At 48.9% G+C, this 115343-nt stretch carries 111 protein-coding genes, 1 tRNA gene, 2 pseudogenes and 2 riboswitches (1 of these 116 running past the window's edge); of the genes and pseudogenes, 89 read left to right on the forward strand and 25 right to left on the reverse strand.

Features of this window, described 5'->3' with window-relative positions; genetic code table 11:
* A partial coding sequence (locus E1963_RS01810; RefSeq protein WP_132274547.1) for an IS110 family transposase occupies positions 1-300 on the reverse strand: 300 nt, incomplete at its 3' end.
* 302 nt (positions 301-602) lie between these two features.
* Here E1963_RS01810 and E1963_RS01815 point away from each other — a divergent pair.
* Together E1963_RS01815 and E1963_RS01820 are read left to right on the forward strand one after the other, a co-directional pair.
* Positions 603-1187 (forward strand): LysE family transporter, encoded by a 585-nt coding sequence (locus tag E1963_RS01815; RefSeq protein ID WP_132274550.1) that lies wholly within the window; start codon positions 603-605, stop codon positions 1185-1187.
* 19 nt (positions 1188-1206) lie between these two features.
* Positions 1207-1344: a hypothetical protein gene (locus E1963_RS01820; RefSeq protein WP_330570650.1), complete on the forward strand. Its 138-nt coding sequence runs from the start codon at positions 1207-1209 to the stop codon at positions 1342-1344.
* Between the two features lie 71 nt (positions 1345-1415).
* Here the strand turns inward: E1963_RS01820 and E1963_RS01825 are convergent.
* From E1963_RS01825 to E1963_RS01870, 10 genes and pseudogenes are all read right to left on the reverse strand, one after another.
* Positions 1416-2583: pseudogene (locus E1963_RS01825) on the reverse strand (IS66 family transposase).
* 143 nt (positions 2584-2726) lie between these two features.
* Complete coding sequence (tnpB, locus tag E1963_RS01830) at positions 2727-3068, reverse strand: IS66 family insertion sequence element accessory protein TnpB (RefSeq protein WP_132273927.1); 342 nt, start codon at positions 3066-3068, stop codon at positions 2727-2729.
* Positions 3062-3340, reverse strand: a complete 279-nt coding sequence (gene tnpA, locus E1963_RS01835; RefSeq protein ID WP_132274553.1) for an IS66 family insertion sequence element accessory protein TnpA — start codon at positions 3338-3340, stop codon at positions 3062-3064. Before tnpA ends, tnpB begins: the two co-directional genes overlap by 7 nt.
* A gap of 148 nt (positions 3341-3488) precedes the next feature.
* Positions 3489-3677 carry a cysteine-rich KTR domain-containing protein gene (locus E1963_RS01840; protein ID WP_132274556.1) on the reverse strand — a complete coding sequence of 63 codons (189 nt, stop codon included), beginning with the start codon at positions 3675-3677 and terminating at the stop codon, positions 3489-3491.
* A gap of 170 nt (positions 3678-3847) precedes the next feature.
* Positions 3848-4183: a GntR family transcriptional regulator gene (locus tag E1963_RS01845; protein WP_132274559.1), complete on the reverse strand. Its 336-nt coding sequence runs from the start codon at positions 4181-4183 to the stop codon at positions 3848-3850.
* Positions 4184-4345: 162 nt separating this feature from the next.
* Entirely contained in the window at positions 4346-5890 is a 1545-nt protein-coding gene (locus E1963_RS01850) for a hypothetical protein (protein WP_167482088.1), read from the reverse strand.
* Between the two features lie 32 nt (positions 5891-5922).
* Positions 5923-6633 carry an ABC transporter ATP-binding protein gene (locus tag E1963_RS01855; protein WP_132274565.1) on the reverse strand — a complete coding sequence of 237 codons (711 nt, stop codon included), beginning with the start codon at positions 6631-6633 and terminating at the stop codon, positions 5923-5925.
* Between the two features lie 116 nt (positions 6634-6749).
* Positions 6750-7046, reverse strand: coding sequence for a DUF1648 domain-containing protein (locus tag E1963_RS01860; RefSeq protein ID WP_132274568.1), 297 nt, complete (start codon positions 7044-7046; stop codon positions 6750-6752).
* Entirely contained in the window at positions 7043-7663 is a 621-nt protein-coding gene (locus tag E1963_RS01865; protein WP_243117529.1) for an SdpI family protein, read from the reverse strand. Before E1963_RS01865 ends, E1963_RS01860 begins: the two co-directional genes overlap by 4 nt.
* Complete coding sequence (locus tag E1963_RS01870) at positions 7653-7937, reverse strand: autorepressor SdpR family transcription factor (protein ID WP_132274570.1); 285 nt, start codon at positions 7935-7937, stop codon at positions 7653-7655. Before E1963_RS01870 ends, E1963_RS01865 begins: the two co-directional genes overlap by 11 nt.
* Positions 7938-8268: 331 nt before the next feature.
* On the opposite strand from E1963_RS01870, the gene E1963_RS01875 reads away from it, so the two are divergent.
* From E1963_RS01875 to E1963_RS01950, 15 genes are all read left to right on the forward strand, one after another.
* Positions 8269-8496: a transposase gene (locus E1963_RS01875; RefSeq protein ID WP_330570651.1), complete on the forward strand. Its 228-nt coding sequence runs from the start codon at positions 8269-8271 to the stop codon at positions 8494-8496.
* Between the two features lie 333 nt (positions 8497-8829).
* On the forward strand, positions 8830-9498 hold the full coding sequence (locus tag E1963_RS01885) for a response regulator transcription factor (protein WP_132275315.1): 669 nt from the start codon (positions 8830-8832) through the stop codon (positions 9496-9498).
* 39 nt (positions 9499-9537) lie between these two features.
* Entirely contained in the window at positions 9538-10458 is a 921-nt protein-coding gene (locus E1963_RS01890; protein WP_132274574.1) for a sensor histidine kinase, read from the forward strand.
* 57 nt (positions 10459-10515) lie between these two features.
* Entirely contained in the window at positions 10516-11196 is a 681-nt protein-coding gene (locus E1963_RS01895) for an ABC transporter ATP-binding protein (protein WP_132274577.1), read from the forward strand.
* Positions 11193-13982, forward strand: coding sequence for an ABC transporter permease (locus tag E1963_RS01900; protein ID WP_243117530.1), 2790 nt, complete (start codon positions 11193-11195; stop codon positions 13980-13982). The genes E1963_RS01895 and E1963_RS01900 overlap by 4 nt, the downstream gene beginning before the upstream one ends.
* Before the next feature lie 118 nt (positions 13983-14100).
* Positions 14101-14190, forward strand: a riboswitch (glycine riboswitch).
* 148 nt (positions 14191-14338) lie between these two features.
* The gene (gene gcvT / locus E1963_RS01905) at positions 14339-15427 is read left to right on the forward strand and encodes a glycine cleavage system aminomethyltransferase GcvT (RefSeq protein WP_132274582.1); all 1089 of its coding nucleotides are present in this window, start codon (positions 14339-14341) and stop codon (positions 15425-15427) included.
* Positions 15428-15469: 42 nt separating this feature from the next.
* Positions 15470-15850, forward strand: coding sequence for a glycine cleavage system protein GcvH (gene gcvH, locus E1963_RS01910; RefSeq protein WP_132274585.1), 381 nt, complete (start codon positions 15470-15472; stop codon positions 15848-15850).
* Between the two features lie 12 nt (positions 15851-15862).
* Positions 15863-17176, forward strand: a complete 1314-nt coding sequence (gene gcvPA, locus E1963_RS01915; RefSeq protein WP_132274587.1) for an aminomethyl-transferring glycine dehydrogenase subunit GcvPA — start codon at positions 15863-15865, stop codon at positions 17174-17176.
* Positions 17177-18607 carry an aminomethyl-transferring glycine dehydrogenase subunit GcvPB gene (gene gcvPB, locus E1963_RS01920; RefSeq protein ID WP_132274590.1) on the forward strand — a complete coding sequence of 477 codons (1431 nt, stop codon included), beginning with the start codon at positions 17177-17179 and terminating at the stop codon, positions 18605-18607.
* Between the two features lie 15 nt (positions 18608-18622).
* The gene (locus E1963_RS01925; protein ID WP_132274593.1) at positions 18623-19621 is read left to right on the forward strand and encodes a lipoate--protein ligase; all 999 of its coding nucleotides are present in this window, start codon (positions 18623-18625) and stop codon (positions 19619-19621) included.
* Between the two features lie 13 nt (positions 19622-19634).
* Complete coding sequence (gene lpdA / locus E1963_RS01930; RefSeq protein WP_132274596.1) at positions 19635-21044, forward strand: dihydrolipoyl dehydrogenase; 1410 nt, start codon at positions 19635-19637, stop codon at positions 21042-21044.
* Positions 21045-21116: 72 nt separating this feature from the next.
* On the forward strand, positions 21117-22796 hold the full coding sequence (locus E1963_RS01935; RefSeq protein WP_132274599.1) for a formate--tetrahydrofolate ligase: 1680 nt from the start codon (positions 21117-21119) through the stop codon (positions 22794-22796).
* A 16-nt stretch (positions 22797-22812) separates the two neighbouring features.
* On the forward strand, positions 22813-23439 hold the full coding sequence (locus E1963_RS01940; protein ID WP_132275318.1) for a cyclodeaminase/cyclohydrolase family protein: 627 nt from the start codon (positions 22813-22815) through the stop codon (positions 23437-23439).
* 16 nt (positions 23440-23455) lie between these two features.
* Complete coding sequence (locus E1963_RS01945) at positions 23456-24313, forward strand: bifunctional 5,10-methylenetetrahydrofolate dehydrogenase/5,10-methenyltetrahydrofolate cyclohydrolase (protein ID WP_132274602.1); 858 nt, start codon at positions 23456-23458, stop codon at positions 24311-24313.
* Positions 24314-24337: 24 nt separating this feature from the next.
* Complete coding sequence (locus E1963_RS01950; protein WP_132274604.1) at positions 24338-24949, forward strand: formate/nitrite transporter family protein; 612 nt, start codon at positions 24338-24340, stop codon at positions 24947-24949.
* Between the two features lie 42 nt (positions 24950-24991).
* On the opposite strand, the gene E1963_RS01955 is transcribed toward E1963_RS01950, so the two are convergent.
* Positions 24992-25408 (reverse strand): DUF2000 domain-containing protein, encoded by a 417-nt coding sequence (locus E1963_RS01955; RefSeq protein ID WP_132274607.1) that lies wholly within the window; start codon positions 25406-25408, stop codon positions 24992-24994.
* A 180-nt stretch (positions 25409-25588) separates the two neighbouring features.
* Between E1963_RS01955 and E1963_RS01960 the strand changes: the two genes are divergently transcribed.
* From E1963_RS01960 to E1963_RS02005, 10 genes are all read left to right on the forward strand, one after another.
* Positions 25589-26167 (forward strand): TetR/AcrR family transcriptional regulator, encoded by a 579-nt coding sequence (locus tag E1963_RS01960; protein ID WP_132274610.1) that lies wholly within the window; start codon positions 25589-25591, stop codon positions 26165-26167.
* 68 nt (positions 26168-26235) lie between these two features.
* On the forward strand, positions 26236-26526 hold the full coding sequence (locus tag E1963_RS01965) for a DUF1330 domain-containing protein (protein ID WP_243117531.1): 291 nt from the start codon (positions 26236-26238) through the stop codon (positions 26524-26526).
* A gap of 3 nt (positions 26527-26529) precedes the next feature.
* Positions 26530-27360 carry an MBL fold metallo-hydrolase gene (locus tag E1963_RS01970; RefSeq protein ID WP_132274612.1) on the forward strand — a complete coding sequence of 277 codons (831 nt, stop codon included), beginning with the start codon at positions 26530-26532 and terminating at the stop codon, positions 27358-27360.
* Between the two features lie 84 nt (positions 27361-27444).
* Positions 27445-28413 carry a tRNA dihydrouridine synthase gene (locus E1963_RS01975; protein WP_132274615.1) on the forward strand — a complete coding sequence of 323 codons (969 nt, stop codon included), beginning with the start codon at positions 27445-27447 and terminating at the stop codon, positions 28411-28413.
* Positions 28414-28434: 21 nt separating this feature from the next.
* Positions 28435-29058: a prepilin peptidase gene (locus E1963_RS01980; protein ID WP_132274618.1), complete on the forward strand. Its 624-nt coding sequence runs from the start codon at positions 28435-28437 to the stop codon at positions 29056-29058.
* Between the two features lie 115 nt (positions 29059-29173).
* Positions 29174-29425: a hypothetical protein gene (locus E1963_RS01985; RefSeq protein WP_132274621.1), complete on the forward strand. Its 252-nt coding sequence runs from the start codon at positions 29174-29176 to the stop codon at positions 29423-29425.
* A gap of 9 nt (positions 29426-29434) precedes the next feature.
* Entirely contained in the window at positions 29435-30160 is a 726-nt protein-coding gene (locus tag E1963_RS01990) for a hypothetical protein (RefSeq protein WP_132274624.1), read from the forward strand.
* On the forward strand, positions 30157-30942 hold the full coding sequence (locus tag E1963_RS01995; protein ID WP_132274627.1) for an InlB B-repeat-containing protein: 786 nt from the start codon (positions 30157-30159) through the stop codon (positions 30940-30942). The genes E1963_RS01990 and E1963_RS01995 overlap by 4 nt, the downstream gene beginning before the upstream one ends.
* 21 nt (positions 30943-30963) lie before the next feature.
* Positions 30964-31185, forward strand: a complete 222-nt coding sequence (locus E1963_RS02000; RefSeq protein ID WP_132274630.1) for a hypothetical protein — start codon at positions 30964-30966, stop codon at positions 31183-31185.
* Positions 31186-31359: 174 nt separating this feature from the next.
* Positions 31360-32346: a hypothetical protein gene (locus E1963_RS02005; RefSeq protein WP_132274633.1), complete on the forward strand. Its 987-nt coding sequence runs from the start codon at positions 31360-31362 to the stop codon at positions 32344-32346.
* 54 nt (positions 32347-32400) lie between these two features.
* On the opposite strand, the gene E1963_RS20350 is transcribed toward E1963_RS02005, so the two are convergent.
* A complete protein-coding gene (locus tag E1963_RS20350) occupies positions 32401-32586 on the reverse strand; it encodes a hypothetical protein (RefSeq protein ID WP_243117532.1) in 186 nt (61 codons plus the stop codon).
* Positions 32587-32591: 5 nt separating this feature from the next.
* A complete protein-coding gene (locus E1963_RS02010; RefSeq protein WP_243117533.1) occupies positions 32592-33095 on the reverse strand; it encodes a GntR family transcriptional regulator in 504 nt (167 codons plus the stop codon).
* Positions 33096-33368: 273 nt separating this feature from the next.
* On the opposite strand from E1963_RS02010, the gene E1963_RS02015 reads away from it, so the two are divergent.
* The 8 genes from E1963_RS02015 to rseP all read left to right on the forward strand — a co-directional run bounded on the left by E1963_RS02015 (position 33369) and on the right by rseP (position 40947).
* Positions 33369-34115, forward strand: a complete 747-nt coding sequence (locus E1963_RS02015; protein WP_132274635.1) for a GntR family transcriptional regulator — start codon at positions 33369-33371, stop codon at positions 34113-34115.
* 374 nt (positions 34116-34489) lie between these two features.
* Complete coding sequence (locus E1963_RS02020; RefSeq protein WP_132275321.1) at positions 34490-35815, forward strand: MATE family efflux transporter; 1326 nt, start codon at positions 34490-34492, stop codon at positions 35813-35815.
* Positions 35816-35894: 79 nt separating this feature from the next.
* Complete coding sequence (gene pyrH / locus E1963_RS02025) at positions 35895-36590, forward strand: UMP kinase (RefSeq protein ID WP_132274638.1); 696 nt, start codon at positions 35895-35897, stop codon at positions 36588-36590.
* A gap of 20 nt (positions 36591-36610) precedes the next feature.
* Positions 36611-37162 (forward strand): ribosome recycling factor, encoded by a 552-nt coding sequence (gene frr / locus E1963_RS02030; protein ID WP_132274641.1) that lies wholly within the window; start codon positions 36611-36613, stop codon positions 37160-37162.
* A 72-nt stretch (positions 37163-37234) separates the two neighbouring features.
* Positions 37235-37951, forward strand: coding sequence for an isoprenyl transferase (locus E1963_RS02035; RefSeq protein WP_132274644.1), 717 nt, complete (start codon positions 37235-37237; stop codon positions 37949-37951).
* On the forward strand, positions 37944-38741 hold the full coding sequence (locus E1963_RS02040; RefSeq protein ID WP_132274646.1) for a phosphatidate cytidylyltransferase: 798 nt from the start codon (positions 37944-37946) through the stop codon (positions 38739-38741). The genes E1963_RS02035 and E1963_RS02040 overlap by 8 nt, the downstream gene beginning before the upstream one ends.
* A 21-nt stretch (positions 38742-38762) precedes the next feature.
* Entirely contained in the window at positions 38763-39905 is a 1143-nt protein-coding gene (locus E1963_RS02045; protein WP_132274649.1) for a 1-deoxy-D-xylulose-5-phosphate reductoisomerase, read from the forward strand.
* A 10-nt stretch (positions 39906-39915) separates the two neighbouring features.
* A complete protein-coding gene (gene rseP / locus E1963_RS02050; RefSeq protein ID WP_132274652.1) occupies positions 39916-40947 on the forward strand; it encodes an RIP metalloprotease RseP in 1032 nt (343 codons plus the stop codon).
* Positions 40948-41601: 654 nt separating this feature from the next.
* On the opposite strand, the gene E1963_RS02055 is transcribed toward rseP, so the two are convergent.
* The gene (locus E1963_RS02055) at positions 41602-41832 is read right to left on the reverse strand and encodes a hypothetical protein (protein ID WP_145964149.1); all 231 of its coding nucleotides are present in this window, start codon (positions 41830-41832) and stop codon (positions 41602-41604) included.
* A gap of 26 nt (positions 41833-41858) precedes the next feature.
* A complete protein-coding gene (locus E1963_RS02060) occupies positions 41859-43124 on the reverse strand; it encodes a peptidoglycan-binding domain-containing protein (protein ID WP_132274658.1) in 1266 nt (421 codons plus the stop codon).
* 128 nt (positions 43125-43252) lie between these two features.
* On the opposite strand from E1963_RS02060, the gene E1963_RS02065 reads away from it, so the two are divergent.
* On the forward strand, positions 43253-44473 hold the full coding sequence (locus tag E1963_RS02065; protein WP_132274660.1) for a transglutaminase domain-containing protein: 1221 nt from the start codon (positions 43253-43255) through the stop codon (positions 44471-44473).
* Between the two features lie 56 nt (positions 44474-44529).
* Here E1963_RS02065 and E1963_RS02070 read toward each other — a convergent pair whose 3' ends face one another.
* Entirely contained in the window at positions 44530-44751 is a 222-nt protein-coding gene (locus E1963_RS02070; protein ID WP_145964150.1) for a hypothetical protein, read from the reverse strand.
* A 365-nt stretch (positions 44752-45116) separates the two neighbouring features.
* Here E1963_RS02070 and E1963_RS02075 point away from each other — a divergent pair, with 365 nt between their 5' ends.
* The 7 genes from E1963_RS02075 (at position 45117) to E1963_RS02105 (ending at position 54719) form a co-directional block, all read left to right on the forward strand.
* Positions 45117-46187 carry a carbamoyl phosphate synthase small subunit gene (locus tag E1963_RS02075; protein ID WP_132274666.1) on the forward strand — a complete coding sequence of 357 codons (1071 nt, stop codon included), beginning with the start codon at positions 45117-45119 and terminating at the stop codon, positions 46185-46187.
* The gene (gene carB / locus E1963_RS02080) at positions 46187-49384 is read left to right on the forward strand and encodes a carbamoyl-phosphate synthase large subunit (protein ID WP_132274669.1); all 3198 of its coding nucleotides are present in this window, start codon (positions 46187-46189) and stop codon (positions 49382-49384) included. The genes E1963_RS02075 and carB overlap by 1 nt, the downstream gene beginning before the upstream one ends.
* 200 nt (positions 49385-49584) lie before the next feature.
* A complete protein-coding gene (locus E1963_RS02085) occupies positions 49585-50259 on the forward strand; it encodes a response regulator transcription factor (protein WP_132274671.1) in 675 nt (224 codons plus the stop codon).
* Positions 50256-51275: a sensor histidine kinase gene (locus E1963_RS02090; protein ID WP_132274674.1), complete on the forward strand. Its 1020-nt coding sequence runs from the start codon at positions 50256-50258 to the stop codon at positions 51273-51275. Before E1963_RS02085 ends, E1963_RS02090 begins: the two co-directional genes overlap by 4 nt.
* Before the next feature lie 124 nt (positions 51276-51399).
* Positions 51400-52167, forward strand: a complete 768-nt coding sequence (locus E1963_RS02095; RefSeq protein ID WP_132274677.1) for an ABC transporter ATP-binding protein — start codon at positions 51400-51402, stop codon at positions 52165-52167.
* Positions 52160-54145, forward strand: coding sequence for an ABC transporter permease (locus E1963_RS02100; protein WP_132274680.1), 1986 nt, complete (start codon positions 52160-52162; stop codon positions 54143-54145). Before E1963_RS02095 ends, E1963_RS02100 begins: the two co-directional genes overlap by 8 nt.
* A gap of 229 nt (positions 54146-54374) precedes the next feature.
* Positions 54375-54719: a cupin domain-containing protein gene (locus E1963_RS02105; protein WP_132274683.1), complete on the forward strand. Its 345-nt coding sequence runs from the start codon at positions 54375-54377 to the stop codon at positions 54717-54719.
* A gap of 191 nt (positions 54720-54910) precedes the next feature.
* Here E1963_RS02105 and E1963_RS02110 read toward each other — a convergent pair whose 3' ends face one another.
* Entirely contained in the window at positions 54911-55189 is a 279-nt protein-coding gene (locus E1963_RS02110; protein ID WP_132274686.1) for a hypothetical protein, read from the reverse strand.
* A gap of 42 nt (positions 55190-55231) precedes the next feature.
* The gene (locus E1963_RS02115) at positions 55232-56329 is read right to left on the reverse strand and encodes a pyridoxal phosphate-dependent aminotransferase (protein ID WP_132274689.1); all 1098 of its coding nucleotides are present in this window, start codon (positions 56327-56329) and stop codon (positions 55232-55234) included.
* Positions 56330-56430: 101 nt separating this feature from the next.
* Here E1963_RS02115 and E1963_RS02120 point away from each other — a divergent pair, with 101 nt between their 5' ends.
* The 30 genes and pseudogenes from E1963_RS02120 (at position 56431) to E1963_RS02265 (ending at position 92408) form a co-directional block, all read left to right on the forward strand.
* Positions 56431-59751 carry a DUF5717 family protein gene (locus tag E1963_RS02120; RefSeq protein ID WP_201271979.1) on the forward strand — a complete coding sequence of 1107 codons (3321 nt, stop codon included), beginning with the start codon at positions 56431-56433 and terminating at the stop codon, positions 59749-59751.
* 17 nt (positions 59752-59768) lie between these two features.
* Positions 59769-61052: a DUF5716 family protein gene (locus E1963_RS02125; RefSeq protein ID WP_167482089.1), complete on the forward strand. Its 1284-nt coding sequence runs from the start codon at positions 59769-59771 to the stop codon at positions 61050-61052.
* Entirely contained in the window at positions 61027-61809 is a 783-nt protein-coding gene (locus tag E1963_RS02130; RefSeq protein ID WP_132274697.1) for a tetratricopeptide repeat protein, read from the forward strand. Before E1963_RS02125 ends, E1963_RS02130 begins: the two co-directional genes overlap by 26 nt.
* Before the next feature lie 104 nt (positions 61810-61913).
* A complete protein-coding gene (locus E1963_RS02135) occupies positions 61914-62774 on the forward strand; it encodes an amino acid ABC transporter substrate-binding protein (RefSeq protein ID WP_132274700.1) in 861 nt (286 codons plus the stop codon).
* 109 nt (positions 62775-62883) lie between these two features.
* On the forward strand, positions 62884-63534 hold the full coding sequence (locus E1963_RS02140) for an amino acid ABC transporter permease (RefSeq protein ID WP_066575090.1): 651 nt from the start codon (positions 62884-62886) through the stop codon (positions 63532-63534).
* 11 nt (positions 63535-63545) lie between these two features.
* Positions 63546-64226, forward strand: a complete 681-nt coding sequence (locus E1963_RS02145; RefSeq protein WP_132274703.1) for an amino acid ABC transporter ATP-binding protein — start codon at positions 63546-63548, stop codon at positions 64224-64226.
* A 220-nt stretch (positions 64227-64446) separates the two neighbouring features.
* Positions 64447-65154 carry a phosphoribosylaminoimidazolesuccinocarboxamide synthase gene (purC, locus tag E1963_RS02150; RefSeq protein WP_066575094.1) on the forward strand — a complete coding sequence of 236 codons (708 nt, stop codon included), beginning with the start codon at positions 64447-64449 and terminating at the stop codon, positions 65152-65154.
* A gap of 18 nt (positions 65155-65172) precedes the next feature.
* Entirely contained in the window at positions 65173-66600 is a 1428-nt protein-coding gene (gene purF / locus E1963_RS02155; RefSeq protein ID WP_132274706.1) for an amidophosphoribosyltransferase, read from the forward strand.
* A gap of 51 nt (positions 66601-66651) precedes the next feature.
* Positions 66652-68085, forward strand: coding sequence for an adenylosuccinate lyase (gene purB, locus E1963_RS02160; protein ID WP_132274709.1), 1434 nt, complete (start codon positions 66652-66654; stop codon positions 68083-68085).
* Positions 68086-68355: 270 nt separating this feature from the next.
* On the forward strand, positions 68356-69726 hold the full coding sequence (locus E1963_RS02165; RefSeq protein WP_132274712.1) for an alanine/glycine:cation symporter family protein: 1371 nt from the start codon (positions 68356-68358) through the stop codon (positions 69724-69726).
* A 163-nt stretch (positions 69727-69889) separates the two neighbouring features.
* Positions 69890-70001: riboswitch (glycine riboswitch) on the forward strand.
* A 137-nt stretch (positions 70002-70138) separates the two neighbouring features.
* Positions 70139-70522, forward strand: coding sequence for a GrdX family protein (locus tag E1963_RS02170; protein WP_132274715.1), 384 nt, complete (start codon positions 70139-70141; stop codon positions 70520-70522).
* A 104-nt stretch (positions 70523-70626) separates the two neighbouring features.
* Entirely contained in the window at positions 70627-71907 is a 1281-nt protein-coding gene (locus tag E1963_RS02175; RefSeq protein WP_201271980.1) for a glycine/sarcosine/betaine reductase component B subunit, read from the forward strand.
* Between the two features lie 18 nt (positions 71908-71925).
* Entirely contained in the window at positions 71926-73236 is a 1311-nt protein-coding gene (grdB, locus tag E1963_RS02180; RefSeq protein WP_132274718.1) for a glycine reductase complex selenoprotein B, read from the forward strand.
* Between the two features lie 39 nt (positions 73237-73275).
* A complete protein-coding gene (trxB, locus tag E1963_RS02185; protein ID WP_132274721.1) occupies positions 73276-74220 on the forward strand; it encodes a thioredoxin-disulfide reductase in 945 nt (314 codons plus the stop codon).
* Between the two features lie 13 nt (positions 74221-74233).
* Complete coding sequence (gene trxA / locus E1963_RS02190; RefSeq protein WP_006443888.1) at positions 74234-74551, forward strand: thioredoxin TrxA; 318 nt, start codon at positions 74234-74236, stop codon at positions 74549-74551.
* A gap of 64 nt (positions 74552-74615) precedes the next feature.
* Positions 74616-75086, forward strand: coding sequence for a glycine/sarcosine/betaine reductase complex selenoprotein A (grdA, locus tag E1963_RS02195; RefSeq protein ID WP_082912768.1), 471 nt, complete (start codon positions 74616-74618; stop codon positions 75084-75086).
* A 57-nt stretch (positions 75087-75143) separates the two neighbouring features.
* Entirely contained in the window at positions 75144-76682 is a 1539-nt protein-coding gene (gene grdC / locus E1963_RS02200; protein WP_132274724.1) for a glycine/sarcosine/betaine reductase complex component C subunit beta, read from the forward strand.
* Positions 76683-76694: 12 nt separating this feature from the next.
* Positions 76695-77849 carry a glycine/sarcosine/betaine reductase complex component C subunit alpha gene (gene grdD / locus E1963_RS02205; RefSeq protein ID WP_132274727.1) on the forward strand — a complete coding sequence of 385 codons (1155 nt, stop codon included), beginning with the start codon at positions 76695-76697 and terminating at the stop codon, positions 77847-77849.
* Positions 77850-78035: 186 nt separating this feature from the next.
* The gene (locus E1963_RS02210; RefSeq protein WP_145964151.1) at positions 78036-78944 is read left to right on the forward strand and encodes an InlB B-repeat-containing protein; all 909 of its coding nucleotides are present in this window, start codon (positions 78036-78038) and stop codon (positions 78942-78944) included.
* Positions 78945-79164: 220 nt separating this feature from the next.
* Positions 79165-80073: pseudogene (gene garR, locus E1963_RS02215) on the forward strand (2-hydroxy-3-oxopropionate reductase); the annotation flags it as partial.
* A gap of 161 nt (positions 80074-80234) precedes the next feature.
* A complete protein-coding gene (locus E1963_RS02220; RefSeq protein WP_132274737.1) occupies positions 80235-81659 on the forward strand; it encodes a four-carbon acid sugar kinase family protein in 1425 nt (474 codons plus the stop codon).
* A gap of 125 nt (positions 81660-81784) precedes the next feature.
* Entirely contained in the window at positions 81785-83089 is a 1305-nt protein-coding gene (locus tag E1963_RS02225) for a four-carbon acid sugar kinase family protein (protein ID WP_132274739.1), read from the forward strand.
* A gap of 45 nt (positions 83090-83134) precedes the next feature.
* The gene (pdxA, locus tag E1963_RS02230) at positions 83135-84133 is read left to right on the forward strand and encodes a 4-hydroxythreonine-4-phosphate dehydrogenase PdxA (protein ID WP_132274742.1); all 999 of its coding nucleotides are present in this window, start codon (positions 83135-83137) and stop codon (positions 84131-84133) included.
* 27 nt (positions 84134-84160) lie between these two features.
* Complete coding sequence (locus tag E1963_RS02235; RefSeq protein ID WP_132274745.1) at positions 84161-85564, forward strand: GntP family permease; 1404 nt, start codon at positions 84161-84163, stop codon at positions 85562-85564.
* A 192-nt stretch (positions 85565-85756) separates the two neighbouring features.
* Positions 85757-86542: a DeoR/GlpR family DNA-binding transcription regulator gene (locus tag E1963_RS02240; protein ID WP_132274747.1), complete on the forward strand. Its 786-nt coding sequence runs from the start codon at positions 85757-85759 to the stop codon at positions 86540-86542.
* Positions 86543-86604: 62 nt separating this feature from the next.
* Positions 86605-87837 (forward strand): GNAT family N-acetyltransferase, encoded by a 1233-nt coding sequence (locus tag E1963_RS02245; RefSeq protein WP_132274750.1) that lies wholly within the window; start codon positions 86605-86607, stop codon positions 87835-87837.
* Between the two features lie 14 nt (positions 87838-87851).
* On the forward strand, positions 87852-88304 hold the full coding sequence (locus E1963_RS02250; protein ID WP_167482097.1) for a threonine/serine exporter family protein: 453 nt from the start codon (positions 87852-87854) through the stop codon (positions 88302-88304).
* A 52-nt stretch (positions 88305-88356) separates the two neighbouring features.
* Positions 88357-89097 carry an SIR2 family NAD-dependent protein deacylase gene (locus E1963_RS02255; protein WP_132274755.1) on the forward strand — a complete coding sequence of 247 codons (741 nt, stop codon included), beginning with the start codon at positions 88357-88359 and terminating at the stop codon, positions 89095-89097.
* Positions 89098-89099: 2 nt separating this feature from the next.
* Entirely contained in the window at positions 89100-90557 is a 1458-nt protein-coding gene (gene gltX, locus E1963_RS02260; protein WP_132274757.1) for a glutamate--tRNA ligase, read from the forward strand.
* Between the two features lie 9 nt (positions 90558-90566).
* The gene (locus E1963_RS02265; RefSeq protein WP_132274760.1) at positions 90567-92408 is read left to right on the forward strand and encodes an ATP-dependent helicase; all 1842 of its coding nucleotides are present in this window, start codon (positions 90567-90569) and stop codon (positions 92406-92408) included.
* Here E1963_RS02265 and E1963_RS02270 read toward each other — a convergent pair.
* Positions 92391-92666 (reverse strand): DUF1292 domain-containing protein, encoded by a 276-nt coding sequence (locus tag E1963_RS02270; RefSeq protein ID WP_132275327.1) that lies wholly within the window; start codon positions 92664-92666, stop codon positions 92391-92393. The two genes, E1963_RS02265 and E1963_RS02270, sit on opposite strands and share 18 nt — an antisense overlap.
* Before the next feature lie 254 nt (positions 92667-92920).
* On the opposite strand from E1963_RS02270, the gene E1963_RS02275 reads away from it, so the two are divergent.
* Genes E1963_RS02275 through E1963_RS02290 form a run of 4 tightly spaced genes read left to right on the forward strand, consistent with a single transcriptional unit; the run spans position 92921 to position 96888 of the window.
* The gene (locus E1963_RS02275) at positions 92921-93931 is read left to right on the forward strand and encodes a substrate-binding domain-containing protein (protein WP_132274762.1); all 1011 of its coding nucleotides are present in this window, start codon (positions 92921-92923) and stop codon (positions 93929-93931) included.
* A gap of 16 nt (positions 93932-93947) precedes the next feature.
* Positions 93948-95639, forward strand: a complete 1692-nt coding sequence (locus E1963_RS02280) for an alpha-amylase family glycosyl hydrolase (protein ID WP_132274764.1) — start codon at positions 93948-93950, stop codon at positions 95637-95639.
* 2 nt (positions 95640-95641) lie between these two features.
* Positions 95642-96304 (forward strand): TraX family protein, encoded by a 663-nt coding sequence (locus E1963_RS02285; RefSeq protein WP_132274767.1) that lies wholly within the window; start codon positions 95642-95644, stop codon positions 96302-96304.
* Between the two features lie 26 nt (positions 96305-96330).
* A complete protein-coding gene (locus E1963_RS02290) occupies positions 96331-96888 on the forward strand; it encodes a DUF5662 family protein (RefSeq protein ID WP_132274769.1) in 558 nt (185 codons plus the stop codon).
* 24 nt (positions 96889-96912) lie between these two features.
* On the opposite strand, the gene E1963_RS02295 is transcribed toward E1963_RS02290, so the two are convergent.
* On the reverse strand, positions 96913-97794 hold the full coding sequence (locus E1963_RS02295; RefSeq protein ID WP_132274772.1) for a LysR family transcriptional regulator: 882 nt from the start codon (positions 97792-97794) through the stop codon (positions 96913-96915).
* A 223-nt stretch (positions 97795-98017) separates the two neighbouring features.
* Between E1963_RS02295 and ilvD the strand changes: the two genes are divergently transcribed.
* The 12 genes from ilvD (at position 98018) to E1963_RS02355 (ending at position 111128) form a co-directional block, all read left to right on the forward strand.
* The gene (gene ilvD, locus E1963_RS02300) at positions 98018-99688 is read left to right on the forward strand and encodes a dihydroxy-acid dehydratase (protein WP_132274774.1); all 1671 of its coding nucleotides are present in this window, start codon (positions 98018-98020) and stop codon (positions 99686-99688) included.
* Positions 99689-99877: 189 nt separating this feature from the next.
* Positions 99878-99962, forward strand: a tRNA-Leu gene (locus E1963_RS02305).
* 207 nt (positions 99963-100169) lie between these two features.
* Positions 100170-100769, forward strand: a complete 600-nt coding sequence (locus tag E1963_RS02310; protein ID WP_167482090.1) for a zinc ribbon domain-containing protein — start codon at positions 100170-100172, stop codon at positions 100767-100769.
* A gap of 20 nt (positions 100770-100789) precedes the next feature.
* Positions 100790-100942 carry a diguanylate cyclase gene (locus E1963_RS02315; protein ID WP_132274780.1) on the forward strand — a complete coding sequence of 51 codons (153 nt, stop codon included), beginning with the start codon at positions 100790-100792 and terminating at the stop codon, positions 100940-100942.
* Between the two features lie 347 nt (positions 100943-101289).
* Positions 101290-102831, forward strand: coding sequence for a polyphosphate:AMP phosphotransferase (pap, locus tag E1963_RS02320; protein ID WP_132274783.1), 1542 nt, complete (start codon positions 101290-101292; stop codon positions 102829-102831).
* On the forward strand, positions 102831-103853 hold the full coding sequence (locus E1963_RS02325) for a DUF2804 domain-containing protein (protein ID WP_132274785.1): 1023 nt from the start codon (positions 102831-102833) through the stop codon (positions 103851-103853). Before pap ends, E1963_RS02325 begins: the two co-directional genes overlap by 1 nt.
* A gap of 18 nt (positions 103854-103871) precedes the next feature.
* Positions 103872-104879, forward strand: coding sequence for a deoxyguanosinetriphosphate triphosphohydrolase (locus tag E1963_RS02330; protein ID WP_132274788.1), 1008 nt, complete (start codon positions 103872-103874; stop codon positions 104877-104879).
* A 105-nt stretch (positions 104880-104984) separates the two neighbouring features.
* A complete protein-coding gene (gene dnaG / locus E1963_RS02335; protein WP_132274791.1) occupies positions 104985-106754 on the forward strand; it encodes a DNA primase in 1770 nt (589 codons plus the stop codon).
* 39 nt (positions 106755-106793) lie between these two features.
* Positions 106794-107906 (forward strand): RNA polymerase sigma factor RpoD, encoded by a 1113-nt coding sequence (gene rpoD, locus E1963_RS02340; protein ID WP_066575176.1) that lies wholly within the window; start codon positions 106794-106796, stop codon positions 107904-107906.
* Positions 107907-107919: 13 nt separating this feature from the next.
* Entirely contained in the window at positions 107920-108612 is a 693-nt protein-coding gene (locus tag E1963_RS02345) for a tRNA (adenine(22)-N(1))-methyltransferase (RefSeq protein ID WP_132274794.1), read from the forward strand.
* Between the two features lie 19 nt (positions 108613-108631).
* Positions 108632-109411 carry a Nif3-like dinuclear metal center hexameric protein gene (locus E1963_RS02350; RefSeq protein WP_132274798.1) on the forward strand — a complete coding sequence of 260 codons (780 nt, stop codon included), beginning with the start codon at positions 108632-108634 and terminating at the stop codon, positions 109409-109411.
* Positions 109412-109460: 49 nt separating this feature from the next.
* Positions 109461-111128 (forward strand): nucleoside kinase, encoded by a 1668-nt coding sequence (locus E1963_RS02355; protein WP_132274801.1) that lies wholly within the window; start codon positions 109461-109463, stop codon positions 111126-111128.
* Between the two features lie 30 nt (positions 111129-111158).
* On the opposite strand, the gene E1963_RS02360 is transcribed toward E1963_RS02355, so the two are convergent.
* The 4 genes in view from E1963_RS02360 to E1963_RS02375 are tightly spaced (at most 13 nt apart) and all read right to left on the reverse strand, a layout consistent with a single transcriptional unit that may run on beyond the window.
* On the reverse strand, positions 111159-112034 hold the full coding sequence (locus tag E1963_RS02360) for an RluA family pseudouridine synthase (protein WP_132274804.1): 876 nt from the start codon (positions 112032-112034) through the stop codon (positions 111159-111161).
* Between the two features lie 13 nt (positions 112035-112047).
* Positions 112048-113928, reverse strand: coding sequence for an extracellular solute-binding protein (locus tag E1963_RS02365; protein WP_330570656.1), 1881 nt, complete (start codon positions 113926-113928; stop codon positions 112048-112050).
* Positions 113928-114776 carry an ABC transporter permease gene (locus tag E1963_RS02370; protein ID WP_132274811.1) on the reverse strand — a complete coding sequence of 283 codons (849 nt, stop codon included), beginning with the start codon at positions 114774-114776 and terminating at the stop codon, positions 113928-113930. Before E1963_RS02370 ends, E1963_RS02365 begins: the two co-directional genes overlap by 1 nt.
* Positions 114748-115343, reverse strand: partial view of an ABC transporter ATP-binding protein gene (locus E1963_RS02375; RefSeq protein ID WP_132274814.1) — the 3' portion only. It continues 478 nt past the right edge of the window; 596 of the gene's 1074 nt are visible here — the last part of the coding sequence; the start codon falls outside the window, past its right edge; it ends in the stop codon at positions 114748-114750. Before E1963_RS02375 ends, E1963_RS02370 begins: the two co-directional genes overlap by 29 nt.

A 115343-nucleotide genomic window follows, 5' to 3' on the forward strand; every position in this document is an offset into this window, starting at 1 on the left:
CCGCTTACGGATTTCAGTACCCTTGCGCCAGCCATCGGTTTGAATAGGATTGATGACATGGAGAAGAAATCCTTTCTCAAAGAGGAAGGAATAAACAGAAAGCCAATAATGGCCTGTAGCCTCCATACCAATTTCAAAATCGGAAGGATTAGAAGAATAAGAGGAAAGTTTGGAAAACAGGGCATTCCCGCCATCAGTCGTATTAGGGAAAGAGAATGCTTTAAATACAACTTTACCGTTTTCATCCATCATGGAAGCAACATGATTATTTTTACCAATATCAATACCAACAAACAACATACAGAACACCTCAACAGAAAGATTTCAGATTGGGAGACCACTCATCTAATAAGCGCCACTACCTTGTGCTAAATACGGAGAGAAGCCATGGGGCAACCAACATCCAACTCATACGCGGAATGCTTATTAGAGAGAGGGATCAGTCTTTCAAGTACGGGCAGAAACGCCCAAGGAGGCAACGATCATCCCCTCAATCTAATAAAACAATTATCTCCTATCAGACTGGAGATGTAAAGAAGTAGGTCTAAGGGTTTATAGGTATCCCTTGAACAACCTAAATACATTATACAAGGAGGCAAAAAATGCCGGGTTATGTATTAGGTAATTTTTTTATCTATTCTGTTATCAACGCTTTTACGCCGGGACCGGGTAACATTCTGGCGCTGAATACAGTAACGAACTATGGATATAAAAAAGGAAAACCACTTTTTAGGGGGATTTTTGCAGGCTACTATGTGGTACAGATTATATGTGCAGTTTTTGTATTTGGGGTAAGTACCTTTTTACCGAATGCACTTGGTATTATGAAATATATAGGAGCTGCTTATATTTTATGGCTGACAGTCCATATTGCGTTAAGTAAACCAGCTACAGGCACTGTCGAAAAATCGGCATCATTTATAAAAGGCTTTTTGTTACAGTTTGTCAATGTAAAAATATATTTATTTGGAATTACTGCATTGACAGGATATGTCACGGATTACAGCACTTCCTTATGGGTTTTACTGCTGTTTGTACTTATGATTGCAACAATCGGAACAGTTGCGACACTCACATGGGTTGGTTTGGGAGTGCTGATACAAAAGACATATCAAAAGCATTATAGGGTAATAAACATAATTCTTGCCCTGACCTTATTAGAGTGTGTATATAGCATGTTGAAATAAATAGTTCAGGAGGATTTATATGAAAGATGAAACGAAATGCTTACATGCAGGGTATCAGCCTAAAAATTCAGAACCAAGAGTTATGCCGATTGTGCAAAGTACTACATATGTTTATGATTCTACAGAAGAAGTTGCAGCAGTGTTTGGAGAAACGTAACCGCCAAATAATACCGCGGTAAAATTTAAAATTACTCCAACCTTTTGCGAGTTGGAGTAATTCACTATAATTCACATGCGATTTTTGATAGATTGGAGTTTTTCACTCCAGGGTGCCAGATCCGCCAGCTGTTCATCGGTCATCTCTTTATCTGGCCGGTGCTCCAGCAGAAATTTAAGATATCCGTAAATATTCAGCCCATGTGCCTTTGCCATCTCAACCATTGTGTAGACCACTGCGCTGGCATTCGCTCCGTCAACGGAACTGCTGAACAGCCAGTTCTTACGACCAACTGCGAATGGACGAATCGCATTCTCGCTGAGATTGTTGGTAAAACTGCAGCGCCCGTCTTCCAGATAGGTCTCTGCTGTATCACGCCGGTTGAGAACGTAATTCACCGCTTTATCCATCCGTGTATTCCGGACCGGCCTCTGCTGCTCAAGCCACGACCAGAAAGCCTCCAGAACAGGTTTTTCCTTCTCGAGACGCAGCTGTTTCCTTTTTTCAAAATCACCGGGATATTTTTGGTTAATGGAGTCCTCAATGGCGAATAAACGGTTGCAGTACTGGACTCCCTATCCATGGTAGCCTTCCAGAAACTCCTTTGCATGGCTGCCGCTTCTGGTCGGGGAATAGCCATACAGGATGATCGCCGGAAGCCCGTCCTCGCCGCTGCGGAACAGCCACATGAATGACTGGGTCTGGGCCCTGCGTCCTTCCTCATTCAGCACCTGGACTCTTGTTTCATCTGCCATCGCAAACTCTCGTTTCAGAAGCTCCCGATGAAAGTAATCATACATTGGCTGAAAATAGTTCTGCGAACAGTAGATGATCCAGTTGGCAAGAGTGGTGCGGCTGATCTGGGCACCATACTGTTTCCAGTCTTTCTCCTGCCGGTAAAGGGGAAGCCCATTGGCATACTTCTGATACATGGTCCATGCAACGGCAGAAGCCGAGGCAGGGCCTTTCCAGCAGGGATGGATCCTGTTCCACTTCCGCTTCATCGAAGAGATTCTGTTGTCCCGGAATATCATCGGATCTTCTTTCGCTGGAAGAGCCGAAAAGCTTTTTGGCAAGATAGTCCACCTGTTCCTGGAGTGCTTTCTCGTGACTGGATTTTTTGTCAATAATAAGACGGAGGGATTTGATCAGCTCAGTCTGTTCAGATATCATTGTTTTTAGTTGTGATACTGTATCTTTCAGCTCTCTGAGCTGGATATCTTTCGCACTGGAAGCCATCGTTTCCCTCCTCGGATTTGATACCTTTATTATACCAGAAACGGGGCTTTTGCTAAAGAAGAATGGCTCCTGAAAAACGCCGAATTTACAGGGGATTTCAGGATTTTTCTGTGCAGGATTTTTGCTGAAATCCTGATGGTTTTTTACTCTGCCTTGAGGGCTTTTGGCTGGCCAATATCGATCCCCGACATCAGCCAGTCGAACTCCCTCCAGGATAGATCCCGTACCTCAGACTGCTTCCTGGGCCATTGATAGCCGCCGCGGACAGACAACCGCTTATAGATCAGAACGAAGCCGTCAGGTTCCCGGAACAAGGCTTTGATCCTGTCCCGTCTTCTTCCACAGAAAAGGAAGAGAGTACTGGACGATGGATCCATCTTAAGCTGGTCTTCGATAACCGCGCAGAGTCCGTCAATGGATTTCCGCATATCAGTATAGCCGCAGACAATGTAGATCTTCTCGAGCCCGGAAATGTCACCTAACATGAGAGCTCCTGGAGTTCCGGAATACAGTCCGGGACAATGTCAATAGGGACCACGTCCTGTTTCGGGCGGGGGACATCAAGATGTCCGTAATTCGGTGGTGGGACCTGATCCGCTGCCGCTTTCCGGCACCGGCTGACCCAGTTATAAAAGGTGCTTACTGCAATGTCGTTCTCACGGCACCAGTCAGCATCTGTCATGCCGCTCTGGCGGCATTCATTGATAAGCCGGATCTGTTCCCTCATCGGAACACGGGCTTTGCGAGTACTAGCCATAACCTATCCTCCGTAATTGTAGTGAAATAGTCTAAATATCTTTCGACTACAATTATACGGGAAATCTTTGGATTAGGAAATCTGCAGGAATATTTGGCGCTTACTTATGAAATGAAACAGTGCCAATGAACTGTGATTGCTCACTTGTTCATAGGCTCTGCGGCTGTGCGTCTGGCTCTTTGATGACTGTTATCTTTAAATTTGATACTTCAATCAATGTTTCCTGTTTACACTTCGGACAGTAGAGCGGATAGTTTTTCAAAACGGTATCTCCTCTAATTCTGTCACGAGTTTTACTACCGCATACAGGACATAATATCCATTTATTCTTTATCACTCTTTCCACTTCCTTTTTTATTTCTTCATTTATTTAATATTCCCATCGACTTGAACTATTTTTCCGAGAGGGGTAACAATTCTGACTCTCTGCTAAGGTGGATTTTATGATTTATGTATATTGCCAATAGCAACACACTTATAATTATGGCAATCCCCAAAATAACTTCATTACCTTTTTATAATTTCTTCTATCATGTTTTCAATCTCTGTATCAGAATATCCTAACCTTTGAAGGGCGCTCAGCAAATGCTTTGCGTACTTTTTGCCACATTCTTCTTTTTTCTCTTGTATGTTTTCTGAAACATAATAACCTCTTGTTCTACATGAATAAATGATATTATCTGCTTCTAATAAATGAAAAGCACGTGATACCGTATTCGGGTTGACATTATAAATTTTAGCGTAACTTCTGATACTGGGAATTAGTTGGTTCGCTTTTGTATATTTTACAAATATATCCATTCTAATCAGTTCTGCAATTTCTAAATATTTTGAAGTGTTCATTTTACCCCTTTCTCTTTGACATTTTCTGTATCATTCAGAAATTGAAACCACATGCGCATTTGTTTTTTAAAAGGTAAATGATTTTTCTTCTGGTTTCACATGATAGAGCCTTAAAACAATAAGTTAGTTCATTCTCATTCATAAAAATCCTAAATAATAAAATCAGAATGTTTTACTTGCTTTTCTCAATAAAATTCCGATTAGTACTGTTAGCAATGCAAACAGGAAAACTAAAATATACGAAGCAAATAATATCTGTGTGTAAAAAAATTGTATTGTTACCCACAATGCACCGCCAACTATTAAAACACTTAAAAGAATAGTAATAATTGTCGATATACTTTGCTTCATAATATAGGTGACATTTTCCCATTCGTAATTCGGAAAAATCAAATTTATAAATAATCCTAATGCTCCTACAAATGCTGAAAATACAGCAGGCAAAAAGAAAAGCAAACAGCATTCCGATACATTCATACGAAATATTATGCCAAGCAAAATTGCACATATAAAAATCACGGGAACTGTTAAGGAAAGATGAAATAAATATTTTGCAAGTAAGAGTTCCTTAATTGATATAGGATAAGATTTTAAAAGTTCCCTCTGCTTTCCCTCAATAGAAATACTGGCATAAGTAACATTTGATAAAATTATCAGCAGACTAACAGCAAATACAAGCAGTATAGAAGTATTTTCAACCTTGAAAGACATTCTAATTAACTTTAAATACATAATAACGCTTTCTGTTTTAAGGCATGAATAAAGTGTCAATAAAATAAGAGAAACAATCCCGAGCATAGTGTTTAGCATATATACAGGCATTGAAAAATACCTTTTCAATTCTCTACGGAATAGAGAAGATAATTTCGTATGCCTTTTACACCGTATTTTAATGCGTTTTCTCTTTTCAGAGTACAACTGCACTTTTGCACAATTGCTTTTATAGGTTCGTATAACATACGCTGTCAGTATCATTCCTGCCAAAATTGACATTACAGAAAAAATATTTGAATTATAGTTATGAGAAAAAAGTATTCCTTTCTCTGTTCTATTCAAAAAATCAAATTTAACAATAATCCCTTTATATAAAGCGTTGAAATCAACATTGCCGAAGAAAAAAAGCATAAATGCAAAGAAAGCCGTAAATAATAATAAATACAATATACTTTTTGAATAAGAACTTAATTGAAAAAGATTTCCTAATCGTCTATATAAAATATTCCCTAAAAGCACACCTACAAGCGTCGGTATCATGGGTATAAGTAATACCTGTAAAAAATCAATCATCCAGAACATTACTCTTTCCTTTTGTAATGAACCATAACGTAACAACGGAATAATTAACAAGGCAACAGATATACAAACATTCCATAAATATACTAAGGTCAATTTGGATAAAACTATCGTTTTTGTTTTGATAGGATATGAAAACAGCAGATCAATACTTTTATCTAAATATAAAATTCCACTGCCTTTCATAAGTGCAGATAAAAAAGTCATAAACACACTTGCTGCAACGAAAGGCTTTAGTAAATAACTTAAAATTTCTTGAGAAGATTGAAAGGTCATACAAATCTGAAAGACCATTCTAAACCAATAGAAAGAAAGTATCATAACCGTTAAAGCAACAGCAAAAAAAATATAACAAAAGACTTTCTTTTCCTTTGAATTTCCATGAAGAAATTTATTAAATTTGGTTATTGTCAAAATTTGCCTTTTCGTTAATGAATAAAAAATTCTCATTTTCCATTCAACTCCATAAAAACATTTTCTAAATCACGATTTTCTAAAATTTCTTGTGTTTCTCCGCTTCTAATAAGCTCTCCATTTCTTATAATTGCAATTTTATTACAGGTTTTTTCCACAACATCTAAGATATGGCTTGAAAATAGTACAGAACCACCAGACGCACACAATGCTTTCATCAATGCTTTTAATTGTATGAATGCTTCGGGGTCTAGTCCGACAAAAGGCTCGTCCAGTATAAGCAGTTTAGGTTCATGAATAAATGCTCCGATTAAACTGATTTTCTGCTTCATTCCATGAGAATAGGAAGAAATTAAATCATTTAATTTTTCATTCATTCCTAACTGCTTTGAAAGAGCAGGTATTTTTTGTTTCCGCTTTTCCTCAGACACATTATAAATATCACATATAAAATTCAAATACTGCAATCCAGTTAAATTCGGGTCAAGGATAGGTGTATCTGGAACATACGCCATTCGCTTTTTACATTCCGTTGGAGCTGATTTAATAGAAACACCATTTAAAAGAATGTCGCCGGTATTATAGTCGTGAATGGTAAGGCACGCTTTTAATGTAGTAGTTTTTCCAGCACCATTTTTCCCAATAAAACCATATAAATCGCCATCTGCAATCGTTATGTTTAAATCAGATACAGCTTTTTTCCCATTCGGATATATTATAGTTAAATTTTTTATTTCAAGCATATTACTAAAATTTCTCCTTTCTGTTGCTTATCATTTAGAAAAAATTCTAAATGAGAAGCAAAAAAATAAAGTTCCATTCCTCATAATCATTACATTCATACTGTTTTTAAGTATCTTTATAATGCTAAAACCAATATTACCACTGCCACAATGATAGAAATGACAGGAATTAAATAGTACATAAATGTTCTGTCTTCGTTCTTTTTCATCAACGCAAAACCAGAAAGAATATTTAATATTGCACATATTGCAGGTGTTCCAAATACAACAACTGCCTTTGGAAGCACAGAATTTGCATTCCCATTACTATCAAAATGAATAGGGACATCACTAGGTAATTTCCCCCAAAATACTAAAAAAATCAATACCGTTGCAACACAAATCAAGCTTCCAATCATAATATGTTTTTTCATTCTCTTTGTCTCCTTTTGTTTTTATAAATTAACATTAAAGAATATATAAGTGGTAAAATACCCACTAATATAATGACTAATGGAATGGACACAGCCTTTAAAGGACTTATAAAAAGTTGAAGAATAAAAATAATTCCTGCTAAAATCCATGTATAGCTGGCTAATTTATGTGTTTTATCCCAACTTTCTTCATCATTTAACAACCACGGAAATTTTAAACCTATATACTTATTTACATGATTTTTAGGAAAATAGTTTCCACTAACAATAAATACCAAACCGACAAATACAATAGTTGCAATATTAGAAAATGAGGAATTTGGATAAATAGTAGAATAAACGGAAACAATCACTAAAAAAATTGAAGTGAAAGGCATAATCCATTTTCCTAATTTAACCAAAAATTTCGCCCCCATTGTTTTACATACCTTGAAGTTCAATACTATGTTTAAAATTACATTTATAACTATGCCAACAAGTAAAAGAATATCTGAATGTGAATTTTGCTGAACCGTTTTTGATACTGGATAAAAAGCAGAAAACAATATAGAAGTAATTAACGAACATAAACATATAGCAGTAGTTATTAAAAGGGTTCTTTTTTCTTTACTCATCATTCTTACCAGCTCCTTCATTAAATTGCATACACCAAAGGACAATATCCTCAAATACGGACACGTTGATTTTGTAATATATATATTTTTGCTGTCTATTTTCAAATATTAAATCAGCTTTTTTTAATAGTGATAAATGATAAGAGATAGTCGCATTAGATAATTCAAATTCAGAAGCTATATCTCCTGCCGACATTTCTCCTTTTTTTTTCAACATCATCAATATATCCCTGCGAATAGGGTCGCTTAACGCTTTAAATACATTAGGTAGGCTCATAGTTATCTCCACAGTTACATTTTGAAAATTTTCTAAATGACTTTTTCTTTATTATATTCCCCAATAATCGCAATGTCAATAAGCTTTCTAAAATAGTGGCAGTGGATATTTAGCCACTACCACGACACTTCAATATTAATCTACAATCTTCCAGTTACTATCTTTATGTAGCACAAGCTGTTTTGTGCAGTCCTTATCAGAAAAGACGCCATAGGTTGCACTAGCGATAGAGTGATTCCCGTTACCGTCTGGACAGAGCTTTACATTCTAGTTCGTTTTCAAAACTTCCTTGTCGGTATTCATCTAAAATGGCTTCCCGCCCATATCCATTATGAGAGAGGAAACACCCTCTAAAATCAAACGGACAGCGGCTAAGCACGCAAATTTGAAGTATAAATTTGGGAACAGGCATTTCTGGGCAGAGGGATATTATGTAAGTACAGTAGGGCTCAATGAGGCAACGATAAGGAAATATATCCAAGAGCAAGAAAATCACGATATTGCAATGGATAAATTAAGTGTAAAAGAGTACGAGGACTCTTTTAAGGGTAGCCGGTAGTACGAATGCCCTTTCAAGGGCAGCCACGAGTCAAAGGCGTTAGGGCTTGAACAAAGTGAAAGCCAGCATCTTTAGGCGCTGGCCGGTAACAGAGGCTTATAGCCTCAGAGCAAACCACCCGTTTGACGGGTGGTTATGATTTTTCCTGTGTACCACAATCAATGCATTCTCTACCGCACGGACAGAATCGATAGAGTTCTGCCAGGAAATCTGTCCGGGCACGGTTTCATCCATCGTTTTTAGAATGTGATAGCTATATAAGTGGCCATATGATATAATATTGTCAAAAATCGTAACATAAGAGTAGAGTGTTGAAAGAGTAAGGATATGAGAATGACGATAGGAATCATAGAAGATGACAGGCTGCTGAACAAGGCGCTGGATATTGCCCTGAGAAAAGAAGGATATGAGACGCTGCAGGCCTATACCTGTAAGGAGGCAAGAGCGCTTGCCGCGGACGAAAGGACAGGGCTGCTCATACTGGATATCGGCCTGCCGGACGGCAGCGGGATAGGTCTTTTTAAAGACATCTCAAAGGGAAGGAAAGTACCGGCCATCTTCCTGACGGCAAGGGATGAAGAGGAAGATATGCTGGCGGCCTTTGACGCAGGGGCGGATGATTATGTGGTAAAGCCGTTTCCGATGAAAGTGCTCATCAGACGGATTGAGGCGGTGACGCGGCGGTCCGGCGGACGGGAGAGAGTGCTTTCCTGCCGCGGATTAAGGCTGCATCCGGGAAAGAAGAAGGTCTGGGTTGGAGAGGAGGAAGTCCATCTCACGCCAAAGGAGTACCGCCTTCTGGAATTTATGATGGACAATGAGGGACAGGTCCTGACGAAGGACAGTGTGCTGGAGCATGTCTGGGACATCGACGGACAGTTTGTCGGAGAGAATACGGTCAGCGTCACGGTGAACCGGCTGAGAAAGAAGATCGAACCAAAAGAACGACAAGAGAAGTACATAGAGAATGTATTCGGCATGGGGTACAGGTTTGGCGAATGACAGAGCAAGGTACAATGGGAAGGGACAGACGTAAAGCACATGTGGATGGGACTGATGGGAGCCGGTCTTGCCGGGCTGTGCGCCGGATTTGGCGCTGCGTACTACAGGCAGAGGAGACAGCGGGAGAAGGAGCTCAAAGAGATAGCACAGCTGGCTTCTGACATATTGAATGGAACGGAGGTTACAGGAGTGTCCGCCTGTGAGGAGACGCTCTATGCCCATATCGAGCATATGCTGTCCAGAATCCAGAGGATGGCGATGGGCAGGCAGGAAGAGGTGGAGAGAAGCCGCGCGCAGATACAGCAGCTGATTACGGAGATTGCCCATCAGATGCGTACGCCTCTTACGAATATGGAAACCTATCTGGAATTTCTGCTGGAAGAAGGGTTAGAAGATGAAGATGCAAAGGAGTATCTGGAGGCAGTAAGATGTGCGGAACAGAAACTGCATTTTCTCGTGGAGAGCTTTATCAAGATGTCCCGCCTGGAGCACCACATCATACTGGTCAGGAAGGAGGAGACGGATTTGTCCGCCACGATATCCGGGGCTCTGGGACAGATTGGACGGAAGGCGCAGGAAAGAGGACTCACTGTCGAGGCGGCAGTCCCGGAGAAGATACAATGCCCCCATGATGCCGGCTGGCTCGGCGAAGCCTTGCTCAATGTACTGGACAATGCTGTAAAGTACAGCAGGGCCAAAGGAGTGGTGAAAGTCTCGGCGGTAAAGAATGAGATGTTCTGCAGCATCCAAGTCCGGGACTACGGAATCGGCATAGCGGAAGGCGAAGAAAACAAGGTGTTCCAGCGTTTCTACCGGGGCAGCCGGGTCACGTCCGAGGAGGGCTTTGGTATCGGCCTGTACCTCGCAAAAGAGATTGTAACCCGCCATGGAGGGTTCATGAGGATAGTCAGGATGGATCCGGGGGTAAAAGTAGAGATTCAGTTGTTAGAACTTTGTTAGATTTATCCTCTATACTGGCACTTATATACAGCAGTATGCAAGAGGAGGAGACAGCATATGGAGATGGTGAAGGCAGCAGGCCTCAGGAAGTATTATACAAATGGGGCGAACGAGGTACGTGCGCTCGATGGAGTGAGCCTGACTGTTGAGGAAGGGGAGTTCCTGGCTATCGTCGGCAGTTCCGGAAGCGGGAAGAGCACCCTTCTGAATATGTTGGGCGGGCTGGACGAGCCGACAGCGGGCGGGGTGTGGATCAGAGGGAACAGCCTGAGGGATATGGACAGGGAAGAACGTACCATCTTCCGCAGAAGAAATATCGGATTTGTATTCCAGCAGTACAATCTCGTGCCGGTATTGGACGTGTACGAGAATATCGTCCTGCCGCTCAGATTGGACGGGATGCCTGTTGACGAAGCGTATATAGACCATATTGCCGAAGTGCTGAAGCTGAAGGAAAAGCTTTACGAGATGCCGGAGATGCTCTCCGGCGGTCAGCAGCAGAGGGCGGCAATCGCAAGAGCGCTGTCCGTCAAGCCTGCAATCATCCTGGCAGATGAGCCGACCGGCAATCTGGATTCCCGGACAAGCATGAAAGTCATCGGACTCTTTCAGACATGTGCCAGGCAGTTCCACCAGACGCTCATTATCGTCACCCATGAAGAAGAAGCGGCCCAGATGGCGGACCGGATCGTCCGTATCGAAGACGGAAAGATATGGGGACAGGAGGAACAGCTATGAGACGAAGCAGCGGCCATGTTCCCAACACAAATAGCCAGGTCATACGTATGCTGTCAAGGAAGATCGGGAAGGCAGGCAGAGGCAGGAACCGGATACTATTCGGTACGGTAGTGCTCGGCATCGTGACACTCTGTATGGTGTTCGGCGTTTCCCGCGGAAAGATCCAGGCAGAATACCTGAAGTCCGTGCGGCAGGACGGTACGGCGGCTGCCACATATCTGGAAGATCCGACGAAGGGACAGTATGAAAAGATAAAGAGCTTAAGCTACATAAAGGAAGTGGGAAGAAGCAGCACTCCTGGATATGCATATGAAGAACCAGACAGCGCCCCCCTCTGTGAGATGACATGTCTGGACAAGACGGCGTGGGAAGTGATGGAAAGGCCTGCATATACAGGTATAAGCGGGGACTATCCGAAGGGCAGGCAAGACCTTATGCTGCCGCTCCGGGCGATGGAACATCTCGGCATCCGTAAGCCCAAGAAGGGGATGAAAGTCCGGCTTACGGTAGAAATAGGGCTGTTTCGGACAGAAGAAGAGACATTTACCCTGTGCGGCTGGTACGAAGATTATGTGGAACCGTCCTCACATATGGCAAAGGGATACATATCAGAAGAGAAGCTGAAGGAGTGGGGCGGCAGTATCGGAAAGCCGGATTCCCTTCTCATCCGGCAGAAAGACAGCATGGACGGGCGGAGGACGGAAGAAAGGCTCTATGAAGACATCAAAATGGACAGCACGTCTCAGAGGTTTACAGGGGGCAATACATACACCTATGCTGCTGTGAACCGGTTTATGGGAGGATACGGTCTTGCGTCAGCCGGAGCAGCGCTCGTGCTTGCAAGCATCTTTTTCCTCATACATAACGTCATGCACATATCCATGGCAAAGGATATCCGGCAGATCGGCCTTCTGAATACGATCGGCACGACAGAAAAGCAGGTCCGCCGCATCTACTTCGGGCAGATATGGCGCATATTATGTATGGGGATTCCCACGGGCATAATCTTATCCGTAGTGATTCTGTCAGCCGTGATTCCCCGGATACTCGGCAGACAGTACCTGTTCCGGTACGGAGGGGCAGCAGGGCTGAAGGTGCTTCACCCTGAGCTGGTTGCCCTTGCCGTAATCTTCACAGGCTTTATGGCTATAGGCGCTGCGGCAGAGACGATCTGCCGTGCAGTCAGCCGTTCTTGCGTAGAGGCGCTGCACTATACCGGAACAGGGCAGAAGAAGACAAGGCGGCAGCCAAAGAAAGGCACGGCTGGCAGGAGAAGGAGGTCGCCGGAACGGGAGGTGTGCCACATGGCGTGGCAGAATCTGTTCCGCCACCGTGGAAGATTCCTGCGTACGGTACTGTCCTTGTTCCTCGGGCTGGAGGTGGCTCTGGGAGCCGCCGTAATTGCAGCGGGGACAGATTACCGCCATGCGATAGAAAGCAGGCCGGACTTCCTCGTGTCCGGCGCATTCGGTCCATGGGGAAAGTCGCAGGGATATGGAGAGGAATATAAAGGCAGGAATCCCCAGGAGGACCCATTGGAGACGGAAGGGGATAACTTTGCCCTTCTGACAGACAACGATTACGATACGTTCTCGCCGTTAAGCGAGGAAGTAACAGAACGGCTGCTGGCCGTGGACGGGGTGGATAAGAAGAAATCATACGCGGCTATCGGCGGATACATGTATCCGAGGTATACTAAAAAAGGCGTCCGTCCGCTGGTGAGGGACAAAGAGGCGGAGACAGATGAGAATTACGATGACAGCATCGGCACGGTCATAGACCTTATCGAAGCGGCAGGAAGCTGCACGATACAGATTCTGGACAGGAAAGAGATAGAAGAACTGAAGGAATATGCCAGGAAGAGCGGCTCGGCGGCCGATATGGAGAGTCTGGAAAATGGCACCGGCGTACTGTACCTGCACGACCATATCCTCTCACCGGCCAAGGAAAAGCAGGCCGTGGAAAGTGTCGGGGAACCTGTCGTATTTTCCAGGTTATGGTCCAAAGAAGAACGTGACAGGCGGATGGATGCCTCCGTGCAGGAGCTGGAAGAGATGGGAGAGGTAAAGACGGAAAAGTCTGAGCCGATGACGCTGTGCGGCTATATGGACACGAAGGCGGAGGGGTTCCCGGAACTTAAGCGGACGTGGCACGGCCCCCGCATCGACTATTTTGTCATCAGCGAGGACGGGTTTGAAAAGCTCGGGATTACGAAGAAGACCTTCTTTCTGGAGCTGAGCGTGGAGAAAGACAAGGAGCGCTCCGCAGGGGAAGCGATTCAGCAGATAGCAGGCAGGGAGAACATCAGACGGGGAGAAGAGGCAGGGCTCCTGGTCCTCAGCAAGTCCGGCCTGCTCTCGGAGGCCCAAAGATATATGCAGGGGAGCCGGCTGATACTGGGCACGCTCAGCATGATACTAGTATTCGCCGGACTTATGAATTACCTGAATGTCATGGTGACAGGCATATGGTCGAGACAGAGGGAGCTGGCGCTATTGGAAGGCATGGGGATGACGCACAGGCAGCTTAAACGGATGCTCATGGCAGAAGGCCTGTATTACTGCCTTCTGACGGCAGGGCTTATGCTTACGGCAGGCAGCGGCATACTTGGTCTTGTATGCATGTATATGAAGGCCAGGCTTGCATACTTTACATTTACCTATCCGCGGGTTCTGTATGCAGTTATGATCTTCATACTTGCTTGCATCTGTGTCTCAGTGCCCACAATCGTCTATAAAAGGATAGAGAAGACAGGGCTGACGCAGCGGATGGCGCAGATGACCTGATTGACAACATAAAGACAATTATGTGAAATATAAATCAATTGAGCAAAATGTTAATAAAAAAACAATTATTGACAGATAATTCAAAGCCCGTTATAATCAAAGTAGTTTTATATATCGGGTGATGGATTTAAGAGAGTCTATCTGTGTGATAGCGCCGAAGGGGAAAGGGATGACCGAAACTCTCAGGCAAAGGAATTAAGTTCGGACGATACTCTGGATGACAGGGGCGAGTATGGATATCAGCGTGATATTTATATTTGCCCCTTTTTGCATCATCAAAGGAGGCAGCCGAGCGGCCCGTCGCCGGTATGAACTTGTAAAAGACAATCGATACAGACTATGAAGGAGGTAGGGATATGGAGCGAAAGACGCCGCTTTACGAAGCGCATGTGGAGGCAGGCGGGAAGATGGTCCCGTTTGCCGGATACATACTTCCCGTGCAGTATGGCACCGGGGTGATGAAAGAGCACATGGCAGTGCGGACGCAGGCAGGGCTGTTCGATGTCTCCCACATGGGAGAGATACTGTGCGAGGGCAGGGATGCACTTTCCAATCTGCAGATGCTGCTTACGAACAACTTTGAAGGGATGGCAAACGGGCAGGCGAGGTACAGTCCGATGTGCAATGAGAATGGCGGGACGGTAGACGACCTGATCGTCTACAAAGAAGGGAAAGACCGCTACTTTATCGTAGTCAATGCCGCAAACAAAGATAAGGATTATAAATGGATGGTGGCACACCAGTCCGGCGAGGTTTCGTTCACCGATGTCTCCGACCACTATGCGCAGCTTGCGCTCCAGGGGCCAAAGGCCATGGATATCCTCCGCAGGATTACGGAGGAAGCGTGTATTCCGCAGAAGTATTACCATGCGGTGTTCGAGGCGGAAGCGGGCGGGATTCCCTGCATCATATCAAGGACGGGATATACCGGGGAAGATGGAGTGGAATTGTATCTGGACAGTGGGAAAGCAGAGCAGATGTGGAATCTTCTGCTGGAAACCGGAAAGGAAGACGGACTGATTCCTTGCGGGCTAGGGGCCAGGGACACGCTGCGCATGGAGGCAGCCATGCCGCTCTACGGACATGAGATGGACGAAGAGGTGACGCCGCTTGAGACGGGGCTTACATTCGCAGTCAAGATGGCCAAGGAAGACTTTATCGGCAAGAAAGCCATGGAGGAGCAAGGAGAGCCAAAGAGAAAGCGTGTAGGGCTTAAAGTGACCGGACGGGGAATCATCCGGGAGCACCAGGATGTATATGTGGGCGATAACGTAATCGGACATACGACGTCCGGCACGCACTGTCCATATCTTGGCTACCCCGTGGCCATGGCGCTTGTAGAGGCAGAATATACGGAACCGGGCACAAAGGTTGCAGCAGAAGTGAGGGGCCGTATGGTGGAGGCAGAGGTTACGGCACTTCCCTTTTATAAAAGAAGCAAGTAGAAAGATGACAGGACAAACAGAATAAGAAAGGAATGGATAGTTATGAAATTAGAGCAAGGAGTATTGTATACCAAATCACATGAATGGGTAAAAGAAGAAGACGGAGCGTTCGTGATAGGCCTGACAGACTATGCACAGTCTGAGCTTGGCGACCTTGTGTTTGTCAACCTCCCGGAGGAGGGGGATGAGATAACGGTGGGAGAGCCTTTTGCAGACGTGGAATCCGTCAAGGCAGTCTCGGACGTATACGCGCCGGTATCCGGCGTTGTGAGCGAGGTCAATGAAGAGCTGCTGGACGCCCCGGAACGTATCAACGAATCACCCTACGAGGCATGGTTCGTTAAAGTGAAGGACGTGTCTGAAAAGGAAGAATTATTATCAGCGAAAGAGTATGAAGCATTTGTCGAGAGCGAGAAAGAGTAAGGAGGTGTTCCTATGGGCTCATACGTTCCAAACACCAGAGAAGAGCAGAAGGCCATGCTGGCTGAAATTGGCTTCTCTTCAATGGAGGATCTGTTCATCCACATTCCGGATGAAGTAAAAGTAAAGGGTGCTCTGGATCTGCCCGAAGGCATGTCCGAACTGGAGGTCCGAAGGAGGATGCAGCAGATGGCTGCAAAAAACACGGTATTTCCTAGCGTTTTCAGAGGGGCCGGGGCATACCGCCATTTTATACCGGCCATCGTGAAAAGCGTCACTTCAAAAGAGAACCTGATGACAGCCTACACACCGTACCAGGCTGAGATCAGCCAGGGGATCCTCCAGTCGATCTACGAATATCAGACGATGATCTGTGACCTGACCGGTATGGATGCCTCCAACGCTTCTGTCTATGACGGAGCGTCAGCCGCGGCGGAAGGGGTCGCCATGTGCCGGGATAGGAAACGGAAGAGGGCCTTCATATCGGCAGCGGCGCCGCCGTATGTACTGGAGACGGTCAGGACCTATTGTTTCGGCAACGAGATGGAGCTGGAAGTGATACCGGAGGCAGGCGGCGTAACAGACCTGTCCTGGCTGGAAGAGCATGTTGACGCACAGACAGCCTGCGTCTATATCCAGCATCCGAATTATTACGGCAATCTGGAAGATGCTGCGAAGGCCGGCGAGATTGCCCACCGCGCGGGTGCCAGATATGTCATGGGCGTGAACCCTATATCGCTAGGCGTACTGAAGACGCCGAGGGAGTACGGTGCCGATGTGGCAGTTGGAGAAGGCCAGCCGCTCGGGCTTATGCTTGGCTTCGGCGGACCGTACCTTGGCTTTATGACCTGCGTAGAAGAGATGACAAGGAAACTCCCGGGCCGCATCGTTGGCGAGACGAAAGATTCTGACGGAAAGACAGGGTATGTGCTGACGCTCCAGGCGAGAGAGCAGCATATCCGGCGGGAGAAGGCGTCCAGCAACATCTGTTCCAATCAGGCGCTCTGTGCGCTCGGAGTGGGCGTATATCTGGCGGCGATGGGGAAGGAAGGCATACAGAAGGCTGCGCGGCAGTGCATGTCTAAGGCGCATTATATGGCAGCAGAGCTTGACGCGATCGGCTATAAGACTCTGAACAAGGCAGAGTTCTTCCATGAATTTGTCACGAGCTCAAACGTGCCGGTGGACAGAGTACTGGAAGCATTGGAAAAGGAAGGGATTCTTGGAGGTTATCCGCTTGCGGACGGAAAGATACTCTGGTGCTGTACAGAGATGAACGCAAAAGAGGAAATCGATAGGGTGGTCCGTATTCTGAAGGAGGTGCAGTAGATGCTTATATTTGAAAAAAGCAGACCGGGCAGAGGCATGGATCTGCTTCCGGCATGTGACGTGCCGGCAGTGGAACCTGCAGAAAAAGACAGGCGGAAGATGGCGCTGCATCTGCCGGAGATATCGGAAAATGATCTGAGCAGGCATTACACGGAGCTGGCGAAGAAATCCCACGGGGTCAACGATGGATTTTATCCGCTCGGCTCCTGTACGATGAAGTACAACCCGAAGATCAACAATGACATGGCTGATCTGCCGGGCTTTACAGAGGTTCATCCGCTGCAGCCGGAACATACGGTACAGGGATGTCTTGAAGTCATCCGGACTGCGGAAGAGTACCTCTGTGAGATTACAAGGATGGACCGTATGACGATGCAGCCTGCGGCTGGCTCGCACGGAGAATTTACAGGCCTTCTGCTGATCAAGGCATACCATGAGAGCAGAGGGGACAAGAATCGCACGAAGATCATCGTTCCCGATTCGGCACATGGCACGAATCCGGCAAGCGCCGCTATGGCCGGCTATTCTGTCGTGAGCGTGCCTTCCGGCCCGGACGGATGCGTGGATATCGCGAAGCTTAAGGAGGCGGCAGGGGACAACATAGCAGGCCTGATGCTGACTAATCCGAATACGGTAGGCCTGTTTGACAAGAATATACTGGAGATTACAGAGATTATCCATAGCTGCGGCGGCCTGAACTATTATGACGGGGCCAACCTGAATGCGGTGATGGGTATGGTAAGGCCGGGGGATATGGGATTTGACGTCATCCATCTGAACCTGCACAAGACATTTTCCACCCCCCACGGTGGAGGAGGGCCGGGAAGCGGTCCGGTAGGCTGCAAGGAATTTCTCGCCCCGTTCCTTCCTTCCGTACTTGTGGACGGAAAAGAACGGCTGTCCTTTGTCAGGCCGGAGCAGAGCATCGGTGAGATGAAGAGCTTCTACGGGAATTTCCTCGTCGTCGTACGGGCCCTGGCTTATATGCTGACACTTGGTAGGGATGGAATCCGGGAGGCAAGCCAGAATGCGGTATTGAATGCGAACTACATGATGCATCAGTTAAAAGGCCTGTATACGATGGCCTATGACGAAGCATGTATGCACGAATTTGTCATGAGCCTCGAGGACTTGAAAAAGAAGACCGGGGCAGCAGCGACAGATATCGCCAAAGGGCTTCTTGACAACGGCATCCATCCGCCTACCATGTACTTCCCGCTCATTGTCAAGGAGGCACTGATGGCGGAGCCCACCGAGACAGAATCGAAAGAGACGCTGGACAGGGCGATAGAGGTATTTTGCAAGCTGTATCATGAAGCGGAGGATGACGTACAGCGTCTGCACGACGCGCCGGTTACTACGCCGGTGTCACGGCTCGATGAGGTGGGAGCCGCCAGACATCCGGTCCTTCGTTATCACTTTGAAGCATAGGGAGAATGCGGATATATGGTGGAACGAATCACATACATAGAGGCAGAGCAGACAGACCCCCGGAAGAATCTGGCACTGGAAGAGCAGCTTCTCTTAAGCTGCGCCGCCGATGAATGTATCCTGTATCTCTGGCAGAATGCCAATACGGTCGTCATCGGACGGAACCAGAATGCCTGGAAGGAATGCCTTGCCAGCAGGCTTAAGGACGACGGCGGATATCTTGTGCGCCGCCTGTCCGGCGGCGGCGCGGTATATCATGACCTGGGCAACCTGAACTTCACTTTTCTTGTGAGAAAAGATAATTATGACCTGGACAGACAGCTGGAGGTCATCGTGCGGGCAGTGCAAAAGCTTGGCATAGAGGCGGAGAAGTCCGGGCGCAATGATATACTGGCGCAGGGTAAGAAGTTCTCCGGCAATGCGTTCTATGAGCAGGGGTCCTGCTGCTATCATCACGGCACGCTGATGGTGGATGTCAATATCGGGGAATTGACAAAATACCTGACCGTGTCAAAGGAGAAGCTGAAGTCGAAGGGTGTGGAATCAGTAAAGTCAAGAGTCGTCAATCTGAAGCAGTTCTGCCCGGAACTGACCATCGGCATGCTGAAAGAGTCGCTGCGCCAGGCCTTTGAGGAAGTATACGGAAGAAAGTGCGGGATTCGCAGGCAAAGGGAATTTGAAGGCGCGAAGCTGGAGGCGGCAAAGCAGAAATATGCTTCCTGGGACTGGACCTATGGGCGCAGGATGGAATTCGAGCATGAGCTCTCCCACCGGTTTCCGTGGGGGAATCTGACGCTGCAGTTCAAGGTGAAGAACGGCAGGATAGCAGATGCGGCGGTCTGGTCGGATTCCATGAAGCCCGGCTTCATGCTTGCGCTGCCGGAATATATGAAGAACCTGGAATACAGGCGTACCGCCGTGTGCGCGCAGCTCGGGCTCTTCTGGTCTGATGACGCGCAGGAAGAAGCGATGCTGGCGGATATCATCACATGGCTGTCAGCGGCAGAATTTTAATAGGAGGCTTGATATGGCAGAAGATACATTTGATCTGATTATAATCGGCGCGGGACCGGGAGGATATACAGCTGCAATCAGAGCGGCGAAGAACGGGCTTAAGACAGCGGTCGTAGAGGCCGGCCGGGTAGGCGGGACTTGCCTGAACCGGGGCTGCATCCCGGCGAAGGCTATGATTCACGCGTCCTCCCTGTATCAGGAGATGCTTTCGGGCGGGACGTTCGGGGTGTCTGCTTCCGGGGTCGCCTATGATTACGGTAAGATCCTGGCCTACAAGGAAGAGACGACGGATCAGCTCTGCAAAGGGGTAGAACAGCTCCTCAAGGCCAATAAGGTGACGGTGATATATGGAAAAGGGACGCTTACGGGAAACCGGGAAGTCAGGGTCATAGACGCAAGTGGGACAGAACATGTCTATGGGGCCCGGCATGTGCTGCTGGCGGCAGGGTCGAAACCCATGCTGCCGCCCATCCCTGGAATGGACCTGGAAGGGGTGTTGACGAGCGATGGGCTGTTAAAGCTTGCGGAAGTGCCAGATAGCCTGCTCATAATAGGGGGCGGTGTTATCAGCATGGAATTTGCGACCGTGTATCTCGCCCTTGGCAGCAAGGCTGCCGTCGTGGAGGCGCTGCCGCGCCTTGTGCCGAACATGGATAAGGAGATATCCCAGAATCTGAAGATGATCATGAAAAAACGGGGACTGGATATCCACACAGGAGCATCGGTAAAGCGTATCGAGAAAGAGGGAGAGCACCTCGTGTGCACGTTTGAAGAAAAGGGGCAGGAAGTGAGAAGTTCCGCCCGGTATGTGCTGTGTGCGGCCGGCCGCTGTCCGGATACGGACACTCTCCTGGAAGAGGGTACGGGTATCCGCCTGGATAGAGGAAGGATCGTTGTGGATGACAGGTTCTGCACAGACATGGACGGCGTCTATGCGGTGGGCGATCTGATAAAGGGCACGCAGCTCGCCCATGCAGCCGCAGCACAGGGGATGTATGTGGCGGATATCATAGCCGGTAGGAGCCCGTCCGTGGATCTGGGCGTAATCCCCGGCTGCGTATACACGGAACCGGAAATCGCGTCGGTCGGCATGACGGAGGAAGAGGCCAGAGAAAAAGGGTGTGAGACCAAGACGGGCAAATTCATCATGAGCGCCAACGGGAAGTCTCTCATCACAAAGGAGGAACGGGGCTTTATCAAAGTAGTTGCAGAGGCTCATACAGGAGTTATCTTAGGCGCTCATATGATGTGTGCGAGAGCCACGGATATGATAGGTGAATTCACGACGGCCATTGCCAACAGGCTGACCGTGGAGCAGCTCCTGAAAGGGATGCGTGCACATCCGACTTACAATGAAGGGGCCGGCGAGGCTCTGGAGGAAGTATTTGGAGAAGCCATCCACGTCGTCCCGCGGAGGCGATAGGACAGTTCATATTCGGTAAAGCATATTATAGAAAGGAAAATACATCTGCCAGAAGATGTAAGGGATAGAAAGATGGGATATAAAAGTGATATTGAAATTGCCCAGGATGCAAAGATGAAAAGAATCAATGATATTGCTGCCTCTATTGGGATTCCGGACAGATATATAGAGAACTACGGGAGATATAAGGCTAAGATCGACTATCGCTATTACACGGATGAACTGGCGGACCGTCCGGACGCAAAGCTGGTGCTCGTGACGGCAATCAATCCGACTCCGGCAGGAGAAGGAAAGACGACGACCACCATCGGCGTGGCAGACGCCATGAACCGTCTTGGCAGAAAGACGATGGTCGCTTTAAGGGAACCGTCGCTTGGACCGGTATTCGGAGTCAAAGGCGGTGCGGCGGGAGGCGGCTATGCACAGGTCGTGCCGATGGAAGATATCAATCTCCACTTTACCGGAGACCTGCACGCAATCGGGGCTGCCAATAATCTCATAGCCGCCATGCTGGATAACCATATCCATCAGGGCAACGCGCTGGATATCGACACGAACAAAGTGACGTGGAGAAGATGCGTGGACATGAACGACCGCCAGCTCAGAAGCATCGTGGACGGGCTCGGGTCAAAAGCGGACGGGGTGACGCGGCAGGACGGCTTTGACATTACGGTCGCTTCTGAGATTATGGCGGTATTCTGCCTTGCGAAGGATATCACGGACCTGAAGGAGAGGGTAGCCAGAATCATCGTTGCATATTCCAGGACAGGAAAGCCTGTGACGGCAGGCGACCTGAATGCACAGGGAGCTGTCGCGGCGCTCCTGAAAGATGCCCTGAAGCCGAATCTCGTCCAGACGCTGGAAGGGACGCCGGCATTTATCCACGGCGGTCCGTTCGCCAACATCGCACACGGATGCAACAGCGTCATCGCCACGAAGATGGGCATGAAGCTGGCAGATTACATGGTGACGGAAGCAGGGTTCGGTGCAGACCTGGGGGCGGAGAAGTTCGTGGATATCAAATGCAGGATGTCAGGCCTCCGCCCGAATGCCGTAATCCTTGTGGCGACCATCAAAGCTTTGAAATACAACGGGGGAGTGGCGAAAGCGGACTTGCAGGAGGAGAATCTGGATGCGCTTACGAAGGGCATTCCGAACCTGCTGAAGCATATTGAGAATATAACAAAAGTATACGGCCTGCCTGCCGTAGTAGCAATCAACAAGTTCCCGACGGACACCCAGCGGGAGCTGGACCTTGTACGGGAAAAATGCCGGGAGCTCGGCGTCCACGTGGCATTGTCCGATGTGTGGGCTGGCGGCGGTGCCGGCGGCCGGGAACTGGCGGAGGAAGTGATCCGTCTCTGCGAAGGGGAGAGCACGATGCGGTTCGTATACGATACAGAAGCGTCCATACAGGATAAGATTGAGGCCATAACCGGTAAAGTATATGGAGCGGACGGTGTAGACTACACGCCTAAGGCATTAAGAGAAATCAGGAACCTGGAAAGCATCGGACTTGGCAATCTTCCCGTATGCATGGCAAAGAACCAGTACTCTCTGACCGATGACCCGAAAAAGCTCGGCAGGCCGGAAGGCTTCCGTATTACGATACGGGACATAGCCGCATCTGCAGGGGCCGGCTTCCTCGTGGCGCTGACAGGCGATATCATGAAGATGCCGGGGCTTCCGAAGGTGCCGTCTGCGGAGAAGATAGATGTGGATGAGGACGGCGTGATATCCGGGCTGTTCTAAGGAGGAGATAAGAATGATGATGCTGGAGATGAAGACGACGGATTTTCTCGAGGCTCTTTCTTCTGCCGCCCCGGTGCCGGGCGGCGGAGGGGCTTCTGCAGCCGCGGGAGCCTTGGGTGCCGCCCTTGGCATGATGGTGGCGAACCTGACGGCCGGCAAGAAAAGGTATGCGGATGTGGAAGCAGAAGTTGCCGCGGTCAGAGCCAGGCTGGAACTCTTGCGGGAACGGCTGGTGGAACTTACCGATAAGGACGCGCAGGCGTTCGAGCCTCTGTCAAGAGCTTACGGGCTGCCAAAAGAGACAAAAGAGCAAAAAGAAGATAAGGCGAAAGTGCTGGAACAGGCATTGTACGATGCAAGCATCGTGCCGCTTGAGATTATGGAGACGGTATCAGAAGTGATATGCCTGCTTGGCGTGCTCGGTGAGAAAGGCAGCAGGATAGCGCTAAGTGACGTAGGCGTAGGGGTCCTGTTCGCCCAGGCGGCGCTTAATGGGGCCTCCCTGAATGTATTCATCAATACGAAGCTGATGAAGGACAGAAAACGGGCGGAGGAGCTGAACGAGAAAGCAGATATGCTGATCCGGGAAGCCAGGATTCTGAAAGAAAAGATATACGGCGGCGTATTGGAACATATCCGTTAGGGCAGGAGGGAAGGCAATGGGCATAGTGATGAAAGGGGCAGACGTAGCGGCGGCTATGAAGGAGCGCCTCGTAAAGAAAACAGAGAGATTGAAAGAACAGGGGATACTCCCATGTCTTGGCATCGTACGTGTGGGGGCAAGGCCGGACGACCTGGCGTATGAACGTGGGGCCAGGAAGAGGATGGAGGGCATCGGAATCGGATGCCAGGTGACGGAACTGCCGGAAGACATCACGCAGGAAGAGTTTGAGAAAGAATTCTGCAGAGTAAATGACAATCCGGACATACACGGAATCCTTCTCTTTAGGCCCCTTCCGGCTCATCTGGACGAAGAGCCGGTCACGGAGATGATACATCCGATGAAGGACGTGGACGGCATGAGCCCGGTGAATATCGCCAAGGTATTTACCGGCGATGAGACAGGTTATGCGCCGTGCACCCCGGAGGCAGTGATGGAGATGATGGATTACTATAAGATAGACCTGAGAGGAAAGAGAGTGACCGTCATCGGAAGGAGCATGGTCGTCGGGAAACCATTGTCCATGCTTCTGCTGAAGCGGCATGCCACGATCACAGTGTGCCATACGAGGACGGAAGAACTGGAACGGACGTGCCGGGAGGCGGAAGTATTGGTGGCGGCTGCCGGCAAGGCGAAGATGGTCAGCGGCGGCATGGTCGGGGACGGCGCTGTCGTGGTTGATGTAGGAATCAATGTAGATGCACAAGGAAGTCTCTGCGGTGACGTGGATTATGATGCTGTACAAGACAAGGCATCTTATATCAGCCCGGTACCGAGAGGGGTCGGCAGCGTGACATCTTCGGTACTGGCGAAGCATGTCGTAAGAGGAGCGGCATATTTAAGTGGGAGCCGTTAGAAGATCTTCCGGAAGGGTGGAACTATGAGACGTTACACGAAGATGTTTCTTCTGGCGGCGGCCGCCGGATTGTCCATCGGCATCGGGGGAACGGTCTATCTCTCTTTGGATCATAAGGTACTGGGGTCTGTGCTCTTTACCGCAGGGCTGTATGCGGTCGTGCTGAACGGCCTCTATCTCTATACCGGCAAAGTAGGCTATCTTGTTGGTCAGACGGATAAGAAGACATACGGCTTACTGCTCTGTGTCACCTGGGCCGGTAATCTGGCAGGCGCCGCTCTTGCCGCGCAGGCCGTGCTCATGACACGGATAGGAGGGATACGAAAAGCAGCGACAGGAATCTGCAGGACGAAGCTTGACGATACACCTTTCAGCATCCTGCTGCTCTCCATCTTCTGCGGCCTTCTTATGTTTATCGCCGTAGACGGTTTCAAACAGAAGGGGAACCCGCTGATCTTATTTCTCTGTGTCAGCGTGTTTATCCTGTGCGGCTTTGAACATTGTGTTGCAAATATGTTCTATTTCACGCTGGCCGGCGCATGGTCGCCGAAAGCGGCCGGATATCTGCTGATTATGACACTGGGCAACAGCCTGGGGGGCATGCTCATACCGGTGATAAAGAGGCCGGAAGAATAGAGGCATACCACGGGCAGGCCGATACGCGCCGGTAAGCATAGCTTATCGCAGCAGAGGGAGGCTTCCCGTCAGCTTGTTCACCGCTTTTTTTCTTCCGCAGATTCCGATGCCATAATAGGTAAATTCATCCGCGCCTGCCGCTTTTTCGATGAATTCATCATATACGTTGCAGCTCTGCGCCACGTCGGAGAAGTCGACGACAGTCAAGTCTGAGAACTCGGGGGCATAGAGCTGCTCTCTTATGTCACTGATCTTATCAGCGGACGCTTTGAGGATGGGTACCGGTACCGCGATGATGCCGAGATGGGTCCTGCCGTCCTTATCCAGTACGTCAGGCCCTACGGCCTCTGGAATATGCCTTCCCAGGGTGATGCCCATGATGCCGGCCGTGTTGGCAGCGATGCCGGCCGGAAGCGCTTCGTCTATTACCATGACACATTTTTGATTCTGTATTTCCATTATTCTTTTCCTTTCCTGGTTCCCGTTCTTGGGCTATTTTAATACAAACCAAGAAAAGATTCTTGTAAGATATGACACCTGTCCCCGCATAACATTCACCTTGAAGCAGCCGGTTGACACATCGTATCAGAAATGGTAATATGCAAGTGTGCGCTTGCATAAACGGAGGAGGTGATGCACATGCAGGACGATACACAGGAGAAGATCATATCGTCGGCCATGTCGCTTATCATGGAGCGGGGGTATTCCTCGACGACGACAAAAGACATCGCGTTGAAAGCAGGAGTGAACGAATGCACGATTTTCCGTAAATTTAAGGGAAAGAAAGAGATTGTGCTGTCGGCAATGGAATTGCCGGAGTGGAACCCATGCCTGTCGGAGGAAGATTTTCCATACAGCGGAGACGTCTTAAGCGACCTTCTGTCTTTTTCCAGAACGTACATGCAGAAGGTGACGCCCCGCATGGTAAAAGTGTCCATAGGGCTGCGGACGCCGGAACTATATCCACATACGGCGGACTCCATATTAAAAGTGCCGGCGGTATTCAAGAAGGTGCTGACGGAGTATCTGGAAAAGATGGCCGGTGAAGGGAAGATAAAAGAAAGTGACTGCGAGAGCCTGGCGATGATGTTCCTGTCCATGAACTTTGGATTTGTATTCTTACATGCATCCTTCGGAACGAATCTGACCCAGGTTGAAAAAGAGAAGTATATCTGCAACAGCGTCCGTGTATTTGCGGACGGGATACGGAAAAGCTAATGGTACCTCCGGTACCATTCTTTTATAACGGTGATGCAAGTGAACACTTGTATAAAGGAGGGAGAATAATGGTCTATTTTATCGTTACGATATATACAGACAAGAATCAGGGACGAGGTGCATATGACGAGTACATACAGGAGGTCAGACCGCTCGTTGAAGCATATGGAGGAACGTATATCGTGCGTTCCGATAACGTCACATCACTGGATGAGAGATGGAAACCTGCACGCGTCATCGTCATCGAGTGGGAGAGCAGAAGGGATCTTGAGAGGTGCCTGCAGTCGGAAGCATATAAAAAGATCGTAACTAAGAGAGAGAACTCTGTGGACAGCAGGGCAGTTATCGTGGAGGGGTAGAAGATGGAAGTATGCAGCAATGTACATCAGATCAGGATAGATTTTCATGTGACAGATCAGATCAAGAGGTATGTCTATCTCTACCTCATCACAGGCAGGCGGTGCTGTCTCATAGATGCCGGGGTGGCGGGATGTGAAGATAGTATCATAGCGTACATGGGCCAGATAGGACGAAGTCCGGACGAAATCGATGCACTGTTCCTGACACATGCCCATCCCGACCATATCGGCGGGGCTTCTGCGCTCAGGAGGATTACAGGCTGCGAGGTATATGCGCCGGAGGCCGAGAGGGAATGGATAGAGGATATCGGCGTACAGTTTGCAGCGCGGCCCATACCTAACTTCTATCCCCTGGCAGGTGATTCCGTTACGGTAGACGGACCGGTCAGGGAAGGGAGCATCATCAGGCCGGCAGAAGGCGTGACGATACGGGTGCTTGAGACGGCAGGGCATTCTGACGGCTCGGTATCCTATGTACTGGAAGAAGCAGGTGTGGCCTTTACGGGAGACGCCATACCTGTCCGGGATGATCTGCCGATTATTACAGATATAAGCAAGAGTATACGATCCATTCAGAAATTACAGGCACTGGAACATGTACGGTATTGCTGTCCCGCATGGGACCAGATATATGAAGGCGGCGGGATGACGGAAGCGCTCCGAAGGGGCGGAGCGCTCCTGGATAAGCTGAAGCAGTGTGTGCTGCGGGTGGAGGAGCTGTATCCGGACAGGACAGAAGCAGAAAAAATGGAGATGGTCAAGGCACATATGGGCTGGAAACACCTGGCATCGAACCCATTATTTGCGGCAAGTATAAAAGCCTGTATTGAATAACAGGCACCGGACAGGTATAATAGTCTGTATCTCCGCATCAGAGCAGGATGCAGGAAGCAGGTGGCGGGGATGGGAGGATGATTCATGAAGTATTATTTTGCCCCGATGGAGGGGATTACCGGTTACATACACCGCAATGCATTCCAGGCGTTCTTTCCTGGCATTGACAAATATATCACAGCATTTATCGCGCCAAATCAGCATGGAAAGCTCAGTTCCAGGGAAAGAAATGACATTCTTCCGGAACATAACGAGGGGATGCGCGTCGTACCACAGCTTCTCACGAACAATGCCGATGACTTTATCCTGACGGCGAAGAAGCTGAAAGACTTTGGATACGATGAGATTAATCTGAACCTTGGCTGCCCGTCCAAGACTGTCGTGTCCAAGTTCAGGGGATCTGGTTTTCTGGCAAAGCCCCAGGAGCTGGACCGTTTTCTGTATGAGATATTCGACAGGACAGAGGCGGGGATATCGGTCAAGACGAGGATTGGAAGGGACAGCCCGGAAGAATTCCACAGGCTCATGGAAATCTATAACCAATATCCCTTAAAGGAACTTATCATCCACCCGAGGACGCAGCAGGATTTCTATAAGAACAGTCCCAATCTGGAAGTATTTGCTGAGGCGCTGTCGATGAGCGCATGCCCGGTGTGTTATAACGGGGATATATTTACGGTAAAGGACCTGGAAGTGTTCCGGGCACGCTTCCCGGGCGTAGATAAGGTGATGCTCGGAAGAGGGATGCTTGTCAATCCGATGCTGATAGAGTCGGCAGAAAGAGGAGAGGCTTTGGATCAGGAGCGGATACGAAGGTTTCACGACAGAGTGTACAGCGGTTACAGAGAAGTGCTCTCCGGGGACAAAGTCATCCTATTCAAGATGAAGGAACTGTGGTGCTATATGATCCACCTGTTCCCGGACAGTAAGAAACATGCGAAGAAGATACGCAAATCGGAGCGGCTTGCCGCCTATGAAGATGCAGTCGATGCCTTGTTTCGGGAGTGCCGGGCACAGGAGCCGGTCAGGGAGCCGGTAGACAGGAGCAGCTAGGGGAAGGAGACACGGATACATATGATCTGTACTGTTACAGCAGCGGCCGCCGGGGCCGCTGTATTCCGTATCATAGAACGATGCTGTACCCGGGGAGGCAGAGCTTTGAACGGATCTCTGCATGCGTGGCTCTGCCGCGCTTCAGGTGCGGCAGCTATACTGTACTGCCTGCATCGGTACGAGGGGACAGGTGCCTGCCTGACCATGTTCGGGTTTTTATGTATACTGGCAGCAGTTACGCTTACTGACTTGTATCACAGAGAGATTCCGGACATATGCTGGGCGGCTGCCATGATTCTGGCATTCCTGTCGGTATGGACGCTTCCCGGCCTGTCCGTCTGGGAAAGAGCCGCCGGAAGCCTCTGTGTCAGCGTGCCGTTTCTTGTCATTGCCCTTATCGTGCCAGGTTCTTTTGGAGGTGGTGATATCAAACTGATGGCTGCCTGCGGATTATTTCTCGGATGGAAGGTTACAGCCGTATCGGCGGCAGCGGCGGTTCTGACGGCAGGCGGCAGCATCGTGTACGGGATGGTCGCCGGCAGGAGGAAGATAGGAGATGTCATTGCCTTCGGTCCGTTCCTCTGTATAGGTATGCTGGTGGGAATCATATGGGGCAATCGGGTGATAGAGTGGTATGTATCATAAAACAGCTATAAATTCTTATTGTATTTGTGAGCCGTTTTAAGCTCCGGCATTGTCTTATTATTATAGAGCGTGATCATCAAGTTTACGATTTAGGATATTAGGAGCGTAATATAATATGAAAAGATTTAAGAAATGGCTGGCACTTGTTCTGGCCGTGGCTCTCCCCGGGGCCAATGTGGTCTATTCGATGGGCAGCGAGCTCAAGGCGAATGAGATCGAGGGAGAACAGCAGGATGCACAGGCGGAAAGCACGGTTGAGACCGGCCAGCAGAAGTTCAGCTCAGACGGGGTGGACGTGGAGGTGACAGACTCCCGGCCGGAGCCATCCGGACAGACGGACAGCGCGGCGGGGCAGGAGCCGGCATAGCAGGAACCCGTGCCGGCGCAGCCGGAGACGGCAGCCCCGGATGCAGGTGGAGAAGACGTGCCTGACGTGGCGCAGCACAACGTGACCGTCAAGGCGGCAGATTACGCCCCAGGCAGCGCGGTAATGAAGGCCGCCGGTGAAACGGCAGAAATGGATTTGTCAGGGGATTACGAAAGGCAGGTAGAGGAAGCGTCCTCTGTAACGTTGGAAGTCAGGGCCGACGACGGATATGTGATTGGGCAGGTGACGGTCAACGGTACGGCGCTCGATGCCACAGGAACAGAAGATGGCGCATCTACATATGAGATTCGGGAAATTACAGAAGATAAAGTCGTCGAGATATCTTTTGCTGCCGGTGCCGGGGCGGCAAGTGCGCTGAGCGCTTCCGGAAGTGGCAGGGCAGCAGTTCCTGAGGGCAATTATACGATTACGTATAAGGTGGCCGGACAGTTCCAGAACGCATATCAGCTTACGAAGGGCAGCGACGGAAAGACATATAGGACAGAACCGGTTGCATTTGCCAAAGGCAGCGTAATATCAGAATTAAGAACGAGCGGTAACGGACAGACAGGTGCATACGTATGCAATGATTTTAACTTCACTTATTTTGAACCGGATTCGGATATCCATATCCAGGTGGAGCCGGCATTGTTCAAAGCAAGGCAGAGCAGGCACAGTATACAGGATATGCTTACAACCCGGACGCAGAGGGGACTGTTTCGGAAGGCACTGTGACCGGCCTGGAAAGCCTCGTATTGAGGCTGTACTCTGACAGAAATGTCCATGAAGTGTCATATGAGATCGACGGCAGGGCTGACGCGGTAAAAGAGACGTATAAATACGGGGCTCACGTCACTCTGCGGGAAGTTCCTGTAAAAGCGGGCTATGACTTTGACGGATGGAATGTGAAGCAGGATTTTGACATGCCGGATGAAGACATAACTATCTATGGCAGTTTCGTGGCCAGAGGCGACACGCCTTACCGGGTAGAGCATTATAAAGAAGGATTGGACGGAACATATGTCCTGGATGCCAATGCTGTCGAAGATAAGAATGGCAAAACGGGAGAAGAGGTGACGGCGGTGCCGTCTGATCTTGAAGGGTTTGACTACAATCCGGACGCGGAAGGCAGTAAAGCTGCAGGCACCGTAAGCGCAGAGGAAGAGCTTGTATTAAAGCTGTATTATGACCGGAAAAGCTACCAGGTGATCTATCAGCAGCCGGATGGGCAGCGTATCGCAGAACCAGATACTTATCTGTACGGCGAACAGACAGGAGAACTCAAAGAAGCTCCTGCGAAGACAGGATATTCGTTCGGCGGCTGGCAGATAGATGCCCTTCCTGAGACGATGCCTGCGGCGGATATCATTGTCGAGGGAAGCTATGATATCAACAGCTATTCCGTCACGTATATGGTTGACGGCGAGATATATGGGATGCCTGTTCTGCATGAATACGGCAGCACGGTTATACCGGATCCGGAGCCTGTCAGGAGGGGCTTTCGCTTCAGCGGGTAGAGCCGTCCTTACAGCTTCGGCATGCCGGCAGACTCGATTGAAGATTATCAGAAGACGGTGCAGAGTGAGGACGAAGAAGTGCCTCTTGCTGATGGCGGGAAGACACCGGTGCAGAGCCGGTGTGTCCTTCATTTCTTCATAATCCTGGCAGTCTTCGTACTGGAACTGTTCTATATCAGAAGCAGGAAGAAAAAGCAGCTTCGATACTTTGCGATAGAGGAAGCATCTGCCCATATGAGATAATCTGTATCTAAAAGGGAAGCGGGAACGGAAGGCATATCATACGGCCTCCCGTTCCCGCTTCCCTTTCGCAGCAGTACTAATGTTACTAAATAGGTAATAATGAAGTATTTTCATCATCAGATGAACGATTTATGCTATAATAATAATTTAAGAAATAACGTAAGGGTACTTTGTATGGATCTGTATCAAAAAAAGAAGCTGCCCGCCCGGATTATCTGTATCGCTGCAGCAGTGTCATTTCTTGTCGTTATGGCAATTGCCGTCCGGTCAGGGAAAGATGACAGCATGCGGCTTGTAAAAGCGGAAAAACGATATATGGACACAGGTGTAAGCTGCCTGGAAGACGGCGGGAGAAAAGAAGTCAGATCATATCCTTACCGTACAGAAGGTCAAGAAGGTTATTTTTATTATAGACTGCCCGATGATATTCAGGACGATTCGGTTCTTGTACTGCCAAACGTATATCAGAAGATAGAAGTGACGCTGAATGGGGAGCCACTTTATGAATATGGAATGAATCATGATTCTTCATATTTTATGGAGGCACGCATCAGGCTGCCTGCAGGCAGCGGCGGACAGGAGCTTGAGATACATCTGATCAATACGGAAAAAACAGGAAAGGCTGTATTGCAGCAGGGGTATCTTACTACTGCGGGAGAGATGGCGGACGGCATACTGGCCGATAATCTGTGGGCCTTCTTATTCTGTGTGATAACGGCCATGTCAGGCATGTGCATATTGGTCATGTCGCTCTGGCAGCATGTCAAGAAAGCGGAGGATTCCCCGATGCTATTCTTCTTTCTTGGACTGTTTGCCCTTCTGTCGGCCGCCTGGGTTTTTACTGATTCCGGACTGCCACAGCTCCTATTTGACGACAGCCAGATGCTGATGGTGCTGTCCTTCGAGCTGTTCATGCTTATGCCCGTGCCGCTGCTGCTGTTCATCCGGCTCGTATGCGAGTACAGCCGGAAAGTGTTCGGCATTCTGGTAACAGGCTATATCTTTAATTTTCTGGTACAGAATGTGGCATATGCATCCAGGATATCGGATTTTTTATTTTCCTCTCGATTCTCATCATGCTTGCCATACATAAATTCCAGGAAGTATCTGAAGAATCGGCCCGGTCGGAAGTGCTGCGGGAGCTGGCCTATAAAGATATGATGACGGGCATTGGAAACCGTACACCGTATCGGAGGAGACGAATTTGTCATCCTGTTAAAAGGTGCATATCTCGGAGAGGATGAATGCCGCAGATTGCTTGGGAGCTGCATCAAGAAGCATAATGACGGCCGGGACGTCAAGCTGACCGTCTCCATGGGCTATGCCGCACCGGGCATGGAGACCGATTGGTTTTCCTTTTTCTATATCCAGATATTGTTCATCACGGGAATCGGCTTCCACGGCTTCTACGATTCTGCTACGCGGAAGACGCTCGTATCTTTCGGTTTGTTCAGTATACTGTACAGCAGTTCCTTTTCCACATCATGCGACAGGATGAAGCTGCAGTCCTTATAGGGCAGGCAGGTCTCGATTGCGACAATCGGCTCTCCGTTTGCAAGCCGTTTGCGGCGAAGATATATGAAGGCTTCCTTATCTTTCAAGTCGAGGCTCGCGGCCACTTTCGCTGTCGCCTTCTGTACTTCGAGCTTCAGCACTTCGGTACTGGGAGACATGCCGGCCCTGAGTATCTGGTCGTTGAAGCTTTCCAGCTTTTTGATGAAGTCCTGGCTTATCTTAGGCTGTGAGACGAAAGTACCTTTGCTTTTGATACGGTAGAGCCATCCCTCCTGCACCAGTTCCGTGATAGCCTGGCGCACGGTGGTACGGCTGATCAGAAAAGTGTCGCTCAGTTCTTTTTCAGTCGGTATCATTCCGCCTACTTTATAGGTGCCGTTTTTGATTTCTTCCATGATCAGCTGTTTCAGCTGGAAATAAAGTGGCACGGGTGTCGATTTGTCAACATACGATAACTCCTATCTCATAGTTTATTGATTATTAATATAAATATAATTATGTTATATTATTATAATATTATTAATCGAAAAAGAGGTCAAGAGAATTAAACCGCATTAACGGAAAGGAGCCGGTAAGTAAGTGAATTACCCTGCAAATATACGTTGCCTTTTGCAGTGAAATAGAATAATATAAAAGGGTAAGGTTGAGTTAGAGAAAGGATATCAAATATGAATCAGTTTTCAAAAGAGAGTATCGATAAAAACACACCGGTGCCGATGTACTACCAGTTAAAGAAGATTATACTGGATATGATAAGGGAGGGCAAACTGAAACCGGGCGATATGATTCCTACAGAACTGGAGCTAAGTGATATATTTGGAATCAGCAGGACAACAACCAGACAGGCGATTATGGAACTGGTAATGGAAGGGCAGCTTTACCGCATCAAGAGTAAAGGCACTTTCGTTGCTGAAAAGAGAGTAATACAAGATTTTACAAATGTTATCCGGGCTTCCCACAATCTGCTGCAGTCACAGAATGTCAAGATGACGACGAAGGTGCTGGAGCTGTCGGTCATAAAGGCAAATGATCTCGTGAGCAAGATGCTTCAGCTGATGGAAGGCGAGGATGTGATTCATCTGCGCAGGCTGCGGTTTGTAAATGATGAGCCGAATGTCCTGGCCGATGCATATCTTCCCATCTGCTGCAGAGGTATGCTGGATATGGACATGAACAAGACAGGGCTGTATGAGTTCCTCGATAAGGAGGCAGAGACGACTCCGGTGAAAGCGGTCAGGGAGCTGGAAGCTGTCTCCGCCGAGGAAAGCGAGGCAGAACTGCTCGGTATCAAAGAAGGGGATTCGATTCAGCTGACGACATCAGTGACTTACACGGCAGACGGGAAACCGATCGAGTATTCTATTGCCAAGTTCAGGGGTGACAGAAATGTGTTCCGTTGTGATGTGAATATATAGACGTATAGCCAAAGGAAATTCTCTTGAATTTCCTTTACAAATATTGAATATGTAATATCATTACGATATAATGATGAATTGCTATATGGATGAAGACAAAGACAAGTGCCTTATCGATGGGAAGAGTGAGGGTTCAGCGAGGCGAGCGGCCGGTCGTTATCCGCGGGCGTCGGGTTATGTACAAAGTCAAAAGAATATAATTATATTATAACATAATGAGATAGGGGCGTCAACGAAAAACAGTGCCGTGTGTGAGGAAGATATGACGATATACCGCATTGCGGGACGGTTATTTTCGTCAGATAGGATATTGAAAACAAGAGCTATATTTTATATAATGTTTGAAGTTTGCGCAAGGAGAAAGGCAGAGAATGATGGAAAGAGACATGACAGTGGGGAGACCTGCTAAGATTATACTGAACTTCACGGTACCTATTTTTATCGGAAATATCTTCCAGCAGCTTTACAGTATGGTGGATACTGTCATAGTAGGGAAGTTTGTGGGCAATGAGGCGCTGGCTGCCGTGGGAGCGTGTGGTACGCTCATGTTCCTCATACTGGGATTCCTTCTCGGCCTCACTGCGGGATTTACCGTAATTACTGCCCAGCACTACGGGGCCGGGAACATGGGGGCGGTCCGCAAGTCTGTGGCATCCGCGTCGGTCCTCTCTGCGGTGGTCTCCGTCCTGATTACCGTTTTGAGCATGGCGATGATGAAACATGTCCTGAACTGGATGAACACGCCTTCTGACATGTACCGGGAAGCGTACGGATATATCATGGTCATCTGCGGAGGTATCGCGGCACAGGTGCTCTATAACCTGCTTGCAGGCATACTAAGGGCTGTAGGGGACAGCAAACGGCCGCTTTATTTTCTCATACTGGCGGCGGTTCTAAATATTTTCCTCGACCTGTTATTTATCATCGTATTTCGGATGGGGGCTGCGGGAGCGGCGTACGCTACGGTAATCTCCCAGGGAGTGTCGGGTGTCCTCTGCCTCATCTATATCATAAGGAAGATGCCGGAACTTCACCCGTGCCGGGAAGATTGGAAGATGGATAAAGGTCTCGCAAAATGGCAGCTGAAAATAGGAATCCCAATGGCGCTGCAGTTTTCGATTACCGCAGTCGGGACAATCGTCGTGCAGTCTGCCCTGAATATACTGGGGTCGGTAGCCGTGGCCGGATTCGCGGCAGCCAACAAGATTGAACAGATCGTCACTCAGGCGTACGTGGCGATCGGAACGACGATGGCAACATACTGCGCCCAGAACACAGGGGCAAAGAAGCTGGACCGTGTGAAGGCCGGCTTCCGTTCGGCGACATGGATCGGCATCATCTATGCTGCGATAACCGGCGCCGTCATCATATCTGCAGGCAAGTATATGACCGTGCTGTTCGTGTCGGAGAACGTAAAGGAGATAACAGCGTATGTGGATATCTATCTGAAATGCGTGGGGCTTTCATTTATTCCGCTCGTGTTCGTGAACGTATTCAGGAACGGCATTCAGGGTATGGGCTTCGGCATGCTTCCAATGCTGGCAGGTGTCGCGGAACTTGTCGGCAGAAGCGCTGCTGCGCTTACGGCGTCGCGTTTTGGAAGCTATGCTGGAATCTGCCTTGCCAGCCCAGCGGCGTGGCTTCTGGCGGGGGCGCTTTTGGTGTGTATGTATTTCTCCATAATGAAACGTAAGATATAGCATTTTTTAAAAACCTGTGTTATACTTGAAACAAGTATGCGAAGGCATGAATATGATAACAGAATAAGGAGCAAAACCTATGAAAAGAGTATTGTTGAAACTCAGCGGAGAAGCCCTTGCGGGAGATAAGAAGAGCGGGTTCGACGAGGCGACGTGCATGGGCGTGGCGCGCCAAGTGAAGCAGCTTGTGGATGACGGCGTCCAAGTTGCGATCGTGACCGGGGGCGGCAACTTCTGGCGCGGGAGGACAAGCGGGACGATAGACCGGGTGAAGGCGGATCAGATAGGGATGCTGGCCACGGTGATGAACTGCATCTATGTGTCGGATATTTTCCGCTATGCGGGCATGAAGACCGAGGTGTTCACTCCGTTTGTGTGCGGGGCATTCACTACTTTATTTTCAAAAGATGCGGCGTTAGATGCGCTGGGAGAAGGTAAGGTCATCTTCTTCGCGGGTGGGACCGGCCATCCTTATTTTTCTACCGATACAGGGGCCGTGCTCAGGGCGATTGAGATAGAAGCGGACGCGATGCTTCTCGCGAAAGCGATAGACGGCATCTATGACAGTGACCCGAAGGTGAATCCGGCGGCAAAAAAATATGACGAGATATCTATCCAGGAAGTTATCGACAAGAAGCTGATGGCGGTAGATCTGACGGCGTCCATCCTGTGTCTGGAACATAAGATGCCGATGCTCGTGTTCGGGCTGAACAAAGAGAACAGCATCGTGGAGACGATGTCTGGTACATTTACAGGTACGAAAGTAACGGTCTAATAGAAGGAGGAAAGTATATTATGGATGAAAAGTTGAAAGTATATGAGGAAAAGATGAACAAGACAATCGCAAGCCTCGATGGGGAACTGGCGGCAATCCGTGCCGGCCGTGCCAACCCGAACTTGCTGAATAAGATTATGGTCAATTATTACGGGACTCCGACGCCGATCCAGCAGGTGGCGAACGTTTCGGTACCTGAGGCGCGCATGATTCACATCCAGCCATGGGAGAAGAGCATGGTGAAGGAGATTGAAAAGGCGATCATGACCTCCGACCTTGGCATCAATCCTACAAATGACGGTTCAGCAATCCGCCTTGCGTTCCCGGAACTTACAGAGGAGCGCAGGAAGGAGCTGGCTAAGGACGTGAAGAAGAAGGGCGAGAACGCAAAGGTCGCCATCCGCAATATCAGACGTGACGGTAACGATACTCTGAAGAAGCTGAAGGGTTCTGAAGTTTCGGAAGATGAGATCAAGGATTTGGAAGATGAACTTCAGAAGCTTACAGATAAGTTTATAAAGGAAGTGGACAAATCAGTAGAAGCGAAGTCAAAAGAAGTGATGACTGTTTAACAGTAAGTGGAGACGGGTACCGGTTTTACAGGAACGGTACCTGTCTTTCGTATGCGAGAGGAGAATTGGTTCATGAAGGTACCACAGCATGTTGCCATCATTCTGGATGGAAACGGACGTTGGGCGAAATCAAAGGGTATGCCGCGCAATTACGGGCATGTGCAGGGGAGCAAGAATGTGGAGCGGATCTGTGAGGAGGCATACCGCATGGGTATCAAATATCTGACGGTGTATGCATTTTCTACAGAGAACTGGAACCGTCCCAAGGATGAAGTGGACGCACTTATGAAGCTGCTTCGGAATTACATGAAGACTTGCCTGAAGACAGCGGCTAAAAATGATATGAAGATAAGGGTAATCGGAGATCTTGTCCGCCTTGACGATGATATACGGGGACGCATAGCAGAGCTGGTGGAGTCGACAAAGGATAACAAGGGTCTCAACTTTCAGATCGCCATCAATTACGGAAGCCGGGATGAGATGGCAAGGGCGGCAAGAAGGCTGGCTGAGGATTGCGTCTCAGGTAAGATTCGACCGGAGGAAATCGACGAGACGGTGTTCGAGCGTTATCTCGACACGCATGATATTCCGGATCCGGACCTGCTGATTCGCACGAGCGGGGAGCAGAGGCTTTCCAATTATCTGCTCTGGCAGCTGGCCTACACGGAGTTTTATTTTACGGACGTATTGTGGCCGGACTTTACAAAAGAGGAATTGGTAAAAGCTGTCGCGCAATATAATGCTAGAGACAGACGTTACGGAGGAGTGAAGGAGGAACAAGATGTTTAAGACAAGACTGTTAAGCGGTATCGTGCTGGTAATCGTGCTGGCAGCCGTAGTCGGATATGGCGGGAACGTGCTCGTATTGTTTCTGGCAGCAATCAGCCTGATCGGTCTGAAAGAGCTGTACAGAGTGGCAGAGGTACACAACAGATGGCTTGGGGCAGCCGGTTATCTTGCGGCGGTCTTATATTATGCTCTTCTCTTTACGGGCAGCCTTGGATATATGACCATGCTTTCTATCTTATTCCTTGTGCTTGTCATGGGCGTGTATGTATTCTCCTTCCCTGCGTACAGGGCGGAACAGGTGACGACCATTTATTTTGGATTTTTCTATGTTGCTGTAATGCTGTCTTATATCTATCAGACTAGGATGCTGGAAGACGGCGCGGTGCTTGTATGCCTCATCTTTTTAAGTTCCTGGGGATGCGATACATGTGCGTATTGTGTCGGCATGCTTATAGGAAAACATAAGATGGCACCGAAGCTCAGTCCGAAGAAATCGGTAGAAGGGGGCATCGGCGGCATTGTCGGCGCGGCGCTTCTCGGCGTGCTGCTGGCGCTTGGCGTCAACGCCTGGGCCGGAATGTCTGTCAGCCCTGCCTATTACGGCATTATATGTGGCGCAGGCGGCGCCATTTCGCAGGTTGGCGACCTGGCTGCATCTGCCATCAAGAGAAACCATGATATCAAGGATTATGGAAATCTGATTCCGGGCCATGGGGGGATCCTGGACCGGTTCGACAGTGTCATATTTACGGCACCGATTATATACTATCTTGCAACATTTCTTGCATAATATAAATGAAAGAGGTATCCTATGAAGAAAATTGCCATATTGGGCTGCACCGGTTCGATTGGAACACAGACGCTGGAAGTTGTTAGAGAAAACAGGGATATAGAAGTTCTTGGACTGGCGGCAGGCGGGAATGTGGAACTTCTTGAAAAGCAGGCAAGGGAGTTCCGTCCGCAGCTCATAGCCGTATGGACAGAAGAGAAGGCGAAAGAACTGCGCGCTAAGCTCCGGGATACGGACATCAGGGTAACGTACGGAATGGAGGGACTGATCGAAGTATCAACCATGTACGATGTGGAGATACTAGTGACAGCGATTGTCGGCATGATAGGAATACGTCCTACGGTGGAGGCAATCAAAGCCGGAAAGGATATTGCGCTTGCCAACAAAGAGACGCTTGTGACCGCGGGCCACATCATCATGCCGCTTGCAAAGGAGAACCATGTGTCCATCCTTCCCGTTGACAGCGAGCACAGCGCGATATTCCAATCGCTCAGGGGAAATGAGACGAAGGCGGTCAGCAAGATACTGCTGACCGCATCCGGCGGCCCTTTCCGGGGAAAGAGGGAAGAAGATCTGCTTGATATACGGGTGGAGGATGCATTGAGGCATCCGAACTGGAGCATGGGGCAGAAGATTACGATTGATTCCTCGACCATGGTCAACAAAGGGCTGGAGGTTATAGAAGCGAAGTGGCTGTTCGGCGTAGATGTGGACCGGGTACAGGTCGTCGTCCAGCCGCAGAGCATTATCCATTCGATGGTAGAATACGTGGATGGCGCTATCATGGCAGAGCTTGGAACCCCGGACATGAAGCTTCCGATACAGTATGCGCTGTACTATCCGGAGCGGAGAAATCTGCCGGGAGAGCGGCTCGATTTCTGGAGCCTTGGCAGGCTGGATTTTGAGAAGCCGGATATGGATACTTTCTACGGGCTTAAGCTGGCCTATGACGCGGGACGGGCGGGCGGAACGCTTCCGACCGTGTTCAACGCGGCAAATGAGCTGGCGGTGAAGCAGTTCCTGAACCGGGAAATCAAGTATCTGGAGATTATAGAGATTATAGAAGATTGTATGAAAGCCCATAAGAATGTGGATGACCCGACCCTTGAGCAGATACTGGACACGGAGAAGGCGACTTATGAGCGGATTGAAAGCAGGAGGTAAGACATAAGTTTTGGGTATCATATTTGCGATTATCATTTTCAGCTTCATTGTATTTTTCCACGAGCTCGGGCATTTCTCCCTTGCGAAGAAAAACGGCATCGACGTGGAAGAATTCTCCATCGGGATGGGGCCTACGCTGTTATCAAAAGAGTATAAAGGAACGAGATATTGTATAAAGCTGCTTCCGTTGGGCGGTTCTTGTATGATGGGAGAAGATGAGGAGGCGACGGATTCACCTGGCAATTTTAACAACAAGCCTGTGTGGGCGAGAATTTCCGTCATTGCGGCAGGGCCTGTATTCAACTTTATACTGGCCTTCGTGTTTGCCGTCATCCTGATTGGGATGGTAGGATATGACAAACCTGTCGTCCAGAGTGTCGACAGCGGTTACCCCGCCCAGGAGGCCGGCATCGAGCCTGGCGATACGATTGTGAAGATGGGGAATAAGAAGATCAACATATTCCGTGAGATCAACTTTTACAACCAGTTCCACCAGGGCGAGAAAGTAGAAGTAACCTACATCCATGACGGTAAGAAGCAGACAGCCACGCTGACGCCCAAGCTGGATGAAGAGAAGGACTATTACCGTATCGGAATCGGCGGAGGCTCGAACACCAAGGCCAAAATCGGGACCGCGCTGCAGTACGGCATGTATGAGGTGAAGTTCTGGATATGCACCACGATGGAAAGCCTGAAGATGCTCGTGACCGGCCAGATAGGCATCAACCAGCTGTCAGGCCCCGTAGGAATCGTGGACGTCGTGGACAGCACGTACCAGCAGAGCAAATCGTACGGTTTCCTCATCGTCCTGGCACAGCTGATGAATATATCCATCCTGCTGTCCGCCAACCTGGGAGTCATGAATCTGCTCCCCCTGCCCGCACTGGACGGAGGGCGGCTCGTATTCCTCTTTATAGAGATGATAAGAGGAAGGCGCGTACCGCCGGAAAAAGAAGGCTACGTGCATCTGGCAGGCATCATGCTCCTCATGGCACTGATGGTATTCGTCATGTACAACGACATCAGACGCGTGTTTTTTTAATAATTAGGGACGTAACCAAATTGAAAATGGTTACGTCCCTAATTAAGTTTTGTGGTGTACCGAAATGAGGATAGCCCTGTACCTAAATGAAAAAGGGCATTTTAAAAGGACTGCTTTATTGGGAGGTGCAGTCCTTTAGGAAAAGTTATGAAAAAGAATTTTAAGTTTGTTCTTCTGAACAACTATTAGTATAAGAGGTAAATGTGAGAAATATGTGTTTAAATTTTGAAGATATTGTTAATAAAATGGGAGTTTAAGTAAATTAGGCTGCGGGCGGGGAGCCGGGTGGCATCTGCTCCGATGCGTACGAGGTTCCGACTATTTCACGTATCCCTAACCCTCCGGAATGCGCGCCGATAGCGGCTTACATCCTGTAGGATAAGGGCTACGGAAAGGATTCTCCGCCTCTTCCGCTTGCACCTGCGCATCTCCCACCCGGCTCTCCGCCCGCTATCTACTTCACTGACAAGGGCGAGGTCGGCTGTGTGGCGTTACTGGCCAGCGGATGACCGCTGGCTGCGTAAGATGAGTGAAACAATGTAACGGGCTTAATATATGCGGCATAAATCTGCGACTGATATATATGCTCGTCGTCAAGCGTTTTCAACTTGCTTCGCCCTTTATCACTATGCTGACACAACCAAAGCACTTCCATCAGACGGCAGCGCCGCACAGCCGGCCTCGCCCATGGCAGTAAAGTAGATAGCCGATGGGGAGGTATGGGACAGATGCGAAGGTGTAAGCGGGAGGGGACGGAGAATCCTCACCAGATTCCTTGGCTTGTGGGGAGAGAGCCGCTATCGGGGAACATCCCACAAGCTTAGGAATCTGTGTGATAGCCGCAGTTCCCGGACGCATCGGAGCATCTGCCCCATACCTTCCCATCGGCGTCTGGTTTACAAAACTCCAAATTACTGCAATTCCGCTATTCTGGAGACTCCTACGTATATCTCGGATATCTTATACCACGTCCTGTAATCTACGGTTCCGGTTTCGGGCAGCCCGAATACGGACTGGAATTTGCGGACCGCGGCCTCGGTGGCCGGACCGTATACGCCATCTGCGGTTATCTTCGGAATGGCAGGATAAGCACCTGCTATGACATTGAGCTGCTCCTGCATCTGCAGGACCTTGTCACCTGAAGAGCCGATTTCCAGTATATAGCCGGGCCAGGAAGAAGGTATGCCGGAGATGGCTTCCGCCGTGTTGATGTACATGTCATCCCCGTAATAATAACGAAGAATTTCGATAGGAGTATATCCCTGGTCGCCGAGCGCCTTGCTTCCCCACTGGGTCATCCAGTTCGGACACTGTACCTGGCGTCCGTCACAGTACTGGGTCAGGATAGGCTGCCGTACATTCGGCCTGGAAAGATAGCCGGCAAATAATTCATCTACGATAACAGAAATCGTGTCGTAGAAATTCCGCTCAGGAATCCATTTGTGGTCAAAGGCAGTAGAAGAGGTGATAGTAAAATCATATCCCTGGTTCCGGTACCATTCTGTATATACCCTGTTCAAGGTAAATGACATGATGGCAAGTATATTTGCCCGTATCGTGTCCGCTGGCCATGTGGCATAGATTTCGCTGGAAGCCACGTTTTTAATATAGTCTTTGTATTTGACATAATAGTTTTGGGCAGTCGAATCCCTTGGACTACCGTCGTGGACAACGACAAATTCCGGAACGACGACCCGGCTCAGGACTATCTCACCACTCTCGTCCATCGGCTTTATTTCCTCTTCCGGTATTTTGGGGGGATAAGTACCATATAATGTGTGTGCAGGTATAACAAATACGTTTTCTCTACTTTCAGGCTCGACAATCGGACGCATCTGTATGTTCTGCAGCGCTGTGACGTCAGGGAGAATCTCTGTGCCGGCAATGCTGATCGGTTCAAAACCAGGCGCCTCGACCTGAAGCGTATACTCCGAATAAGGCTGCTCCTCAATAGCTGGATTGAGGCTATATTCCAAAGGCGGAGCAGCCAGTTCGATAGTATCCGTCTGTCCGGAGGCATCTGTATTCAGCTGTTCCAGCTGGCTGTCAGGAACACCAGTATAAGAGATGGATATGGTAGCGTCATTGACGGGAAAGGACGTAATTTCGGATGTGATACTAATCTTAAGCCGTCCTTTATCAGGTGTGTCAGGCAGATTCGGGTTCATTTCATTCATGTCAGTACCTCGTAGAGACTCTGTTACTGTTATCTTATGTGAATAGAACCGTAAAAGTTACAACAGATTAAAGGTTGTGCATTTATATAGAATTGAATATAATTATATGAAACAGTAAAGGAGCAGGCATGGGAAGAAGAAAGAGAAGATCAGGATGCCTAAGTGCTGTCATCGGGCTGTCTGCAATTGTCTGCATCGTCGTGCTGGCTGCGTCGGGAGGTTTTCTTGGCAAAGGTGTTAAAGAAGGGCTGGCGGAAGGTGTGGCAAAAGGGATTGGCAATACGAAGCAGATTCCGTTTCAGGAGATATCAATAACAGATGAAGAACTGGCGCAGAAATACTACTATCAGCAGCTGGACGAGGATGAAAGGACTGCATATAAAGAGATTGCACAAGGAGTCAAGCTGAATGTAGAAGAGATCTACGTGCATGCGGCGGATGCAGACAGGACGAATGCAATATTCCAATATGTCCTGAAGGACTTTCCGGAGATATTCTGGTGTGACGGCACGACAAAAAGTACGTCCTATGAAGGCCAGGAGACCTACACAGTTCTGCAGCCCGTATACTCTTACACAGAAGAAGAAAAAGCACAGAAAAAAGCTGAAATTGAAAGGGCTGTCAATGGCTGCCTGTCCGGTATCGGGGAAAATGCGGCAGATTATGATAAGATTCTGTATGTGTATGAATATATCGTTGATACGGTCGATTACGATATTGCATCCGAAGACAACCAGAACATATACAGCGTGTTCGTAAATAAAAGATCTGTCTGCGCGGGATACTCGAAGGCTACGCAGTACCTCCTGGAGAGGCTCGGCGTATTCTGCACCTATGTCACGGGGACGACATCTGGAGGGCAGAGCCATGCATGGAATCTCGTCAAATGTGAGGGAGACTACTATTATGTGGACACTACATGGGGGGATCCTGTGTTCCAGGCGTCTGAAGGCGGAGAGATAGATCCATCCTACATCAGCTATGATTATATGTGCTGTGACGATGAGGAGCTGAAAAAGACGCATACCCCGGACACGGAGGTTCCGTTGCCGGATTGCGTCAAGATGGATTTCAACTACTATGCCGTCAATGACATGTATTATACCTCATATGACGGAGAGCAGGCGCTTAGCGCGATGAATGACGTGATAGCCGCAAAAGCCAATCCGGTCGTCTTTAAATTTGCGGACAGCCGTCTGTATGAGCAGGCCCGCGAAGATATATTCGGCAGCCAGATAAAGCGGGCTGCGCAGAACATGGCGGACTGGTATGGCCTGTCAGAAGTCAAATATAAGTATATGGATGAAGCAGAACTTAATAAGATTACGATATACTGGCAGTATGAATAATAATAAATCCCTTACGTTCCCGAGGAACGTAAGGGATTTTATCTGCCCTTGCAAGTCTATAAAGTTATCAGATCCGTATCAAGAGAGTGCATTATCCTGTCGACTATCTTATCTTTTGTCGTCTGGAAAACGGCGGAGAACTCGGATGAAATACAGTCCTGCACCCGCTTGAGATTACTCTCATCGCTGGCATTCAGGCTCTTGCCGTCATGCTCCTTCCGCATCTTTTCAATCGTTATGCCTTTCCACATTTTAAGCCATTCATTAACCTTATACATTTTTACACCATACTTTCTTCCACTAAAGAGCCGTTTGAAAAAATTAAATTATTAAGCAAACAGCGGTTACATTTATTATTATAGCATACTTTTTGCAAAATTACTAATCTTGTAATGAAGTGAGAAATATCTGCCTTAAAAATTAAAATGATTTTAGTTGAAAAAACTCGGAAACTGTAGTATAATTTTTACAATTTGTGCAGACAAAGATTGTCAGCAGCATATGGGGAAGGCGGTTGTGCTTGCACACACTGCCTTTTATTCTGCCATAAGCGCATCGTGTGCGGCAATCCGTGGTATCACGGGGAAAATTATTTTTGCCCCATCATCATAACATACAGATAAGGAAGGGAAAGGGTGGATATATGAAAGCATTTCTTATATTAGAGGACGGAACCGTCTTTACCGGAATCAGCATAGGTTCTACAAGGGACATGATCAGCGAGATTGTGTTTAATACCTCGATGACAGGGTATCTTGAGGTGTTAACCGACCCTTCTTACGCCGGACAGGCCGTAGTCATGACCTATCCGCTCATCGGCAATTACGGCATTACGCCGGATATGGAATCAAAGAAGGCGTGGCCGGACGGATATATCGTAAGAGAACTGTCCAGGATGCCGAGCAATTTCAGGTGTGAGGGTTCCATACAGGAATTCCTGGAAAGCCAGGATATTCCGGGAATCGCAGGGGTGGATACCCGTGCACTTACGAAGATTCTGAGGGAAAAGGGAACGATGAATGGGATGATTACGACGAATGAAAACTTCGATCTGGATGAAATCATTCCAAAGTTAAAAGCCTATTCGATAGGTGATGTCGTGTCTAAAGTAACCTGCGGGGAAGCTTATATCTTAGAAGGCAGCGGTCCGAAAGTGGCACTTATGGATTTCGGGGCGAAACATAATATTGCCAGATCTTTAAATCGAAGAGGGTGTGAAGTGACTGTCTATCCGGCCGACACGCCAGCTGAGACGGTCATTCATTCTAATCCGGACGGAATCATGTTGTCAAATGGTCCTGGAGATCCGGAGACTTGCGTATCTGCCATTGAAGAAATCAAGAAGCTGTACAATACGAATATTCCGATTTTTGCTATCTGCCTCGGACACCAGCTTATGGCGCTTGCCAACGGCGGAAAGACATATAAGCTGAAGTATGGGCACCGCGGGGGAAATCATCCGGTCAAAGACCTGAGCAGCAACAGAGTGTACATCTCTTCCCAGAATCACGGATATGCCGTGGATGCGAAATCGCTGGATTCTTCGGTTGCTACAGAGGCGTTCATCAATGTAAACGATGGGACGAACGAAGGCCTGGCGTATACCGGAAAGAACATATTTACCGTGCAGTTCCATCCGGAGGCGTGTCCGGGACCTCAAGATTCCGGCTACTTGTTTGACAGATTCATGGATATGATGAAAGGAGCAGAATAATGCCTAGAAATAAAGAGATTAAGAAGGTGCTCGTGATAGGTTCCGGCCCTATCGTCATCGGACAGGCTGCAGAATTCGACTATGCGGGGACGCAGGCATGCCGCTCTCTCAAGGAGGAGGGGATCGAAGTCGTCCTCTTGAATTCCAATCCCGCCACTATCATGACGGATAAGGACATCGCGGACCGCGTTTATATCGAACCTCTGACTGTTGAAGTGGTAGAACAGCTCATTTTGAAAGAGAAGCCGGACAGCGTCCTGCCGACGCTCGGAGGGCAGGCGGCCCTGAACCTTGCCATGGAGCTGGATGAGAATGGTTTCCTGAGGAGAAATAACGTATGTCTTATCGGTACGACTTCGGAGACGATCAAGAAGGCAGAAGACCGTCTGGAATTCAAGACGACGATGGAGAAGATAGGAGAACCATGTGCGGCCTCCCTTGTAGTGGAAAATGTGGAAGAAGGCGTAAAGTTTGCGGAAAAAATCGGCTATCCGGTCGTACTGCGCCCTGCATATACGCTCGGCGGCAGCGGCGGAGGTATCGCGAAGGACCGGGAACAGCTTGTGGAGATTCTGGAAAACGGACTCCGTCTCTCACGTGTGGGCCAGGTGCTCGTAGAACGCTGTATCGCGGGCTGGAAGGAAATCGAATATGAGGTGATGCGCGACGGCAACGGCAACTGCATCACGGTGTGTAATATGGAAAACATCGATCCTGTCGGTGTACACACCGGCGACAGTATCGTAGTGGCCCCATCACAGACGCTCGGAGATAAAGAGTATCAGATGCTTCGGACTTCTGCGCTGAACATCATCAGTGAACTGAATATCACAGGAGGATGTAACGTCCAGTACGCGCTGCACCCTGATACGTTTGAATACTGCGTAATCGAAGTGAATCCTCGTGTAAGCCGCTCCTCTGCGCTGGCTTCTAAGGCGACAGGCTATCCGATTGCCAAGGTGGCCGCCAAGATAGCGCTCGGCTACACGCTGGATGAGATTAAGAACGCGGTCACGAAGCAGACGTATGCAAGCTTTGAGCCTATGCTTGATTATTGTGTCGTGAAGCTTCCAAGGCTGCCGTTTGACAAGTTTATCAGCGCGAAGCGTACGCTTACGACGCAGATGAAGGCGACCGGAGAAGTCATGAGCATCTGTGACAACTTTGAAGGCGCGCTGATGAAGGCCATCCGGTCCTTGGAACAGCACGTAGACAGCCTCATGTCATATGACTTTTCAGAACTGGCGAAAGAAGAGCTGCTGGAAGAACTGGAGAAGGTCGATGATATGCGTATCTGGAGGATTGCAGAGGCGCTGCGCAAGGGTCTGACGTACGATGAGATCCACGGAGTGACGAAGATAGACAGATGGTTTATCGACAAGATTGCCATCCTTGTCGAGATGGAGCAGCGGCTTCAGAATACGTCACTGTCTGCGGAGGTGCTTCGTGAGGCAAAGAGGATGGAATTTCCGGACAATGTCATCGCAAGGCTTACCGGCAACACGGAACGTCAGATTCATGACATGCGGCATGAATACGGGATTACTGCGTCCTATAAGATGGTAGATACGTGCGCGGCCGAGTTTGCGGCAGAGACGCCGTATTACTACTCCGTGTTCGGAAGTGAAAATGAAGTGGAAGAGACAGGCGGCCGGAAGAAAGTGCTCGTACTTGGCTCAGGCCCCATACGAATCGGACAGGGGATTGAATTCGACTTCTGTTCTGTACATTGCACATGGGCATTTGCCAAAGAAGGGTATGAGACGATCATCGTCAATAACAATCCAGAGACGGTGAGCACGGACTTTGACATTGCAGACAAGCTGTATTTTGAACCGCTGACGCCGGAAGATGTAGAGAGTATCGTAGATTTGGAGAAGCCGGACGGGGCAGTGGTGCAGTTCGGCGGCCAGACCGCCATCAAGCTTACGGAGGCGCTGATGAAGATGGGCGTCCCGATACTTGGAACGTCTGCTGAGAATGTAGATGCGGCAGAAGACAGGGAACTGTTTGACGAGATTCTCGAAAAGTGCCAGATTCCAAGGCCCACCGGCGGGACGGTATACACGGCGGAAGAAGCGAAAGAAGTGGCAAAACGCCTCGGCTATCCTGTGCTGGTAAGACCTTCCTATGTACTTGGCGGGCAGGGCATGCAGATTGCCATCAATGACCACGATATCGACGAATTTATAGGAATCATCAACCGGATAGCACAGGACCATCCGATTCTGGTGGACAAGTATCTGCAGGGCAAGGAGATAGAAGTTGATGCGGTGTGCGACGGCGAGGACATCCTCATACCGGGAATCATGGAACATATCGAACGGGCAGGCATCCACTCCGGCGACAGCATTTCCGTCTATCCGGCGCAGAGCATTTCTGAAAAAACGAAGCAGACGATAGAAGATTACACGCGGAAGCTGGCACAGTCGCTGCACGTCATCGGACTGATCAACATCCAGTTTATCGTGTGCGGAGAAGATGTCTATGTCATAGAGGTTAATCCGCGTTCCAGCCGGACCGTGCCTTATATCAGCAAAGTGACTGGCATACCGATCGTACCGCTTGCCACGAAAGTCATCATCGGCCATAAGCTGAAAGACCTTGGGTATACGCCGGGACTTCAGCCTGAGGCAGACTATTATGCGGTGAAGATGCCGGTGTTCTCATTTGAGAAGATTCGCGGGGCGGACATCAGCCTCGGCCCGGAGATGAAGTCCACAGGAGAGTGCCTTGGCATAGCCAGGACATTTGACGAAGCGTTGTATAAGGCGTTCCTGGGTGCGGGCATCAAGCTGCCGAAGCACAAAAATATGATAATAACCGTACGGGATGAAGACAAGCCGGATGCAGTAGAGATCGGGCGCCGCTTCGAGAAGATCGGCTACCGCATCTTCGCCACCCGCAGTACGGCAGAGGCAATGAACAAGGCAGGGGTCAAGGCCAATCCGGTCAACAAGATAGAACAGGAATCCCCGAACCTTATGGATCTGATACTCGGCCATAAGATAGACCTCGTCATCGATACCCCGCCGCAAGGTGCGGACCGGTCAAAAGACGGCTTCATAATAAGAAGGAATGCGATAGAGACCGGAGTCAACGTACTGACTGCGATAGATACCGCAGAAGCACTTATCACCAGCCTCGAAAATACAGATATAAGAAAACTGACATTGGTAGATATAGCAAAGATATAGTTAAATTGGGGACGTGATTTTTTTCAAAAGGGTTACGTCCCCAATTGCGTTTTGCCCTGTACCTAAATGCGATGTTGCGTTTTGGAACGTGGGGGCAAAAGTTAAATTTATTGAATTTTTGTGGTTTACTACACATAAGGCGGAAAATATTGTAGAATATCTTTCAGTATAGATGATTTGCGAAAGTGGGGGCGGTGTACATGTATAAAGTATTGGTGGTTGAAGATGATATGACTATCGCTGGTGCTCTTGAGAGGCACTTGTCTAAATGGGATTATGAGGTCCGCTGCGTGGAGGACTTCAAGAATGTGATGAATATGTTTGTGGAGTATGACCCTCAGCTTGTGCTGCTGGATATCGCACTGCCGTTTTTCAACGGTTTCCACTGGTGTACGGAGATGCGCAAGGTGTCCAAAGTGCCGATTGTCTTTATCTCGTCGGCAAATGACAATATGAATATCGTGATGGCAATGAATATGGGCGGAGATGAATTTATCGAAAAGCCCTTTGATCTGAATGTCGTTACAGCCAAGGTACAGGCGCTGCTTAGAAGGACATACTCTTTCCAGGGGGCGCTCAATGTGATAGAACACAAAGGGGTGCTGCTGAACCTGAATGATGCCACGGTCATATACCGGGAAGAGAAGCTGGAACTTACGAAGAACGAATTTAAGATTCTCCAGTCGTTAATGGAACATGCGGGCCAGATCGTATCCCGGGATGACATCATAGAGCGCCTTTGGGAGAGCGATGAGTTTATTGATGACAACACGCTTACGGTCAACGTGGCCAGGCTGCGCAAAAGATTGGAACAGATAGGCCTCGGAGACATGATTATAACAAAAAAAGGAATAGGATATATGGTAGAAGTATGAAGCTGTTTTGTGAATATCTGAAAGAACACATCAAATCCATCTGTCTTTATACCGGATTCATCGGTATATTTGCTGGTATCTTTTATCTATGCAACATCCAGATGGATGCTGTCCTCTACGCATTTCTGCTATCTGTCATATGGCTTGCATTATACGGGATTATCGGCTATATAAGGTATGCAGGCAGGCACAGGAAACTCATGGAAGCAGAGCGGAGTATCCGGGCAGACTGGGCAGAGCTGCCGGAAGCGTCCGGCATCCTCGAGGAAGATTACCAGAGGATTATAAAAACGCTTTTTGAAAGCAGGGCAGAGATACAATCAGAAGGAGAGATAGCCCGCCAGGAGATGATTGATTATTACAGCCTGTGGGGGCACCAGATCAAGACGCCGATTGCGGCTATGCGTGTGCTTCTGCAGTCGTGGGAGGAGGAGCGGACGCCGGAAGAAAATATGCACTTGAAAGAGCTGAAGCTGGAACTGTTCAAGATAGAGCAGTACGTCGAGATGGTGCTGTCCTACCTCCGCCTCGGCAGCATATCATCAGATATGGTGCTGCAATGGTACGACCTGGACGATATCGTGAGACAGGCCGTCCGCAAATATTCCCAGATGTTCATCCTGCAGAAGGTCAAGCTCCAATTTACACCGTCTGCAGAGATGGTGCTGACGGATGAGAAATGGCTCGTATTCGTGGTGGAACAGCTGCTTTCCAACGGTCTCAAATATACGAAGTCCGGCAGCATCTCCGTGCATATTGAAAAGGACAGAGGCGTGAAAGTGCTCGTTATAGAAGATACAGGAATCGGAATCCAGGCAGAGGACCTTCCACGTGTGTTTGAAAAAGGCTTTACTGGCTATAACGGACGGAAGGATAAGAAGTCTACTGGCATCGGACTGTATCTGTGCAAGACGGTCATGGACAAGCTCGGGCACAGCATGTGGATCGAGTCGGAGGTCGGCGCCGGCACGAAAGTATATCTGTCTCTGGAAAGAAAGGAAATCGTACCGGAATAGGCGGTATCTTACATGAATGTAAGATTAGAATCAGGAAATGTAAGTCAAATCAATGGCAGGGCATTTCCTTCTTTTATTATAATGGACTTGTAAATAAGAACTGACAGAAAGGTAGGTATGGAACATGTCATTATTGGATGTCAAAAATGTCAAGAAAATATACACGCCCAGGTTTGGCGGGAATCAGGTGGTGGCGCTTAAGAATGTGAGCTTCTCTGTCGAGCCGAGAGAATATGTGGCAATCATGGGAGAGTCCGGCTCCGGGAAGACGACACTACTGAATATACTGGCCTCCCTGGATAAGCCTACAAGCGGAAAAGTGTACCTGAAAGGAAATGATATGGCCAAGGTGAAGGAAAAGGAGCTTGCAGCTTTTCGGCGGCAGAATCTTGGGTTCGTGTTTCAGGACTTTAATCTTCTGGATACGTTTTCTCTTAAGGATAATATCTTCCTTCCGCTGGTTCTTTCCGGTAAAAAATATGAGGAGATGGAAAAGAAGCTCGCGCCGATAGCCGAACGCCTTGGGATAAAAAGCCTGCTGGACAAATTTCCATATGAGGTGTCCGGAGGACAGAAGCAGCGTGCGGCCGTGGCAAGAGCCATCATAACAAAGCCGCAGCTTATACTTGCGGATGAGCCGACGGGAGCGCTGGACTCAAGAGCTGCCGATGAGCTGATGAACTTGTTCGGCGTAATCAACAATGACGGACAGACGATACTCATGGTGACGCACAGCGTGAAGGCTGCCAGCAATGCAAAGCGGGTGCTCTTTATTAAGGACGGGGAGGTATTCCACCAGCTGTACAGGGGCAATCTGACGGACGGGCAGATGTACCAGAAGATTGCAGACACGCTGACTGTTCTGACAACAGGAGGTGAAAGGGGTGAATAAGTCCATATATTCCAAACTGGCTGTGACGAATATCAAGAACAACCGTAAGACCTATGCACCTTACATTCTCACGGCGGTCCTGACAGTGATGATGTATTATATCATGGATGCCCTTGCAAGAAATAAAAGCGTAGGGGCTGGCCCACTGAGAGCTTGCCTGAATTATGCGCTTGGCGTCATCATCGTATTTGCGGTCATCTTCCTTTTCTATACGAACAGCTTCCTGATCAAGCGCAGGAAGAAAGAAATAGGCGTGTACAATATCCTCGGAATGGGGAAGAGGCATATCGCAAAGATGCTTGCAGTGGAATCGTTCATTACAGCAGCGGCAAGTATAGTTACAGGCCTCGCATCGAGCATCATTTTCAGCAGGCTGATGTATCTCATGCTGCTGAAACTGCTCCACTACAACGTAAATATGACTTTTGAGATATCGCCGGTATCTGTTCTACGCACAATCGCGTTTTTTGCGGCTATATTTGCGCTCACGCTGCTTTATAACCTGATGCAGATCCATCTGGCGAATCCGGTGGAACTGCTGCGGGGCGGGAACCAGGGAGAGAAAGAGCCCAAGACAAAGATTCTCATGACTATTTTCGGAGTCGCTACGATAGGAGTCGGCTACTATATAGCGATCACTACGGAATCTCCGCTCCAGGCGCTTATGCTGTTTTTCGTGGCGGTCATCTGTGTCATACTCGGCACGTATGCACTGTTCACTGCCGGCAGCATCGCGCTGCTCAAAGCATTGCGTAAGAAAAAGTCGTTCTACTACAAGACGAAGCATTTCACATCTGTATCAGGCATGATATACCGGATGAAACAGAACGCGGTAGGGCTGGCCAATATCTGCATCCTGAGCACGATGGTGCTTGTGATGATCTCTACGACGGTATCCCTGTATGCGGGAATGGACGACATAATGAACACTAGGTTTCCGGAACAGTTCAAAGTGACCAATTATGCTGCGAGCGCAGAAGGGATGGAAAAGATAGACCGTATCATCGAGGAAGAGACAGAAAAGGCAGGTGCCACGATAAAGGACGAAGTCTCATACCGTTCCGGAGAAATGAACGCGGTTCTGACAGGAGATAAGGTAAAGCTGAAAGAAGGCGGAAGTTATGATATGAGCGACATGGTCGAATTAAGCGTAATACCGCTGGAGGATTATAATAAATATGAAAAAGCGGACGTATCTCTAAAAGATGATGAAATTCTCGTATACATGACAGGGCGTACGTACGGTAAAGAAAGCATTCAGATAGGCAGCAGGCAGTTCAAAGTGGCCAAAGAGTTAAAAGACATGGTGCTGGAGAAGAAAAATAAATCTAATGTCATGGAGCATCTCTTCATCGTGGTCCCCAGTCTTAAACATGCGGAGGACATCACGAATGAAGCCTACGGCGACAGCGAGATGGATGAGGCATGGACGCAGAAGATGGGAAATATACGCTACACCGTCCGCATTGATTTCGACGGAAATGGCAAGAAGGAGCTCAGTGCGATGGAGGCCATGGGAGACAGGATCGTATCAGAGGCAGCGCCATCATTCTGCGAAAGCAGGGAAATGAGCATCGAAAGCTTTTACCTGCTGTATGGGGGGCTGCTGTTCATCGGAATATATCTCGGTCTGATGTTCCTTATGGCGACGGTGCTTATCATCTACTATAAGCAGATATCAGAGGGCTTCGACGACAAAGAACGCTACCAGATCATGCAGAAAGTCGGGATGAGCAAAAAAGAAGTGAAGCGGTCCATCAGAAGCCAGGTGCTGACCGTATTCTTTCTTCCGCTGGCTGTTGCGATAATCCATATAGCTGTTGCATTCAAGGTAATCACAAGGATGCTGGAAACGCTGAATTTCGTAAATGTACCACTGTTCCTCACCTGTACGATAATAACTGTCGTGGTATTCGCGATATTTTATGCAATTGTATTCGCAATTACAGCAAGAGAGTATTATAAGATTGTCAGTTAACGGAATTTCCAAAGGGGTCAGACCCCCTCGCATAGCGGGGTCTGACCCCTTTCAAAATTTCACACACTTGAATTTTTGTATACACTATATTACAATGGATCTATCAAGCTGTTACATAGTCAAAGCCCCCGCTGCAAGCAACGGGGCATCAAATTTGAAGCGCAGCGGGCTGCGGGGTATCTGACCCCACTTGGCTCGTTGCCTTCGCGAGAATAAAGGAGGAAGCAGGATGACGAAAGCAGGAGAAAGGGAAGTAGTTACAGTGGAACATGTCAACGGCGGCGCCGGGTTTATCATGAAAGAGGCGCTCATCAGCCAGGAACAGCTCGGGGAGCACTGTAAGATGTTCAGCCGTGTGACTTTAAAGCCGAACTGTGAGCTCGGCTATCATGAGCATCACGGGGAGACAGAGACGTATTACATATTAAGCGGAAGCGGGATGTATGATGACAATGGCAAGGCGGTTCCGGTAGAAGCGGGAGACGTGACATTTTGCAAGGACGGGGACGGACATGGCCTGAAGAATACAGGGACTGAAGACCTTTCCTTCGTGGCATTGATATTGAAACTGTAAGTTACGTAAAGTGGCTGCGTGAGATGAATGATAAAATATGACAAGCTTAACATGTGCAGCATAGAGAACAAATTGGTCATTGTTAAGCGTTTGCAGCGAGGCGTGCACGCCGTTGCTGCAAGAAGAGCCGGAAGCAGGCAGGGATTGTCATCTCATATAACATCTCCGTACCTGATTCCGGCTCTTCTTCATTACGATTGCTTCCAACCAAGGTTATCCACTTGCTTAGCCTTATATTGACAGATTGACACAACCAAAGCACTTCCATCAGCCAATAGTGTTACACAGTCACCCTCGCCCGTGCCAGTAAAGTAGATAGCCGATGAGGAGGTAGGGGACAGATGCGAAGGTGTAAGCGGGAGGGACGGAGAATCCTCACCAGATTCCTTGGTTTGTGGGATGAGAGCCGCTATCGGCGAACATTCCACAAGCTTAGGAATCTGTGTGATAGTCGCAGTTCCCGGACGCATCGCAGCAGATGCCCCCTACCTCCCCATCGGCGTCTACATTACTTACCCCCCCAAATAATCTCGAAGGCAGGCCATCAGCCTGTCGTTGTCTTCCGGATGCATGATGCAGAAACGGATATATTCCCCGTCCAGGCTCCGGAAGGAGGAGCAGTCGCGTATCATGAGGCCCTGACGGATCGCATGCTCGAACACGCCAGAAGAAGTGAGCCCTTCCCGGAGGAGTCTGACAAGGATGAAGTTGGCATACGGGCGGAAGGCCTTCACGTCCTTCCAAGTACTGAGCTCGCCGAACAGACGGGTACGTTCGGAATCTATCAGGTTCCAAGTCTTTCGGATATACGTGTCATCTTCAAGCATGAGCCCGCCGGCAAAGGCGCCGATGCTGCTTAAGCTCCACGGATTCTGATGCCGGTGCAGGACATCGAGGAACGCCCTGCTGCTCGTGATACCGTATCCGAAACGAAGGCCGGGGGCTGCAAAATATTTGGACACCCCGCGGATGACCATAAAGTTGTCGTACTTCGGTACGAGCCCGATAGCGGTGATGGCTCCCGGATCCGGAGCAAACTCGGCATATGTCTCGTCTATCATGACGAATATGCCTTTCTCCCTGCAGAACCGGAGGATCTCTTCAAGCTGCGTCCAGGCAAGCGCCGAGGAGGTAGGGTTGTTCGGATTGCAGATGACAAGCAGTCCGGTATCCGGGGCAAGGGCGGCCAGAAGTTCCGGCACGCCGAGGGCAAAGTCCTTTTCTTCCCGCAGATTGTAATATTCCAACGAACCGCCGACGAGAGAGAGCTCCCTGGCATATTCAGAATAGGTTGGGCCGATGACGAGCGCTTTTTCCGGGCGCAGCCCGCTGATGAGAAGAGAAATCAGCTCGGTAGAACCGTTCCCGACTACGATGTGCTCCGGGTCTGCATGACAATACGCTCCTATCGTTTCCTTGAGCTTGGTGTAGTTACGGTCGGGATACCGGGTGATCACATCCAGGTGGGATGCAAGCTGCGCCTTCACATGTTCAGAGAGGCCGAGCGGATTGACGTTAGCGCCGAAACTCACGATATCCTCCTGCTGGATGTGGTAGTACTGTGAGATCTGTTCGATGTCACTTCCGTGAAATTCTGGTTTTTTATCCATATCTATACTTCCTGTCTACATATTTTCAAGATTTTGTATCTACAGCATTGCCATCTCAGCCAGAACAATGCTATAATTCATTATAGTATGTTTTTAGAAAAATGCAACGAAAGAAGCAGGTGGCAGGCTTGAAAAACAAAATTCAGAAATTTTCTAAGGGCGACTTCCATAATGCACATCCTGATGTTCTCTTTCAGGAAACCAATCTCGTAATGATTATCGGGGAAGGTGAAGTATACAGGGGAAGTTTTTCTGTGAAAAGCCAGACAGAGGGGAATATACGGGGGTTGATATACCCGTCTTCTTTTCGTGTTCATTTTAAAGACCAGGGATTTGACGGGAATCCTGCAAGAGTAGAATTTACTTATGACGGCAGAGGATTACGTCCCGGGCATGTGGAAGAAGGCAAGTTTACGGTTGTCTGCAACGGGGGAGAGTACGAACTATCCTTTACCGCTATTATTGAGAAGCCGTATGTGATGACTTCTTACGGAAAAGTACAGAGCACAGATGATTTCGGAAAACTGGCAATCAAAGATTATTCGGAGGCAGGACGTCTGTTCCGCTCCAGAGAATTCTATGAAATATTAAAATATGAGAACGAGAGGATCTTCTATCTGTATGACAATATGAGGAAATGGTCCCTCGGGGAGCAGGCGATGGAGGAATTCCTCGTCGGCATCAAACAGAAGGAATGCATCTTCCTCACCCTTCCCGGAGAAGGCATGCTGTTCGAGGATATCGAAGAGTCCACAAAAGGCACGCTTACGCTCATGAAGAACACGTGGGGGTTCATGCCGATCAAGGTGGAGGCGGAGGGGAGGTTCATCAAAGTGCTCCGCTCGGAACTCAGTACGGAAGACTTCGTCGGCAATACGTATGAGGTAGAATATCTCGTAAGACCAGAGCATCTGCACGGCGGGAGGAACTTCGGCGCCTTGAAGTTCATCACGCCGTATGAGACGCTCATATACGAGATCGAAGTGCTGCAGAACCAGGATTACGACGAAGACCACCGTATGAAAGAACTGCTGGAGGCCCAGATCTTGAAGGGATATGTCGGTTATGTGGCCGGAAGGGTGGAGCTGAACAACTGGGTGGAAAGCGCGATCGAGAAGATGACGGCACTGCGAAAGATGGATCCGCAGAGCGAGACGCTGCAGCTTCTGCAGGCTCATATATATGTGATCGGCAGCAAGACGGAAGAGGCGAAATGGATACTTGAAAACTATAATTACAACCGGTTCGCCATAGGGAAAGATCCGGTGACGAACTGCTACTATCTCTATCTTACCGCACTCATCAGAGGCAAAGGAAATCATGTAGACAGGGTCCTCGACGAAATAGGAAAGACCTATATGCGGCATCAGGACTCCTGGCCGCTTCTCAGCATGCTGATCAACCTGGATCCCAGGTACCGCAATCCATATAAACGGATTGAAGTGCTGGAACAGCAGTTCGGCTTTGAAATTCACGAAGTGCTCTTTTATCTGGCGGCATACGAGTGCTATAAGGAGAAGCCGACACTGTTGAAAAAGCTTGGCAAATTCGAGATACAGGTGCTCAACTTCGCGTCAAAATACAGATTGATGACGAAAGAGCTGGCCCTGTATGTCGCCAATTTTGCGAGCCAGCAGAAGAATTACAGCGATGCCTTGTTCCGCATTCTGGAACGAATCTACAAGATGTACAGCGAGACCATGATATTAAATACAATCTGCACGCTGCTGATCAAGGGCAACAAGAGCCAGCAGCGTTATTTCGAGTGGTATAAGCGGGCGGTTGACGCAGAGCTCAAGATAGCGCAGCTGTATGAATACTATATGGTGACGATAGAGGAGGAGCGGGTAAGAGGCCCTCTGCCGAAGTCTATCTTCCTGTACTTTATGCATGGCAATACGCTCGATTATAAAAAGGCGGCATTTCTGTATGCTAACCTGATTACTTATGAAGAAGAAGGGAGCGACCTGTATCTGAGCTACAGGGAGCAGATGGTCGCATTTACGTGGGACCAGCTGGAGAGGCGCCACATCACAGAGCCGCTGAAGATCCTGTACAAAAGATTCCTGAGGGAAGATGAGATGACCGCAGAACGGATGGAAGCACTGCATGATATCTGCTTTGCCTATGAAATCACGACAAAGGTGCGCAATATGAACTGCGTGCTGGTCATAGAGAAGGACGGCAATGTCCGGCAGAGGATCCCTTACGATGAGGAGGATGGCGCCGTCATCTTCCTGTATGATAAGGAGTCAAGAGTCGTGTGGGAGTCTCTGGAAGGAAGGCATTATACAGACTCTATCGCGTACGAGACGAAACGGCTGTTCTATGAGCCGCGTTTTCTCGACATGTATAAAAAGTACGCTGCCCATGCGGGCATATGGAAGCATGAGGAGAAGAAGCAGGAGGCGACTTTTGATAATATCAGGCAGATGGGTATGGATGCGTTTGATGAAAAAGACATCTTCCGGCTCTGCAGCAAAAGGATAAGGGAGGATAACTATGAGGAGGATGAATTCTTAAGCCACCTCTGCTTTGAGCTGTTTAAAAAGGAACAATATGACAAAGTTACGCTCATGTATCTTGCCAATTATTACTGCGGGGCTACGTCCGATATGAAAAAGCTCTGGAAGGTGCTGAAAGATTATGGGATTCCGGCCAATAAGGTGGGCGAACGCATCATAACCCAGATGGTCTTTTCTGAGGACCTGTTCAGGGAGGAGGATATATTTGAAGACTATTATCTCTCTGACAGCGTGTATTTCCGGCTAAAGCAGGCATATCTCGCCTACGTCTCCAGAGAATACATTCTGCGGGGACGGGAGACCGGCAGAATCGTGTTCGACATCATCATACATGAGTGTGAGAAGAAAGAGGAGCTGCCGGACATCTGCAAGTTAGCGCTGCTGAAATACTTTTCCGCACAGGATTATACGGCGGGCGAGGAGCCGGTACTACACGGAGTGCTCAGGGAAATGTGCGAGAAGCAGCTAGTGTTCCCCTGCTACCTGAATTATAAGGAATCCTGGCTGAGGGAGAACCAGCTTTATGACAAAGTCATGATCGAGTACCAGGCCAGGCCGGGAAGCCGGGTAGAACTCCACTATAAGATGAAACGGGGGAGAAAAGAAGAGCTTGGCTATCGGATGGAAGTGATGACGCCTGCATATGAAAATATCTATGTCAAGCAGTTTATCCTGTATACGGACGAGAGCATCAGCTATTATTTCAAAGAGACAGCCGGGAGACGGAGCGTCACGACAGAGAAAGAGACGCTGGCCAATGACAGGGAAGCTTCCGGCACAGGAAAGTTCGGCAGGCTGAATGCGATGGCTGCCATGAGTCCTGCGAGCAAGAAGAAGGCGATGCTCCTGTATAAGGAGGAAGAGATTATGGCGGAAGAAATATATAAGATATATTAGGAGAGGAGGAGATGGTAATGAATAAGGGGAGCATGCTCGGCTATGATCTGAACGAGAAGAGCTGTCAGATAAGTTATTATGATGAGACAAAAGACGAACCGGTGACATTGGAAGTCGCGGTGGACAATTACCAGATTCCTCTGATGCTTGGTTATTTCAGGGACCGGTGGGTGTATGGGAAAGAGGCAAAGAGGCTGGCGACCGTCAACGAGGGATGCACGGTCTCAGATCTCTTTAACCGGGCCGTCAGGCAGGAGAAGGTGAGGGTAGGGGCCAAGACGCATGATGCGGTATGGCTGCTTGCTAAGTTCATCAGCCTGTCTCTTGAAGAATTCGATGAGATAACGTATATCACCTTTTCTGTACCGGAGAATAACATCGACATGACGAAGATGCTGAAAGGTATCGGCAGACATCTCGGCATCGAGAAGGATCATATATGCGTCCAGGACTATAAGGAGAGCTTCTGCCAGTATATGTTCTATCAGCCAAAGGAGCTGTGGCAGTACGAATCGGCCTTGTTTTACTGCGACGCGCAGGAAATCAAGGCGTATATGCTGCGCCGGCTGAACACGGTGTCCAGCCGGGGGAACGAGAAGTTCGTCACGGTGGACGAAGTGGCGAGCGCCCGGATGAAAGAGCTGGAAGCCATCTATCCGGTACTGAATGTGGACAAGGCAAAAGACGCGGACGGCAGGTTCAAGACGTTCATACAGAGCGTGTTCGAGAAAAAGGTCGTCTCTTCCGTGTACCTGACAGGGGAAGGGTTCGAGAACAACTGGTATCCGAATTCTCTGAAAGTGCTGTGCAACGGCAGGAGAGCGTTTCTGGGAAACAACCTGTACAGCAAGGGCGCATGCTATACTTCGATTCGCAAATGCCGCGATTATGATGAAGGGCCCGTCTATCTGGACGAGACGAAGATGACCGAGCAGATATGCCTGCGTATGCGGGTGAACGGACAGGAAGGATGGCATCCTATCGTGTCATGGGGGACGCACTGGTATGAAGCGGACGGACAGTGGGAAGTGATACTGGAAGATACGTCGGACGTCGAGGTTCATATCGAGTCGCTTGCCGCAGGCGACCTTAAGGTAGAGACCGTGCAGCTGGAAGGGCTTCCGGACAGGAAAGACTATTCCCTGCGTCTTCTGATAGAGACGATGTTTCTGGATGAGAGGACGTGCAGGCTCAAATTCAAGGATATCGGATTCGGCGAATTCTATCCGCCTACAGGCTTCCAGGTAGAGAAGGAGATACATTTAGGAGGAATCAATGGGCAGTTTAATTCTATGTCATAATAAAAAAGCAAAACGGCCGTATGAGATTACGAGAATCCATGTCCGCATATATACGATAGAAGAGCTGTGCTACTACATCTGCAATAACCTCTACCTGATAGACTATACGATAATGAATACTCAGCTCTGCGACTGGATCGAGCAGGAGCTTGAACTGAAGAAGCTGGCAGAAAGGCTCCGCCAGGAGATCACGCAGAACTGCTCGGTGGAACAGTTCGTGCTGACGATACTGAAGCAATCCACGATATACTCCCAGTCCGACATCAACAAGATACAGAGTATTCTGGAGCACCTGCAGAACCAGAACGAGGTGGAGCGGGAGAAGTACAAGGCGGACAGCCTGCTCAAGAGCGGGGAATATGCCTCTGCAATCCTCGTGTACCAGGCCATCGTAAGCAAGGAGTGGGACGACTCGCTGGACAAGGCCTTTTATGGCCGTGTCTACGGCTGCCTTGGCACGGCATACGGCCGCCTGTTCTTATATGAGGAAGCGGTGAAGATGTACCAGGAGGCATACCGTCTGTGCGAGGAGCCGCAGATGCTGAAGGCCTATATCTACAGCTGCTACAGAGGGATGCCGGATGAACAGTTCGTGAAGATGATGTCAGGCAATCCTGCGTATCTAAGCACGGCTTCTCTGCTGAAAGAGGACGTCAAGAGAATACGCAGGGAGATTAATATGGAGATAAGCATAGAACAGCTGGACCAGTGGAAAAAAGAATACCGCAGGATTGACAAGAATAATGGGATGTGCTAATATAACAGAGCGATTTAGTGTGGTAAAGTAATCAACTGATGAACTGGTAACACAGTACAGCGGATGAAACGCCGCATAATATTGCAGATGAGGAGGAAGCATTTATGAAAAGAAGATTAGCGTTATTATTAGTTCTTGTAATGGTTGCAGGAATGGCGGCAGCAGGATGCGGAAATAAAGAAGAGAAATCGGACGCTAAGGCAGACAGCACTAAAGAAGAGAAGGCAGACAATGGCGACGATACGTTTGTGGTGGGATTTGACGCCGCGTTCCCGCCGTACGGATACAAAGATGACAACGGAGAATATGTGGGCTTTGACCTTGACCTTGCACAGGAAGTGTGTGACAGAAACGGATGGGAGCTGAAAAAGCAGCCGATAGACTGGGATTCAAAGGATATGGAGCTCAGTTCCGGGACAATCGACTGTATCTGGAACGGATTTACGATGAATGGTAGAGAAGACAAGTATACGTGGTCAGAGCCATATGTCGATAACAGCCAGGTGATTGTCGTCCCTGAGGATTCCGACATTAAGGAATTCAAAGACCTGGCAGGCAAGATGGTAGAAGTGCAGGCCGATTCTTCCGCATTACATACGCTTGAGAGCGACGACGTAGAAGAAGGCGGACAGGCGGAGCTGGCAGCTACGTTCGGAGCATTGAACCAGGTGGCGGACTATAACACAGCGTTCATGGATCTGGAGTCAGGAGCATGCGAGGCGATTGCGATGGATGTCGGTGTAGCCAATTATCAGATTGACAGCAGAGGCGGAGGATTCCGGCTGCTGGATGAAAAGCTGTCGACAGAACAGTACGGCATAGGGTTTAAAAAAGGAAATGAAGAGCTTCGTGATACGGTTCAGAAGACGCTGGATGAGATGGCAGAAGACGGGACATTGGACAAGATAGTTGAGAAATGGGCTGATGGCGGCATCAGCGCGGATGCGGTCTGCCTCGGCAAATAAGTCCAGACAGGGATTGATAGCACATGACAGGGGCCCGGCCGGACAGGCCGGGTCCCTTGCAGTCTGAGAGAAGATATGGATTAAGAAATGTGATTCGGAGGAAGATTAGATGAATGTGGCAATGATTGTAAAACAGCTGGCCGGAGGTATGGTCGTATCGATAGAGATATTTGCGGCGACGCTGATTTTTTCTCTGCCGCTCGGATTAATCGTGGCATTTGGAAGGATGTCCAGGATCAAGCCCGTGCAGTGGGTTACAAAGCTGTACATTTCAGTGATGCGGGGGACGCCGCTCATGCTTCAGCTGATGGTCGTCTATTACGGTCCCTATTATCTGTTCGGGCTTCGCATATCGGCCACATACCGGCTGACGGCAGTTCTGATCGGGTTTGCGATAAACTACGCCGCATATTTTGCGGAGATATACAGAGGAGGCATCGAGTCCATATCGGCAGGGCAGTATGAGGCCGCGCGCGTACTTGGCTATACGAGGCCCCAGACCTTTTTCCGTATCATATTGCCTCAGGTGATGAAGCGGATACTCCCGTCAGTTACGAATGAGGTGATAACGCTCGTAAAGGATACGTCCCTGGCTTTTGTCGTGGCGGTTCCTGAGATGTTCACGACCGCCAAACAGATCGCGGCGGCCCAGACCTCCATGACAGCCTTCGTGGCGGCCGGCATCTTCTATTATGTGTTCAACCTGATCGTGGCAGTGGTGATGGAAGCGATTGAAAATAAGATGAGTTATTACCGGTAGGAGGATATGGCATGAGTCTGTTGGAGATGAAAAATATTAAGAAAAGCTTTGGAGATACGGAAGTGCTGAAAGACATATCGCTCACCGTAGATACAGGAGAGGTGCTCGGCATCATCGGCCCTTCCGGTTCCGGGAAATCCACGCTCCTTCGGTGCGCCACGAACCTGGAGACGCCTGATTCGGGAGAGATACGCTATGCAGGCACGTTCGGCCTCGTATTCCAGAACTTCAACCTGTTTCCGCATTATACTGTCCTGAAAAATATCATAGACGCACCGCTGAAGGTGCAGAAAAGAAAAAAAGAAGAAGTCGTCACAGAAGCGAGGAAGCTGCTTGGGAAGATGGGGCTGGAGGGCAGAGAGGATGCCTATCCTTACCAGCTTTCCGGCGGACAGCAGCAGAGGGTGTCCATTGCAAGGGCGCTGGCCATGAACCCGGATATCCTGTTTTTTGATGAGCCTACTTCTGCACTGGACCCGGAACTGACAGGAGAGATCCTCAAGGTCATCAAGGATCTTGCGGCCGAGCATATGACGATGGTAATCGTTACCCATGAGATGAACTTCGCGAAAAACGTATCAGACCATATCATATTCATGGACGACGGGTACATCGCGGAGCAGGGGACCCCTGAGGAGGTATTTGGATCATCTAACGAGAGAATGCAGGAGTTCCTCGGGAAATTTGGCTAAAACTTATAAGTGCCGATGAACCTATAAGATACGCTTATGAATACACGTGCAATAAATAATGAATAAGAATTTGTACAAGGCAGACGGGATTATTGCTTTTCCTTCTGCCTTGTATTATACTTATACGTGCATAAGGCGTCTTGGCGCGGGTTCCCATATCAGCCTCCGCTAATCAGGCCTTGGACTCAGATGATAAAACAAGAAAAGGATGGGTGTTAGTATGCAGAAATTAGAACAGTTATATGAAGGAAAAGCCAAAAAAGTCTTTAAGACAGAAGATCCAGATATTGTAATTGTAGACTATAAAGATGATGCGACGGCATTTAATGGAGAAAAAAAGGGAACAATCGTAGGTAAGGGCGTCATCAACAACCGGATGACGAACTACGTCTTCCAGGTTCTTGAAAAAGAAGGAGTACCGACCCACTTTGTAGAAGAGCTGAGCGACAGGGAGACGGCGGTCAAGAAGGTGGAGATCGTACCGCTTGAAGTAATCGTCCGTAATGTAGCTGCCGGGAGCTTCTCCAAGAGACTTGGAATCGAAGAGGGGACGAGCCTGCTGGCGCCCACGCTCGAATTCAGCTATAAGGACGACGACCTGGGAGACCCGCTGATCAATGACTACATGGCAATCGCGATCGGCGCGTCTACGAGGGAAGAGATCGAGAAGATTACAGAGTATACGTTCAAAGTCAATGAAGTGCTCAAAAAGTTCTTTGCAGATGCAGGTATCGAGCTGATCGACTTTAAGATTGAATTCGGAAGATTCCACGGGGATGTTATCCTGGCAGACGAGATATCTCCGGATACGTGCCGCCTCTGGGATATAAAGACACATGAGAAGCTGGACAAGGACCGTTTCCGCCGGGATATGGGCAATGTGGAAGACGCATATCAGGAAGTGTTCAGAAGAATCGGCATAAAATAGTAAGGAGCTTAAACATTCATGAACCAGTTTGAAAAGGTCACAACAGGTATAGGAGAAGAATGTGGTGTATTTGGAGCCTATGATATGGATGGGGGCAATGTAGCCCCCACCGTATATTATGGGCTTTTTGCATTACAGCACCGCGGGCAGGAAAGCTGTGGCATAGCAGTGACGGACACATATGGGGAAAGAAAAGTACGCTCGAAGAAAGGGCTCGGGCTTGTCAATGACGTCTTTGACGAGGAGTCCCTCAGGGAACTGAAAGGAAATCTCGGGGTAGGGCATGTGCGCTACTCTACAGCAGGGGGCTCCAGGGCGGAGAATGCCATGCCCCTTGTCATCAACTATGTAAAAGGAACGCTCGTCATCGCCCACAACGGCAATCTGACGAATGCGGTGGAGCTTCGGAGGGAGCTGGAATACACCGGTGCTATCTTCCAGACGACCATCGATTCTGAGGTGATTGCGTACCATATCGCACGGGAACGTCTGAATACGGGGAAGGCCGAGGATGCGGTAAAGAATGCGATGAAGAAGATCAGGGGTGCATATGCGCTCGTCGTCAGTTCGCCAAGGAAGATGATCGGAGCCAGAGACCCCTTCGGTCTGAAGCCGCTCTGCATCGGAAAGCGCGGGAATACGTATATCCTGGCATCGGAAAGCTGCGCCCTTTCGGCCGTCGGTGCAGACTTTGTGCGGGATGTCGAGCCGGGTGAGATCGTTTCATTTACAAAGAGCGGCATCGAGTCTGACAGGAGCATGGCAATCGATGCAGGGAAACAGGCCCGATGTATCTTTGAATATATCTACTTTGCCAGGACAGACAGTACGCTTGACGGTGTGAACGTGTATCATTCCAGGATTATCGCGGGAAGAGCGCTTGCAAAGTCTTATCCCGTAGACGCGGACCTCGTTGTCGGGGTGCCGGACTCCGGGCTCGTAGCCGCAAAAGGCTATTCGGAAGAGTCGGGAATCCCGTACGGCATGGCCTTCCATAAGAACAGCTATGTAGGACGTACGTTCATCAAGCCGAGCCAGAGCGAGCGGGAGTCAAGCGTGAAGATCAAGCTCAATGTCATCGAGGAAGTAGTACGGGGCAAACGGATCGTGATGGTTGACGATTCCATCGTGCGGGGGACGACGTGCGCCAATATCATCAAGATGCTGAAAAAGGCAGGCGCTTTAGAAGTCCATGTCAGAATAAGCTCCCCGCCCTTCCTGTATCCATGTTATTTCGGCACGGATGTACCTTCCAATGAACAGCTGATCGCCCACACGCATACGCCGGATGAGATACAGAAGATGATCGGGGCGGATTCGCTCGGCTATATGGAGATAGACAAGCTGAAAGATATGGTAGGGGACCTCGGATACTGCGATGCATGCTTTACCGGCAACTACCCGATGGAAGTGCCGGGGAAAGACGTCTCACAGGCTTTTGAATAGCCTGGAAGCATATGTGGTGGATTTATGAAATTGGATGAAAGGATAAAGAATATGAGTACAGACAGATATGTAAGCCCGTTATCAGAGCGTTACGCCAGCAAAGAGATGCAGTATATCTTTTCTCCGGACAAGAAGTTCCGGACATGGAGAAGGCTTTGGATCGCGCTGGCCGAGACAGAGAAGGAGCTCGGGCTTCCGATAACGGACGAGCAGATTGAAGAGTTAAAGGAACACAAAGACGATATCAACTATGAAGTGGCAAGAGAACGTGAGAAGGTGGTCCGGCATGATGTGATGTCACACGTATACGCATACGGGCAGCAGTGCCCGAAGGCGAAAGGAATCATCCATCTTGGCGCCACATCGTGCTATGTCGGCGACAATACGGACATCATCATCATGGCAGAAGCGCTGGAGATTGTGAGAAAGAAACTTCTCAACGTCATAGCGGAGCTTGCCGCATTCGCGGATGGATACAAGGCGCTTCCGACGCTTGCGTTCACACACTTCCAGCCTGCCCAGCCTACGACGGTGGGGAAGAGGGCCACGCTCTGGATGCAGGAATTTATGATGGACCTGGAAGATCTGGTGTATGTGAAGGACAGCCTGAAGCTGCTCGGCTCCAAGGGGACGACCGGGACCCAGGCGAGCTTTCTGGAGCTGTTTGAGGGAGACCAGGAGAAGATAGACAAGATAGACCTGATGATTGCAGAAAAGATGGGATTCAAAGCATGCTATCCGGTATCCGGCCAGACCTACTCTCGCAAGGTGGATACAAGAGTTGTGAATGTACTTGCAGGGATAGCTGCCAGCGCACATAAGTTCTCTAACGATATACGGCTCCTGCAGCATCTGAAAGAGGTGGAAGAGCCATTTGAAAAGACCCAGATAGGCTCTTCCGCGATGGCGTACAAGAGAAATCCGATGCGAAGCGAGAGGATTGCATCCCTGTCCCGCTATGTGATGGCGGACGCACTGAATCCTGCCATAACATCGGCGGCGCAGTGGTTCGAACGGACGCTGGATGATTCCGCGAACAAGCGCCTCAGCGTACCGGAAGGCTTCCTGGCTGTGGACGGTATCCTGGACCTGTGCCTGAACGTGGTGGACGGCCTCGTCGTGTATCCGAAGGTGATTGAAAAGCGTCTCATGTCGGAGCTGCCATTCATGGCCACGGAAAATATCATGATGGACGCGGTCAAGGCAGGCGGCGACAGGCAGGAACTGCATGAGAAGATCCGGGAGCTGTCCATGGAGGCAGGAAGAAATGTCAAAGAAAAAGGGCTGGATAACAATCTGCTGGAACTCATCGCGGCAGACCCGGCATTCAATCTGAGCGAAGAAGAGCTCAAAAAGACGATGGATCCGTCCAGATATACCGGACGTGCGGCGGTGCAGGTTGATGCGTTCCTTAAGGATTCGGTATCCCCGCTGCTTGAAGCAAACAAAGAAGTGCTTGGCATGAGCGCAGAGATCAATGTCTAGCAGATAAAATATAAGGCAGCTGCCCGGAGTGGATTCCGGCGGCTGCCTTTTTATGCAGATATGTAGCAGGGCTATGGCATTTTACACAAATCTTCAGATGTATGTCAACGTAAATTCAATGTGTAAATGTGAATATTGAAGAAAATTCACCAAAAATTATCATTAGTGAAGAATCCTGTTGCATTTATATTGTTAATAATTTATCATATACTTATCGATAGGTGAGGTCTGGTTATCGACCGTATCTATGAGAGAAGGAGGGAATTTAGAATGGATACATTAAATGACATTGTCTTGACGATTCAGCATTATCTTGCGGACTACATCCTGATTGCTGCTCTTTTGCTTGGCGGAATCTGGTTTACCGTAAGGCTTGGATTTATCCAGGTAAGAGGATTCAAGGAAGGCATGAAGAGGACGTTCGGCGGCCTGTTCCACAATAAGGGGGAGGCAGGAGCCGACGGCATGTCCTCATTCCAGGCGCTGGCTACGGCAATCGCGGCGCAGGTAGGTACCGGCAACATAGCCGGGGCTGCCACGGCACTTGCAATCGGCGGGCCTGGGGCAATCTTCTGGATGTGGGTCGCGGCTTTTCTCGGCATGGCAACCATATTTTCGGAAGCCATCATGGCGCAGAAGTACAAATGTGTAGGTGACGACGGTGAGGTGACGGGAGGCCCCGTATATTATATCCGGGCGGCATTCAAGGGCACGTTCGGCAAAGTGCTCGCGGGCGTATTTGCAGTTCTGATAATCCTGGCGCTCGGCTTCATGGGCAATGCGGTACAGTCCAACTCTATCGCGGCAGCTTTCCACACGGCTTTCGGTGTTCCCCAGGCAGTGATGGGTGTTATCATCGCAGTTCTGGCACTGGCTGTATTCATGGGCGGCATGAAGCGGATTGCCAAAGTGACAGAGACGATTGTCCCGATTATGGCTGCGCTGTATATCGTGGGGGCATTGATTGTAATCATCTATAACTATAAGAACATACCTTACGCGTTCCACGCGATTATCGTCGGCGCGTTCAGCCCGTCATCCATCGCAGGTGGAGCGGTCGGGGCAACGATCAAGCTGGCGCTCACAAAGGGTGTGGCCCGTGGCCTTTTCTCCAATGAGGCCGGTATGGGCTCTACGCCACACGCACATGCGGTCGCCAAGGTAGACCATCCGGTGGAACAGGGATTCGTGGCAATGATCGGAGTGTTCATCGATACGTTTGTCGTCCTGAATCTGACGGCTTTTGTCATCATTACGACAAAGTCAATCCCTACGGGCAAGACAGGAGCGGAACTGAGCCAGTATGCATTTTCCACTTTATTCGGCAAGGGAGGGGACATCTTCATCGCAGTGTGCATGTTCTTCTTTGCATTCTCTACGATCGTGGGATGGTATTTCTTCGGCCAGGCGAACATCAAATACTTGTTTGGCGCGAAAGCCGTGAAAGTGTATTCCCTGCTCGTGGCGGCCTGCGTCGTACTCGGCTCTCTCGCCCAAGTTGACCTTGTGTGGAATATGGCCGACTGCTTCAATTCCATGATGGTCATCCCGAATATTCTCGGCCTGTTCGCGCTGAGCGGCATGATCAAGAAAGTGCATGACGATTATTATAGGAACTTTTTAAATAAGAAGTCAAAATAAGTTTGGAGTAAATATACATAAATTTAAATGGGATTTGTTGTGTGAAATTACCAAATCGAACTTTCTCATTTGAAAAGGTTGAAAAATTATTAACAATAAGTTAATATTAAAACAAGCAATAAGATATATTCATTGCATCTATAAATAAAATTTAACAGCGGGCTGATTTTTTTCAAGAGAGAGCCATGCATATGGCCGCCGAAGAGGCAAGCCGGACAGGTGAGGGTGAACACTTGTGGGGTGAAACTTTCAGGCAAAAGGACTGGGAAAAGGACCGCATTCTGAATCTTGTGTTGAAGTAATTTGATTACGCCAAAAGACAGAAAGGACGAATTGCACATCTGTGTTTATATCGTCCTTTTTTTATTCAAAATTTGGTTACCATAATTATCCAGTGGAAGAGGTGGATGGGATGCAGAATGATTACATAATAATAACGAATAATCCACTCGTACCGGAGAAGATCGGCAAAACGCATAATGTGGAGTACAAAGAGATTTCCTATGAGGAAGTGCTCAGGGCAGTAAGAGACAGAATACATGAAGGGCACACGCTTTTATCTCACCCCTTGTCGGGGAGTGTAAAGCCTAATGAAACACCATATAAATCAATCATGCTGTCGGCAGGAAAGGGGGAGGTAGACCCGAGGTCGGTCGTTATCATCGAGAATGCCATAGAGGCGTGCGGCAAGTTCGTGCTTAAGTCAGACAAGTATAAGCGCGAGGTATATGATGACTTCCAGATGATAGACTGGACCCTACTGGAAAGCGCGATAACATCGGCAGACGTGTGGTAATGTCTGCGCTGCCGGGCGGGAAGCGTCCGGCCAGGTATGCGGGAGGTTGTAACAAGCGAAAGCTTCAACAAATAACAACATTTAACTTAAGGAGGGAACAATACGTGAAATTAGAAATGGGACACATATACATCAAGGATATTCAGTTCGCGGCAGAATCCAAGATTGAAGACGGAATCCTTTATGTATCAGAAGAGGCTGTAAAGGCAGTAGCTCTCGAGGACGAGAAGATCAAGAGCGTATCATTCGACATTGCAAAGCCAGGTGAGAGCGTGAGGATCACCCCGGTGAAGGATGTCATCGAGCCACGTGTTAAAGTAGAAGGAAGAGGGGGAATCTTCCCGGGCGTCATCTCTAAGGTAGATACGGTAGGAAGCGGCAAGACTTATGCGTTAAAAGGCATGGCGGTCGTTACAGCCGGCAAGATAGTAGGCTTCCAGGAAGGCATCATCGACATGACAGGCCCTGGCGCGGACTATACGCCATTTTCAAAGACGCTTAACCTCGTTATGGTATGTGAACCGGTTGACGATATCAAACAGCACGACTACGAAAAGGCAGTAAGGTTTGCAGGCTTCCGAGTTGCGGTATATATCGGGGAACTTGCACGGAACCTTACACCAGACGAGACGAAAGTGTATGAGACATGCACGATCAAAGAAGGCATGGAAAAATATCCGGACCTTCCGAGAGTCGCATACGTACAGATGCTTCAGAGCCAGGGGCTTCTGCACGATACATATGTGTACGGCGTAGATGCGAAGAAAGTGCTTCCGACTGTCCTGAATCCGACGGAGATCATGGACGGCGCTATCGTATCCGGCAACTGTGTATCCGCATGCGACAAGAACCCGACCTATGTGCACCTGAACAATCCGGTCGTACATGATATGTTTGAAGAGCACGGCAAGACAATCAACTTTGTATGCCAGATCATCACAAATGAAAACGTATACCTTGCAGACAAGCAGCGTTCCTCAGACTGGACCGCAAAGCTTTGCAAGATGTTAGACCTTGACGGTGTCATCGTATCCCAGGAAGGATTCGGAAACCCGGATACGGACTTGATCATGAACTGCAAGAAGATTGAGGCAGAGGGTGTCAAGACGGTTATCATCACAGACGAATATGCCGGACGTGACGGAAGATCCCAGTCTCTTGCAGATGCAGACGCGGCAGCAGACGCGGTGGTGACAGGCGGAAACGCGAACCAGGTTATTATCCTGCCTAAGTTGGACAAAGTTATCGGAACTCTTGACTATGTGACTAAGATTGCCGGAGCCAGCGAAGAGACGCTTCGCGAGGACGGTTCCCTGGAAGTGGAACTTCAGGTGCTGACAGGTGCGACAAACGAAACTGGTTTCAACAAACTGAGCGCGAGATAATAAGGGAGGATACAGTAAATGAGCAAAATTAAAGTTGTACATTACATCAACCAGTTCTTCGCTAACATCGGCGGGGAAGAAAAAGCGGATTATCCGGCGGAGCTTCGCGTAGGTGAAGTGGTAGGACCGGGTATGGCATTTAACATGAATTTTAAAGATGAGGCGGAGATTATCGCTACGATCGTGTGCGGTGACTCCTACTTTAACGAGAACCTTGAGAAAGCAAAGGCAGATGTCCTTGCAATGGTAAAAGAGCAGGCTCCTGATGTGTTCATCGCAGGCCCGGCATTCAATGCGGGACGTTATGGCGTCGCGTGCGGCACTATCGCGGCTGCGGTCCAGGAAGAGCTTGGCATACCGGCCATCACAGGCATGTATGTAGAGAACCCGGGAGCTGACATGTTCAAGAACCAGGTATACATGGTTGCTACGAAGAACAGCGCAGCCGGCATGAGAGGCGCGGTAGCGAAGATGGCTCCATTAGCTCTTAAGCTTGCCAAAGGAGAAGCAATCGGCGCGTCCTGCCAGGAAGGTTATATGCCGAACGGTGTGCGCGTGAACTTCTTCGAGGAAGAAAGAGGATCAAAGAGAGCGGTAAAGATGCTGCTTCAGAAATTAGCTGACAAGCCGTTTACTACAGAATACCCGATGCCGGACTTCGACAGGGTGGAACCAAACCCGGCGGTCAAAGATCTTGCACATGCCAAGATTGCGCTTGTCACATCAGGCGGTATCGTACCGAAAGGGAATCCGGACCATATCGAGAGCTCCAGTGCGTCACATTACGGAGAATACGACATCGCAGGTGTCATGGACCTGACGGAAGAGACGTATGAGACGGCCCACGGCGGATACGATCCGGTATACGCGAATGAAGATTCGGACCGCGTACTTCCGGTAGATGTGCTTCGTGACATGGAAAAAGAAGGAAAGATCGGAGAGCTCCATCATCTGTTCTATACGACGACCGGTAACGGAACTGCCGTTGCGTCTTCCAAGGCATTTGCAGCTGAGTTCTCAAAGAAGCTGCTGGCTGACGGAGTAGATGCCGTAATTCTCACCTCTACATGAGGCACCTGTACTCGTTGCGGTGCAACGATGGTGAAAGAGGTCGAGAGAGCGGGCATCCCGGTTGTGCATATATGTACAGTCACTCCGATATCAATGACGGTTGGCGCGAACAGAATCGTACCGGCTATCGCAATTCCTCATCCGCTCGGCAATCCGGCTCTGGATGCTTCTGAGGAGAAGGAACTTCGCCGCCACATTGTTGAAAAAGCGCTTGACGCTCTTACGACAGAAGTTGACGGACAGACAATTTTTGATTAGAGCAGATGTAACTTTAACAGGAAAAAGGAGATGAATCCCATGGGCAAGATTTATGACGTAATTATCCTGGGTGCAGGTCCTGCTGGTCTCGCGGCAGGGCTGTATGCAGGCAGAAGCCGTCTTTCTACGCTGATTATCGAAAAAGGGCAGGATGGCGGACAGATTGCAATCACAGACGAGATCGAGAATTATCCGGGACAGATGGTGGAAGGCGAATCAGGCCCTTCACTCATCGCAAGGATGACAGGACAGGCAGAAAAATTCGGTGTTGAACGTGTATCAGACACGATTACTGAAGTACAGCTGGAAGGCGATGTGAAGGTGCTGAAGAGCACAAAGGCAGAATATCAGGCGAAAAATATCATTATCGCCACAGGTGCCTACTCCAGACCTATCGGCTGCAAGGGCGAGGCGGAATTCATGGGCAAGGGCGTATCCTACTGTGCTACATGTGATGCGAACTTCTTTGAAGACTTTGAAGTGTACGTGGTCGGCGGCGGAGATTCTGCAGTCGAGGAAGCGATGTATCTCACCAAATTTGCCAGAAAAGTCACGATCATCCACAGACGTAACGAGCTTCGTGCCGCAAAGTCTATCCAGGAGAAAGCATTTGCAAATCCGAAGATCGACTTCTTCTGGGACAGTGTCGTAGAAGAGGTGTACGGGGATGACATTCTCCAGGGTATGATCGTTAAGAATGTAAAGACCGGCGAGACGCGTAAAGTAGAAGCTGACCCTGAGGACGGCATGTTCGGATTGTTCGGCTTCATCGGTACGGTTCCGAATTCCAAGCTGTTTGTAGGCATCGTGGATATGGACGAGAGAGGATATATCAAGACGGACGATGATATGCACACGAATGTTCCGAACGTATATGCGGCCGGAGATGTGCGTATCAAGAGCCTGAGACAGGTCGTAACCGCTGCTGCGGACGGAGCCATAGCTGCAGTCCAGGTAGAGAGAAGCTTATCAGATTATTTTTAGGAGGTAGAGAAAGATGATTGATGTAACGAAGGAAACATTTGAAGAAGAAGTGTTAAAAGCAGAAGGATATGTATTTGTAGATTTTTACGGTGACGGATGCGTACCATGCCAGGCTCTGATGCCAAAGGTTCATGAATTTGCAGACACATACGGGGACAAGATGAAATTCACGTCCCTGAACACGACGAAGGCACGCCGCCTTGCTATCGCGCAGAAGGTGTTGGGACTTCCTGTCATGGCTGTATACAAAGACGGCGAGAAGGTGGAAGAAGTCGTGAAAGACGACGCTACGCCGGAGAACATCGAAGCGATGATTAAGAAATATATCTAATCAAGGATAGTTTTCTTTATCATAAATACAACCAGCAACTCACAAGAAAGGAGAAAGCATAATTATGGCTATTTTAGATGGAAAAAAAGCAATAATTATCGGAGACCGTGACGGGATACCGGGGCCGGCTATCGCAGAATGCGTTAAGACCGCCGGTGCCGAGGTAGTATTCTCATCCACGGAATGTTTCGTCTGAACGAGCGCAGGCGCAATGGACTTGGAAAATCAGAAGAGAGTAAAAGAATTTGCTGATGAATATGGTGCAGAGAACTTGGTAGTAGTTCTCGGTGCTGCAGAAGGTGAAGCTTCAGGCCTTGCAGCAGAGACCGTAACAGCAGGAGATCCTACTTTCGCAGGTCCATTGACAGGGGTCCAGCTTGGACTCAAAGTATATCACGTGTGCGAACCAGAGATGAAAGAAGAGTTCGACGAAGAAGTGTATGATGAGCAGATCAGTATGATGGAAATGGTACTCGATGTTGATGATATCATTAATGAAATGACAGCCATCAGAGACGAGTTCTGTAAATTTTAAGTGTGTGGGGTGGTGTCACCCCACCACCCCGTATATTTAATGAAAGGTGGAAAACCAATGAACAGTGTAATCAAAGGGGCAAGTTATGTATTAGTACATACCCCGGATATGGTTTTATATAATGGAACGACGCAGACGACGGAGAGAATCGTCAATCCAGATTCCGAATATCTGAAAGAGGTGCCGAACAACCTGCGTTCTTTTAAAGAGGCAGTAGAGTATTGGCCAAACCAGACATATATCGGCAATGTGCATCCGGATGAACTGGCACAGGTAGAGTTCCCCTGGTATGACAAGAACAAAGAAGGAGCCGACCGTTTCGGCAGATATGGCGAGATTATGCCGCAGGAGGAGTTCCTGTTCCTCGTGCAGGCAAGCGATATGTTCGAGGTCGTAAGGCTGGACAAAGAATTTGTGGCAAAGTATAAGGACGCGTTTGCCGCAAACCCGATCATCTCTGAGGATATCGTTGAAAAAGTCCACGAAGGCGTGGAACTGGGCGAGATAGAGCATTTTGTCAACGAAGAGCATGCAGAAGGGTTATATCACGATGGAAAATTAGTAGGCTGTGTAAAAAGAGCCCATGATATCGACGTTAACTTATCTGCCCATGTCATGCATGAGAACCTTATGAGCAAGGCTTCCAGTGTTCTGGCGCTGCTCTATGCGGTACGCAATGCAGGGATTGACAAGGCGGATGTGGAATATGTTATAGACTGTGCAGAAGAGGCATGCGGCGACATGAACCAGAGAGGCGGCGGAAACTTTGCCAAAGCTGCGGCGGAAGTTGCAGGCCTGGTCAGCGCTACAGGTTCTGATGCAAGAGGATTCTGTGCCGCACCGGCACATGCCTTGATCGAAGCGGCAGCCCTTGTCAAGTCAGGCGCATACAAGACTGTTGTCGTCACATCCGGAGGATGTACGGCCAAGCTTGGTATGAACGGAAAGGATCACATCAAGAAAGGACTTCCGATCCTGGAAGACTGCCTCGGAGGCTTTGCGGTAGTCATCTCTGAAAATGACGGCGTGAACCCTGAGATAGATCTGAATATGCTCGGCCGCCACAGTGTCGGTACAGGCTCTGCACCACAGGCTGTCATCGGAAGCCTTGTCACAGATTCGCTTGACAAAGCAGGGATGAAGATTCCGGATATCGACAAGTATTCTCCGGAGATGCAGAATCCGGATATCACGAAGCCGGCAGGAGCAGGAGACGTTCCGCTTGCGAACTACAAGATGATTGCGGCCCTCGCTGTGAAGCGCGGTGAGCTGGACAAGAAGGAACTGGCTGCGTTTACGAAGGAACACGGTCTTACCGGATGGGCTCCTACACAGGGACACATTCCGTCAGGAGTTCCGTATATCGGATTTGCGCGTGAGGACATCCTTGACGGCAAGATCAGGAATGCGATGATTATCGGTAAGGGAAGCCTTTTCCTCGGACGTATGACCAATCTGTTTGACGGCGTATCTTTTGTAATCCACGGCAATACGGCCGAGGAAGAAAGTGCGGCGGCAGGCGTATCCGAAGAGGAAGTCAAAGGACTCATTGCGAAAGCGATGAAAGATTTTGCCGCGACTCTGATGGCAGAGTAAGGGGTGGTGAATATGGCAGATAATATTGAGAAGATGATTGCCTCCACCTTTATGGAGATGGCGGAAGGGCTTGAGACCGGAAGCTTTGGAAAGAAGCCGAAGATCGCGCTGACAGGCATGGGAAGCGAACATGGGGAAGAGAATTCCATGGAAGCAGCGGTAGCAGCGGCAAGAGAGGGTATCGATGTGTACTATATCGGTACGCTGGAAGCTGAGGGAGTGACTACAGTGAAAGTGGCTGACGAAGACGAAGGCCATAAGAAGATGGAAGAGCTCCTGAAGAATAAGGAAGTAGACGGTGCGGTAACGATGCACTTTCCGTTTCCGATTGGTGTATCCACTGTGGGGCGTGCGATCACACCATCCAAAGGCAGAGAGATGTATGTGTCGACGACGACAGGTACATCGAGTGCCGACCGTATCGAAGGCATGATTAAAAATGCTATCTACGGCATTATTGCAGCTAAGACATGTGGAAAGGCAGATCCGACGGTGGGAATCCTGAATGTAGACGGCGCCCGCCAGACAGAGATTGCTTTGAAGCAGCTGAAAGAAAATGGCTATGATATAAACTTTGCGGAATCGGCCAGAGCGGACGGAGGATGCGTGATGAGAGGCAACGACGTGCTCCAGGGCTCACCGGACATTATGGTATGTGATTCGCTGTCAGGAAACATCCTGATTAAGATGCTGTCCTCTTATACGACAGGAGGAAGCTATGAGGCATCGGGATACGGCTACGGCCCCGGGATAGGGGAAGGGTATGAGCAGCTTGTGATGATCATCTCCCGTGCTTCAGGTGCACCGCTTATCACCGGGGCAATCCGCTATGCGGCACAGCTTGTCAGGGGCAAGGTGTTTGAAGTTGCAAAGAAGGAATTCGATGCAGCCAACAAAGCCGGCCTGAAAGAGATTCTTGCCGCCAGAAAAGCTTCTGAAAAAACAGCAGGAGATTCCGAGGAAGTGAAAGCGCCACCGAAAGAGCCGGTTACGTCGCAGATAGCGGGAATTGAGATCATGGATCTTGAGGACGGCGTGAAAGCCCTGTGGAAGATTGGTGTCTATGCAGAGAGTGGTATGGGCTGTACAGGACCGATTATCCTCGTTTCAGACGCAAATCTTGCTAAAGCAGAGGAAGAGCTTAAGAAAGCAGGATTTATCAACTAAATTATCCGTGGAAACCACCAGATTGTTTTCTAATATGAAAAGTGGCGTCTTGCGTGTGGCGAGATGCCACTTTTCATTTCTTCTTTCCAGGCCTTATAATGAATTGAATGTGAGGTGTTAATAGTGGAAGATGTATTGATATTACGTACAACTGGAAGAAGACTCAGAATTCCGGTCAGACAGATTATGAAAGGTGCTCTTCTTTCTGCGTTTGTGTGCTGTCTGTATGTTATCGGTATGAGACAGGCAAAGCCGGAGACGGTTTCGTCTGGCCTGGGATATGCCGGCGACACGGTAACACAGATGCCTGAACCGCCTGCTCCGGGTACGGAACCGTTGGATGCAAAGCCCTTAAAAAGAATACTGGACTATCCGGAGGAGATGGGGATTATAATTCTTCCAGGGGAAGAACCTGCTAAAAATGTGGTGGCTGCGGATAAGGTGAAATTGGATAAGGTGGAATCAGAGGAGAGGTTGAATGCAGTTACCGGAAGTTCTTCAAAAGAAGAAGCAAAAGTTCCGGCGACGTATCCCAAAATACCTATATCTGTGCATGTAGCATTCCATAGCAACGGAGGCACGTTGTCCGTAACGGAGATGACGCTCAATGAATATAGCCTTGATACTTCTGTGCTGGAAGTTCCGAGAAGACTCGGAAAAGAATTTGACAGATGGTATACAGATCCTTCCTGTACCGTTCCGTTTACCGGTATCGAGGAAGGCCGGACAAGAGTGGACCTGTATGCGGGATGGAAGGAAATTTCCACTTATATATGCGACGACAGAGGATATATAACCGGATACAGTGATGCGGCTGCGGTCGCAGATGAAGGAACCATCGTTTTGCCCACATCCTCGAATTGTCTGGGTGTGGAGGCCGGTGCTTTTGCCGGACTGGAGGACATGATTTTCGACGTGTATATTCCAACGAATATCATCTATATCGAACCCGGAGCTTTCGATTCATTCCCTAATCTGATGTATATAGAAGTAGTAGAAGGGAATCCCGCATACTACAGCGAGGGCGGAGTGCTGTATAAAGCAGACGGAACACTCTGCGTATATCCGGCAGGACGAGATAATTGGGGAGAGTGATTACAAAAAGAATATTATTATACTATATGTTAAAAATATAACGACATAAAAATAACAAATATAGTAAAAGTACACAAAATAGAGGGTGGTAAAACTGTCAAAAAGGGAGAAAGAAAAATAACATCTTGAACAGTATACCGGTATGTAGTAAAGTGAGCTAAAGAAAGAAATGAACAAAACATTTCAAGATTAAACATGAAGTAACAAACAAAAATCAAAAGGAAGAAAGGAAGCAAGAAGAATGAAAGTAGGATTTATCGGACTAGGTATCATGGGAAGACCAATGGCAAAGAACCTGCTGAAGGCGGGGGTTAAATTGATGGTCGCAGATCTGGACAAAGAAGCAGTTGCAGATGTTGTTGCCGCCGGCGCAACGGAGGCTACATATGCCGAGATTGGAGCACAGTGTGAAAGAGTCATCATTATGGTTCCAAGCGGAGCAATTACAAAGTCTATCCTGTTTGGTGAGGATGGCGTAGCATCTACAATCAAAGCAGGAAGCATCATATGCGATATGAGTTCTGTTACTCCTGTTGAATCTCAAGAATGCTACAACGGACTGAAAGAAAAAGGTGTTGGTTTTGTGGATGCTCCAGTATCTGGCGGAGAACCGGGAGCTATAGCAGGAACACTTGCAATTATGGCAGGCGGAGACGAAGAAGACTTTAACGCAATGAAAGAATACTTCGATATCTTGGGAGCTTCAGCATTGTTAATCGGTGCATCCGGAAGCGGAAGTGTTACAAAACTTGCGAACCAGGTAATCGTTAACAACACAATCGCAGTTATATCTGAAGCATTTGTTCTGGCTGCAAAGGCTGGCGCAGACCCGCAGAAAGTATACGAAGCAATCCGCAGAGGACTTGCTGGAAGCGCTGTTCTGGATGCGAAGATTCCTTTGATCGTAGAGCGCAACTTTAAACCAGGCGGACCGATCCGTATCAACCATAAGGATATTAAGAATGTTGTTGATACGGCACATTCTATTGACGTTCCGATTCCATATACAGCACAGTTATATGAGATTCTTCAGTCACTGAAGATCCATGGACATATGAATGATGACCATGGCGGAATCATACAGTACTTTGAGAAACTGGCAGATATAGAGGTTAAGAAATTTGACTAGATTTGTGTGATAGACAATATGAAGTGACCACAGTTACATTAAAAGCAAGGCAGTCCGGATGCTCTGCAGAAGTCATAGCCTATGCAGACAAGGCGAACGTGCGATTAAGAAGACGATTCTACTCTTGATAAGAGGCCACTTCATAACAGGAGGACAATAATATGGCAATCAATGCAGAAGTATTAACTTCTTATAAAAAGATTGATAAAGAATATATTGACGGTTTATTAAAAAAAGAAATCGAAGCGAACAATAAGAAGATCATAGTATTAGATGATGACCCGACTGGCGTGCAGACGGTTCATGACATCTCTGTGTATACTAACTGGGAGAAAGACAGTATCCGTCATGGATTCGAAGAGGAGAACAACCTGTTCTATGTGCTGACGAATTCAAGAGGATTTACGGTAGAGCAGACAACAAAAGCGCATAATGAGATTGCGGCAGTTGTGGATGAAGTTGCAAAAGAGGCTGGAAAAGAATATATCTTTATCAGCCGCAGCGACAGCACACTTCGTGGACATTATCCACTGGAGACAGAACTGCTGAAGGACAATTATGAGGTAAATACTGGTAAGACGATTGATGGAGAGATTCTCTGCCCATTCTTCAAAGAAGGAGGAAGATTCACCATTAATAATGTTCATTATGTAAAATACGGTGAAGAACTGGTTCCGGCCAACGAGACAGAATTTGCAAAAGATAAAACATTCGGTTATACAGCCGCAACTATGCCGGAGTATGTAGAAGAGAAGACAAAAGGGTCATATAAGGCTTCTGATGTGACCTGCATCTCTCTTGAGGATATCCATAACATGGATATTGATAAGATTGAAGCACAGTTAATGGATGTAAAAGATTTCAATAAGATTGTTGTAAATGCAGTAGATTATGTTGATGTAAAAGTATTCTGTGTTGCTTTGTACCGTGCAATGGCAAGGGGCAAGGTATTCATGTTCCGTACAGCAGCTGCTATTGTAAAGGTTATGGGGGCAGTGACAGACCAGCCTCTCCTTACCAGAGACCAGATGGTATTAAAAGAGACAACAAATGGAGGAATTGTAGTTGTAGGCTCTCATACAGATAAGACAACTAAGCAGGTGGAATCTTTAAAGGAACTGTCAGATATCGAATTTATTGAATTGGATGCAACTTTAGTAAAGGATGATACTGTATTTGAAGCAGAGGTACAGAGATGTCTTAACAAGGAAGAAGAGTGTATTAAAGCAGGAAAGACAGTATGCTGTTATACCACGCGTGCTCTGATTACTGCAGATACAGGGGATAAGGAAGATGAACTTAGACTGTCAGTTAAGATCTCTGATGCAGTGCAGTCACTGGTAGGGCGTTTAAGCATTACTCCAAGTTTCGTTATCGCCAAGGGTGGAATTACATCCAGCGATGTAGGGACCAAGGCACTTGCAGTTAAGAAAGCCAATGTATTAGGACAGATCAAACCTGGAATTCCGGTATGGCAGACGGGGGAAGAAAGTAAATTCCCAATGACTCCGTATGTGATTTTTCCGGGAAATGTTGGAGAGATTACAACATTAAAAGAAGCAGTAGAAGTATTAATGAATAAGTGATAGTTTAGAATGAACATAAATAAACAAAATATTTGCGCGATTAGCCATAAACATTGACAAAAACAATCATAGTAAGTACAATGTAAACACAAACAAACAAATGGTTTTGCGATAGGAGGTTGGTTATGCCACAGTGTGTTGTGATAGCAGATGACCTGACGGGAGCCAATGCCACCGGTGTACTTCTGAAGAAGATGAACTATAAGGCATATACAGTGATGAACATGGAACGAATTGAACTGTCTACATTGTCAGATTGTGACTGTGTACTGTATTCAACCGACAGCCGCGGAGTAGATGCTAAGGCTGCCTATAACCGGGTACATAATGTATGTAATTTGCTAAAAGGAGACGACGTAAAGGTCTATTCAAAGCGGATAGACAGTACGTTAAGAGGGAATCTGGGGAGCGAGATAGATGCAATGCTGGATTGTCTGGGAGGCGATTACGTAGCGATTGCAGCACCTTGTTTTCCGTCCTCTGGAAGAGTTGTGATCGGCGGCTATATGCTGGTGGATGGAATTCCGCTGCATAAGACGAATATTGCAATTGATCCCAAGACGCCGGTGAAGGTATCGGAAGCAGCGGTTCTGTTCCAGGAGCAGAGCAAGTATGAAGTATCATCCATACGGATGAAGGAGTTGATGAATGGCAAGCATTATCTGGCAGATCTGATGAACCAATGTGTTGCCAAGGGAAGCAGGATACTTGTAATAGACTGTGTGACGCAGGAAGATCTGGACCTGATTGCAGATGCAGTAATTACAAGCAAGCTGAAAGCCGTAGCGGTTGATCCGGGAGTATTTACCGCGACATTGTCAAGGAAATTGCTCGTACCTTCTGAGAAGAAGGAGAAAAACAAGATTCTTGCCGCAGTAGGAAGTGTGAATCCGAATACTACCGTGCAGATGGAAGAATTATGGCTTTCCCAGAGTACACATAATGTCTTCGTGAATACGAAGGAACTGTTAGAGGGAGAGGTAAGAAGAGAGCAGGAGATTGCACGGGTAGCCGGAGAGATTTTAGATGAATGTGACCGGAATGTGATATCCACGGTAACAGGCGATGGAATCTATCCGGAGAACAGGATTGATTTCAAACCTTACATGGAACGTTATCACTGTTCGCTTGATACGGCGACGGGTATGATTAACAGCGCATTTGCAGAGATCACTTACCGGATATTCAAGAGCGAGCCAACGTTCAAAGGGCTGTATACCAGCGGCGGCGATGTGACGGTGGCCGTGTGTAAGAAGTTTCAGACAGCCGGACTGAGTCTGATGGATGAAGTTCTTCCGCTGGCGGCGTACGGGCAGTTCTTAAAAGGCGAGTTTGAAGGGATACATATTATTACCAAAGGAGGAAGCCAGGGCGGACATGATGCAATTAATCGATGCATTACTTACTTGAAAGAGAAACTGTATATCTAGAAACAATATTTTTATGCAAATAATCAATGAAAGGACGTAAATGTTATGGGAAAATCACTAATCGCAGTACCTATTGGAGATCCGGCAGGAGTAGGACCGGAGATTGTTGCAAAGTCAGTTGCTTCGAAAGAAGTATTTGACGTGGCAAATTGTATTATTGTCGGTGACAAGGCAATCATGGAGAACGCCATTAAGATTACAGGCGTAGAACTGACGGTTAATGTAATCAATAAACCGGAAGAAGGAGATTTCCGTGAAGGCATCTTGAATCTGATAAATTTAGGCAATGTTGACATGGCCAGATTTGAATTTGGAAAGGTCAATGGAATGTGCGGAAAAGCCGCATATGAATATATTGCAAAAAGTATTGAGCTTGCGAACAGCGGCAAGGTCGATGCTGTCGCGACAACGCCGATTAATAAGGAATCACTGCGTGCAGGTGACATTAGCTTTATTGGACATACGGAGATCTTCGGTGCGCTCACCAATACAGAAGATCCGCTGACCATGTTCGAGACGAATGGAATGCGCGTATTCTTCCTGACAAGACATGTGTCCTTAAGAGAGATGCTGGATATGATCACCAAAGAGAGAATTAAGGATTATGTGAAACGTTGTCTGGAAGCGCTTAAGAAACTCGGTGTTACAGATGGAACCATGGCAATTGCCGGATTGAATCCGCACAGCGGAGAACATGGGCTGTTTGGCTGGGAAGAGGTAAATGAGATTACACCGGCAATTGAGGAGCTTCAGGCAGAAGGATATAATGTTGTAGGACCAATCGGAGCAGACTCTGTATTCCATCAGGCTGCAATCGGAAGATACAACAGTGTATTGTCTTTGTATCATGATCAGGGCCACATTGCAACGAAGACTCTTGATTTTGAGAAAACCATTTCGATTACGAATGGGATGCCGCTCCTTCGTACATCTGTAGATCATGGAACTGCATTTGATATCGCAGGAAAGGGAATTGTAAGTGCGGTCAGCATGATTGAGGCCATTTTGTTGGCGGCAAAATACGCACCAAATTTCACAAGATAACTTTTAGGAAGGAAGAGGAGAACTAGTATGGTAAATGGACTTAGTGGGGAAAGAATGTTAATTGGTCTGGCAATTGGTATTGTAGTACTGATATTCCTGGTATTGAAAACAAAAGTACAGGCGTTTCTCGCATTGATTATCTGTACAATTATCGTTGGTGTTGTTGGCGGAATGCCGCTTTCAAATATTACACTGGATGATGGCAGGACATTTGGTATCGTAAATTCAATTACATCAGGCTTCGGTGGTACATTGGGAAGCATCGGTATTATTATCGGCTTCGGTGTTATGATGGGACAGATCTTTGAGGTAACAGGAGCAGCAAAGAGAATGGCACATACATTCCTGAAACTGTTCGGTAAGAAGAGAGAAGAAGAAGCATTGGCATTAACCGGTTTCCTTGTATCTATTCCGATCTTTTGTGATTCGGGATTCGTGGTATTGGCACCGATTGCAAAGGCGATCTCCAAGGCAACAAAGAAAAGTGTAATTGCCCTTGGCGTATCACTTGCAGCGGGTCTTGTAATTACTCACTCCCTGGTTCCACCTACACCAGGTCCTCTGGGAGTATGTGGTATCTTCGGAATCGATGTTGGTAAGTTTATCCTGTTATCAATCGTACTTGCGCTGCCAATGGCAATCGCTTGTATCGCATATGCAAGATTAGTATTATCTAAGAAATACTATCGTATCGTAGATGAAGATGGTGAAATCAAAGAAGCTCCTTATCAGGAGCCAGATTATGAGAATGCATTTGCAATGGATCTGACAGGAATGCCTGGAACATTAGAGTCCTTCATGCCTCTGATCGTACCGATTATATTAATCTTAATTAATACGATTGCTTCCGCGTTGGGATATACAACAGGTATTATGGAGGTATTGATCTTCCTTGGACAGCCAATCGTAGCAGTTGGCCTTGGTCTTGTAGTTGCAATCTTCACATTGGGAAGAAAATTTGACAGACATACCTGTATCACTGAGATGGAAAAAGGTATGATGTCTGCTGGTATCATTATGCTGGTAACAGGCGGTGGCGGTGCGCTTGGTCAGATCATCAAGGATTCCGGACTTGGAACATTCATGGCAGAAGGTCTTACGCAGACTGCAATTCCGATTATTATTCTTCCATTATTGATCTCTACAGCGATGAGATTCATCCAGGGTTCCGGTACAGTTGCTATGACAACAGCAGCAAGTATCTCTGCACCAATCATTGTTGCGACAGGTGCAAGCCCACTGCTTGGAGCAGTAGCATGCTGTGTGGGCTCTCTGTTCTTCGGATACTTCAATGACAGTTATTTCTGGGTTGTAAACAGAACTCTTGGAGTAAGCGAAGCAAAAGATCAGTTGACCATCTGGTCAATTACATCTACCATTGCATGGGCTGTTGGTGTTGTGGAAGTCCTGATACTGAATATCTTTATGTAAATATGTTGATAAAGATGCAGTAAGGGATTGGCTATGAAAAAGTTTTTATATTGAATATCATTTTGGAATGAGGTACAATAGTATGCAGCGGAAGAAAGGCCTTCCGCTGCATATTTTTATGTGCGCGCCAACAGGCAATTACGCAGAGGACAGGGGAAAACGAATTGATATCATGTTTGAGGGGGGAGTCAGATGTTTGCAGCAGAGAGACGGGCCATGATTGTGGAACTGATTCGAAGAAATAGCAGTGTACAGGTAAATGAACTGGCGAAGGAATTAAAGGTCAGTCCCATGACAATACGCAGAGATTTGATTAAATTACAGGAGGATAACATCATTGAGCGCTGTCATGGCGGAGCCGTTGCAAAGCAGGAAGTAACCTATGCAGATAAGCAGACGAGTCACAAAAGAGAGAAAGTACTGTTGGCGGAACTCTGTCTTCCTTTGGTATCAGAAGGAGATACCGTTTTTTTAGATGCGGGAACAACGACTTATGAGATAGCGAAATTAATAAATGGTATCCGGGGAATACTGATCATCACGAATGACCTGGAGATTGCCCAACTGCTGAAGAATAGCGAGGCGGAGTTGTTTATCTGCGGCGGAAGTGTCCAGAAAGAGACCGGAAGTATGTTCGGGCGATATGCAACGCAGATGCTGGCGGATTTTAAATTTGATGTGGGGTTCTTCGGGGCTGCTTCAATTAATGATGATTTTGAAGTGACGACGCCTACACTGGAGAAGATGTGGCTCAAACGCTATACTCCGATGCAATGTGGGAAATCTTATCTGGTAGTAGATCAATCCAAATTCGGCCGGCAGGCTATGACAAAGATTAATCATCTGGGAGATTATTCCGGAATTATTACGGATAAGAAATTCACGGTGGAAGAGATAAAGAGGTTGGAAAAACTGAATGCAGTTATCAGGCCCTTACCAGCAAATTTCAACTACAGAGAGGGCGGACGGTGTCCGTAGTGACAGAGTGGATTTTGCCTTTTGAAACTTTACACTACCAAATAAATGCGGGGTAAATATGTATGAATATCAGACAGATTATAGAAGACAAAAAAGCATATTTAGACTTATTATTGCTGGCAGACCCTCAGGAGAATATGATTGACCGGTATCTCGGCGACGGCGAGATGTTTGTGCTGTGCGACCGGGAGCAGGTTATGGCTGTTGCGGTTGTAGCCATACTTAAGAACCGGAAATGTGAGCTTAAAAATATAGCGACCAGGCCGGAGTATCAGGGCAAAGGGTATGCAAGATATATGATTCACTATCTGTGTGAACATTACAGCAACCGGTGTGACACAATGTATGTCGGCACGGGCAACTGTGCCAAGAGCATAGGGTTTTATGAGAAATGCGGGTTCGTAAACTCTCATATCATCATGAACTTTTTTATAGACAATTACGATGAGCCGATCTACGAGGACGGGAAGCTGCTGACGGACATGGTATATCTCAAGAAGTACCTGGATTCTGAGGTGGATGTCAGGAAAGTAGTGAATCTGGCTCTTGAGGCCGGGCGGATACTTCTGAAAAACGGCGGTGAGATCTTCCGTGTGGAAGAGACGATTACCCGCATATGCAACCGTTTTCACGTGGATAAGGTGGATATCTTTACGCTGAGCCACGGCATATTTGTGAGCGCTGAGAATGGCGTGCAGGAGGCATATACGAAAGTGAAGCATGTGCCTCTTTCAGCTCCGCATCTTGGGATAGTGGCTGAAGTGAACGATCTCTCCAGAGAGATATCGGCGGGCCGTGTCGGGGTGGACGAAGCGCTTCAGAAGCTTGGGGAGATAGACGACATACCGCCCAAACGCAGCTACTTCCAGATACTTGCTGCAGGGGCAGGAAGCGGATTCTTCGGTTTCCTGCTCGGGGCCTCGGCGCTGGAGAGCGTGATCGCGTTCTGCATCGGCTGCCTGCTCTATATCTGGGTGCTCGTCGGCAAGCGGCATCATATGTCTAAGATTATCATAAACATAGCCGGCGGCGTGATTATCACAGCGCTGGCTGTCGCGGCGGTCCATCTGCCCTTTCCCGGGCCGGTCAGGCTGGAGGGGATGATCATCGGCTCCATCATGCCGCTCATTCCGGGCGTCGCGTTCGTCAATGCGATCCGTGACATCGCAGACAGCGATTTCCTGTCAGGGACGGTACGGATGATAGATGCCCTGCTCGTGTTTGTATATATTGCCATAGGAGTGGGAATCACACTTAGTATCTATAACAATATGTTAGGGGGGCTGGCGCTGTGATACATGACATTTTTATGAACGTTGCCTGCCCGTTTATAGGGACGATGGCATATGCGGTGCTGTTCAACGTACCGAAGAGATATTACCTGAGCTGTGGAATGACCGGTACGGCCGGATGGCTCGTCTATGCCCTGTCAGGCCGGTATACGTCCTCAGCAGTAGCGGCATTCCTAGGCGCGCTTATCGTGGTGCTCATCTCCAGGATGCTCACGGTGAGGATGAAATGTCCAATTACGATATTTCTCGTATCAGGCATCTTCCCGCTCGTGCCCGGTGCCGGCATCTATTATACGGCCTACTATCTTGTGACGAACCAGCTCTCCCTCGCCGCCCAGAAAGGCCTGGACTCGATTAAGATAGCGTTCGGAATCGTACTTGGAATCGTATTTATCGTATCCATACCTAGAGAATTCTTCCAGATCCGTTACTGGAAGGAAAGAAGAATTAGAAAAGGTTGGAGCAGATAGGAAAATATGGTACAATAAAAGTACGATAAACAGCAGGAGGGAGGGCTGGCGTATGTTAGGAAAGACACTATCGGAGATATTGAAGGAGAGCAGGTATACTACAGTTTTAAGCGGTTTTGGCATGCTCCTGGAAAGCGGGTACCCTGCAATCAGGGATGGGGATGAGTCGTATGAGATCGAGCAGAGGTACGGCTATTCCGTGGAGGAGATATTCAGCAGCTCCTTCTACTCCACAAGGAAAGAGCAGTTCTATGAATTCTACCGCAGCGAGATACTGAAGATGCTGGATAAGCCACCCGGCAGATGCTTTTATGAGATGGCGGAGCTTGAGAAAAGAGGCCTTATCCAGTCGATTATCACGAGGCGCATCTATGGACTTCCACAGAGGGCCGGCTGCAAGAATGTCATCAATCTCCACGGCAGCGTGTATGATAACTACTGTCCGCACTGCGGAAAGGAATATCCGGTTGAGTATATCACCGGGTCCAAAAGGATACCGCTCTGCCAGGTGTGCAGTACACCGATACGCCCGAAGATATGCCTGTTTGGTGAGATGGTCGACAACTGCGTCATCACGGAGGCGGCGGAAGAGGTCAGGAAAGCGGATGTGCTGCTCGTGCTCGGAACCAATCTGAAGACGTATCTCTGCAGCCAGCTGATTGATTACTATGAAGGGGATAAGCTTGTTCTGATCAATCCGGAGAAGCACTTCTCGGATAAGCTTGCCGATGTAATCGTACATAAGAGTGTAGAAGATGCACTTGGAGAAATACTAAAAGAATTAGGAGAATAATCATGAGTAAAGTAAGAACAAGATTTGCACCGAGTCCTACCGGAAGAATGCATGTAGGAAATCTGAGGACAGCGCTGTATGCGTATCTGATAGCGAAGCATGAAGGCGGAGACTTTATGCTCAGGATCGAGGATACGGATCAGGAACGGCTTGTGGACGGTGCGCTTGAGATTATTTACCGAACGCTTGAGAAGACCGGGCTCATCCATGATGAAGGGCCGGATAAAGATGGGGGCGTGGGCCCTTACGTACAGAGTGAGAGGAACGCCTCCGGATTATATATGGAATACGCCGAGAGACTCGTGGAGCAGGGAGACGCGTACTATTGCTTCTGCGACAAGGAGCGCCTGGATTCGTTAAAGAGCAAGGTGTCGGAATCTGGAACCGAGATTATCACATATGACAAGCACTGCCTGAACCTGAGCAGGGAAGAGGTGGAGGCGAACCTGGCATCCGGCAAGCCATATGTCATCCGTATCAATATGCCGGCAGAAGGGACGACGACGTTCCATGACGATATATATGGGGATATCACGGTTCCGAATGAAGAGCTGGATGATATGATCCTTATGAAATCAGACGGATATCCGACTTATAACTTTGCCAATGTCATCGACGACCATCTCATGGGCATCACCCATGTGGTGCGGGGGAACGAGTATCTGTCGTCCGCGCCGAAGTACAACCGCCTGTACGAGGCGTTCGGATGGGACGTTCCGACTTATGTCCACTGTCCGCTCATCACGGATGAGAACCATAAGAAGCTGAGCAAGCGCTGCGGGCATTCTTCCTATGAAGATCTTCTGGAACAGGGATTCGTGTCCGAGGCGATCGTCAACTATGTGGCGCTGCTTGGATGGTGCCCGGAAGACAACCAGGAGATATTCTCGCTGGAAGAACTTGTGAAAGCATTCGACTACCGCCATATGAGCAAGTCTCCGGCCGTATTTGACGTTGTGAAGCTGAGATGGATGAACGGGGAATATCTGAAGGCCATGGACTTTGAAAGGTTTTATGAGATGGCAGAGCCTTATATGAAAGAGGCTATCACGAAAGACTATGATCTGAAGAAGATTGCCGCGCTCGTGAAGACGAGGATAGAAGTATTCTCGGATATCAGAGAACAGATTGACTTCTTTGAGGAGCTTCCGGAATATGACACGGCTATGTACTGCCACAAGAAGATGAAGACGAGCGAGGAGAACTCGCTGGAGGTGCTCACGGATATCCTTCCTGTGCTGGAGGCACAGGAGGACTTCAGCAATGATGCGCTGTTCGCGGCATTAAAGGGTTATGTGGATGAAAAAGGCTGCAAAGTGGGCTTCGTGATGTGGCCGGTCCGCACGGCAGTATCAGGCAAGCAGAATACCCCGGGCGGTGCCACTGAGATTATGGAGATACTCGGGAAAGAGGAATCTCTGAAAAGAATCCGCAGGGGAATAGAACTATTAAGCAGATAAGAGGTATATATGGGTTTAAACAGTGCTCAGAATGAGGCGGTCGCCCACCACGACGGGCCATGTATGGTCCTGGCAGGTCCCGGTTCCGGGAAGACACTCACCATCGCTAAACGAATTGAATATCTGATTCAGAAGCATAAGGTAAGGCCAGAAGAGATTCTGGTCATTACCTTTACCAAGTATGCGTCCAATGAGATGAAAAAACGGTTTTTGTCCGTGATGGGAGAGCAGCTGCCGGTTACGTTCGGAACGTTCCACGGCATCTACTACGGGATTCTGAAGTGGGCCTGCGGAATCGGACAGGACAATCTGCTCACCGATGAAGAGCGTTACCAGCTCCTGCGTCAGGTCATAGCAGAGTCAGATAAGGACGGGATCCGCACGGAAGAAGAGGAAAAAGACTATCTGAAGGATCTGTCCACGGAGATTGGGAGGATTAAGAACGACCGCCTGGATATCCAAACGTATGAATCAGCCCGGTTCGGCAAGGAGCGGTTTCGCACGATGTACTGCGATTACGAGGCGGCGAAGAAAAGATGGAATAAGATTGATTTTGAAGACATGCTGCTGCTCTGCTGCCAGCTGTTTCTGAAACGTCCGGATATACTGGAAAAGTGGCAGCAGAAATTCCGCTATATACTTGTAGATGAATTTCAGGACATCAACCAGGTGCAGTATGATGTGGTGCGCATGCTGGCGGCGCCGGAGGACAATTTGTTCGTGGTAGGGGACGACGACCAGTCTATCTATGGGTTCCGGGGTGCCAGACCAGGGATTATGGCAGAATTTAAGAAAGACTATCCAGATGCCAGGCAGGTGCTTCTCGATGTGAACTACCGGTCTACGTCCCACATCGTCAACGGCGCGCTCAGAGTAATCGGACACAATCAGAAACGGTTCAGTAAGGCAGTCCGTTCCGGCAGAAAGCCGGGTGAGACGGTGCACGTACAGGAAGTGAAGGACAGCGTGGAAGAGGGCAGATACGTAGTGGAGCAGATACGTAAGCTGAACGGACAGGGAATCCCTTACAGCCAGCTGGCCGTCCTGTACCGGACAGGCCTGGATGCAAGGGCGTTGTCGGAAAGCCTGATGGAATACCATATCCCTTTTACTATGAAAGAGCATATGGACAATATATATGACCACTTCATCGCCCGGGACATAAGCAGCTATTTCCATCTCGTCCTGAAAGAATACGACCGCAGGCATTTCCTGCAGATTGCAAACAGGCCGAACAGGTATATCGGGCGGGACAGTATGAGCGAGGAACCTGTGACATATGAATCGCTCCGCCGTTTCTACTGTGACAAGGACTGGATGATGAACCGGATAGACCAGCTGGAGTGGGACATTAAGATGATGGAGAACAAACCCCCTTATCTTGCAATCCAATATATGCGAAAAAGTATCGGCTATGACGAGTTCCTGAAGGAATATGCGGCTTACAGGCAGATACCCGGCCAAGAGCTCTTTCAAGTGCTGGATGAGATACAGGATCTTTCCAGAGGATATGAAACGATTGAAGGCTGGTTTGCACATGTGGAGCAATACAAACGGATGCTGAGGGAACAGGCAAAGAAGAACGTGGACGCGGGGGAGAGCGTCTCCCTGATGACGATGCACGGTTCAAAAGGGCTGGAGTACGATACGGTGTTCATCATCCAGGGCAACGAGGGGGTAGTTCCTTATAAGAAGGCAAAGACAGAAGATGAGATAGAAGAAGAGCGGCGGCTCTTTTATGTCGCCATGACAAGGGCAAAACGAAAGCTCATCATCAGCTATGTCAAAGAAAAAAACGGGAAAGAAGCCAATCCCTCCCGTTTTGTAAATGAACTATTCCTCACTGTCTGATTCGTCGAATTCCTGCAGGTCCAGCCATTCGTCAAAGGCGTCGGCAGCGATTTCATATTCATCATCATCTTCGATATTCTCCAGTTCCGGTTCTCCCGGAGCCGTCTCTTTATAGCGGTAGATGTATACGTCGCCTTCCTCGCTGTCTCCGTTTTCATCAAGCGGGAGGAGTGCGATATATTCGTTGCCGCCGGCCTCATATACGGTGAGGATGGCACATTCTACCACTTCGTCATTATCAAGCGTCAGGGTAACCATAGGGGTATCGTCATGTCCGCAGCAGTCATCATGTCCACAATTGCATTGCTGTTCGCTCATAGTCTTATCTCCTTTTATATACAAATATTATATCTTACATATCAAGATACATTAACTGTACCAAAGGAACGTATAAAATGCAAGGGAGTTTTTGCCATCTCCAGGCGTATGTGAAAAGAGTAGCCAAAACTTTGAAAATAGTGTAAAATATATCTGTGCGTTTGAAAAATAATGCATAAGGAGGATAAAACATTATGATGAAGAGGAGAATGTCAAGTGTAATAGCGGTGATGCTTATCTGTATGTTCGCGCTGTCCGGCTGTAAAAAAAATGTAGGGACGCCGGAAGACAATGCTGTGAAAGATGAGGAGCCCGATGATAACATAGAAGGGGAAGAGGAAGATGCCTATGTGTTCGGCTTCTCCGTAATCGATATGCAGAACCCTTATTTTATAACGCTGGAAGGGGCGACAAGAGAGGCCATAGAAAGTAACGGGTATCGAATGATCACGAAGGATCCTGCTTCTGACGCGGCGTCGCAGGCGGCACAGATACAAGAGATGATAGACGAAGGCATCGACGCCATCTTTCTCTGCCCCGTCGACTGGGAGGAGATAACAGATTCGCTCAAAGCGCTGAAGGATGCCGGCGTTCGGATCATTAACGTGGACAGCCAGGTAAAAGAGATGGAGTATGTGGATGCATACATAGGTTCTGACAATCACAATGCAGGATTCATATGCGGGGAGGATCTGATAGCAAAGCGTCCGGACGGAGGCAAGATTGCCATCCTGGAATGTCCGACCCAGAATTCCATCAATGACCGCATTACGGGCTTCGAGGAAGCGATTGCAGAGGCCGAGAAGGGCTTTGAAGTCGTAGCGAGGGAAGACACCGGAGGTGAGTTTGACAAAGCGCTGGAGGCTTCTAAAAAGATTCTGGAAGAGAACCCGGACATCACCGCGATCATGTGCGGCAACGACCAGATTGCGGTAGGTGCGATGACCGCGGTGAATCTGGCTAAGATGGAAGACGTCATCATATATGGCGTAGACGGATCGCCGGACATAAAGAAAGAATTTAAAAAAGCGGGATGCCAGATAGCCGGGACAGCGGCCCAATCCCCGATCAACATGGGTAAGACGGCAGCAAAGACGGGGATCAGCATCTTAAAGGGCGAAGAGTTTGAGCCGGAAGTATATGAAGAAGTATTTATGATTAATAAAGACAATGTCGATATGTATGGAGTAGATGGCTGGCAGTAACAGGAAGGACTTAAATATGAAAGCAGTTGAGGGGAAACCATTGCCGTTAGGCGTTACAATCACAGATGACAGGATCAATTTTTCCATCGCAGTGCCGGAGGGCAGGACATGCAGCCTTTTGCTCTACGAGGCCGGAAGCTGTGAACCGTGCGAGCGGGTTCCGGTGGAGCAATCCGTCGGGGAGGTGCATTTCATTGCGCTGGAAGGTATGGAAGCAGACGCTTATGAATATAATTATATGTTCGATGAACGGATCGTGGTGGACCCTTATGTCAGGGCACTTGCGGGCAGGAGCGTATGGCGAAGGGAATATGACATACAGCAGCATGAAGTGAGGGGTATCATACAGACGGGGACATATGACTGGGAGGGCGATGCGCCGCTCCACATCCCTTATAACGAGGTGATCGCGTACAGCCTCCACGTCCGTGGATTTACAAAGCACAGCTTATCCAAAGCGGTCCATAAAGGTACGTTTGCCGGGGTAGTAGAAAAGATACCATATCTGACGGAGCTTGGCATCAACCAGATCCACTGCATGCCTGTCTATGAGTTTGAGGAATGCCTGCAGTACACGAACTACTGGGGATACGGAGACGGTTTCTTTTTTGCCCCTAAGAGCGCCTATGCCGCTTCCGGCGATGGAATCAAGGAACTGAAAGATATGGTGAAGGCGTGCCATAAGGCCGGCATAGAAGTCGTGCTCGAAATGCCGTTTACCGATAAGACGCCGAAGCAGCTGATGGTTGAATGCCTCCGGTATTATATGCTGGAATACCATATGGACGGCTTTATCATGAATCCGGCCGTGGCGCCGATGGAGACGCTTTCCGGAGATCCTATGCTGAAAAAGACTAAGGTCATGAGGCATGATATGGGCTTTCAGACCGTGATGCGCCGCTTCCTGAAGGGGGACGAGGGCATGGTAGGTGATGCCATCTATTGGCTCAAGCATAATTCCAGGCAGGATGGAATATTTAACAGTATAGCCGCCCATAACGGTTTCACGCTTCATGACCTCGTATCTTATGATGGGAAGCACAATGAAGCGAACGGTGAGAACAATCTGGACGGACCGGATTACAACTACAGCTGGAACTGCGGAGCGGAAGGGCCTACGAGGAAAAAGGCGGTCCTGCAGCTGCGCAGGAGGCAGATGAGAAACGCATTCTTCCTGCTCCTGCTTGCACAGGGTACGCCGTGCATATTGGCGGGAGATGAATTTGCCAATTCTCAGAAAGGGAACAACAATGCCTACTGCCAGGACAATCCAACGGGATGGCTTGACTGGGGAAAGGCAGAAAGGGAATCGGAGCTGTTCACCTTTGTAAAAGAGCTCATAGCCCTCAGGAAAAAGCATCCGGTGCTGTATCCCGCGAAAGAAGCGGAAGGCATCGATATGCTCTGCTGCGGAATGCCTGATGTGTCTTACCATGGAGAAAACGCGTGGAAAATACCTTCTGAAGTATCCAGCCGACAGCTGGGAGTCTATTATTATGGAGCATATGCCGACGACGAAGACTGCTTTGTAATCTATAACATGCACTGGCTTCCGCACACATTTGCACTGCCGTCCCTGCCGAAAGATAAGAAATGGCATGCGGCGGCTTCAACGAAGGACGGTATACTTGCAGAATACAGGCTGCTTGAGAACCAGCGGCTGATAGAGGCCGAAGAGCGTACGGTTATCATGCTGACAGGACGGTAAACATGGAATGGATTCGTAATAAGTTTGGTTTGACTACATTTCAGCTGAAATGTATCGCTATCATATCTATGGTCGTTGACCATACCGGGGCCGTATTATTCCCCGGTAGCATGCTGTTCCGCTATATTGGGCGGATAGCTTTTCCGATATTCTGCTTTCTGCTCGTGGAGGGCTTCATCCATACGAGCGACATACGCCGCTATATGGCCAGGCTTTTGATATTTGCTTTTGTGTCCGAGCTTCCATATGACCTGGCATTCCGGGGCACTCTTTTAGAGTTCGGATACCAGAATGTGTTTTTTACATTATTTTTGGGTGTCGTTCTAATGTATGTACTGCAAAAAGCGGCAGAGTGGCCGGTGAAGGCGATAGAAGTCTTGCTCGTGATGTGGCTGGCGGAGGTGCTTAAGACCGATTACGGTTCCCAGGGGATCCTGCTGATAGCAGCGTTCTTCCTGCTGCATGACCGGCTGTGGATGAAGCTTGCAGCGGGTACTGCATGGTGTTTCATCTGGAATGGTGCCGTGCAGAAGTACGGCGCGCTGGCAATGGTTCCGATAGCCTTGTATAACGGCGAACGTGGGCGGAGCATGAAGTATTTCTTTTATGCGTTCTATCCGCTGCATCTGCTCCTCCTGTATGGGATTGCCAGATGGATGATATAGTAAGACGTGGAAGTGGAGTAAGAGTTATGAAAGCATGGAAGCATTTTTGTACGATCAATCACCACAAGATGCTGGTGATGAAGCAGTGTTTCAAGGTTGGACTATACAAGCAGGGCCTTCTGCATGACATGTCCAAGTATTCGCCCTCGGAATTCCTCGTAGGCTGCAGATATTACCAGGGGACGAGAAGCCCGAACAATGCAGAGCGGGAAGATACCGGATATTCTACCGCATGGCTGCACCACAAAGGGCGGAACAAGCACCATTATGAGTATTGGATCGACTACAGCGCCGATCCTGAGGAAGGAATCGTCGGGCAGAAGATGCCGACACGGTACGTGATCGAGATGTTCATGGACCGGATCGCGGCGTCCAAGACATATATGAAAGAGGCATATACAGACGCCCATCCGCTGGAATACTATGATAAAGGTGCCGCCAAGCTCGGGAAGATGATCCACGAAGATACGGCGGCGCTTCTCCATCATCTGTTGAAGATGCTTGCAGAAGATGGCGAAGATAAGACATTTGCATATATAAGGAACGTAGTGATGGAATATAAAAGAAAGAGGAAACAGCGGTGACAGCACGCCGTTGTTTCCTCTTTTCTATCTGCCGTCCTGATTCAGCTGCCGGCTCCATTCCTTCACATAGTCCAGAAACTTTACTGTGGCCGGCGTAGGCGGAGCGTCTTTCGGACAGGCAACGCCAAGCGTGCGGGAGTAATGTTCTGTGAAAGAGCGCGTGCATACGTCGAAGGGGGCATTGTACAGAAGCAGCCGGGGCAGTATCGTGATGCCGAACCCTTTCTCTACCATCTTAAGCGTGGCAAAGTCCTCATTGAGCCTGTACTGTATCTTTGGCTTTATATTATTCTGCTTAAAGATATATCCGGTCTCATAATCAAGCCCGTCGGAGGAAAGCACGAAATTTTCGTTATTCACGTCAGACAGGGACACTGCTATCTTTTCAGCCAGAGGATGCGACTTGGGAGTCACAAGCATAAGCTCATCATTACCCATAGGGATGAACGGCAGATCCGGGACGCTGTAGCGGGATGCGAAGATACAGTCGAGCCTGCCGGTCTGGAGCTTCTCTTTCAGCGGATTAAAGCCGTCTACGGTCATTTCAAAACGGATATTCGGATACAGGTTCGAGAAGTGCTTCAATATGTCGGGCAGCCAGTGGTAAGAGATGCTTTGTATCGTGCCGATGCGGATATATCCGCTGTCCAGGCTGGTGAGGTTTGATGCGATCTGGCTGATCTTATTCTTCTCCCGGCAGATGATTTTTAACGATTCGATGATTTCCTCGGTATTCGGCATGAGGTCCATGCCGTGCTTTGAACGCTTGAACAGGGAAAAGCCAAGCTCTTTTTCAAAGTTCTTGATGGCCTGGCTGATGGCGGACTGCGTATAGTTCAGGCTGGCGGCAGTTTTGGATATGCTGTGGGTGTCGCATACGCTGAGGATAATCTCATATTTATTCATGGCAGCTCCTTCCTATTAGATATTTTAAAGCCTCTGTTCAAAACTACTTAAGTCTGAGACGGAAATCATGCATTTTTACTACATATAAGAAAAAATGAACATATCCTTAAGTAAAGCTGGCTTTTTTATCAGGACTTGTTTCTCTATTATAAACATATATGATAAATTATTGTCAAGCAAGTTATGAACAGGCGGCGGACAAAATGTAAGGAGGAGAAATCATATGGGAACAGAGTTTTGGAACGGGGCAGAAGCTGCCCACAGAAGGGTCATGATGAAAGCGGCAGGATATTCGGATACGGATATCAGGAAGAAGCCCCACATCGGAGTGCCGAACTCTTATATGGCAGGCTCTCCGGGATCTGCACACCTGAGGCAGATAGCAGAAGCGGTGAAGGAAGGGATCTGGGCGGCCGGAGGCGTACCGGTCGAGTTCGGGATTCCGGCAACGTGCGGGAACATCGCCAATGGCGCGGAAGAGCTGAAGTATGAGCAGGTGGGGCGTGACATCGTGGCGATGAGCGTCGAATTTGTCACGAGGGTACATAACTTTGACGGGCTCGCAATGATTGCTTCCTGCGACAATATCATAGCAGGATGCTATCTGGCGGCAATGCGTCTGGACATTCCGTCGATGATCGTAACAGGGGGTTCGATGCAGCCCGGACAGCACTGTGGGAAGACTGTCGTAGAAGCAGATCTGGATGCCGCACGCTTTTCCGGGGCAGATGAGGAGTCGCTTATGGAGATGGAAGATAACGTATGCCCGTCCTTTGGGGCATGCCCGTCTATGGGGACTGCCAACACGATGCAGATGCTCGGCGAAGTGCTTAATCTTGTTCTTCCGGGAACATCCACGATACCGGCTTCTGACAATGCGAAGCTCAGAAAGGCGAGAGAGGCCGGCATGTATGCGGTAGAGATGGCCAAGGCAGGGAGAAGGCCTTCAGAACTTATCACGAAAGAGGTGCTGCATAACGCCATCATGTTTGACATGGCGGTTGCGGGATCCACCAACGCGGTGCTCCACCTGTTGTCATACGGCTATGAACTAGGTATTGAGCTCACGCTGGAAGACTTTGAGAGATATGCCAAGGATATTCCGTGTATAAACGCCGTCGTACCGAGCGGGCCGTATACGGTCGTGGACTTCCACTATGCAGGCGGAGTGATGAACGTGATGAAGATGCTGGAGAGCAAGCTGTACACGGATGCGCCCGGCATGTACGGGACGCCATGGTCTGATATGCTTGCAAAAGTGGCGCCTCAGGAAAATAAGGTCATCCACTCTTTGGAACGCCCTCTGTTCCATGAGCCGGGTCTTAAGATACTCAGGGGAAACCTGTCGCCGAATGGAGCCATCGTACGGCCTACGGCAGTTTATGAAGAAGTGAAATATATGAGAGGCAAGGCGAAAGTGTTCGAGGGGGACCGGGCAGCATTTGACGCTATCCAGGCAGGCGAGATCGTGCCCGGCGATATCATCGTCATCCGTTATGAGGGCTGCAAAGGTGCTCCGGGCATGAAGGAGCTGATGCTGAGCATAGATGCCCTTATCGGGCTCGGGCTGCACAAGAGTGTCGGATTGATTTCCGATGCCAGGTTCTCAGGTTTCAACTATGGGGCGATCATCGGCCACGTGTCACCGGAAGCCTATGACGGCGGCAATATCGCTCTTGTGCAAGACGGAGATGAGATTGTCATCGATATCCCTGGAGGGGAAGTGTCCATGCTCGTTCCGGATGAAGAGCTGGCAAGGAGAAGAGAGAAGTGGGTATGCCCGCCGCTTAAGGAGGAAAAAGGCTGCCTCAACATCTATGCCAAGATGTGCCGGCCGGCAGAAGAAGGCGGGGCTATGCAGCCATGGGATCTTGGCGCCAGATTCAAAAGATAGAGTTCTGCAATCGTCTCATAATTAGTGTCCCGGGATACCAGACTTTCTGGCCTCCGGGACACTGATACCGGTAAAAGCCGTCTGTCAGGGCGGCGTCCGGATGGGATGAAAAAAGATGAAAAAATTGAGAAAATTTGTTGACATTTGGACCAAGTCATAGTAATATATTCTTCGGACGGTTTAAGTCATGCGGAAGTGTCGGAACTGGCAGACGAGCAAGACTAAGGATCTTGTGAGCAATGCGCTCGTGTGGGTTCAAGTCCCATCTTCCGCAGTTTGCCGGAATGCTGAGAAGCTTCAGAACAGAAGCTTCTCAGCATTTTTTTGTCCGCATATTGAGAAGATGGAACATAGACGGGTATTTTTGTAATAATACAATAATAATTGTCGAAATCCGGGGGATATGATGGTAGAATAGCCTTATAAGAAACTGTCGGAAGTTGATGTTGAAGACAGGATGAAACGAGGGAGGATGGTACATATGGAAACGATTATATGCCCAAAATGTGGAAAAGAGGTGAGCGGCAATTCAATATACTGCTCGTATTGCGGCTGTCCGATAAGCAGAGAAGCCGGATCTGGCAAAGAACAGATGTCCGGCACGCGCCGCATAAAACGGAACAATATGATATTGATGATAGGGATAATTGCAGCCGTTATGTTAGGGATTGTGATTTTTGCCGTTCTTAAGCCCACCGGCAGCAAGGAATACTGCGAAGGATTGAGATGGGGATCATCTGTCAGAACAGTAGAAAAGAAGTATCCGGATTGGACTTACGATGAGGACAACAGTTATTTTGACCTGGTAGATTCATTAGACGGATATCATTCAGAGGGCGATATGATAGACATGAATTTCTGCTTCGATGAGAATGATAAGCTGGAGAAGATTGAAGCCAGCATAGTCAGCGAAGATATAGGAGATGCCATTTTATATTATGTGGGCTACTTTAACAAAATCTATGATGAAGATTATGAAGCGACCTACAACACGAAATACAGGTGGTACGGGGATAAGACTAATATTTCCATGACTGCCACAGATGTCTTATTAGTAATTACATATGAAGACGCTAAGTAAGGGCTGCGGCTGCTAATCCCTTGGTAGACAAGCTGCATCAGCCGATGGGCATCGATGATGGGACAGTAACGGCCACGGTCAGCATCGGGGCTTCCTACTACCCTGAAGACGGCAGAGATTTCTACGACTTATACCGAAGGGCCGACAGCGCCTCTACCGCAGGAAGTCGATGAACCGCGACGGTTTCTGCCTTGCTGCCCGATTTGAACCACCGGCAGAGCGACAAGATAAAACTGAAAAATAAAAAAAAGATAGCGGAGGACATAGAGCAGATATGTCCTCCGTTTTTGTCTGCCTGGAACACCGTATAGAATAATACGCTGAGCTTGAGGGCATGTTAGTACTAAAAATGCGGGAAAAAGGAAAAGACTAATAATTCTGATGAATTAAAAAAATGCAATAAAAAGTCTAACATTATGTATCGCATGGTGTATAATGAAGTTAAATAATGGAAATTGCGATAGGGGTCAGACCCCTGCTGCACTGGGGGACAGACCCCTATGAAAATGGAGGGATTTGTATGCTGGAGAAGTTGGATTTAACAAAATCATTGAGCAAGTCTGAATATAGGGATAAGATGTTGGAATTTGAGCCAAAACTTGGAAAACTACAGCGGGAGTGCCGGGAGCTTGGCATTCCGGTCATGATCGCTTTTGAAGGCTACGGTGCGGCCGGCAAGGGCGTGCAGATTAGCGAGCTCATCCAGGCTTTGGATCCGAGGGGCTTTGAAGTGCATGCAGTGAAGAATGAGACGGAGGAAGAACGGATGCATCCGTTCCTGTGGAGGTTCTGGACGAAGATGCCATCGAGAGGACGGATCGCAATCTATGACAGCACATGGTACCGTAAGGTGCTCATCGACCGGTTCGATAAGAAGACGAAGAAGAAGGACCTGTCGGCGGCCTATGATTCTATCTGTTCTTTTGAGCAGCAGCTGACGGACGACGGCATGGTGCTGATCAAAATATTTCTGGCTATAGATAAGAAGGAACAGAAGAAGCGGTTCAAGAAGCTGCTGGAGTCTAAAGAGACGGCGTGGAGAGTCAGCCAGGGAGACAGAAGGCGCAACAAGGATTTTGCGCGGTATGAAAAGATGAACGAAGATATGCTGGCCCGGACCGACACGGACTATGCGCCCTGGAATATCGTGGAGGCGACAGACCGCCGGTTTGCCGCGGCGAAAATATATTCTATCGTAATCCAGGCACTGTCAGACCGTATCGAATGTGTGAGGAAAGAGATAGAAGAAAGAGAAAATGTCAAGGTATATACGGCCGAAGACCTTCAGGAGCTGTCGGGGGGAGAGGCAGATAAAGATAAGAGGCTTAAAGAGTCCATACTGGCGAAGGCAGACTTGAGCCTCACATACAGTAAAGAAGAGTATAAGAAGAGGCTGGAAAAGCTGCAGGACAAGATGGCAAAACTGCACGGAGAACTGTACCGGAGAAGGATACCGGTCGTGCTTGGATTTGAAGGATGGGACGCGGGAGGAAAAGGCGGCGCGATCAAACGGCTGACAGCCAAGATGGATCCGAGAGGATATGTCGTGCGTCCTACGGCATCGCCAAATGATATCGAAAAGGCCCACCATTATCTGTGGCGGTTCTGGACAGCCATGCCGAAAGCGGGTCACGTAGCCATATTCGACCGTACCTGGTACGGAAGGGTGATGGTAGAACGTATCGAAGGCTTCTGTACAAGAGGAGAGTGGCAGAGAGCCTATAAAGAGATCAATGATATGGAAAAGGACCTGACAGATGCTGGCGCCATCGTAATGAAATTCTGGATGCAGATTGATAAAGAGGAACAGGAGCGCAGATTCAAAGCCCGCCAGGAGAATCCGGAAAAACAGTGGAAGATTACAGATGAAGACTGGAGGAACCGGGAGAAATGGGACCAGTATGAAGAGGCGGTCAATGAGATGCTCATACGTACATCTACGGCTAAGGCCCCATGGATAGTCGTGGAAGGAAACTGCAAGTATTATGCAAGAATCAAAGTTCTAGAGTCGGTAGTGGACGCGATCGAAAAGCGTCTGGAGGCGGAAAAGAGGGATGATTGATGAGAAACCATGAGGTGACGGAAATACAGCCCTTGCTGACAGAAGACGGCTCTCTCAGAGAGCCCGGGTGGTCGAAAAGGCTCGTACAGCAGTATGACAGGCGCCAGATCAAGGCGCCCAGGTTCAGGATCAAAGAATGGGATTACTATCTTGTGCTGAACGAAGATTATGCAGGGGCGTTTACCATATCGGATGACGGCTATATCGGACTGCAGTCCGTCTCGCTGCTGAATTTTAAGGAAGGGTGGGAACATACAGAGACGATACTGAATGCATTTCCGATGGGAAGATTAGCCCTGCCTGCCACTTCAGAGTCAGGCGATACCGTATACAGGGACCGGCGTCTGCAGATGAGCTTTGCGGTCAGTGAAGGGCAGCGCCGCATCACGTGCCGCTTTGAGAACTTTTATAATGGAAAGCCTTTCTCATGCGATATCCTGCTCCATCAGCCCGACATGGACACGATGGTGATTGCGACACCGTGGAAGAATAAAAAGACGGCATTCTACTATAACCAGAAGATAAACTGCATGAAAGCGGAAGGAACCATGCATTATGATGGAAAAACTTATACGTTCCGTCCAAAGTCCGACTACGGAACGCTCGACTGGGGCCGGGGCGTGTGGACATATGACAACCGGTGGTACTGGAGTTCCGGCAATGCCACGGTTGACGGGGCGCCCTTTGGGTTCAATATCGGATACGGGTTCGGAGATACTTCGGCAGCTTCCGAAAATATGTTATTTTACGGCGGCAAGTGTCATAAATTAGATGATGTGACCTTCCATATTCCTGAGGAGGATTATATGAAGCCGTGGACATTCACGTCAAGCGACGGACGGTTCGAGATGGACTTTGAACCGGTTCTTGACAGGGCGGCCAGGACATCAGCCCTCGTCATCGTGACAGATCAGCATCAGGTGTTCGGCAAAATGAGCGGACGTGCGGTACTGGACGACGGGAAAGTGATAGAAGTAAAAGATATGATGTGTTTTGCAGAAGATGTACATAACAGGTATTAAAAGAGCGGAGGATTGAGGATGACGATCAGGGAACAGCTGGAACGAAGGGAAATCGAATACTTGAGTCCATATGCTACGCTGAGCAAGGATTCCCGGGGAAGGAAGAAAGAAGAGGAAGAATGTGACATCCGGCCCGTATTCCAGCGGGACAGAGACAGGATCCTGCACTGCAAGGCGTTCCGGAGGCTGAAACAGAAGACGCAGGTGTTCCTGCTTCCGAAAGGGGACCACTACCGCACGCGGCTCACCCATACGCTGGAAGTCTCGCAGAATGCCAGGACAGTGGCCAAGGCGCTGCGCCTGAACGAAGATCTGGTGGAGGCCATCGCACTGGGCCATGATCTCGGGCATACGCCGTTCGGCCATGCGGGAGAGCGGGCGCTTAACGATGTCAATTCAGACGGGTTCCGCCACAATGAACAGAGTGTCAGGGTAGTAGAATGCCTGGAGAAGCAGGGCGAAGGCCTGAACCTTACGTGGGAGGTACTCGACGGGATATTGAACCATAAGTCCAGCGGCAGCCCCCACACGCTGGAAGGGCAGATCGTACAGCTGTCGGATAAGATTGCCTATATCAACCATGACATAGATGATGCCGTACGGGGAGGCATCCTGAAGGAGGAAGATATTCCTGCCAGGTATACGGATGTACTGGGCAATACGACCAAAGTGAGGCTCGATACGATGATCCACAATGTCATCACCAGCAGCATGGACCAGCCAAAGATCAGCATGTCGCATGAGGTGCAAGAAGCTACGCTCGGACTTCGGAGATTCATGTTTGAGAACGTATACCAGAATCCTACGGCAAAGGGTGAAGAAGTCAAGGCTGTCAATATGATTACCAACTTGTATGAGTATTATATAAGGCATATGGAACTTCTGCCCGCACAGTATCTGTCCATGATGGATGCAAACGGGGTGAGCCAAGAACAGATCGTGTGTGATTACATTGCCGGAATGACGGATACATACGCAGTAAAGAAGTTTGAAGAATTTTTTGTACCGGAATCTTGGAAAATTTAAAGGAAATCTAATAGTTTTGTCGAATACTATATATGAGGACATTTTTACCCGGAGCAGTATAAATGTATCTGCGCCGGGTATCTCAGCGTATATATAGGAGGGGCGATGTATTATTCAGATGATCTGATAGAAGAAGTGAGAGCAAAAAATGACATAGTAGATGTGATTTCAGGTTATGTGAAACTGCAGAAAAAAGGAAGTTCCTATTTTGGATTATGTCCGTTTCATAATGAAAAGTCGCCGTCATTCTCGGTCAGCAGGCAGAAGCAGATGTATTACTGCTTCGGGTGCGGGGCTGGAGGCAACGTCTTTACATTCATAATGGATTATGAAAATTATACCTTCGTGGAAGCGCTCCGGTATCTTGCGGAACGCGCGGGTGTCGAACTGCCGGAGCAGGACGATTCCGAAGAGGCGAAGAAAAAGGCGGGGGTGAGGGCGACCCTGCTGGAAATCAATAAGCTGGCGGCCCAGTTTTATTACGCGCAGCTGAAGGACGCAAGAGGGGAACACGCGTTGGGCTATCTGAAACGCCGGGAGCTGAGCGACGACACGATACGCGCTTTCGGGCTCGGATATTCCGGCAAGTCCGGAGAGGAGCTGTACAGGTACTTGAAGTCTAAAGGCTACTCGGACGACATATTGTTTAAGGCGGGACTGATCGCGTTTAACGAAAGAAGCGGTCCTTATGACAAGTTCTGGAACCGTGTCATGTTTCCGATTATGGATGCCAACAGCAAGGTCATCGGATTCGGCGGCCGTGTGATGGGCGACGGACAGCCTAAATACCTCAACTCTCCGGAGACGATGATATTTGACAAGAGCAGAAACCTGTACGGCCTCAACCGGGCAAGGACCTTCCGGAAACCGTACTTCTTGCTCTGTGAGGGATATATGGACGTGATATCGCTGCACCAGGCCGGATTCGGCAATGCGGTAGCCTCGCTCGGAACAGCGCTTACTTCAGGACATGCCTCGCTGATACGAAGGTATGTGGAAGAAGTCTATCTGACCTATGACAGTGATGAGGCGGGGACGAAAGCGGCACTCAGGGCCGCGCCGATTCTAAAAGAAGCCGGAATCACTGCGAGGGTCATCCGCATGGAACCGTACAAAGACCCGGATGAGTTCATCAAGAACCTGGGAGCGGAGGCTTTCGAGGAACGGATCGGCAAGGCGCGGAATGGATTCATGTTCGGCCTGGAAGTTCTGGAGAAGCAGTATGACATGAAGTCTCCGGAAGGCAAGACAGAATTCATGCGGGCGGCCGCCACAAGGCTTACAGAGTTTGACGAGGAGATTGAAAGGAATAATTACATAGAAGCAGTAGCGGGCGCATATCACGTCGGCTATGAAGATCTGAGAAAGCTGGTCGGGAAGATGGCAGTCCAGAAAGGGCTGGCAAAGCCTGTCGTCAGGGCTAAGACAGCGTCCGGTCGTGAGAAGGAGAACGGGATTGTCAAATCCCAGAAGATACTGCTTACATGGCTGATCGAGGAAGAAAGCATCTTCCGGCAGATTGAAAAGTATATCAAGCCTTCTGATTTCTCGGGAGAGCTGTACCGGACGGTTGCACACCTTCTGTATGAACAGTATGATGCAGGGGAAGTGAATCCTGCAAAGCTTATGAATCATTTTACGGATGAGGAAGAGCACCGGGAGGTTGCAGGCCTGTTCCACACGAAGATCAAAGAGCTTTCAACAGCCGCTGAGCAGGAGAAAGCACTGAAGGAAACGGTAATACGGGTCAAGAGCCACAGCATCGAGGAAGCTACACGGAACCTGGAACCTACGGATATCCAGGGACTACAACGGTTGATGGAAGACAAAAGAGCCCTGCAGGACCTTGAAAAACTGCATATTTCTATCAATTAAGGATAAAATATAAACAAGCAATGAGAGGATGGACACTACATGGAAGAAAACACAGTGAAATTTGAGGAGAAATTAAAAGAACTGGTATCTCTCGGAAAAAAGAAGAAAAGCATTCTGGAGCTTCAGGAGATTAATGATTTCTTCTCTGACATGGAACTTGAATCTGAACAGATGGAACGAGTGTTTGAGCACCTGGAAGCGAACAATATCGACGTGCTGCGCATCAGTGGAGACGACGATGATATCGACGATGCGGATATCATCATCTCCGAAGAAGATGAGGTAGACGTCGAGAAAATAGATCTCACTGTTCCGGACGGCATCAGCATAGAAGATCCGGTCCGCATGTACCTGAAAGAGATTGGTAAAGTTCCGCTTCTTACGGCGGATGAGGAAGTCGACCTCGCTAAACGGATGGCAGACGGGGACGAGGAGGCCAAAAAGAGGCTGGCGGAAGCCAACCTTCGTCTTGTAGTCAGCATCGCCAAGCGTTATGTAGGGCGCGGGATGCTGTTTCTTGACTTGATTCAGGAAGGGAACCTGGGACTGATCAAAGCGGTAGAAAAGTTTGACTATCATAAAGGGTTTAAGTTCAGTACGTATGCCACATGGTGGATCCGCCAGGCGATTACAAGAGCGATTGCCGACCAGGCAAGAACCATCCGGATTCCGGTCCATATGGTGGAGACGATCAACAAGCTGATCCGTGTGTCCAGACAATTGTTGCAGGAACTGGGAAGGGAACCTACGCCAGAAGAGATTGCGGCTGAACTGGACATGCCGGTAGAGAGGGTGAGGGAGATTCTTAAGATCTCACAGGAGCCGGTATCGCTTGAGACACCGATCGGTGAGGAAGAAGACAGCCATCTCGGCGATTTCATACAGGATGACAACGTACCTGTACCTGCAGAGGCAGCAGCGCAGACACTTCTGAAAGAGCAGCTTGACGAGGTGCTGGATACGTTGACAGAGAGGGAACAGAAGGTGCTCCGCCTGAGATTCGGCATGAATGATGGACGGGCCCGCACGCTGGAAGAAGTCGGCAAGGAATTTGACGTCACGAGGGAACGGATTCGCCAGATTGAGGCGAAAGCGCTCAGAAAGCTGCGTCATCCGAGCCGCAGCAGAAAATTAAGAGATTATCTGGATTAAGGAAGAGGCGCCTATGGAACTATCAAAAAGACTGCGAGCAGTAGCCGGTCTTGTGACAGAGGGCGCCTCTGTCGCAGATATCGGAACTGACCACGGATATATGCCGATCTATCTTATCACGACCGGAACCGCCAGGAAGGCGATCGCTTCGGATATCAATGCAGGACCGCTTGATAGAGCCAGGATACATATTCAGGAGAGCGGCATGGCCGGGCGGATAGAGACGAGGCGTTCGGACGGACTGAAGGCTATCAGGCCCGGAGAGGCAGATACGATGATAGCGGCCGGAATGGGCGGGGGACTGGTCATCAAGATCCTGGACGACGGAAAAGCTGTGACAGGGCAGATGAAAGAGCTGATCCTCCAGCCCCAGTCTGAGGTTAAGAAGGTGCGGGGCTATCTGATTGGCCATGGCTTTTCCATATCGGAAGAAGATATGGTGGAGGAAGAAGGAAAATACTACCCTGTGATGAAGGCAGTACACGGAACCTCTAGTGCATATACGGATGCGGAACTGCTCTATGGAAAGCGTCTGTTACAACAGCGGCATCCCGTATTAAAGGAATACCTGTTAAGAGAGAAGCGTATAAAGAATGATATAGCCGTCCGCCTGGACGGCAGCAGAAGCGTGCGCTCCAGAGAGCGCAAAAACGAGATCGAAAAGGAGCTTCGCCTTATAGAAGAAGCGCTTGGCTGCTATCGATAGCAGAGAGGAAGGATATAGTATGCTTTGTCAGGAAATCATAGATATCATAGAGAAGAGCTATCCCGAAAAGTACGCCCTGGATTGGGATAATGTAGGGCTGCTTGCGGGCAGGGATGACAAGGAAGTAAAGCGTGCCTATGTAGCACTGGATGCGACGGACGAGGTCGTTGAAGCTGCGGTGGAGCAGGGGGCGGATATGCTTATCACCCATCATCCGCTTATATTCGGTGCGCTGAAGCAGGTGACGAACCGTAATTTTATCGGACGACGCATTATCAAAATGCTGCAGAACGACATATCTTATTATGCGATGCACACGAATTATGATGTGCTCGGCATGGCGGACCTGTCCGGGAAGATGCTCCATCTTCATGACGCCAAGGTGCTGGAAGTGACCTGGGACGACGGATGCCAGGAAGGAATCGGCAGAGTGGCAGATTTAGAGGAAGCCATAACGCTCGCAGAATGTGCCGCGGCAGTTAAAGACAGCTTCAATCCGGGACCGGTCAAGGTATTTGGAGACCTTTCCTGCAAGGTAAAGCGCATCGCCATATCGCCGGGAGCAGGTAAGAGCATGATCGGGGCGGCGCTCGGCAAGAAAGCGGACGTACTTGTCACGGGAGATATCGACCATCATACAGGCATTGACGCGGTGGCGGACGGGCTCTGCATCATAGATGCGGGGCATTATGGGGTAGAACATATCTTTGTCCAGGATATGAAAAGATATCTGGAAGAGAATGTTCCGGGCATAGAAGTGGCTGCCGCGCCCATCCGGCATCCGTTTGTAATCATTTGACCTTAGTGCACCGATGCCGCAGGCCGGATGCCAGGAGAAGGAGGAAGATATGGATAAGGAATTGTACAGCGTACAGATAGGGGATGAGATCAAGCGCTACAAGAGCGGGACTACATATGAGCAGATAGCCCGGGAATACCAGAAGGACTATCCTTATGACATAGTGCTCATATTTGTGAACGGACGGCTCCAGGAGCTTTACAAGTCGTTGAAGTCCGACTGTGTCGTCAGCTTTGTGACGACGGCGGATAATATCGGTCACAAGACGTACAAGAGAAGCATGAGCCTCATGCTCGTCAAGGCCGTTTATGACGTGGCCAACCATGTGGCCATCGACAAGGTAAGAATCCATTATGCGGTGAGCAAGGGGTATTACTGTACGATAGAAGGGGACATTGAACTGAACGAGGAATTTCTGCATAGAGTAGAGGCGCGGATGCATGAGATGGTAGAGATGGATATGCCGATCCAGAAACGAAGCATCCACACGGACGATGCCGTGGCGCTGTTCCGCCAGCATGGGATGCGGGATAAGGAACGGCTGTTTGAATACCGCAGAGTGTCGAAGGTCAACATATACAGCATGAATGAATTTGAGGACTATTACTACGGATACATGGTGCCAAGCGCCGGATATCTGAAGTATTTTAAGCTGTACCCGTTTGATGAAGGATTCGTGATCCAGATGCCGGTGGAAGAGGCGCCGGATATCGTGCCTCCGTTCGAGCCGCAGAATAAATTGTTCCAGGTGCTCAAGGAGTCCACGAAGTGGGGGGATATGCAGGGCATCGAGACGGTCGGGGCGCTGAATGACAAGATAACGAAGAGCGACGTGCGGGAAGTCGTGCTCGTACAGGAGGCCATGCAGGAGAAGAAGATTGCAGAGATCGCCTCAGAGATAGCCGGGCGTCCGGAGATTAAATTTGTCATGATCGCAGGCCCGTCCTCTTCCGGAAAAACGACATTCTCACACCGGCTTTCCATCCAGCTTCGGGCAAACGGGCTCGTTCCGCATCCGATAGCCGTGGACAATTATTTTGTGGAGCGTGAAGACAATCCGAAGGATGCGGCCGGGAATTATGATTTCGAGTGCCTTGAGGCTGTGGACGTAGACTTGTTTAACAGACAGCTCCGTGAACTGACGGAAGGAAAAGAAGTCATCATACCGAACTTTAACTTCGTAACGGGGCACAAGGAGTATACGAACAAGCCGAAGAAGCTCGGAGAGAACGATGTGCTCGTAATCGAAGGGATCCACTGCCTGAATCCGAAGCTTACCGAACAGCTGTCAGATGAAAATAAATATAAGATATATATCAGCGGCCTGACGCAGCTGAACATCGATGAACACAACCGGATACCGACCACTGACGGAAGGCTGATCCGGAGAATCGTCCGGGATGCGAGGACCCGCGGTTCATCCGCCAGAAGGACCATCAGCATGTGGCCGTCCGTGAGAAGGGGAGAGGAGCGGAACATATTCCCGTTCCAGGAGGAGGCGGACGTGATGTTCAATTCTGCCCTCATCTATGAGCTTGCAGTCCTGAAGCCCTATGTGGAAGCCCTTCTGTTCGGCATCGAGAAAGACTGCGTGGAATATATAGAGGCAAAAAGGCTGCTGAAGTTCCTCGATTATTTTGTGGGGATCGGAAGTGAATATGTGCCGACAAATTCACTGCTCAGAGAATTCATCGGCGGAGGCTGCTTCAACGTGTAAGGAAAAGGAGGCAGGACGGCGGAGGGAGAATTACAGCTTCATGTCGTCCGGCAGCGGAGAAATGAATTCCATCTTTTTCCCTGTAATGGGATGTGAAAATGTGAGCCGGTGGGAGTGGAGCGCCTGCCGGCTTATTATCGTATAGTCAGGGTGATACAGGAAATCACCCGGCAGGGGATGGCCGATATGCTTAAGGTGCACGCGGATCTGGTGCGTGCGCCCGGTATCGAGCGTGACAGACAGGAGAGAATACCCGCCTCTGTAGTCGAGCCGTCTGTAATGTGTACAGGCGTATTCGCCGCCGGATACATCCACGCAGCGTTCGATGGTGGATCCGGTACGGCGGGCGATAGGGGCGGTGATGGTCCCCTCTTTCGGAGTCAGGCCTTTGGCCAGAGCCAGGTATTCACGAACGATTCGCCTTTCTCTAATCATGGCTGACAGCAGAGAGGCGCTCAGCATATGTTTCGCGATGATGAGAAGCCCGCTCGTATTCTTATCCAGACGGTTGATGCAGCGGTATGTAAAGGAGATGCCCCGCAAGCTGTAATAGCAGACGAGGGCATTGGCCAGCGTGTTGTCATGATTGCCATGGGACGGGTGGATGGGCATGCCGGCCGGCTTGTCAATGACGAGGATATCTTCGTCTTCATACATAATATGCAAGGGAAGGGGAACCGGCAGTATGCCGGAGGAACCTTCCCTTTCCTGTATGGTAACCGTAAGCTTGTCCCCTTCTGTAAGCGTATCCCCGGTCCTGGCCCATTCTCCATTCCGGCAGATGCCGTCCGGTGTCCGTTTCAGATGGGTGATTATGGTACGAGAATATCCCCGGCTTTTTAGAAAGCTGAGGATATCCGTCCCTTCGTATTCTTTTGAAATGCGGTAGTCAAGTACCCGTTCCATGCTGCACCTCCAGCTACTTGGATTTTACTTCCCGCCACAACTCGTTATATATGGCGTCGTTCTCATCTCCGAGGAACCGGAATGTCTCACATCTGTCCAGATCCTTGGCAGGGGGGAAGGCTATCGGATTGTTCCGGAGCGATTCGTCCTCGATCAACGCGCGTCCTCCCACATTCGGGGTAGAGTAGGTGATATAGTCGAAGTTCATCTTGGCGATATCCGGGCGGCACAGGAAGTTGATGAACGTTTCCGCATTTTCCTTGTGCTTAGCATTCTTAGGGATAACCCAGGAATCGACCCATACATTAGAACCTTCCTTCGGTATGACGTATTGGAGGTCCGGGTTCTCCCATTGGGTGTATATGGCCTCCCCGGAATAGATTACGCCGATGGCTGCCTCATTGCCGATCATCTTATCACGTACCTGGTCTATGACGTAAGCCTGCACGAGCGGCTTCTGTTCGATCAGCAGCTTCTTGGCTGCCTCCAGCTCATCCAGGTCCGTGGAGTTCAACGAGTAGCCGAGGTATTTCAATGTGATTCCGAAGGCATCGCGGACGCTGTCCTGCATCAATATGTTATCCTTGTATTTTTCATCCCAGAGCACGCTCCAGCTGTCGATAGGTTCATCCACCATCGTCTTATTGTACAGTATACCGACAGTTCCCCATGTGTATGGGACGGAATACTTGTTATCAGGGTCAAACTGGCGGGACATCTCCATATAGGTGTCACCAATCTCTTTTATATTTGGTATATTGCTGAAATCAATCTCAGCCAGCAGATTATTTTCAATCATCCGCTGGATCATATAATCCGAAGGACAGACTACGTCGTAGGCAATCGCACCGGACTGTATCTTCGGATACATGATTTCATTTGTCTCAAATTCCTCATACACGACATCGATGCCGGTCTCTTCCTCAAACATGGCAATCGCGTCCGGATCCAGGTATTCTCCCCAATTGTACACGATGACCTGGTTATTTCCGCCGTTGTCGGCCCTGGATCCGTAGAAGACGCCTCCGACGATTACCACTACGGCCATCATGACCGGAACGATTTTGCGGAAGAGGAGGCGGCTTAACTTATGTCTGCGCTGCAGCTTTACCGGTTCTCGTCTGCGCCCCTGCTTCTCCTCAGGTGATATGTTTACGAGGATGAGCAGAAGAAGCACGGTGACGAACATGATTGTAGACAAGGCGTACATCTCCGGCTTGATCCCTTTGCGTACCTCACTGTATATCTTCGTGGACAGGGTGTCTACGCCCGGCCCTTTTGTAAAATGCGTGATGATGAAATCATCCAGCGACATCGTAAAGGCCAGGAGAAAACCGGAGGACACCCCGGGAAGGATATCCGGAAATACGACCTTGAAAAATGCGTGGACAGGGGAGGCCCCGAGGTCCAGCGCCGCTTCATAGGTGCTCTTGTTCGTCTGCTTAAGCTTCGGCGTGACGCTTAATATGACATAAGGGATATTAAACGTTATATGCGCCAGCAGAATCGTAGAAAAACCGAGGGAGAAGCGGAACGCGATGAACAGAAGCATCAGCGAGATACCTGTCACGATATCCGCGTTCAGCATCGGTATGTTGGTGACACCCATCATAAATGTGCGGAACCTGTTCCTGAGCGCCTGGATGCCGATCGCTGCGGCTGTTCCGATGACCGTCGCTATGAGGGCGGAGAGCAGCGCGATGATAAGCGTCGTATATAAGGCATTCATTATCTGGTCGTTGCGGAACAGCTCCACATACCATCTCGTTGTAAATCCTCCCCATTTGGAACGTGACTTGGACTTGTTGAACGACAGTATCATCAAGGTCACGATCGGCGCGTAGAGAAGGATCAGGATTAAGGTGAGATAGACTCTCTGTAATACGCTCTTCATCAAAATGCTGTCCCCTCCCCGTCTTTGTCATATTTGGCGATAAGCGCCATGCTGATGATAATGAATACCATAAGTACAAGCGAAAGCCCGGAACCTACATGCCAGTTGCTTCCCTGCTTGAATTCCTGTTCGATGACATTGCCGATGAGCAGTATCTTGCTCCCTCCGAGCAGGTCGGAAATGACAAATGTAGTAAGGGCCGGGACAAATACCATCGTAACCCCGCTTATGATGCCTGGTACGCTTAAGGGAAGGATGATACGCAGGAATGTCTGGACGCTGTTGGCGCCAAGGTCTCTTGCAGCGGCGATGATATCTTTGTCTATCTTAGAAAGTACGTTATATATCGGCAGCACCATGAACGGCAGGAAATTATATACCATACCCAGTACGATGGCATAGGGCGTATTGATAATGTCCAGTGACGGCAGGTGCAGGAGCTCGAGTACGACGTTGATGATACCGTTCTTTTCCAGCAGGTTCTGCCATGCCAGCGTGCGCAGAAGGAAATTCATCCACATGGGAAGGATGAAGATCAGTACGATAAAGCTCTGCTGGTTCACCCCCAGATTCGTGAGGATCATGGAGAGCGGATAGGCGAGGATAAGGCAGAATACCGTGCTGACGAAAGAGAGCAGCAGCGCCAGCCCGAGCGCTTTCAGATTCTCCGGCGTGGTTATCCTGGCGATATTGAGAAACGTGAACCCTCCGTTTTTGCCCGTGAACCCATAGTACAAGATCATGAGCAGAGGTATGATGATAAAGGCAGCACACCAGAACATATAAGGCCCTGCCAGCAGCTGCTTCATTTTCTTATGTTTATTCTTCAATGGTAACCGCCTCCGCATCTTCAGATTCAGGTTTTTTCATAATCTGTATATCAAAAGGGTTCACCTGTATCCCTACTTCGGTCCCAACTTCAACCATGTCCGTGCTGTGCACGAGCCACTCGAAGTTGTTGGCCGTCACTTCCATCTCGTAATGTACCCCCTTGAAGATAAGGTGGGTCACTACCCCTTCGATGATGCCATCTTCCGGCTTCACGAGGTCAATGTCCTCGGGGCGGATGACGGCATCCACAGGCCTGTTCCGGCCAAAGCCGACGTCAACACACGGAAAGCTGGCTCCAAGTATTTTCACAAGCTTGTCCTGGACCATCGTCGCGGGGAGTATATTGCTTTCTCCGATGAAGTCAGCCACGAAGGCATTCTTCGGCTCATTATATATGTCCTCCGGCGTACCGATCTGCTGGATGTATCCCTGGTTCATGACGACGATGGTATCGGACATGGTAAGCGCTTCCTCCTGGTCATGGGTGACATAGACGAATGTGATGCCGAGCTCATTTTTCAACCGGATGAGCTCATACTGCATATCCTGGCGCAGCTTCAAGTCGAGCGCGCCAAGAGGCTCGT

The sequence above is a fragment of the Extibacter muris genome (assembly GCF_004345005.1).
GTDB lineage: Bacteria > Bacillota > Clostridia > Lachnospirales > Lachnospiraceae > Extibacter > Extibacter muris.

Excerpts from the sequence above, each read along its gene's own strand:
- E1963_RS02095 (WP_132274677.1), top strand. The coding sequence starts at position 51,400 with ATGTCATTATTGGATGTCAAAAATGTCAAGAAAATATACACGCCCAGG.
- E1963_RS02275 (WP_132274762.1), top strand. The coding sequence starts at position 92,921 with ATGATGAAGAGGAGAATGTCAAGTGTAATAGCGGTGATGCTTATCTGT.
- E1963_RS02000 (WP_132274630.1), top strand. The coding sequence starts at position 30,964 with ATGCCGGCAGACTCGATTGAAGATTATCAGAAGACGGTGCAGAGTGAG.
- E1963_RS02040 (WP_132274646.1), top strand. The coding sequence starts at position 37,944 with ATGTTTAAGACAAGACTGTTAAGCGGTATCGTGCTGGTAATCGTGCTG.
- gcvH (WP_132274585.1), top strand. The coding sequence starts at position 15,470 with ATGAAATTAGAGCAAGGAGTATTGTATACCAAATCACATGAATGGGTA.
- E1963_RS02085 (WP_132274671.1), top strand. The coding sequence starts at position 49,585 with ATGTATAAAGTATTGGTGGTTGAAGATGATATGACTATCGCTGGTGCT.
- carB (WP_132274669.1), top strand. The coding sequence starts at position 46,187 with ATGCCTAGAAATAAAGAGATTAAGAAGGTGCTCGTGATAGGTTCCGGC.
- E1963_RS02065 (WP_132274660.1), top strand. The coding sequence starts at position 43,253 with ATGGGAAGAAGAAAGAGAAGATCAGGATGCCTAAGTGCTGTCATCGGG.
- E1963_RS02125 (WP_167482089.1), top strand. The coding sequence starts at position 59,769 with ATGAATAAGGGGAGCATGCTCGGCTATGATCTGAACGAGAAGAGCTGT.
- grdD (WP_132274727.1), top strand. The coding sequence starts at position 76,695 with ATGGCAGATAATATTGAGAAGATGATTGCCTCCACCTTTATGGAGATG.
- E1963_RS02055 (WP_145964149.1), bottom strand. The coding sequence starts at position 41,832 with ATGGGAAGGTATGGGGCAGATGCTCCGATGCGTCCGGGAACTGCGGCT.
- E1963_RS02135 (WP_132274700.1), top strand. The coding sequence starts at position 61,914 with ATGAAAAGAAGATTAGCGTTATTATTAGTTCTTGTAATGGTTGCAGGA.
- E1963_RS02035 (WP_132274644.1), top strand. The coding sequence starts at position 37,235 with ATGAAGGTACCACAGCATGTTGCCATCATTCTGGATGGAAACGGACGT.
- E1963_RS02310 (WP_167482090.1), top strand. The coding sequence starts at position 100,170 with ATGGAAACGATTATATGCCCAAAATGTGGAAAAGAGGTGAGCGGCAAT.
- dnaG (WP_132274791.1), top strand. The coding sequence starts at position 104,985 with ATGTATTATTCAGATGATCTGATAGAAGAAGTGAGAGCAAAAAATGAC.
- E1963_RS01870 (WP_132274570.1), bottom strand. The coding sequence starts at position 7,937 with ATGAGCCTACCTAATGTATTTAAAGCGTTAAGCGACCCTATTCGCAGG.
- E1963_RS02280 (WP_132274764.1), top strand. The coding sequence starts at position 93,948 with ATGAAAGCAGTTGAGGGGAAACCATTGCCGTTAGGCGTTACAATCACA.
- gltX (WP_132274757.1), top strand. The coding sequence starts at position 89,100 with ATGAGTAAAGTAAGAACAAGATTTGCACCGAGTCCTACCGGAAGAATG.
- E1963_RS02360 (WP_132274804.1), bottom strand. The coding sequence starts at position 112,034 with ATGGAACGGGTACTTGACTACCGCATTTCAAAAGAATACGAAGGGACG.
- E1963_RS02240 (WP_132274747.1), top strand. The coding sequence starts at position 85,757 with ATGTTTGCAGCAGAGAGACGGGCCATGATTGTGGAACTGATTCGAAGA.
- E1963_RS02330 (WP_132274788.1), top strand. The coding sequence starts at position 103,872 with ATGACGATCAGGGAACAGCTGGAACGAAGGGAAATCGAATACTTGAGT.
- pyrH (WP_132274638.1), top strand. The coding sequence starts at position 35,895 with ATGAAAAGAGTATTGTTGAAACTCAGCGGAGAAGCCCTTGCGGGAGAT.
- rpoD (WP_066575176.1), top strand. The coding sequence starts at position 106,794 with ATGGAAGAAAACACAGTGAAATTTGAGGAGAAATTAAAAGAACTGGTA.
- E1963_RS01965 (WP_243117531.1), top strand. The coding sequence starts at position 26,236 with ATGGTCTATTTTATCGTTACGATATATACAGACAAGAATCAGGGACGA.
- E1963_RS02345 (WP_132274794.1), top strand. The coding sequence starts at position 107,920 with ATGGAACTATCAAAAAGACTGCGAGCAGTAGCCGGTCTTGTGACAGAG.
- E1963_RS02105 (WP_132274683.1), top strand. The coding sequence starts at position 54,375 with ATGACGAAAGCAGGAGAAAGGGAAGTAGTTACAGTGGAACATGTCAAC.
- E1963_RS02115 (WP_132274689.1), bottom strand. The coding sequence starts at position 56,329 with ATGGATAAAAAACCAGAATTTCACGGAAGTGACATCGAACAGATCTCA.
- E1963_RS02365 (WP_330570656.1), bottom strand. The coding sequence starts at position 113,928 with ATGAAGAGCGTATTACAGAGAGTCTATCTCACCTTAATCCTGATCCTT.
- E1963_RS02170 (WP_132274715.1), top strand. The coding sequence starts at position 70,139 with ATGCAGAATGATTACATAATAATAACGAATAATCCACTCGTACCGGAG.
- E1963_RS01900 (WP_243117530.1), top strand. The coding sequence starts at position 11,193 with ATGAGACGAAGCAGCGGCCATGTTCCCAACACAAATAGCCAGGTCATA.
- E1963_RS01820 (WP_330570650.1), top strand. The coding sequence starts at position 1,207 with ATGAAAGATGAAACGAAATGCTTACATGCAGGGTATCAGCCTAAAAAT.
- E1963_RS01945 (WP_132274602.1), top strand. The coding sequence starts at position 23,456 with ATGGGCATAGTGATGAAAGGGGCAGACGTAGCGGCGGCTATGAAGGAG.
- pap (WP_132274783.1), top strand. The coding sequence starts at position 101,290 with ATGCTGGAGAAGTTGGATTTAACAAAATCATTGAGCAAGTCTGAATAT.
- frr (WP_132274641.1), top strand. The coding sequence starts at position 36,611 with ATGGATGAAAAGTTGAAAGTATATGAGGAAAAGATGAACAAGACAATC.
- E1963_RS02250 (WP_167482097.1), top strand. The coding sequence starts at position 87,852 with ATGAACGTTGCCTGCCCGTTTATAGGGACGATGGCATATGCGGTGCTG.
- E1963_RS02140 (WP_066575090.1), top strand. The coding sequence starts at position 62,884 with ATGAATGTGGCAATGATTGTAAAACAGCTGGCCGGAGGTATGGTCGTA.
- purC (WP_066575094.1), top strand. The coding sequence starts at position 64,447 with ATGCAGAAATTAGAACAGTTATATGAAGGAAAAGCCAAAAAAGTCTTT.
- E1963_RS01950 (WP_132274604.1), top strand. The coding sequence starts at position 24,338 with ATGAGACGTTACACGAAGATGTTTCTTCTGGCGGCGGCCGCCGGATTG.
- E1963_RS02045 (WP_132274649.1), top strand. The coding sequence starts at position 38,763 with ATGAAGAAAATTGCCATATTGGGCTGCACCGGTTCGATTGGAACACAG.
- grdC (WP_132274724.1), top strand. The coding sequence starts at position 75,144 with ATGAACAGTGTAATCAAAGGGGCAAGTTATGTATTAGTACATACCCCG.
- E1963_RS02255 (WP_132274755.1), top strand. The coding sequence starts at position 88,357 with ATGTTAGGAAAGACACTATCGGAGATATTGAAGGAGAGCAGGTATACT.
- E1963_RS01895 (WP_132274577.1), top strand. The coding sequence starts at position 10,516 with ATGGAGATGGTGAAGGCAGCAGGCCTCAGGAAGTATTATACAAATGGG.
- E1963_RS02270 (WP_132275327.1), bottom strand. The coding sequence starts at position 92,666 with ATGGTTACCCTGACGCTTGATAATGACGAAGTGGTAGAATGTGCCATC.
- E1963_RS01860 (WP_132274568.1), bottom strand. The coding sequence starts at position 7,046 with ATGAAAAAACATATTATGATTGGAAGCTTGATTTGTGTTGCAACGGTA.
- E1963_RS02285 (WP_132274767.1), top strand. The coding sequence starts at position 95,642 with ATGGAATGGATTCGTAATAAGTTTGGTTTGACTACATTTCAGCTGAAA.
- purB (WP_132274709.1), top strand. The coding sequence starts at position 66,652 with ATGAGTACAGACAGATATGTAAGCCCGTTATCAGAGCGTTACGCCAGC.
- tnpA (WP_132274553.1), bottom strand. The coding sequence starts at position 3,340 with ATGGCTAGTACTCGCAAAGCCCGTGTTCCGATGAGGGAACAGATCCGG.
- E1963_RS02295 (WP_132274772.1), bottom strand. The coding sequence starts at position 97,794 with ATGAATAAATATGAGATTATCCTCAGCGTATGCGACACCCACAGCATA.
- ilvD (WP_132274774.1), top strand. The coding sequence starts at position 98,018 with ATGGGAACAGAGTTTTGGAACGGGGCAGAAGCTGCCCACAGAAGGGTC.
- E1963_RS02325 (WP_132274785.1), top strand. The coding sequence starts at position 102,831 with ATGAGAAACCATGAGGTGACGGAAATACAGCCCTTGCTGACAGAAGAC.
- E1963_RS01955 (WP_132274607.1), bottom strand. The coding sequence starts at position 25,408 with ATGGAAATACAGAATCAAAAATGTGTCATGGTAATAGACGAAGCGCTT.
- E1963_RS02165 (WP_132274712.1), top strand. The coding sequence starts at position 68,356 with ATGGATACATTAAATGACATTGTCTTGACGATTCAGCATTATCTTGCG.
- E1963_RS02355 (WP_132274801.1), top strand. The coding sequence starts at position 109,461 with ATGGATAAGGAATTGTACAGCGTACAGATAGGGGATGAGATCAAGCGC.
- E1963_RS01925 (WP_132274593.1), top strand. The coding sequence starts at position 18,623 with ATGGTGGAACGAATCACATACATAGAGGCAGAGCAGACAGACCCCCGG.
- E1963_RS02070 (WP_145964150.1), bottom strand. The coding sequence starts at position 44,751 with ATGTATAAGGTTAATGAATGGCTTAAAATGTGGAAAGGCATAACGATT.
- E1963_RS02235 (WP_132274745.1), top strand. The coding sequence starts at position 84,161 with ATGGTAAATGGACTTAGTGGGGAAAGAATGTTAATTGGTCTGGCAATT.
- E1963_RS01985 (WP_132274621.1), top strand. The coding sequence starts at position 29,174 with ATGAAAAGATTTAAGAAATGGCTGGCACTTGTTCTGGCCGTGGCTCTC.
- E1963_RS01935 (WP_132274599.1), top strand. The coding sequence starts at position 21,117 with ATGGGATATAAAAGTGATATTGAAATTGCCCAGGATGCAAAGATGAAA.
- E1963_RS02290 (WP_132274769.1), top strand. The coding sequence starts at position 96,331 with ATGAAAGCATGGAAGCATTTTTGTACGATCAATCACCACAAGATGCTG.
- E1963_RS02060 (WP_132274658.1), bottom strand. The coding sequence starts at position 43,124 with ATGAATGAAATGAACCCGAATCTGCCTGACACACCTGATAAAGGACGG.
- E1963_RS02015 (WP_132274635.1), top strand. The coding sequence starts at position 33,369 with ATGAATCAGTTTTCAAAAGAGAGTATCGATAAAAACACACCGGTGCCG.
- E1963_RS01855 (WP_132274565.1), bottom strand. The coding sequence starts at position 6,633 with ATGCTTGAAATAAAAAATTTAACTATAATATATCCGAATGGGAAAAAA.
- E1963_RS02120 (WP_201271979.1), top strand. The coding sequence starts at position 56,431 with ATGCAACGAAAGAAGCAGGTGGCAGGCTTGAAAAACAAAATTCAGAAA.
- E1963_RS02090 (WP_132274674.1), top strand. The coding sequence starts at position 50,256 with ATGAAGCTGTTTTGTGAATATCTGAAAGAACACATCAAATCCATCTGT.
- E1963_RS01970 (WP_132274612.1), top strand. The coding sequence starts at position 26,530 with ATGGAAGTATGCAGCAATGTACATCAGATCAGGATAGATTTTCATGTG.
- E1963_RS02145 (WP_132274703.1), top strand. The coding sequence starts at position 63,546 with ATGAGTCTGTTGGAGATGAAAAATATTAAGAAAAGCTTTGGAGATACG.
- tnpB (WP_132273927.1), bottom strand. The coding sequence starts at position 3,068 with ATGTTAGGTGACATTTCCGGGCTCGAGAAGATCTACATTGTCTGCGGC.
- gcvPB (WP_132274590.1), top strand. The coding sequence starts at position 17,177 with ATGCTTATATTTGAAAAAAGCAGACCGGGCAGAGGCATGGATCTGCTT.
- E1963_RS02130 (WP_132274697.1), top strand. The coding sequence starts at position 61,027 with ATGGGCAGTTTAATTCTATGTCATAATAAAAAAGCAAAACGGCCGTAT.
- E1963_RS01845 (WP_132274559.1), bottom strand. The coding sequence starts at position 4,183 with ATGAACACTTCAAAATATTTAGAAATTGCAGAACTGATTAGAATGGAT.
- E1963_RS02265 (WP_132274760.1), top strand. The coding sequence starts at position 90,567 with ATGGGTTTAAACAGTGCTCAGAATGAGGCGGTCGCCCACCACGACGGG.
- E1963_RS01875 (WP_330570651.1), top strand. The coding sequence starts at position 8,269 with ATGAGAGAGGAAACACCCTCTAAAATCAAACGGACAGCGGCTAAGCAC.
- E1963_RS02210 (WP_145964151.1), top strand. The coding sequence starts at position 78,036 with ATGAAAGGTGCTCTTCTTTCTGCGTTTGTGTGCTGTCTGTATGTTATC.
- E1963_RS01885 (WP_132275315.1), top strand. The coding sequence starts at position 8,830 with ATGACGATAGGAATCATAGAAGATGACAGGCTGCTGAACAAGGCGCTG.
- E1963_RS01890 (WP_132274574.1), top strand. The coding sequence starts at position 9,538 with ATGTGGATGGGACTGATGGGAGCCGGTCTTGCCGGGCTGTGCGCCGGA.
- E1963_RS01975 (WP_132274615.1), top strand. The coding sequence starts at position 27,445 with ATGAAGTATTATTTTGCCCCGATGGAGGGGATTACCGGTTACATACAC.
- E1963_RS01960 (WP_132274610.1), top strand. The coding sequence starts at position 25,589 with ATGCAGGACGATACACAGGAGAAGATCATATCGTCGGCCATGTCGCTT.
- E1963_RS02020 (WP_132275321.1), top strand. The coding sequence starts at position 34,490 with ATGGAAAGAGACATGACAGTGGGGAGACCTGCTAAGATTATACTGAAC.
- pdxA (WP_132274742.1), top strand. The coding sequence starts at position 83,135 with ATGGGAAAATCACTAATCGCAGTACCTATTGGAGATCCGGCAGGAGTA.
- trxA (WP_006443888.1), top strand. The coding sequence starts at position 74,234 with ATGATTGATGTAACGAAGGAAACATTTGAAGAAGAAGTGTTAAAAGCA.
- trxB (WP_132274721.1), top strand. The coding sequence starts at position 73,276 with ATGGGCAAGATTTATGACGTAATTATCCTGGGTGCAGGTCCTGCTGGT.
- E1963_RS02370 (WP_132274811.1), bottom strand. The coding sequence starts at position 114,776 with ATGCGGAGGCGGTTACCATTGAAGAATAAACATAAGAAAATGAAGCAG.
- gcvPA (WP_132274587.1), top strand. The coding sequence starts at position 15,863 with ATGGGCTCATACGTTCCAAACACCAGAGAAGAGCAGAAGGCCATGCTG.
- E1963_RS02350 (WP_132274798.1), top strand. The coding sequence starts at position 108,632 with ATGCTTTGTCAGGAAATCATAGATATCATAGAGAAGAGCTATCCCGAA.
- purF (WP_132274706.1), top strand. The coding sequence starts at position 65,173 with ATGAACCAGTTTGAAAAGGTCACAACAGGTATAGGAGAAGAATGTGGT.
- E1963_RS01865 (WP_243117529.1), bottom strand. The coding sequence starts at position 7,663 with ATGATGAGTAAAGAAAAAAGAACCCTTTTAATAACTACTGCTATATGT.
- E1963_RS01980 (WP_132274618.1), top strand. The coding sequence starts at position 28,435 with ATGATCTGTACTGTTACAGCAGCGGCCGCCGGGGCCGCTGTATTCCGT.
- E1963_RS01815 (WP_132274550.1), top strand. The coding sequence starts at position 603 with ATGCCGGGTTATGTATTAGGTAATTTTTTTATCTATTCTGTTATCAAC.
- E1963_RS02220 (WP_132274737.1), top strand. The coding sequence starts at position 80,235 with ATGGCAATCAATGCAGAAGTATTAACTTCTTATAAAAAGATTGATAAA.
- E1963_RS01940 (WP_132275318.1), top strand. The coding sequence starts at position 22,813 with ATGATGCTGGAGATGAAGACGACGGATTTTCTCGAGGCTCTTTCTTCT.
- E1963_RS02075 (WP_132274666.1), top strand. The coding sequence starts at position 45,117 with ATGAAAGCATTTCTTATATTAGAGGACGGAACCGTCTTTACCGGAATC.
- E1963_RS02110 (WP_132274686.1), bottom strand. The coding sequence starts at position 55,189 with ATGCGTCCGGGAACTGCGACTATCACACAGATTCCTAAGCTTGTGGAA.
- E1963_RS02010 (WP_243117533.1), bottom strand. The coding sequence starts at position 33,095 with ATGGAAGAAATCAAAAACGGCACCTATAAAGTAGGCGGAATGATACCG.
- E1963_RS02245 (WP_132274750.1), top strand. The coding sequence starts at position 86,605 with ATGAATATCAGACAGATTATAGAAGACAAAAAAGCATATTTAGACTTA.
- E1963_RS02225 (WP_132274739.1), top strand. The coding sequence starts at position 81,785 with ATGCCACAGTGTGTTGTGATAGCAGATGACCTGACGGGAGCCAATGCC.
- lpdA (WP_132274596.1), top strand. The coding sequence starts at position 19,635 with ATGGCAGAAGATACATTTGATCTGATTATAATCGGCGCGGGACCGGGA.
- E1963_RS02005 (WP_132274633.1), top strand. The coding sequence starts at position 31,360 with ATGGATCTGTATCAAAAAAAGAAGCTGCCCGCCCGGATTATCTGTATC.
- gcvT (WP_132274582.1), top strand. The coding sequence starts at position 14,339 with ATGGAGCGAAAGACGCCGCTTTACGAAGCGCATGTGGAGGCAGGCGGG.